At 60.0% G+C, this 82778-nt stretch carries 69 protein-coding genes and 3 tRNA genes; 21 read left to right on the top strand and 51 right to left on the bottom strand.

Annotation, left to right across the window (positions count from 1 at the left end; all coding sequences use genetic code 11):
• Positions 1-494 precede the first annotated feature (494 nt).
• The 7 genes from AB5750_RS05730 to bilR form a co-directional block, all read right to left on the bottom strand.
• Positions 495-836, bottom strand: a complete 342-nt coding sequence (locus tag AB5750_RS05730) for a 4Fe-4S dicluster domain-containing protein (RefSeq protein WP_368145711.1) — start codon at positions 834-836, stop codon at positions 495-497.
• A gap of 7 nt (positions 837-843) precedes the next feature.
• Positions 844-1932 (bottom strand): hydrogenase large subunit, encoded by a 1089-nt coding sequence (locus AB5750_RS05725; RefSeq protein ID WP_368145712.1) that lies wholly within the window; start codon positions 1930-1932, stop codon positions 844-846.
• Between the two features lie 5 nt (positions 1933-1937).
• The gene (locus AB5750_RS05720) at positions 1938-2654 is read right to left on the bottom strand and encodes an NADH-quinone oxidoreductase subunit C (RefSeq protein WP_368145713.1); all 717 of its coding nucleotides are present in this window, start codon (positions 2652-2654) and stop codon (positions 1938-1940) included.
• The gene (locus AB5750_RS05715) at positions 2654-3271 is read right to left on the bottom strand and encodes an NADH-quinone oxidoreductase subunit B family protein (RefSeq protein WP_368145714.1); all 618 of its coding nucleotides are present in this window, start codon (positions 3269-3271) and stop codon (positions 2654-2656) included. The genes AB5750_RS05720 and AB5750_RS05715 overlap by 1 nt, the downstream gene beginning before the upstream one ends.
• Positions 3272-3283: 12 nt before the next feature.
• Positions 3284-6166, bottom strand: coding sequence for a proton-conducting transporter transmembrane domain-containing protein (locus tag AB5750_RS05710; RefSeq protein WP_368145715.1), 2883 nt, complete (start codon positions 6164-6166; stop codon positions 3284-3286).
• A 180-nt stretch (positions 6167-6346) separates the two neighbouring features.
• Positions 6347-6742, bottom strand: coding sequence for a helix-turn-helix domain-containing protein (locus tag AB5750_RS05705; RefSeq protein ID WP_006235758.1), 396 nt, complete (start codon positions 6740-6742; stop codon positions 6347-6349).
• A 449-nt stretch (positions 6743-7191) separates the two neighbouring features.
• Positions 7192-9222: a bilirubin reductase, long form gene (gene bilR / locus AB5750_RS05700; RefSeq protein WP_368145716.1), complete on the bottom strand. Its 2031-nt coding sequence runs from the start codon at positions 9220-9222 to the stop codon at positions 7192-7194.
• An 866-nt stretch (positions 9223-10088) separates the two neighbouring features.
• Between bilR and AB5750_RS05695 the strand changes: the two genes are divergently transcribed.
• The 3 genes from AB5750_RS05695 to AB5750_RS05685 all read left to right on the top strand — a co-directional run bounded on the left by AB5750_RS05695 (position 10089) and on the right by AB5750_RS05685 (position 12642).
• Positions 10089-10430, top strand: coding sequence for a hypothetical protein (locus tag AB5750_RS05695; RefSeq protein ID WP_368145717.1), 342 nt, complete (start codon positions 10089-10091; stop codon positions 10428-10430).
• A gap of 100 nt (positions 10431-10530) precedes the next feature.
• Positions 10531-11637 carry a tyrosine-type recombinase/integrase gene (locus AB5750_RS05690; RefSeq protein WP_368154945.1) on the top strand — a complete coding sequence of 369 codons (1107 nt, stop codon included), beginning with the start codon at positions 10531-10533 and terminating at the stop codon, positions 11635-11637.
• Between the two features lie 48 nt (positions 11638-11685).
• Positions 11686-12642: an ORF6N domain-containing protein gene (locus AB5750_RS05685; RefSeq protein ID WP_006235763.1), complete on the top strand. Its 957-nt coding sequence runs from the start codon at positions 11686-11688 to the stop codon at positions 12640-12642.
• A gap of 71 nt (positions 12643-12713) precedes the next feature.
• Here AB5750_RS05685 and AB5750_RS05680 read toward each other — a convergent pair whose 3' ends face one another.
• From AB5750_RS05680 to AB5750_RS05670, 3 genes are all read right to left on the bottom strand, one after another.
• On the bottom strand, positions 12714-13793 hold the full coding sequence (locus AB5750_RS05680) for a caspase family protein (protein WP_368154942.1): 1080 nt from the start codon (positions 13791-13793) through the stop codon (positions 12714-12716).
• Positions 13714-14082 (bottom strand): TIR domain-containing protein, encoded by a 369-nt coding sequence (locus AB5750_RS05675; protein ID WP_040359710.1) that lies wholly within the window; start codon positions 14080-14082, stop codon positions 13714-13716. The genes AB5750_RS05680 and AB5750_RS05675 overlap by 80 nt, the downstream gene beginning before the upstream one ends.
• Before the next feature lie 639 nt (positions 14083-14721).
• Entirely contained in the window at positions 14722-15237 is a 516-nt protein-coding gene (locus AB5750_RS05670) for a helix-turn-helix domain-containing protein (RefSeq protein WP_368145720.1), read from the bottom strand.
• A gap of 51 nt (positions 15238-15288) precedes the next feature.
• On the opposite strand from AB5750_RS05670, the gene AB5750_RS05665 reads away from it, so the two are divergent.
• The 4 genes from AB5750_RS05665 to AB5750_RS05650 all read left to right on the top strand — a co-directional run bounded on the left by AB5750_RS05665 (position 15289) and on the right by AB5750_RS05650 (position 19757).
• Positions 15289-15678 (top strand): hypothetical protein, encoded by a 390-nt coding sequence (locus AB5750_RS05665; RefSeq protein ID WP_006235767.1) that lies wholly within the window; start codon positions 15289-15291, stop codon positions 15676-15678.
• 80 nt (positions 15679-15758) lie between these two features.
• Complete coding sequence (locus AB5750_RS05660) at positions 15759-15998, top strand: helix-turn-helix domain-containing protein (RefSeq protein WP_368145721.1); 240 nt, start codon at positions 15759-15761, stop codon at positions 15996-15998.
• Between the two features lie 540 nt (positions 15999-16538).
• On the top strand, positions 16539-18101 hold the full coding sequence (locus AB5750_RS05655; RefSeq protein WP_368145722.1) for a PTS transporter subunit EIIC: 1563 nt from the start codon (positions 16539-16541) through the stop codon (positions 18099-18101).
• A 327-nt stretch (positions 18102-18428) separates the two neighbouring features.
• The gene (locus AB5750_RS05650) at positions 18429-19757 is read left to right on the top strand and encodes a 6-phospho-alpha-glucosidase (RefSeq protein ID WP_040359682.1); all 1329 of its coding nucleotides are present in this window, start codon (positions 18429-18431) and stop codon (positions 19755-19757) included.
• 74 nt (positions 19758-19831) lie between these two features.
• Here the strand turns inward: AB5750_RS05650 and AB5750_RS05645 are convergent, their stop codons facing one another.
• Positions 19832-20689, bottom strand: a complete 858-nt coding sequence (locus tag AB5750_RS05645) for a MurR/RpiR family transcriptional regulator (protein ID WP_006235773.1) — start codon at positions 20687-20689, stop codon at positions 19832-19834.
• Positions 20690-21268: 579 nt separating this feature from the next.
• A tRNA-Met gene (locus AB5750_RS05640) sits at positions 21269-21345 on the bottom strand.
• Positions 21346-21541: 196 nt separating this feature from the next.
• Here AB5750_RS05640 and AB5750_RS05635 point away from each other — a divergent pair.
• Positions 21542-22315 (top strand): type III pantothenate kinase, encoded by a 774-nt coding sequence (locus tag AB5750_RS05635; RefSeq protein ID WP_195246414.1) that lies wholly within the window; start codon positions 21542-21544, stop codon positions 22313-22315.
• Positions 22316-22400: 85 nt separating this feature from the next.
• Here AB5750_RS05635 and AB5750_RS05630 read toward each other — a convergent pair whose 3' ends face one another.
• The 4 genes from AB5750_RS05630 to AB5750_RS05615 all read right to left on the bottom strand — a co-directional run bounded on the left by AB5750_RS05630 (position 22401) and on the right by AB5750_RS05615 (position 27140).
• A complete protein-coding gene (locus AB5750_RS05630) occupies positions 22401-23597 on the bottom strand; it encodes an ATP-binding protein (RefSeq protein WP_368145724.1) in 1197 nt (398 codons plus the stop codon).
• 250 nt (positions 23598-23847) lie between these two features.
• Positions 23848-24549: a hypothetical protein gene (locus AB5750_RS05625; RefSeq protein WP_368145725.1), complete on the bottom strand. Its 702-nt coding sequence runs from the start codon at positions 24547-24549 to the stop codon at positions 23848-23850.
• Positions 24550-26292, bottom strand: a complete 1743-nt coding sequence (folP, locus tag AB5750_RS05620; RefSeq protein ID WP_217749898.1) for a dihydropteroate synthase — start codon at positions 26290-26292, stop codon at positions 24550-24552.
• 95 nt (positions 26293-26387) lie between these two features.
• Positions 26388-27140 (bottom strand): NAD-dependent protein deacylase, encoded by a 753-nt coding sequence (locus tag AB5750_RS05615; RefSeq protein ID WP_368145726.1) that lies wholly within the window; start codon positions 27138-27140, stop codon positions 26388-26390.
• A gap of 136 nt (positions 27141-27276) precedes the next feature.
• Here AB5750_RS05615 and AB5750_RS05610 point away from each other — a divergent pair, with 136 nt between their 5' ends.
• Positions 27277-28095 (top strand): exodeoxyribonuclease III, encoded by an 819-nt coding sequence (locus AB5750_RS05610; protein ID WP_368145727.1) that lies wholly within the window; start codon positions 27277-27279, stop codon positions 28093-28095.
• Positions 28096-28243: 148 nt separating this feature from the next.
• On the opposite strand, the gene AB5750_RS05605 is transcribed toward AB5750_RS05610, so the two are convergent.
• From AB5750_RS05605 to AB5750_RS05595, 3 genes are read right to left on the bottom strand one after another with little or no spacing between them, the layout of a single operon-like run.
• Positions 28244-28957, bottom strand: coding sequence for a DUF6580 family putative transport protein (locus AB5750_RS05605; protein ID WP_346977089.1), 714 nt, complete (start codon positions 28955-28957; stop codon positions 28244-28246).
• Positions 28958-28961: 4 nt separating this feature from the next.
• The gene (locus AB5750_RS05600) at positions 28962-30605 is read right to left on the bottom strand and encodes an ABC transporter ATP-binding protein (protein ID WP_368145728.1); all 1644 of its coding nucleotides are present in this window, start codon (positions 30603-30605) and stop codon (positions 28962-28964) included.
• Complete coding sequence (locus AB5750_RS05595) at positions 30605-31492, bottom strand: energy-coupling factor transporter transmembrane component T (RefSeq protein ID WP_368145729.1); 888 nt, start codon at positions 31490-31492, stop codon at positions 30605-30607. The genes AB5750_RS05600 and AB5750_RS05595 overlap by 1 nt, the downstream gene beginning before the upstream one ends.
• Before the next feature lie 199 nt (positions 31493-31691).
• Here AB5750_RS05595 and glmU point away from each other — a divergent pair, with 199 nt between their 5' ends.
• The 6 genes from glmU to gltA all read left to right on the top strand — a co-directional run bounded on the left by glmU (position 31692) and on the right by gltA (position 39455).
• Complete coding sequence (gene glmU, locus AB5750_RS05590) at positions 31692-33104, top strand: bifunctional UDP-N-acetylglucosamine diphosphorylase/glucosamine-1-phosphate N-acetyltransferase GlmU (RefSeq protein ID WP_368145730.1); 1413 nt, start codon at positions 31692-31694, stop codon at positions 33102-33104.
• Between the two features lie 191 nt (positions 33105-33295).
• Positions 33296-34282: a ribose-phosphate diphosphokinase gene (locus tag AB5750_RS05585; protein WP_089573682.1), complete on the top strand. Its 987-nt coding sequence runs from the start codon at positions 33296-33298 to the stop codon at positions 34280-34282.
• Between the two features lie 451 nt (positions 34283-34733).
• On the top strand, positions 34734-35861 hold the full coding sequence (locus AB5750_RS05580; RefSeq protein ID WP_250787340.1) for a putative endonuclease domain-containing protein: 1128 nt from the start codon (positions 34734-34736) through the stop codon (positions 35859-35861).
• 350 nt (positions 35862-36211) lie between these two features.
• Positions 36212-36841 carry an aminoacyl-tRNA hydrolase gene (pth, locus tag AB5750_RS05575; RefSeq protein ID WP_342996873.1) on the top strand — a complete coding sequence of 210 codons (630 nt, stop codon included), beginning with the start codon at positions 36212-36214 and terminating at the stop codon, positions 36839-36841.
• Positions 36842-37215: 374 nt separating this feature from the next.
• Positions 37216-38055 carry a sulfide/dihydroorotate dehydrogenase-like FAD/NAD-binding protein gene (locus AB5750_RS05570; RefSeq protein WP_117647773.1) on the top strand — a complete coding sequence of 280 codons (840 nt, stop codon included), beginning with the start codon at positions 37216-37218 and terminating at the stop codon, positions 38053-38055.
• A complete protein-coding gene (gene gltA, locus AB5750_RS05565; RefSeq protein WP_022094914.1) occupies positions 38046-39455 on the top strand; it encodes an NADPH-dependent glutamate synthase in 1410 nt (469 codons plus the stop codon). The genes AB5750_RS05570 and gltA overlap by 10 nt, the downstream gene beginning before the upstream one ends.
• Positions 39456-39847: 392 nt before the next feature.
• Here gltA and AB5750_RS05560 read toward each other — a convergent pair whose 3' ends face one another.
• Positions 39848-42205, bottom strand: coding sequence for a hypothetical protein (locus AB5750_RS05560; RefSeq protein WP_368145731.1), 2358 nt, complete (start codon positions 42203-42205; stop codon positions 39848-39850).
• A 226-nt stretch (positions 42206-42431) separates the two neighbouring features.
• Here AB5750_RS05560 and AB5750_RS05555 point away from each other — a divergent pair, with 226 nt between their 5' ends.
• The gene (locus AB5750_RS05555; RefSeq protein WP_368145732.1) at positions 42432-43835 is read left to right on the top strand and encodes a helix-turn-helix transcriptional regulator; all 1404 of its coding nucleotides are present in this window, start codon (positions 42432-42434) and stop codon (positions 43833-43835) included.
• 52 nt (positions 43836-43887) lie between these two features.
• On the opposite strand, the gene AB5750_RS05550 is transcribed toward AB5750_RS05555, so the two are convergent.
• From AB5750_RS05550 to purF, 11 genes are all read right to left on the bottom strand, one after another.
• Entirely contained in the window at positions 43888-44511 is a 624-nt protein-coding gene (locus AB5750_RS05550) for a cytidylate kinase-like family protein (protein ID WP_195621621.1), read from the bottom strand.
• Between the two features lie 170 nt (positions 44512-44681).
• Complete coding sequence (locus AB5750_RS05545; protein ID WP_055285379.1) at positions 44682-45320, bottom strand: amino acid ABC transporter permease; 639 nt, start codon at positions 45318-45320, stop codon at positions 44682-44684.
• A gap of 3 nt (positions 45321-45323) precedes the next feature.
• Positions 45324-46070, bottom strand: coding sequence for an amino acid ABC transporter permease (locus AB5750_RS05540; protein WP_035136546.1), 747 nt, complete (start codon positions 46068-46070; stop codon positions 45324-45326).
• Between the two features lie 25 nt (positions 46071-46095).
• On the bottom strand, positions 46096-46965 hold the full coding sequence (locus AB5750_RS05535; protein ID WP_368154940.1) for a transporter substrate-binding domain-containing protein: 870 nt from the start codon (positions 46963-46965) through the stop codon (positions 46096-46098).
• A gap of 14 nt (positions 46966-46979) precedes the next feature.
• Entirely contained in the window at positions 46980-47711 is a 732-nt protein-coding gene (locus AB5750_RS05530; protein WP_022094215.1) for an amino acid ABC transporter ATP-binding protein, read from the bottom strand.
• A 246-nt stretch (positions 47712-47957) separates the two neighbouring features.
• A complete protein-coding gene (locus tag AB5750_RS05525; RefSeq protein WP_055310319.1) occupies positions 47958-48401 on the bottom strand; it encodes a GatB/YqeY domain-containing protein in 444 nt (147 codons plus the stop codon).
• A gap of 54 nt (positions 48402-48455) precedes the next feature.
• Positions 48456-49676 carry a peptidylprolyl isomerase gene (locus tag AB5750_RS05520; protein WP_368145733.1) on the bottom strand — a complete coding sequence of 407 codons (1221 nt, stop codon included), beginning with the start codon at positions 49674-49676 and terminating at the stop codon, positions 48456-48458.
• A 170-nt stretch (positions 49677-49846) separates the two neighbouring features.
• Complete coding sequence (locus AB5750_RS05515; protein WP_368145734.1) at positions 49847-50311, bottom strand: PTS sugar transporter subunit IIA; 465 nt, start codon at positions 50309-50311, stop codon at positions 49847-49849.
• A 152-nt stretch (positions 50312-50463) separates the two neighbouring features.
• Entirely contained in the window at positions 50464-51165 is a 702-nt protein-coding gene (gene purN / locus AB5750_RS05510) for a phosphoribosylglycinamide formyltransferase (RefSeq protein WP_368145735.1), read from the bottom strand.
• Positions 51155-52258 carry a phosphoribosylformylglycinamidine cyclo-ligase gene (gene purM / locus AB5750_RS05505; RefSeq protein ID WP_117655823.1) on the bottom strand — a complete coding sequence of 368 codons (1104 nt, stop codon included), beginning with the start codon at positions 52256-52258 and terminating at the stop codon, positions 51155-51157. Before purM ends, purN begins: the two co-directional genes overlap by 11 nt.
• A 156-nt stretch (positions 52259-52414) precedes the next feature.
• Positions 52415-54085 carry an amidophosphoribosyltransferase gene (gene purF / locus AB5750_RS05500; RefSeq protein WP_022094211.1) on the bottom strand — a complete coding sequence of 557 codons (1671 nt, stop codon included), beginning with the start codon at positions 54083-54085 and terminating at the stop codon, positions 52415-52417.
• A gap of 294 nt (positions 54086-54379) precedes the next feature.
• On the opposite strand from purF, the gene AB5750_RS05495 reads away from it, so the two are divergent.
• Positions 54380-55609 carry a putative ABC transporter permease gene (locus AB5750_RS05495; protein WP_368145736.1) on the top strand — a complete coding sequence of 410 codons (1230 nt, stop codon included), beginning with the start codon at positions 54380-54382 and terminating at the stop codon, positions 55607-55609.
• Between the two features lie 90 nt (positions 55610-55699).
• Here AB5750_RS05495 and AB5750_RS05490 read toward each other — a convergent pair whose 3' ends face one another.
• The 15 genes from AB5750_RS05490 to rpsF all read right to left on the bottom strand — a co-directional run bounded on the left by AB5750_RS05490 (position 55700) and on the right by rpsF (position 72726).
• A complete protein-coding gene (locus AB5750_RS05490; RefSeq protein ID WP_368154937.1) occupies positions 55700-56119 on the bottom strand; it encodes a molybdenum cofactor biosynthesis protein MoaE in 420 nt (139 codons plus the stop codon).
• Positions 56120-56152: 33 nt separating this feature from the next.
• Positions 56153-57157, bottom strand: a complete 1005-nt coding sequence (locus AB5750_RS05485) for a class B sortase (protein ID WP_368145738.1) — start codon at positions 57155-57157, stop codon at positions 56153-56155.
• Between the two features lie 35 nt (positions 57158-57192).
• Positions 57193-57657, bottom strand: coding sequence for a 5-(carboxyamino)imidazole ribonucleotide mutase (purE, locus tag AB5750_RS05480; RefSeq protein ID WP_006235810.1), 465 nt, complete (start codon positions 57655-57657; stop codon positions 57193-57195).
• Positions 57658-58095: 438 nt separating this feature from the next.
• Positions 58096-61410, bottom strand: coding sequence for a carbamoyl-phosphate synthase large subunit (gene carB, locus AB5750_RS05475; RefSeq protein WP_368145739.1), 3315 nt, complete (start codon positions 61408-61410; stop codon positions 58096-58098).
• A 1-nt stretch (position 61411) separates the two neighbouring features.
• Positions 61412-62851: a glutamine-hydrolyzing carbamoyl-phosphate synthase small subunit gene (carA, locus tag AB5750_RS05470; RefSeq protein ID WP_368145740.1), complete on the bottom strand. Its 1440-nt coding sequence runs from the start codon at positions 62849-62851 to the stop codon at positions 61412-61414.
• 211 nt (positions 62852-63062) lie between these two features.
• On the bottom strand, positions 63063-64025 hold the full coding sequence (locus AB5750_RS05465) for a hypothetical protein (RefSeq protein ID WP_368145741.1): 963 nt from the start codon (positions 64023-64025) through the stop codon (positions 63063-63065).
• Between the two features lie 19 nt (positions 64026-64044).
• Entirely contained in the window at positions 64045-65817 is a 1773-nt protein-coding gene (locus tag AB5750_RS05460) for an ABC transporter ATP-binding protein (RefSeq protein WP_368145742.1), read from the bottom strand.
• 82 nt (positions 65818-65899) lie between these two features.
• Positions 65900-66595, bottom strand: coding sequence for an NUDIX domain-containing protein (locus tag AB5750_RS05455; RefSeq protein ID WP_368145743.1), 696 nt, complete (start codon positions 66593-66595; stop codon positions 65900-65902).
• Between the two features lie 21 nt (positions 66596-66616).
• Positions 66617-67921: a phosphoribosylamine--glycine ligase gene (purD, locus tag AB5750_RS05450; protein ID WP_117817441.1), complete on the bottom strand. Its 1305-nt coding sequence runs from the start codon at positions 67919-67921 to the stop codon at positions 66617-66619.
• A gap of 117 nt (positions 67922-68038) precedes the next feature.
• On the bottom strand, positions 68039-69325 hold the full coding sequence (locus AB5750_RS05445) for an adenylosuccinate synthase (RefSeq protein ID WP_368145744.1): 1287 nt from the start codon (positions 69323-69325) through the stop codon (positions 68039-68041).
• 93 nt (positions 69326-69418) lie between these two features.
• On the bottom strand, positions 69419-70816 hold the full coding sequence (dnaB, locus tag AB5750_RS05440) for a replicative DNA helicase (protein WP_006235827.1): 1398 nt from the start codon (positions 70814-70816) through the stop codon (positions 69419-69421).
• A gap of 221 nt (positions 70817-71037) precedes the next feature.
• The gene (gene rplI, locus AB5750_RS05435; RefSeq protein ID WP_022094073.1) at positions 71038-71577 is read right to left on the bottom strand and encodes a 50S ribosomal protein L9; all 540 of its coding nucleotides are present in this window, start codon (positions 71575-71577) and stop codon (positions 71038-71040) included.
• A gap of 15 nt (positions 71578-71592) precedes the next feature.
• On the bottom strand, positions 71593-71859 hold the full coding sequence (gene rpsR / locus AB5750_RS05430) for a 30S ribosomal protein S18 (RefSeq protein ID WP_368145745.1): 267 nt from the start codon (positions 71857-71859) through the stop codon (positions 71593-71595).
• 72 nt (positions 71860-71931) lie between these two features.
• The gene (locus tag AB5750_RS05425) at positions 71932-72384 is read right to left on the bottom strand and encodes a single-stranded DNA-binding protein (RefSeq protein WP_138341029.1); all 453 of its coding nucleotides are present in this window, start codon (positions 72382-72384) and stop codon (positions 71932-71934) included.
• A 48-nt stretch (positions 72385-72432) separates the two neighbouring features.
• Positions 72433-72726, bottom strand: a complete 294-nt coding sequence (gene rpsF, locus AB5750_RS05420; RefSeq protein ID WP_006235831.1) for a 30S ribosomal protein S6 — start codon at positions 72724-72726, stop codon at positions 72433-72435.
• 504 nt (positions 72727-73230) lie between these two features.
• Here rpsF and AB5750_RS05415 point away from each other — a divergent pair.
• Together AB5750_RS05415 and AB5750_RS05410 are read left to right on the top strand one after the other, a co-directional pair.
• Positions 73231-73321 (top strand) — tRNA-Ser (locus AB5750_RS05415).
• Positions 73322-73369: 48 nt separating this feature from the next.
• Positions 73370-73460: transfer RNA gene (locus tag AB5750_RS05410), tRNA-Ser, on the top strand.
• A gap of 160 nt (positions 73461-73620) precedes the next feature.
• Here AB5750_RS05410 and AB5750_RS05405 read toward each other — a convergent pair.
• Entirely contained in the window at positions 73621-74628 is a 1008-nt protein-coding gene (locus tag AB5750_RS05405; protein ID WP_368145746.1) for a putative endonuclease domain-containing protein, read from the bottom strand.
• 304 nt (positions 74629-74932) lie between these two features.
• Here AB5750_RS05405 and AB5750_RS05400 point away from each other — a divergent pair, with 304 nt between their 5' ends.
• Together AB5750_RS05400 and AB5750_RS05395 are read left to right on the top strand one after the other, a co-directional pair.
• Positions 74933-75622: a trimeric intracellular cation channel family protein gene (locus AB5750_RS05400; RefSeq protein ID WP_229108094.1), complete on the top strand. Its 690-nt coding sequence runs from the start codon at positions 74933-74935 to the stop codon at positions 75620-75622.
• A 106-nt stretch (positions 75623-75728) separates the two neighbouring features.
• Positions 75729-76853, top strand: a complete 1125-nt coding sequence (locus AB5750_RS05395; RefSeq protein WP_368145747.1) for a DUF8173 domain-containing protein — start codon at positions 75729-75731, stop codon at positions 76851-76853.
• A 149-nt stretch (positions 76854-77002) separates the two neighbouring features.
• Here AB5750_RS05395 and AB5750_RS05390 read toward each other — a convergent pair whose 3' ends face one another.
• From AB5750_RS05390 to AB5750_RS05375, 4 genes are all read right to left on the bottom strand, one after another.
• Positions 77003-78676 (bottom strand): isopeptide-forming domain-containing fimbrial protein, encoded by a 1674-nt coding sequence (locus AB5750_RS05390; protein ID WP_368145748.1) that lies wholly within the window; start codon positions 78674-78676, stop codon positions 77003-77005.
• 123 nt (positions 78677-78799) lie between these two features.
• Positions 78800-80446 (bottom strand): SpaA isopeptide-forming pilin-related protein, encoded by a 1647-nt coding sequence (locus tag AB5750_RS05385; RefSeq protein WP_368145749.1) that lies wholly within the window; start codon positions 80444-80446, stop codon positions 78800-78802.
• Entirely contained in the window at positions 80439-82238 is a 1800-nt protein-coding gene (locus tag AB5750_RS05380; RefSeq protein ID WP_368145750.1) for a Spy0128 family protein, read from the bottom strand. Before AB5750_RS05380 ends, AB5750_RS05385 begins: the two co-directional genes overlap by 8 nt.
• A gap of 6 nt (positions 82239-82244) precedes the next feature.
• Positions 82245-82691: a hypothetical protein gene (locus AB5750_RS05375; protein WP_368145751.1), complete on the bottom strand. Its 447-nt coding sequence runs from the start codon at positions 82689-82691 to the stop codon at positions 82245-82247.
• Between the last annotated feature and the right edge of the window lie 87 nt (positions 82692-82778).

Here is an 82778-nt window from a genome sequence, read left to right as displayed (position 1 = left end):
ACGGCGGTCGACGAAACTGGAGAGGAGGTATTACGAGCTCCTGTGCGAATTGAAGGGAGCGCTCCCGCAAACTGCCTCTTGACAACTTATAGGAGCGTCGGTTTTGTTTTTGCGTTTTTTGCCGTGGTTGCGGGCAGTAGCTTAAACGTAGTAGATAGGCCCATTTCGTGGCGGGCGGGTTGCGCAGACGCCCTCGCAAGGCCAAAATGGTCCGTTTTCCTCCGTCCCCGGGGGATTAGGGGCTGTTACCGATGCGGTGTCATTTCAAAAGTATGCCGGTTTACTACGATAAATACGGGGTCCCCGACCGCACTCGCTTTTTTCACAAAATCGCAAGCCGTCTACCTGCTGTTTTGTTTTTACCAAATGCGGTGTGGTTGGAGATTGGCGATTCATCGTAGTAAACCGGCATAGTTTTGTTCGCGACGGCACAACCGCGCGTTTAAGCGCGGGGCCGGTGGGGCATTTTTGCCCCACCGGCCCCTGTTCCAGCGCTATTCCGGCTTGGTTTCTACCGTGGGAGTCTTATCCGCCGCAACTGGAGTACGGGCGGTGTCCATAGTCAGGCAGTGTTTGGGGCAGCTTTCGATACACTCGCCGCACACTACGCAGGCATACGGATCGATCGACCACGTTCCGCCCTTGCGATCGACCGCGAGCGCGCCCGCCGGGCAGCGACGCGCGCACATGCCGCAGCAAATGCACACGTCCATGTCGTTAACGATGTGCCCGCGCAGGCGCTCGGGCGCCGCGAGCCTCTCCTGCGGATAGCACACCGTTACCGGCTGTTTGACCATAGAACCCAAGGCCGTCTTGGCAAATGTCAGCAAACTCATGCCGCGCCTACCTTTCCGTGCAGCTAATGCAGGGGTCGATGGTCAGGATAATCATGGGAACGCTGGCAAGGAGTACGCCCTGCAGCGCACGCGTCAGACCCGCCAAGTTCTGCGACGTCGGCGTGCGCACGCGGAAACGGTCCAGGTTCTTGGTGCCGTTGCCGCGCACATAGTAATACGCCTCGCCGCGCGGCTGCTCAATCACAACCTCGCCGCGCGCGCCGTCGGCCGGTGTGAGCTTGGTACGCCCGCCGATGCCGTCGTGCGGAATCTTGCCGACAAGCTCCTTGATAATGTCCATGGCCTGCGTGACCTCGGCGCAACGCACCTGGCAGCGGGCATAGCAGTCGCCATCGGTTGCCACGATGGGCTCAAACGCGGCCAAGTCCGCATAGGCACCGTCGCCGAACATACGCACGTCGTAATCCACGCCCGAGGCGCGACCGAACGGCCCGACCATCGAAAGATCCAGCGCGTCCTTCTTGCTGATCACGCCCACGCCATGCAAGCGCTCGCCGCAGCTGGCATCATCTAAAAACGTATGCACCAGGGCCTCGTAGTCGGGGCGCATGGCATCGAGCGTCTGGACGATTCCCGCCAACTCGGAGTCCTCGATATCGTGCTTAAGGCCGCCGATCTCGTTGATCGACAGGATCACGCGCCCGCCGCACGTGCTCTCGAAGATCTTGAGAATCTGCTCGCGCAGGGTCCACGAACGATAAAACAGCGCCTCAAAGCCAAAGGCATCGGCGAGCAGGCCCAGCCACAGCAAATGCGAGTGGATACGCGACAGCTCGTGCAAAATGGTGCGGATATACTGCACGCGTCCAGGCACCTCGATGTCGAGCATGCGCTCGCAGGCGCTGGCGTAGCCGCAGCTATGGCCCACGGCGCAGATGCCACAGATGCGCTCGGCGATGTAGCCAAACTGATGCATGTCGCGCTTTTCGGTGAGCTTCTCGAGCCCGCGGTGCACAAAGCCGATCTGCGGAATTGCCTCGAGAACGCGGTCGTCCTCAATCACCAGGTCCAGATGAAGCGGCTCGGGCAGCACCGGGTGCTGCGGGCCAAACGGAATGACGGAGCGATGTGCCATGGGCCTTACGCCTCCTTTTTCTGCTTGTCGCGGGCGGCCTTGGCGGCAAGCGCCGCGCGGACCTTGGCTGCTTTCTCGGGATCCATGGCAGCGAGCTTTGCCTCCATCTCGGCAGCCTTGAGCGCGGCCTTCGCAGCAGCCTCATCGTGCTGAGCATCGGAGCCGGCAGCCGCAGCGGGCTGAGCAGCGGCGCCCGCGGCATCGCCGGCGCTTGCAGCGCCCTCCCCTGCAGCAGCCGCAGCAGCGGCAGCCTTTTCGGCAGCGGCCTTGCGCGCCTTGGCTTCGGCGGCGGCACGGACCTTCATGGCCTTCTCGCGCGCGGCCTTCACCTCGGGCGCGATAACGCTCATGGGCTCGGCAGTCGAAACCTGGTAGAAAAAGCCCTTAAAGTCGATCTGCATGTCGGTGATGGCAAGGCCAAACAGGTCGTGGGCCTCATTTTCAAACGGGAACACCGCGGGGTAATACGAGCTGATGGACGGAATCTCCTGGTACTGGTCGATGCCCTCAACCACCAGGTTCTCAATCGCATAGCTGCCATCCTGCGCAATATGCTCCTGAGCAGCACGAACGTTGATAAACGTATAGACCAAGCGATACGAGCCGTCGTCGACGTTGCGCTCGGCGTGCATTTGCACAAAGCGCGCGCCGACGCCCTTGAGCGCCTGGACATGCGACAGGAGCTCGTCGATCCCAACGGTGGTATAGATAGCCTTTTGCATTACTCGGCCCCCTTTGCAGCGGCTGGCGTCCCAGCAGGTGCGTCGCCAGCGACGGGCGCAGCGGACTTCCCGGCTGGCGCGTCGCCGGCACCGTCAGCCCCGGCCCCCGCAGCCACAAACCCGTCCTCGCCCAGCTCAACGCCACCGTCCCAAGTAGCGGCACCGCCCACGGTAAGCGGGTCGCCGCCGGCGCGCATCACGGCCTCCTTCTGGTCCAGGATGCCGCACGCCTCCACGATGGCATCGATCACCGTCTCGGGGCGAATGGCGCACCCGGGCGCGTACACGTCCACGGGAATTGCGCGGTCCACGCCGCCGATCACGTTATAGGCATCGCGGAACACGCCGCCCGAACACGCGCAGATGCCGCACGCCACCACGCACTTGGGCTCGAGCATCTGGTTGTAGATCTGGCGCACGACAGGCAGGTTCTGGGCATTGACCGACCCCGTCACCAAAAAGATGTCCGCATGCTTGGGGTTGCCGGTGTTGACCACGCCGAAGCGCTCCGCATCGAACAGTGGCGTGAGCGAGGCCAGCACCTCGATATCGCATCCGTTGCAGCTCGAACCGTCGTAATGAATAACCCACGGCGAGCGCGACATTTTATGATCCATGGATGCCGCCTCCTAAATAAATACGTCGACGAGGATGGGCATAAGGTTGAGCAGACCAAACACCAGCGCCACGCCCCATCCGAGCCTAAAGCAGCTGCGCCAGGTGCTGCGTGCGAAGGTGTTATCGATCAGCACCTCGACAAAATACGTCGCGGCCATCACGACCAGGGCTACGACCCAGCTCACGGGGTTGTCCCAAACAAAGAACATGCCCACCCACATCAAAAACAGCACGGTCTCGCACCAGTGCATAAGGGTCATCTTGGCCAGCGTGCCGCCGCTCATCTCGGTGGCGACGCCCTGGACAATCTCCTGATGCGCGTGATGCGAGTACGAAAGGTCAAACGGCGACTTGCGCAGCTTGATGGTAAGCACCGCGAGCAGCGCCAGGAAAATGGGCGCGCTGTACACGATGATGGGGGCCGACTGCCCCGTCACGGCGATGGAATCAAAGCTGTCGGTGGCAAGGTACAGGCCCACGCTCATCAGCAAAACGGCGGGCTCGTAACTCATAACCTGCAGTAGCTCACGATCGGCGCCAACCTGGGCAAACGGGCTTTGCGTCGAGGCGGACGCCAGCACCACAAAGATCGCGGCGAGCGTCACCATAAAAGCGCACAGTAGCGTGTTAGAGCCCGACACAAAGATGCCGCCGCCCACGACGGTAAAGATGAGCGCGCACGCCATATAGGTATCGTCCATGGTGTTTACGCTGGCAGGGGCTTTGCGCAGCAGCTTGGCAACGTCGTAGAAGGGCTGCAGCAGACGCGGACCCACACGGCCCTGCATGCGGGCCGAAAGCTTACGGTCAAGACCGTCAATCAAACCGCCCACAAGCGGCGCAATCAAGGCAAACGCCGCGGTGCCTATAAAGACGCCCACGACACCCGAACCTTCGAAATACTTGCCGCGCAGCACCGAGGGCGCGCTCATGGCAAGCCTCTCGGGCCCAATCCATGCGCAGCACAGCAGCGCAAACAAGATAATGCTGCAGCACACGACGCTGCCCGCGGGGCCGATACGCTTCTCGCCAAGGGCGTCCTCCGAGTACCAATTGCGCTTTTCGGCCTTCACCTCGTGCCCCATCGAGCCGCGGAAATGGCGATATTTGTCGGTTCCCACACCCGAAAGGTACACGTTGACGTGCGGCTTGTTGCTCACGCGGAATGAAGTCAGCAGCACCACGGCGATAAACGCCACGATAACCACCATCAGATACATGGCGTCCTTGCCGATAACGTACGGCACGCGGCCAAACACCATGGCGAGGTAAGGCGACACCAGACCGCTCGAGATAACCGGAAACGCCACGCAGCACAGAATCAGCAGCGCGGCGATGGTGTTGAGGGCCATCCATTCGGTCTTATGGACATTGGCCTCAACGTTTTGAGCCGTGGGGTCGACGCCCGAAAGCTTGGCAAGCCACTTGCCCCAGAAGAAGAACGTCGCGGCCGAGCCAAAGGCAAGTACCATGATCATGAGCACGTTGCCGGTCTGCGCAAACGCCACCAGGGCGCCCCACTTGGACACGAGCATGCCAAACGGCGCCACAAACATGCCCATAATGCCCAGCATCATCAGACGCGTCAGGTGCGGCATGCGGCTGAACATGCCGTCCATGTCCTCGATATTGCGGCTGCCGATATGGTGCTCGGCGGTGCCTACGCACAGGAACAGCAGCGACTTAGCCACCGTGTGGAACAAGATCAGGAAGATGGCCGCCCATACGGCCTCGGGCGCGCCGACACCCAGGCAGGCACTGATGAGACCCAGGTTGGAGATGGTGGAGAACGCGAGCACGCGCTTGGCATTGCTCTGCGAGATGGCCATGAGGGCCGCGAGCAAAAACGTGATGGCACCCACACTCGTAACCATAAAGCCGGTCACGGGATAGATGGCATAGAGCGGGCTCAGCTTGACCATTAGGAACACGCCGGCTTTGACCATGGTGGACGAATGCAGCAGGGCGCTCGTGGGCGTGGGGGCAACCATGGCGCCGAGCAGCCAGGTATGGAACGGCATCTGCGCGGCCTTGGTAAGGGCGGCGAGCGACAGCAGAACGACCGGCATCACCAGCAGCGCGGATTGCGCGGTTCCGGCGCCGGAAAGCTCGATCATGCCCGAGATGGTCAGCGGCATGCCGTTAACGTGCAGGTACATGAGTCCGGCCAAAAACGCGATGCCGCCCAGCATGTTGAGGATGATCTGGGTGAAGGCGTTCTTGATGGCCTCGGGCGTGCGCGTGTAGCCAATCATGAGGAACGAGCACACGGTGGTGATTTCCCAGCCGCAGAACAGCCACTCAAGGTTGTCGCTCGTCACGATGACGAACATGGCCGAGAGGAACAGGAACATAAGCGCCAGGAACTGCGGACGACGGTCGGGCGCGGTCTGCCCGCGCAGCGCGGCCTCGTGCTCATCATGAGCCTGGAAGTCCTTCATGTAGCCCAAAGCGTAGATACAGATAAGGCTGCCGACGATGCCGACGGCGAGGACCATGATCACGCTCATGTAGTCTAGGTAGAGCGGCGTCGCCGTGACGGCTTCGGCCGCAGGCAGCGTCATGGCCGCAAAGACGAGCGAGCCCACCAGCTGGACTATGCCGAGCACCGTGGTAAGCACGCTCTTATATTTGTGCGCGTTGTACAGGATGACGGCGCACAGAATTACGTCGATGACGGAGCTGATGATCGAGAGCGCATGCGAGGTACCGGGGGCAATCTCAAAGCTCTGCGGACCCGTGCAAAAAAACATGACGGCGACTACAACTGTCACCGCCATGATAATGCCGGAGCCTATGAGTCCCACCGCATCGCGGGCGCGGTCACCGCGCGCGAGCAGCATGCCCAGCGCCGGTACCAGCGGAAACAGGGTAAGGAAATACAGTAGCGTCATACCATCACTCCCCCATGCAAAAACGCTGCAATTGTTTAACGTTATAGCTCAATTGATGAGTAGCAGCGGCGGGTTTTCGGTCAACTGGGGAGTTTTAGGCGTACGGGGCAAGGGCACGTCCGCTTTGGAGCAGAGAGGCGGCAAGAAAAATGCGCCCCTGTGGGCGCACCATCCCGTTTGCTATTCCGCCTTTTTAACGCGCGGCTTGCGACCGCGCGGCTTATCGACCAGTGCGGACTCACCGCTCTCGCGGTACTGACGGCACCAAGCCTTGACCGAAGACTCGCTGGGAATCTTGTGCTTGATCATGGCCTCGCGAACCGTCAAGCCGTTTTCCAGACGGTCCTTAACCACAGCGAGCTTTACGTCGTACGAATAGGTGTGATGATGCGAACCGGCATTGAGAACGGCGTCGGCACCGCCCACGGCATACGCGCGGGCCCACTGACGAGCCGTGGCCTGGGGAATGCCAAGCTCCGCGGCGAGAGCGCGATGACCGACCCCCTCTTGGAGGATCTCGACGGCGCGCTGCCTAACCTCGGGCGCATGCGTGCGAGTCCTAGTTGCTTCCGACATACCTGCCACTTCTTAGCCTTAGCCGTTAATCTGCTTTCTTACGTGCAAGTTAGATAGTAGCATTTTACTGTTTGCTCAAAGCAGTTAATTAAAATAGACGCGGCGTTATCTGGGCATTTGGCACCAAATTACGACATTTCTTTATCGATTATTTACGCTGGTAGCTGACTCGCAGCTAATCGTCATTCGCTTGTCAACAAAATTGGCATCTCTTTATGTCCTTTGGTATAGAGGATATAGTTATTAACCCCTCCCCCAATATTTTTGAGTGATCTGCAAGGCAGTAGACGTCCTCACTCCTCATGATTACCGCGCATTGCCATTCATCGGAGCAAAACAAAAAGGGCGGGACCTGCTGCGCTTGCAGGCCCCGCACCGGTTGACACCCGACGGGACACAGCCGGGCGAGACGGATCCGTGCTACCGCCCCGCCTGGCCGCGATGTTCAACTACAGCTCGTTGGCCGCGTGATACGCCGTGCGAATGGCGCTCGCAATGTCGGCGGTGCGCTCACCCGAGCAGTCGCCCACGCAGGTCACGGGCACCGTCACGCCATCCAGGTCAAACGCGTTGGCCTTGGAGCCCACGGCCATCACCACGTAATCGCAGGCGATCTTCACCGGCTCCTCGGCGCCGTCCTCGGTGGTGCGAACAGCCTCCACGCCCTCGTCGGTAATGGCGGTCAGGCGGGTCTTAACATGCTGCTCCACGTTGTGCTCTGCAAAGTCGCTCATAATCAGCGGCAGAATGGTCTCGGACTCGCCCGCGGCAATCTTGTCGAGCATCTCCACGATCGCCACCTCGCAGCCGTGCTGCAGCAGGTACTCGGCAGTCTCGGTGCCCACCAGGCCGCCGCCAATGACGGCGACGCGGCCGCTGAGCTCCACCTTGCCGGCCAGCACGTCCCAGCTCGAGACGACCTTCTCCGAATCGGCACCCGGAACGGGGATGACCACGTCGTGTGCGCCCACGGCCACAATCGCAGCGTCGGCGGCGTTGAGGTCCTCAGCGGTAGCGGCATGGTTGAGCTCGACCTTCACGCCCAGGCCGGGCAGAATCTTCTCGTAGTACTCGACCGAGCGCATGATCTCGTCCTTGCGCGGAGGCGCGGCCGCCAGCACAATCTGGCCGCCCAGATGATCGCTCGCCTCGTAGACGGTCACGTCGTAGCCGCGCTTGGCCGCCACGCGCGCGGCCTCCAGACCGGCGATGCCGCCGCCCACCACGGCGATCTTCTTGTCGCCCTCGCCCGGCTTAATGGCGATGGTTGCCTCATCGCCGTTCTCGGCATTGAGCACGCACGAGATGTACTTGCGGTTTTGAATCGCATCGACGCAGCCCTTGTTGCAGTTGAGGCACTCGCGGATGGGCTCACCCGTGGCGGCCTTCAGCGCAATGTCGGGGTCGCACATGAGCGAGCGGCCATAGGCGATGATGTCGGCGGCGCCGTCTTCCAGAATCTTCTCGCCGGCCTCAACCGAGACAACGCGGCCGACGGTTGCCACCGGCACGGAGACCAGGGCCTTGACGCGCTCGGCCACGGGCAGCGTCCAGTTGTAGGGCATGGCGCCCATGGGCGGAATGGTGTCGCCCATGTTGCCGGTGTGGTTGGCCTGTGCGACCTGAATCATATCGATGCCCGTACCCTCGAGCAGCTTGGCGAACTCGCAGGCCTCGTCGGGCTGCAGGCCACCCTTGCCGCGCGGCGTGCCGTCGGGGTTCTCCATGATCACGGGGAGCTTGTACTCCACCATCAGCTGCGGCGCGGCCTCCTTAATGGCGGCGACGACCTCCAGCGCGTAGCGAACGCGGTTCTCGAACGAACCACCGTACTCGTCGGTGCGCTGGTTGAGGATGGCCGAGCACAGCGAACCCACCAGGCGGTCGCCGTGGACCTCGATAGCGTCGATCCCGGCCTGCTGCGCGCGGGCGGCCGAGGCAGCGATGGCCTCCTTGATCTGGGTGAGCTGCTCCACACTGGCCTCGTTCACAAAGTGCTGCATGTCGTGGTGCAGCTTGGCGTAGGCCTGGTTGCGGATCTCGTTGGACTCGGCCATCTTGGCGGCAAAGGTCTCCTCGTCGCCGGCGGCCTTGGCCTCCTGCGCGGCCTTGGCAGCGGCCATGGAGCCCATGACCATGCGGCCGACACCGGGCACGTCGTACTCGGGGTGGAACAGCTGCAGCGCGACCTTGGCACCGTGCTTGTGGACGGCGTCGGCCAGCGCCTTAAACGTGGGGATCTGGGCGTCGGTCGCCAGCTTGGGTGTGGGGCTTGCGGTCATAACGGGAGCGACGTCGCCGATGACGATGTAGCTCACGCCGCCACGGGCCAGGCGCTCGTAAAAAGCCAGGCTGCGCTCGCCGATGGAACCGTCGCGCTCCTCGTAGCCGGTGGTAAGCGGCGGGAACATAATGCGGTTCTTGAGCTCAAGGGGGCCAACCGTAATGGGCTGGAGCAGCTTGGATGCAGGTGCGGTCATGGACATTCCTCTCTTGTAGGCGCGGCGGCGATGGTGCCGCGTAGTTGTCTAAAGGATATGGCATGGGAGCACGGCGGCACAACTGAAATCGGCGGACAGCAGGCAGCGGCAGGTGGATGGGACGGGGCGGCCCGTCGGTTTGTCTCGATCTGTAACAGTTACGCGGCGAAACCGGGGCTTACTGTTACAGATCGAGACATTCCTCTCGACCCATCCTCGACAATCTAGATCTGTAACATCTAGGCCCACTTTTGGCCCCTACCCGTTACAGATCGAGACAAACGGGACCCGCCTGCTAGAAAATCTCAATCTATAACAACAACTCGGCAAAATCCGTCCCTCGTGTTACAGATTTAGACAAACACGACCCAACCCACCGGTATATCTCGGTCTGTAACACCTAGCCGCCCAAATCGGGTCTAGATGTTACAGATCGAGATTTTGTTTGAGAGACCGAGAATTGGACCGAAAACACGGTCCCGAAATAACAAAAAAGCTCGCCGGCTAGGCCGACGAGCTGCAAGTTCTTGGTCGCGGGGGCAGGATTTGAACCTACGACCTCCGGGTTATGAGCCCTTTCCCAATGAGTAAAGCATATTATTCCGATTATAACGCTTGTGTTTCTTTTGTGGCTCTGACCTGCGGCTTTTAGTCAATCTCGATAAATCTCGCACAACCACGCGAAACCGCGTAGCCCTGCCGATTCCCCCCGATTTCCCCCATTTCCGTTCGCCCCGTCTAACAAATCCCCCCCCTGATACAATTCGCGCTAGAAGGGGGCTCCGAGCAGCCCCCTCGACACCGGGCCGCGCGGCCCCTCTTCCACACCACGGGCCGCGCGGGATACGTGAGGGAAAAGGGAGGCCATGCCGAAGGTCACGGGCTGCGGCGAGATCGAGGAGATCGAGCGGGGCAAGGTCCACAGGATCAGGCACCATCTGGGTAAGGACCCCGCCACGAGGAAGTACATCCGCTCCCCGAAGAGGACGGTGCACGGCACCAAGTCGGACGTGAGGCGGGCGCTCGAGGAGTACCGCCGCGAGCTGGAGAGTGGGTTCGCCAACCCCGACAAGGTGACGGCGCCCGAGCTCGGGTGGAGGTGGCACGAGCAGCGCAAGCTCCTCAAGAACCTCTCGCCGCTCACGCACAAGACCGACACGAGTGCGAGCTCAAGAAGGCGGAGCGGTGGTTCGCGGGAGTGCTCGTGAGCGACCTGTCGCTGCTCAACATGGTCTACGCGGACCCGCGCGAGGAGCACGGCATGTCGCAGCGCGGCGTCCACAAGCTCAACGCCGTCATGTTCAGGTGATGGACCTCGCCGTGAAGGAGCACCTGACCGAGCACAACCCCTGCCGCGACGTCGAGGTCTCGCGCCCGCGCTCGGCTGAGAGGACCCCGCTCACGCTCGAGGAGGCGATCTCGCTCTGTCAGGCGCTCCACGGCGACGAGCTCGACGACAGGCGCGTCGCCATCTGGCTCGCGCTCGCGACCAGCGTGAGGCGTGGCGAGGCGCTCGGCCTCACGTGGCGCTACGTGGACTTCGACAACATGCGGGTGTTCATCAAGTACCAGTACACCGAGAACAAGGCGCTGCGCGAGACCAAGAACCGCCGGTCGCGCTGGATCGCGATCGACGACGGGACGGCGCGGTACCTGCGCACCTGGAAGGCCGTGCAGGTGAGGCGGATGCAGGTTCAGGGCCTCTCCCAGACCCCGAACACCCCGATGTGCTCGGACGGCGACTTCGGCTTCCACGACCCCGACAACTTCTCGACGTGGCAGAGGGGCTACTTGATCGAGCACGGCCTCGGCAGGATGAAGGAGGCCGAGGAGGGCGGCCGCAAGCGGAGGCGCTACGTCGGCTACGACTTCCACGAGCTGAGGCACACGCAGGCCACCTTCCTGATCGGCAACGGCATCGACCCGAGGAGCGCGCAGGGGAGACTCGGCCACGAAGTGTCGAGCATGACGATGGACGTGTACGCGCACATGATGGGAGGGAACGACCGCGAAGCCGCCGATCTCATGGGGAGGCTGCTGCGAACCGGAGGCGGCGGGCAGGAGGCCCCGGGCGAGGAGGCGCGCGCCAATCAGGCGGCCGGGGAGCCGGTGAGGCTCACCGTCGTCGGGCCGAACCCGGACCTCTGCCCCTGTCCCGGCGCGAAGCTCGTCGAGCGCGAGGTCGTGCGCGACGGCCGCGCCGCCTGGGTCGAGGAGTGGCGGATCACGGCGTCCTCGGCCGCCGATCTCCTAGAGATCCAGCGCGGGGCGGGCGCGCCCATCACCATCGACGGGAGCCGGATCACCGTCATGGCGAGGAAGGCTTGGGGCCGACGTCGCCACGACGAAGCACACTCCCTCCCTAACGTCAGAGGTCATCGCCGCTGGACCGGCAGGCGACAAAGCTCAGGATGATAAAATGCTTTCGACGCAGGAGCGTCCCCATCTTTGAATCGAGGAACCATGAGCGATTTTGATGCCGAGAACGAATCGGTCGAAACGAGCGCGCCGATAGCCCTGGTCGATTCCGCAAACATAGAGACCCTAATCCATACCGTCCGTGGGCAGCAAATCATGCTCGACACCGATCTCGCTCGGTTATACGAGGTAGAGACAAAGAATCTCAACCGCGCCGCCGCACGCAACGCCGACAGATTCCCCGAGGACTTCCGTTTTCAACTGACCAAGGAGGAGGACGAGTCTTTGAGGTGCCAAATTGGAACCTCAAAGACCATGGAGGGCCGCGGCGGGCGGCGTTACCTCCCCTATGCCTATACCGAGCAGGGCATAGCCATGCTGTCCGGCGTGCTACGCAGCGAAGTGGCGGTGCAGACCAGTATCAGTATCATGAGGGCGTTTGTCGCCATGCGCCACTTCCTCGCCGAAAATGCCACCCTGTTTGAGCGGCTGCGCGGTGTCGAGTTGAGTCAGGCGGCGTTTCAGCAATCGACCGACGAGCGTTTCAACCAGGTGTTCCGCCTGCTCGAAGGCGAGGTAGAGAAACCCCAGCGGATCTTCTTCGCCGGGCAGATGTTCGACGCCTTCAGCCTGCTGACAGATCTCGTGGGCCGCGCCGAGCGCGAAATCTCCCTCGTGGATGGCTACGTAGATGTCCACACCCTGAACGTCCTCGCAAAGAAGCGCAAGGGCGTCGCGGTGACCGTCTACACGTCCGGCAACCGGCTCACGCAAGGCGACGTCGACGTGTTCAACGCACAGTACCCGCAGCTCACCGTCCGCCGCACCAGAACGTTCCACGACCGCTTCCTTATCCTCGACAGTGCGACCGCATATCACATCGGTGCATCCCTCAAGGACGCGGGAAAGAAATGCTTCGGCATAGACCTCATCCAAGACGAGGAGCTGACGAAGATGCTCATCGAGAAACTAAAGCTCCTCGATGAGCATCAAACGGCTTGAGCGTTATCCGACCTCTAGCCACAAGCCCTAAAGTTTGAGCATGATCGCTGAAAGCCTCGTTAGTCAACATGTCAAAGCAGGCCCTGGTCCGCAAGCCTTCGATAATGCTTGCCGAGGAGCGTCAACCGGCAGGACTTGCTCTCCATCGCCGCGTTCCACATATGGTCGGCGCCAACTGGAACCAGAAGACCATGCCGGTTGTATTTCTGGAGCAGAGAGAACACCAGGTTGTTCCTGGGCTCTGCTGGAGGCATAGCGTCTGTTCTTCCCTCGTCCCTTGGCTCATACGACGGATCCAGCCTGTATTCATAGTCCTCTGTTGGGAAGAGCTTTTTCAGCTTCCGCAAATCATCGAGTGAGATTGCGGGATCGACTTCGCGCAGCGACACGAAGCTGTCCGTGTTCGTTTTGAAAACGGGTCTTTGGTCCCACATGCCAAGCGATTGATCGATGTGCGCATAGACGCTGCCCGGCGTGATGCTGCCCGTCAGGTTCGCCGCAGCACCCTCTAGGGCGTTTATGAGGAGACTTGTAAAAACGCCATGCCCCTTACGCTCAAGCGAGGGCTGATCGCTTCGCGAGGCGGTGAGTATGGTGACGCCCTCCGAGATTGCGGCATGGTTCTCCATGCCCGGGACCGACCCTGCCGCCCCCGAATAGCAGCTGTCAAGGATAACGATTCTGTGGCGCGCGCTCGAGCCGTTCGCCAGATCAACGAGTTCCCTCAGAGAGAGCCCCTCGTCTCCCCGAGTGGAATCAGACCCATTGATAAACCCGCCGGTTGACTCGATATACCCGTGTCCAGAAAAGTAGAAGAGCGCTATTTCGGCTTTTGACTGAAACAGCCTGCGCGCCTCATCTTTGATTGCAGCGCGATTCACGACATGGTCTGGGCCGGTTGCATACAGCTCCTTGCAGTCAAAGTTTCTGCTCCGAGAGGAATCCCCGTTGCGCTTGAGGAGGCGCGCGACCTCCTCGGCATCGTTCACGCAACCCGAAAGATTTGGTATGCGCTTGTCAGAATAGTAGTTAACTCCAACTACTAGGGCCATTCTGTCCATCGCCCAGCTCCTACAGACTGTCGATGAAATCTTCGATATGGCTCCAGGTCCATGAAACCGTGCGTACACCGGGAAGATCAGTTCGGTCATCGCTATACGCCCAGATTCCCAGCACCTTCTTCCCCTCCTCACGCGCGCAGCCGATTTCCCACTTTTCCCCACTTGAGCTCAACGAGTTCTTGCTTACGAGCGCAATCACGCCGTCGGAGCGCTTGATGCGAGTGCGGACCTTCTCCTTCCAGGCGGTTGCGTACGGCTCCTTGACCGACATATCGATATACTCGAAGGGCGACTTCGTGTTGAGCGACTGACCCTTCAGAAAATCGCGTTGACGTTCGTCCTCGATTGCAAACGCAACGAATACCGTCTTCTTTTCCATAAATCTCACCTTTCGCATATAAAAACAGCTCCTTATCAGTATAAACCTGACCGGTTGCGATTCTCCACCGGAGCGATCCACCTCAATTACCGCGCCCATCTGCACGTCGCAAGGATCCCACCTCCAGCGGGCTCCGATAAAAGTGGGGAGTGGAAAATACTACGACATCCCATGTCGCAGTAAATGTCGTAGCAACGTCGTAGTAAACCAGCCACGCCGTCCTAAGACCCAACTTCGTGGCAGCCCATGCCCGAGATACGGCGGTGGCCTTCGGGTGGCGTCTTGATTCGAGACACCTTTGCCGCAGGCTTAGTCAAGCCCGTCGACCCCAACACGGCGCCGCGCCATATGCGCTACGTCCCATACTGGGCCTAAGGGGCAGCCTAACTTTCCGTAACTTTCCAAAAGAGGAGAATTGCCCCTCTTTTTTTGATGGGCGGGGTTTCGAGCTGCGGATACGCATCTCTTCAAGTCGCCTCTAACTTTCCTTAACTTCCCATCCGTCCCATTCCCACGTGTTGCGCCTCAGCTGCGCGGCGTCAAGGGCGCTCGCGGAACCCCGCGCAAATCTGCGCTCCGCTCCGATTGGTGGGGGTTGCCGCGAACAACCCCTGACCCCCTTCGCCTCGGCGCGGCGCTTCAGGGAGCAAAGCGCAAGGCGCCGCAGGGCAAGCGCCTTCCGCTTTGCCCGCAGGCAGAGATTCTACGGGCCGGAAGGCCGGAAGGGAGCGGGACATGAAGGCGAGCGAGGTCATCGTGGAGCCGGAGGGGCGCAGGGACCGCAGCGCATGGGACAGGGGCTCCCGGCTCGAGCGCCTCCGGCCCGCCCTCGCGGTACAGCCTGCACCAGCGGTCGAGCGATGTAGCGGCGGCGATGCCGAAGCGGGCCATCGCCTCCGACCGCGGCATCCCCTCGTCCACGACGGCCCTCGCGACGGCGAGCTTGGTCTCCATGTCGTAGGTCCTGCGGCTCTCGCCCATCCCGATCAGCCCCTTCCTCCCGGTTGCCCGGTACGCGTAGAGCCATTTTCTCACCGCCGGGGCGGGAACGTCGAGCTTCTTGGCCGCGAGTTCGAAGCCGAGGCCAGCCTCGAACAGGTCGGCGGCGCGTGCCCTCATCTCGCGACCGTATCTTGCCTTCTTCCTGCGGGACATTTCCGATGCCTCCCTTTTCTCGAACCTTAATTTCAAAGTCCAAGAAATGGGATGCAGTTCACCGTCGGGGCGTTCCTCGAGTACTGCGAGCTGCGGGGGTTCCGCTCCCCGGACAACGACCCCCACGGCTGGGCGCGCGTCTGCCAGGCGGTGGCGAACTTCATGGGTGCCGACGGCCTCAGCGTGGGCATCTCGCGCTACGAGGGCGACGCGCGCATGGACCCGGGCGACAACGGGATCTACGTCATCGAGGGGTGGCGCATCGCCGAGCGCCTGCGGGCGGAGTACGACCCCGGCTGGGAGCCCACCGGGATACGGGATGTCCGCCCCGAGGATGAGCAGCGGGCCCACGACCGCGCCGAGATGCTGCGCGCCATCGACGCCTCGCGGCCCGAGGGCCAGAGGCTCGGGGCCTACCTCGATGCCGAGTGTTTTCCGTAACATCTAAATCGACAAAAACGGCAGCATAAAGTCGAAACTTCCCGCAAGGGGCATGCTGACCAGATCGCAGGGCCATCTTGGTGGTGCTTCGTATCTACCAAAGGAGGCCCGGAGAGGAAATGATCGGCATGACCGACAAGAATTCTATACGCCTGCTGTGGCGGCAGGGGGACAGCGTCGCCGAGGTCGAGCGCAAGACCGGCGTGAGCCGGGACACCGTCTACAAGTACCGCAACATGGACGACTTCAGCCCCGAGCCGCCCGCGAGGCGGGCGCAGGGCTCAAAGCTCGACCCGTACAGGCCCCTGATCGAGTCCTAGCTCAACGACAACATGCGCAGCGGGCGCAAGCAGCTACGGCACGCGGGGCGCGTATGACGCCGGGCCTTGACGGCCTTCCGGTTTATCTGACCACGCTACCAGTGGAAACGAACTCGGCACGCCGAGTTGCGCCGCAAAATCCCGGGCGCACGTAGTGCGCCCTTATCCGGCTCCTCCTCCTTTCCTCCAGGATGCCCGGACGGCAAGATTCGGAACGTCCCCTCAATATCCAAACTTCACGCAAGCCTAATGCGAATAGAGACAGACCTGGCAAATCAAGACACGGCTAGCCGCTCGCACCCAAAGCCATTTGCCTAAAAATGAATACCGTTGACCGAAATGGAAATACGGTAACAACGAAAAAGACTAGTCAAGCTCGTTTTAAGCACCGTTTGTTCCAGCCCGCCCCAATTGCAGACATCCCAACTATCATGAATCCAGTAAACAGAGGCGGACATCAACATCCAACGCCGGCAAGCATGCGGGTGCCTCCTCTGCCTAAGGGGCAAACCCCCGAGATTAGTTAGGAGAGGGGAAGAGATGGATAAAGTCAAAACGGCCTTCCAGAACTTTGGCCGCGTTATCGTCGACCCTATTTTGTACCTTTCGGTAACGGGCATCATTTTGGCCATCGCCACGGTATGCTCGCTCGGCAGCGGAGTTGTCGCGGATCTGGGCACGCTGCTCTCCGCGGCAACCAACTCCGCGGTGATCGGCAACCTGCCGGTGATTTTCGCAGTCGGCCTAACGGCAGGCTTCGCAAAGAAGCAAAAATCCAACGCGGCAGTGTTTGGACTTATTAGTTACCTCATGTTCCTGTATGTCAACAACGCCTACCTGACGCTCACCGATCAGCTGGCAAAAGCCGGCGCGATGGGTCTGTATGGCACTGGCCAGGCAACGGTACTGGGTCTTCAAGTTACCGATGTCAACGTCTTCGGCGGCGTACTCATCGGATGTTTCTGCGGTTGGCTCTATAACAAACTGATCGATGTAAAGGTATCGGACTATATCCGGATTTACGGCGGACCCCGCCTGGCACTTCTGGCGATGATCCCGCTGAGCATTGTCTTTGGCATCGGAGCGACTGTCGTGTGGCCCCCTATCGCCAACGCCATCAGCAACGCGTCTTCATTCATCGCAGCCTCGGGCGGTCTGGGCGTTTTCATTTACGGCTTCCTGAACCGCGTCCTCGTACCTCTCGGCATGCACCACTTTATGTGGATGCCGTTTGACTACTCCGCGATTGGCGGCACGGCGGTCGTCGCCGGCCAGAGCGTTTCCGGCGCAGCAAACATCTTCTATGCCGAGCTTCCCCATATCGCCGACGGATCCCTCACCACAGTCGACCCCTCTGTCCGCTTTGCCATGTTCGGCTTTGGCAAGGAATTCGTAACCCTTGGCACCGTGCTCGCAATGATTGCAACTTCCCGTCCGGAGAATCGAAAAGCCGTCGCAGCCATGCTGGTGCCAATTTACATCACCGCCATGCTCTCCGGCATCACTGAGCCGCTCGACTTCATGATCCTGTTCGCGTCTCCGATTCTCTGGGTTGCCTACAGCCTGTTCTACGGACTGGGCGAGATGCTCCTGTTTGTCCTGGGAGTCCGCTTGCTTAACATGTACGGTGGCATCGAGCTGCTCACGCTCAGCCTGCCTTTGCCAATGGGCGTCACCAAGTTCCCGATTTACATCGTCTTGGGCATCGTGTTTGCCGCCGTTTCGTTCGTCATGCTGGCGATGGTGATCAAGAAACTCAACCTCATGACGCCCGGTCGTTCTGCAGAGTGGTCTGCCGAGGTCTCTGGCGATGCCAACGCTCTCGAGTCTTCCGGAACGCCGGAAGTCGACGCAAAACAGCAGGAGATGGTGCAAAACATCATCGACGGCCTTGGCGGTAAGGACAATATCAACACCATGGGCTGCTGTATGACTCGCCTCCGTGTCGAGGTCAAGGATCCCAACAAGGTCAACGAAGAGATCATCAAGAAGGCTATTGACAAGGGCTTATTTAAGAACGGCACTAATGTCCAAATTATCGTGGGAACCAACGTGCACTCCGTCTACGACCTGCTTCGTCCCATCCTTAATCTGGAAGATTAACAGTCGCCTGATCGACAGACGACAAGCAAGGAGACCTCATGTTGACCAAAACGTTACATTCAATCCGAGGCATGTTCGAACGCTTGCTCAACATGTACAAAGAAAAGTCGACAAGGGGTCTTCTCGCTCTGATGGCTGCATTCGTATGCGGTTTTATCTGGCCACTCCTTGGTCTACTCGCTGCGGTTTGGACCCGGCATTCAGGAGAGCACGCGGATGCGGGCAGCGTTGCGGGCATGGCGGCCGTTATCAACATCGTTACTTACTTCATACAGATAGCGACCAGGATTGTCTGCGGCTCGATTTGATTTGAAAGGCATGAACAACATGAACGGATACAAGATTGTAATCTGCGGCGGCGGCAGCACCTATACCGCCGGTATCGTCAAAGACCTGATTGATCAAAAGGACGAACTGGGGATTCGTGAGCTTTGGCTCTATGACATCGACAAGGAACGCCAGGACACGGTCGCTGTGGTGGTTAAGGCAGTTATCGATGACCTTGCTCCCGAGATTCCCCTGCATGTAACTGTCGACCCCAAAGAAGCATTTACAGATGCGAACTTTGTTATGGCGCAGATGCGCGTGGGCGGGCTCAAGATGCGTATCCAAGATGAGCAGATCAGCCTGCGCCATGGCGTAGTCGGCCAGGAGACCTGCGGAGCAGGTGGCATGGCCTATGGCATGAGGACCATCTTCCCCATGTGCGAGCTTGTCGATTTCTGCGAGGAGTACGCCTGCAAGGACTACTGGATCGTCAACTACTCCAACCCCGCTGCCATCGTAGCCAAGGCGATGCACAAGCTACGTCCAAACGCTCGCATTCTCGACATCTGCGATATGCCAGTAGAGATTGAAGCCCGCATGGCGGAGATTTTGGGCTGCGAACTCAGCGACATTGAAGTCGACTACTTCGGCCTCAACCACTTTGGGTGGTTTACCAACGTGCGTTGCAAGGGCGTCGACGTTACAGACAAGCTCAAAGAGCATGTGCGTAAATTCGGCTACATTTCCGAGGCAAGCCTCAATGACGCCTTGGTAAAGGACCCCGATTGGGCCCATACCTTCAAGAATGCGGCGACGATTTCCACGCTATTCCAGGATTACCTCCCCAACACCTATTACCAGTACTACCTGTTGCCCGATGCCTGCGTGGAATACATGGACATCAATAACACGCGTGGCATGCAGGTCGTAAACGGCCGCGAAAAGCGGATCTTTGATGCTTCTGCGGCGCTTAAGCGCGGTGAAAAGGTCGATCTCACGCAATTCTATGTAGGCGTCCACGGCAGATTCATTGTCGATGTCGTCAAGTCTCTAGCGCATGACCTGCGACATCGCCAGCTGGTAATTGTGCCCAATAATGGCGCAATCGAGAATCTCTCGGACGACGCGACCGTCGAGATTCCGGCGTACATCACCGATCGAGGAGCCGAACCGGTCCGCGTCGGGAAGATCCCCCGCTTCTACAAGGGCCTTATCGAACAGCAGGATGCCTGCGAAGGCCTTGTGGTCGAAGCCGTTATCGAAGGCTCCTACCAGAAGGCACTCGAGGCCTTCACCCTCAATCGCACGATCCCCTCAGCGCGCGTGGCTAAGGAAGTCTTGGACGACATGATTGAGGCGAACAAGGGCTATTGGCCTGAACTGAAGTAGAGAAACCATCCAAATAGCAAAAGCACAAAAGGTGGCCTCAAGGCAAAAATGCTTTGGGGTCACCTTTTGTATGACTAAATCTCCGCAAAACTCGTAAAGATGAACGAATCGGCCTCGTGTTTTACACGATAGTTCTCTTGATAATCCTGATTGAATATAAGCGAATAAATAACCTGAAGCGTATACGTGAGCGAGATCATGGAAGAGTAATTGGCAACCTTTCCAATCACGCGCTCTGATTTTGGAATGAGCAGGACAGTATCGCATTGCCTGGCGAGCGCCGAATCAGAAAACGCCGTGATTAAACACGGCTTGATTCCGCGCTCGGAAAGAGCGGCGGCGTATTTGGAATAATCATAGTGAATGCCGCTGTAGCTTAGGAATAAAAACAGGTCTCCGGGCCTACCGTTCTTAACGTGCAGTGTCTGCAGGCCCCCGTCGTCTGCCATGGTGACATGACGATCGAGCTTGAGAAGATTGTTGCGAAAGATACATCCCGCCAGATAGCTTTCCCCTTTAGCAAAGATGTAAATTCGCGGGGCGCTAAGAACTGCCTTGGCGATTATGCTCAATTTGGCGCTATCGAGCTCAATTTTCGTTTGATCTATGACGCCCTTCAAGAGATTTGCAAGGTTGCCCTCGATGGCCTCAATTGAATCGGTACTGCCAAAAGGACGATTGTGATCGACAGTGGCAGCCAGAAGATAGTCTCCGCTTATCTCCTGGATGAGCTGCATGATCAACTCTCGATAGCCGCTTAGGCCCAATTTCTTACAAAAGCGGATGATAGTCGCGTTCGAAGTGTAAGTCTCCTGTGCGAGCTTTGCCATAGTGAGGGTCTTAAGGTCGCCGGTATGATTGAGCAGATAGGTAGCAATGGCTCGGTCGGTTTCATTAAAAGACGCGCTGTTACGCAGGCTGTCAAGAATCATGGTCGCTCCGATCGCTTTAGTTTGTCACTTAATTATGTCATTATCAAAACGACGGGCAGCTCTTCATACGCTGACTTACGCCCTGCAATCTCTCTTCTGATATTCCGCATGCTTCGGCAACATTATTTGTGCGGAGCACATCGCTCAAGTCTCAGCGAACAGATACGAAGAAGTTCGATTGCCAGAATTCACTGCCCGCCTTGAGACGCAGAGACGGCCTCCGAACAAGCTACATGCGGACTTGAGACAGCATAGCGCTCGCCCGTCGGCATCCTACGACCTGTATCCCCCTCTCCCCTGTTTCCGTGTTGAGAGCAGTAGACGGGGCTCCAAGGGGACTTGTCCCTTTGGAGCGCAGGGTCCGGGGATGGCGCGGTCCATCCCCGGCACTATTATTAGCTAAGGACCGCCGGAACTCCTCCCAATTGGAGTTTATCGGTCGATAAGTCAAGCCGACCGGCCCGCGATTATCAATGGTTTATTTGCTTCACATAATAAATTGACTCAGGATTCACCCGCAAAGTAAACCGATAAAGAAAAAGCTCGGAAGCAATTTTGCTTCCGAGCTGCTAAAAGTCTTGGTCGCGGGGGCAGGATTTGAACCTACGACCTCCGGGTTATGAGCCCGGCGAGCTACCAGACTGCTCCACCCCGCAATGTCTGGGCGCCTCATGTGCGCAAGAAAGAATATTACGTGGGAGTTCGGTAAACGGCAAGGAAAATCTCGTAGAGCATAATTCCTTCATATTTAAACCCCTCAGCCCCTATCACCGTAAACGAATCGCAGCCGAGCGCCGTCGGCGGCGCGTATACAATGGTGCGCGTCCTTTTATGCCAACACTGGGAGTAGACATGCTGCTCGCTATCGATATGGGAAACACGCAGACGGCCATGGGCCTGTTTGACGGAGACGAGCTGGTGCAGTCGTGGCGCATGCCCACCGACCGCTCCTATACCGCCGACGAGATCCATGTGCGCCTGATGGGTTTCTTTAAGATGTACGGCCTTTCGCTCGACGCGGTCGACGCGATCGCCTTTGCGGGCGTGGTGCCGCAGCTCTCGCGCGAATGGCACGCCGTGGCCGACCGCATCGCGGCGGACGCCATCGTCATTGGGCCGCAGACGGCCGCGGTGACCAAGCTGCGCGCGGCGCGTCCCCAAGCCGTAGGCGCCGATCGCGTCGCCAACGCCGTTGCGGCCGAAACTTTCTACGGCGCGCCGGCAATCGTGGTGGACTTTGGCACCGCGACCAATATCGACGTCATCGACGAGGACGGTTATTACATTGGTGGAGCGATTGCGCCGGGCATCCGCATTTCGATGGACGCGCTCGCCGCCCGAGCCGCCAAGCTCGCCAGCGTTCCGCTCGAGGCGCCCGAGCACGCCATCGGCCGCGATACCGAGGAGTGCATCAAGGTCGGCGCCGTAACGGGCGCCGCCGCCATGGCTGAGGGCCTGGTCGCGCGCATGAAGCGCGAGCTGGGCCGCGAGGATGCCACCGTTATCGCCACAGGCGGTCTCGCCGGCATCGTCGCCGATTCGACCGATGCCTTCGACGTGGTCGACGGACAGCTCACCATCAAGGGTATCTGCGAAATCTACCGCCGCATGCAGGAGCTGGGATAGAGTAAACGCCAGGTCGCAGCAACCAGCCGCCAATCCTATTCCTCAAAATCGAAAATTTTTCAGTTTTGAGGAATAGGATTTTTTGCTAAGCCTCGCCGCACAACCACCTCGCCAGGTCCACGATCTGCACCCCATCGCGATCCGTGGCCTCGTGATGCGTGCGGGCAAGAATCATCTTGGGATACGCATCGCCAATGCTCAGCAGTGGCGAAATCTCGCGTTCAAACGTCTTATCCGAGCTGATGTCGTCGCTCACCTGAATGTAGAGCTTCTCGCTTCGCTTGATTGCTACAAAGTCTATTTCCTTTTTATAGAGCACACCGACGTATACCTCGTATCCGCGGCGCAGCAGCTCGATGGCCACCATGTTCTCGTATACGCGTCCCCAATCCATATCACGTGTACCAAGCAGTGCGTATTTGAACGCGTGGTCTGCCAGGTAATACTTCTCGCCGCTCTTAAGGTATTTTTTGCCGCGAATGTCGTACCGACGAACTTTATAGAAGGCAAACGCATCGCACAGGTACCCCATGTACGTGCCGACCGTCTTGTTCGTAATCTTTAGCCCATCCGCATTCAAAACATCTGTAATGTTGCGTGCCGACGTTATGTTGGAGACGTTGTCCATCATGTAATCGGCAATGCGCAGCAGCGCCGATTCGTTTCTCACGTTATGCCGCTGCACGATATCTCTCACGATGAGCGTTTTGAAGACATTGGAGAGATATTGATAACGCTGCTCCTGCAGTGGATAAGGGTAGGAGCCGGACATACCGCCGGTTCTCGCGTACTCATCGAAGTCGCGGTCGACCTCGCCCTCGTCGCCATAGAGTCGATACTCCTCAAACGAGAATGGGAAAACCTCGATCTCGAACGTGCGCCCCGTAAAGAGCGTCGACAGATCGCTCGACAGCAAAAAGGCATTCGATCCGGTAATGAATATGTCGTACTGCTCGGATGCGTGGAGGCTGTTGATCGCACGCTCAAAACCGTCGCACATCTGAACTTCATCGATAAGCAGAAAGTTTTGTTTGCCGGACACTCGATGCTCTTTTACATAGGCGAGCAGCGCGTGATACTCGAGCAGATTCTCGAACTCATCGAGGTTGTAGTTGATATGGATGACATTCGAATTGGACAGATTTGCCTCCACGTAATCGCGGAGGGCCTCGAGCAATTTTGATTTACCGCTACGACGGATGCCCGTGATGACCTTGATGTCCGGCACGCCAATAAGGCTCGTCAACGTGTCCATATATGACGTTCTATTGATGAGTTTCATTGGGGCCTCCTCGCGGTCTTTTATCGCTATTCCTCAAAATTGAAAATTTTTCAGTTTTGAGGAATAGACTCTGCAACGAATATACCTCGTTAAAGGCCGGGCTGGCTTAATTCTATTCCTCAAAATCGAAATATTTTCAATTTTGAGGAATAGAACCGCGATGCCACCCTGTAGTCGCGTAAAGACCCTCCCCGGCACAGCCGAGGAGGGTCTTGTTGTCATCGCTATCTTTGAGCGCGGGCGCCTCGCGTTACAGTCCGCGAATCCGTACGGCCTCGGGCGGAAACTCCTGCTCGCCGGCATCGGTCTTGATGGTCGCGCGACCCCAGATGTCCAGGCCCGCAAACACACCGACCGCAAGCGGCAAACCGCTGGGCGACACCGCCGCGACCTGACGACCCAGCAGCGGCACCATGTCGAAGTAGTCACCCAGCACCGGAGCCAGCGGGCCGGCAGCTCCCTGTGGCGTGTTGGCGACAACCGCCCAGGCGTCCACGCGGGCGAGCACCGCGGCGGCCAGCGCCTCGACCAGTGCCTCGTCTGCCATATCAACGCCAAGCCCACTCAACGCCGCGCGCTCAATATCCACCGTCACCGCGGCAAACATGCCCGCGGCACCTGCACCGCCGTTGACGGCGACACGCGCGAGCGACGTCTCAAATGCGGGCGCGCCGCACACGATGTCGCTCGGCCACTGGATACCCACCTTGCCGGCAAGCCCCAGGCCCGGCGTTGCGGCCGTGCCCGCGAGCGCATCCATCATGCCCATCGCGGCCACAAACGGCAGGCCGTGGAACGCATGCATGTTCACATCGGGGCGCACGACCAGCGAAAACGTCAGCGAAGCATCGCCCGCGCTCCAAGCGCACCAGCCCGCGGACACACCCTCGCGGCCCGCGTCGCGCGCGGCGTCAAGCTCGGTACCGGCGGCAACAGCGTTCATCTCGATCATCTACATACGCCCCAATTCGCCCACGATATGGCCCACGCGGTCCTCGGGCTCCTTGACCTCGACGCCGTTGTAGCGGAAGAACCGCGCCGGGTCGTGCATCAAGTCCTCGAGCGGCACCAGCACAAAATCGCGCTCGCCGATCAGCGGATGCGGCAGGCGCAGCTTTTTGCCGCCGTGGGTCTCGCCGTCCATCCAGAGCAGGTCCAGGTCGATGGTGCGTGGACCGTTGGCCTTGGCCTTTTTGGAGCGGTCGCGCCCCAGCTCAGCCTCGATCTTCATGAGTTCATCGAGCAGCACCAGCGGCGCCAGCTCGGTCTTGATCTCGATGACGGCGTTGGCAAACGCGTCCTGGCGCGTCTCGTAGGCCGGCTCGCTCTCGTAAATCTTGGAGGAGTTGGACACGCAGGTGAGTGGAATCTCGGCGATCATCTCGCGTGCAGCGCGGATGTTGTCGCAGCGATGCCCCAGGTTGGAGCCCACAGCCACAAACGCGCGGCGCGGCTGCGGCTTGGCAACCGCCCAGTAACCGTTCAGGAACTGCGCAAAACCCGCGGCGTCGTGCACGCGCATGATGTTGGCACCGGCCTGGATGGCGCCCAGGCACACGCCAAACGTAGCGGCATCGCGCTCGGCGGCCTCGGTCACGCCCGAGACGGCGCCCACAAAGCGCTTGCGCGACACGGCGCACATGAGCGGATAGCCCAGTGACGCCATCTTGGCAGTCTCGCGCTGGATGACGATGTCCTCGTTAGCCGACTTACCAAAGCCCGGGCCAGGATCAATGCAGATGCGGTCGCGCGACACGCCGGCATGGATGAGCGTGCGGGCCTGGTCGGACAGAAAGCCCATGACGCGGCGCATGATGGGCGCCGAATCGGGCAGGGTGAAGCGGCGGAGCTGCGAGGTGGGCACGTAGGCTTCCTCGCGGCGGGCGCTGCGGCGCATCATGGCGGCCAGGCGGTCATTGGGCTCCGATGCGGCCTCGGTGGCTGCGGGCGCGGCCTCGGGCGCGAGCGCGACGGTCTCGGCTGCAGCAGCCTGCTCGGCGGCCGGCGTCTCCTGCTCGCTTGCAGGCTCGGACGTGGGCTCCGGTTCGCCAAACGGCAACGAGGGCTGCACCACGCCGCCCGGAAGCTTGGTCTCCGGCTTAGGATCGCCCAGCAGCTTGCCGCGACGGCGGCGAGCCGGCTTCTCGGCCTCACGCGCGGCCTCGGCAGCCGCCTCGCGCGCCTTCTCGGCAACAAACGCCGCTGCCGAGGTATCGAGCTGCACCGTTGCGTGCGTGCGGGTGGGCGCGGCGACCTCGCCGGCATGCATCACGATGACGCCGCAGGTGCTCGTCTTAACAAACTCGACCATCTTGGGATCGGTGAAGCCGGTCACGTCGTTGACGATCGAGGCGCCGCAGCGCACGGCCGCCTTGGCAACCGCCACATGACGCGTGTCGATCGAGACGATGGCGCCCTCCTTGGCCAGCGCGCGTACCACGGGCAGCACGCGGCGAGCCTCCTCGTCGGGGTTGACCGGGGTAAAGCCGGGGCGCGTGGACTCGCCGCCCACGTCGATGATGTCGGCGCCGGCGTCGAGCATCGCCAGGCCGTACTCGATGGCGGCATCCGGGTCGAAGTGCTCCCCGCCATCGCTAAACGAATCGGGCGTCACGTTGAGGACGCCCATGATGCGCGGACGGTCAAAGCTGAGCTCGTACTTTCCGCACCGCCATGTCTTGCTGTCGTTCGCCATGAACATCCTCCTAAAATGCCCACGCCGCCGAGCTTGGGGAGCTGGCGGCGGGGTCGCTTTGCACTCAGTCTTTCTATTGTATCCGCGCGCGCGGGCTAGAACGCAAACGCGGCCGCGATGTCGCAAGAAATCAGCAGGTCGGCATTTGCATCCTGATCGGTGGGAGCAAGGTTGCAAATGGCCAGCGTATCGCCGGTAAAGTAACGCGTAAGGCCCGCCGCCGGATACACCACGAGCGAGGTCCCGCCCACGATGAGGGCATCGGCCGCGGCGATGGCGGCAACGGCACCGGTCAACACATGCTCGTCGAGCGGCTCTTCGTAGAGCACCACATCGGGCTTAATGCGCCCGCCGCACGCAGGACACACGGGCACGCCCGCGGCGTCCTCGTGCTCGCGCGAGCAAATCCATTCGGCGCTGTAGACTGCGCCGCACGTCTGGCAGACATTGCGGTGGACCGAGCCATGCAGCTCGAACACGCGCTGCGAGCCGGCCATCTGATGCAGGCCGTCGATATTTTGCGTCACCACGGCATTCAGCTTGCCGGCGCGCTCCAGCTCGGCCAGCTTGGTGTGGCAGCGGTTGGGTTTAGCGTTGAGCGCGATCATCTTGGTGCGGTAAAAGTCGAAGAACTCCGCAGGATGCGCCTCGTAAAAGCTATGCGACAGCATGGTCTCGGGCGGATAGGCAAACTGCTGGTGATACAGGCCGTCCACGCTGCGGAAATCGGGAATGCCACTTGCCGTGGAAACACCAGCGCCGCCAAAGAAGACCACGCGCTTATGGGTGCCGAACAGCTCCGCCAGCGCGGCGGAGGCCTGCTTGGGATCCGTTATTGCCTGCGTCATATGAGTCCTCCGTCCTTGTTGGTCGGGCAGCGTCGGGCGATGTCCCAGCATGCGGCCTTTGGGTCAGCACGCGCGGTGCCCACCACCGCCCCTGTTGCGCTAATCTTAAGCCTGCCAACCCCGTCGAAAGGACACCATGCCTCAGACTTACACTTTCGCCTCGTGGAACGTCAACGGCCTGCGCGCCGTGCTCAAAAAGGACCCGAGCTTTATCCAGATCGCACAGGAGCTCAATACCGATATCCTGGCGCTGCAGGAGACCAAGCTGCAGGAGGGCCAGGTACAGGTCGATCTGCCCGGCTACCACCAAACCTGGAGCTACGCCGAACGCAAAGGCTATTCGGGCACCGCGGTCTTTAGCCGCCAGGAACCGCTGCGCGTGCTGCGCGCCGACGCACTGCTGCCCTACGCCGGCGAGGGCGAGGCGGCCGAACTCGTCGCCCAAGCCGCAACCGAGGGCCGCGTCTGTGCGCTCGAGTTCGACAAGTTTTGGTTCGTGGACGTCTATACGCCCAATGCCCAAAACGAGCTTGCCCGCATCGACGTGCGCATGGCCTGGGACGATGCCTACCGCGGCTTTTTGAGCGCGCTTGAGCGCGAAACCGGCAAGCCCGTCGTAACCTGCGGCGACTTTAACGTGGCTCACGAGGAGATCGACCTTAAGAACCCCAAGTCCAACCGCGGCAACGCGGGCTTTTCGGACGAGGAGCGCGGCAAGTTTACCGAGCTGCTCAACGCCGGGTTTACCGATACCTGGCGTGCGGCCAATCCGGACGTCGAGGGCGTCTACAGCTGGTGGAGCTACCGCTTTAATGCCCGCAAGAACAACGCAGGCTGGCGCATCGACTACTTCCTGGTAAGCGACGTAATCGCCGGCAACGTACGCGGCACCGGCATCCGCGGCGACATCTTCGGCAGCGACCACTGCCCCGTCACCCTAACGCTGGAGCTCTAAACACAAACGATCCCTCGGGGACGGAGGAAAACAGATCATGTGGCCCCTCTCCCCCTATAAGGTGCGGTGGAATAGTTCCTGTTTGGGCAGCAAATAGCCAAAAACGAGAACCATTCCACCGCAAGTTCGTGAGGGAACGCGAAATGCCTTACAGCCCGTATTTCACGACGACACGGTTAATGCGACGGCACCAAGGCTTGTACAAGGCAGCCAAGAACACGCAGGTCGCGAGGCCGTGTGTGATATCGAACGGCACTGCCGTGGCAAGACGTGCCATGGCACCCGCCCACGTGAGCGGTTGAACAAAACCGATAATGTCGTAGGCGTTGATCACAACGCCGTACAGCAAACCCGAAGCAAAGCCGTAGGTCAGCAGCGCCGGCATACGCACGGTGCCATCGGCGCGATCAAAAGCGCCGGCATGCGCCAGCGCACCGCCAACGTATCCCACGAGCCCCCAGGCATACATCTGCCACGGCGTCCACATGCCCTGCCCAAAAAAGAAATTGCTGGTCAGCGCCGCCAACGCACCGACCATAAAGCCGTTACGACGACCGAGTGTCGCCCCGGCGATAATGGCGATGGCACTCACGGGTTTAAAGTCGGGAATGGGGCCAAACAAGATACGCCCCGCCGCGGCCAATGCTGCCAGAACCAGCGTGGGCATAATCTGGCGCAAACCCGGACGAGATGCCTCGTAACCCGCAAAGAACAGCGCGAGCACCAGCGCCACCACAACCAGCATGGCCAATGCTGCCTGCTCAACACCCGACAGCAACGCCGCAGCCATCACCGCCGGCACCGCCAACAACAGCGGGATCTCCAGTTTTGCAAGCAAGCGCGAGAAACGACAGTCCGTCATCCCATCACGCCCTATAGAACACGTTGTCGGCAAAGAAGTCGGCCGGGGACTCCATGCAGGCAATCTCGCCGTCAAACATCATGGCGACGTCGTCGGCTACCTGCTCGGCAAAATCCAGATCGTGCGTGGCCATAATGACGGTGCCGCCAGCCTTCGCATGGCCACGCAGGGCGCGGGCGATAATGCGGCGGCTGAACAGGTCTAGACCCTTGGTGGGCTCATCGAGCAATAGCAGTTCGGGGCCGATTAGCAGCAGTTTTGCCAATGCAAGCAGTTGACGCTGCCCGCCCGAAAGATCGTACGGATGGCGTCCATCCAGACCCGACAACCCCAAGCTCGCCGCACGCTCCCGCGCCAAGTTCTCGTCATATCCGCAGGTCGAGTCCCATTCCATCAGCTCATCGCGAACCGTCTCGGCAACCAGCAATGCTTTGGGATTCTGAGGCAGCAGCGCCGCCGAGGCCGCTCCGCGCACCACGCGGCCGCGCTGCAGCTTGGCGGTCTTCGCCAGCACCGAAAGCATTGTCGACTTACCGCAGCCGTTACCGCCCACGATCGCATGCACCGCGCCAGCCGAAAACGACACATCGAGCCCGCGCAGCACCCAACCGCCCGCGCGATCGTAGCGAAACCAGCCTTCCGACAGGGTGGTAGCCGACCCGCCGTGCATTTTTTGGAGTATTCTGCTTCCATCCGTGCGCGAGAAGGCTTCCGAGCCGTTCTCGAGCGACGTTTGCGCCACAAATTCGGACGATTTGTCCAATTCCGAACTTTTTTTCGCGCTCGATACGTCCCCGGGCGGCTCCAGAGAACCCAAATTGTCCTCATGCCTGCTGAATACTCCGTTTTTTGCACATCGGATGGCACCCCACCCCAACATGTCATCGGAAAACAGCGATTCTCGGCGTCCCAAAGAAGACATATCCGCCACCTCGCGCACGCGACCGCCCTCAATCCGGTACGTACACGTCGCATACTCGAGCATCGGCCGCGGCTGATGCGTCGCCACAACAACCGTGCAGCCCAGCTCGCGATTCACACGAAACAGCGCGTGCAGGAAATTCTTCTCCGCAACCGGATCAAGCTGAGACGTGGGCTCGTCGAGCAGCAGCACGCGCGGGCGGAGCGCCAACACGGCCGCCAACGACAGCAACTGTTTGCGACCACCCGAAAGCGTGTCAGTATCGCGGTGAAGCCAATCTTCCAGCCCAAAGAAATAGCTGGTCTCAGCTACGCGACGGCGCGTCTCATCACGTGCTAGCCCCAAGTTTTCCAGGCCAAACGCCATCTCGTGCCACACGGTTTCGCACACGATCTGGTTCTCGGGATCCTGGAACACATAGCCCACGCGCTCCGCCGATGCCCGTACGTCCATGTCGGCAACGTTCTCGCCCAGCACGCTCAGTTCGCCAGTGCGCTCGCCCGCCGGAGCGATCTCGGGCTTGAGCAGCGACAGCAGCGTCGACTTACCCGATCCGGTACCGCCAACAAGCAGCGCAAATGCACCTTGGGGAACAGACCAGTCGAGCCCCTCGAGCACCGCAGCATCAGCATCGGGGTAGGCAAAGCTCAGGCTCCGCACCTCAATCGCCGGCATATCCGGGCCGCACGCAGCGCCCGACACCGGGCCCCTATCCAACCGAGCCATCAGCCAAACCTCTTCTCATCAATCGCGTGCAACGCGCAAGGCAGCACCATCCAGGCAGCGTACACGACATAGCCCGGCCACGGCGCCGGCACCGAGAGCTGCGGATAAAACGAATACTGTGTCGTCGCGGTCCATGCCACCGCCACGGCAGCCGCGCCAAACAGCGCAAGCAAAACCAACGCGGCAACATCGCTGCGCCTTAGCCGATACCGCGCGTACGTCGTGCGACGCGTCGCGGCGCCCCACCCGCGCGAGCGCATCGTGTCCGCGCGCTCCAGCGAATCTTCCATGCCCCAGCCCATCAACACGCTCGATGCCCGTAGGCGCGAACGCACGGGATCGGCCGGCGCGCGACCCGGCACATCAATCGCATCCTGCACCGCCAGTACCGTACGACCGCGGCGCAAAAACTGTGGGATAAGCCGCATGCACATCGAAATCATGAGCGCGATCACCGGTGCGGCGTTACCCAGAAGCGCAAGCACCTTGTCGTAGCCAAGCATCGACGCCGCAGCCTCAAACCACAGCACGCTCGCCACAAACAACCCGCCCATGCACAGGCCGTATACCATACTCTCCAGATACACCGCACGCATGCCAATACGGAACAGCTCCGTCGAGCCCGAGGCGCTAAACAGCGGATTGAGCACCGCGATAATCAAAATCACCGGCAGCTGCCAGCGAAGCGCCCCCAACGTGCGCGCAGCACCGCGCGTCGCAAGCCCGTACGCCAGCCCGCCCGCAAGTGACAGCGCAATCAGCACCGGCTGCATAGAGAACATGGTGAGCCCCAGCGTCAGTACCATGTAGAGGGCCGGCACCGCCGGATGCGACATCGAGAATGCCGCGACGGGCTCGCCGCCAAACTCTTCTCGTATGTTGTCCACGGGCACCCCCGTCCCCTAGCTCAAACGACGGCTCCGTAGCACCGCCAACGCCGCACGCAAGCAGCGCAAACGCCACACCAGCGACGCAAGCCTCAACCGCCGCAAACCAATCGTTACGCGCTCATCATATGCCTGCGGTATCATATTGCGCCGTGTATCGTTTCCAAACACACGTCTCTATAACGTAACAGGAGATCACATGGACGCAACCGCAATTATCCTCGCTGCCGGCGAGGGCACCCGCATGAAGTCGAACCACTGCAAGGTTTCGCACAAGATCCTGGGCAAGCCCATGGTCCAGTGGATCGTCGACGCTACCATCAAGGCCGGCTGCAGCCGCGTCGTGGTCGTCATCGGCAGCCACGCCGACGAGATGCGCGCCCTGATCGACGGCGCCTACGCCAACAGCGCCACCAAGGTCGAGTGCGTCGAGCAGACCGAGCGCCTGGGCACCGGCCACGCCGTAAAGGTCGCGCTCGAGGCCTGCGGCATCACGCAAGGCCCCGTCGTCGTGCTCAACGGCGACCTGCCGCTCATCACCGCCGACACCGTCGCCAAGTTCGCGCAGACCGTCGCTACCGGCGAGCTCGCCTGCACCGTCATGACCATGACCCCGCCCGACCCCTTCGGCTACGGCCGCATCAAGCTGGGCGCCGGCGGCCAGATCGAGCGCATCATCGAGCAGAAGGACTGCACGCCCGAGCAGGCCGCCACGCTGCTGGAGTGCAACGCCGGCTGCTACGCCTTCGACGGCGCGCAGCTCGCCGCCCACATTAACGAGATCGGCAACGACAACGCGCAATCCGAGTACTACCTGCCCGACATGCTCGAGATTCTCAAAAGCCACGGCCAGGCTGTCTCCATCTTCCACTGCGATGACTACCGCGATGGCCTGGGCGTCAACAGCCGTATCCAGCTCGCGCAGCTCACCGCTATCGCGCGCGACCGCATCAACGAGCACTGGATGGCCGAGGGCGTCACGTTCATCGATCCCACGCAGGCCTGGATCGGCCCCGACGCCGTTATCGGCCGCGACACCGTCGTGTGGCCGCAGACGCATCTGATCGGTCACGTCACCGTGGGCGAGGAGTGCCAGCTCGGCCCCAACAGCCGCCTCACCGACACTACCGTCGGCAGCGGCTGCACCATCGATGAGACTATCGCCATCGAAGCCGTCATCGAGAACGGCGTCGACTGCGGCCCGCGCGCCTACCTGCGCCCGGGTACCCACATGCTCGACGGCTCCAAGGCCGGCACGCACGTGGAGATCAAGAAGTCCACGATCGGTGAGGGCTCCAAGGTGCCGCACCTGTCCTACATCGGCGACACCACCATGGGCTCCGGCGTCAACGTGGGCGCGGGCTCCATCACCTGCAACTACGATGGCGTGCACAAGCACAAGACCGTCATCGGCAAGGATGCCTTCATCGGCTCCGACACCATGATGGTCGCGCCCGCCCAAATCGGCGACGGCGCGCTCGTGGCCGCCGGTTCCGTCATCACCGAGCCGGTCCCGGCCGACGCACTCGGTCTGAGCCGCGCCCGTCAGGTAAATATTGAGGGCTGGGCCGCCGATTATCGCCGCCGTCTGCACGAGGACGACGAGGTATAACGTTTTATCAAGCATCTAAGGAGCTGTTCCCATGGGGGCGGCTCCTTTTTCTATCGTGACCTGCGCAACCGGATGAGTGGTCGGTTCGTGTCCGTTGACGGTAAAGACGTTATCAAGACCCGATTAACCCCGTCGCGCGGTTACAATGCAACAAGGCATCTATATGGCATTCGATATAAAGGAGAAGGGTAATGCCGATTAATGATCCCGAGAAGTCGGAGAATATGCGCAAGTCCATCCGCGTGTATTCCGGTTCCTCCAACCGTCCCCTCGCTCAGAAGATCGCTGAGTACCTTGGGGTCGAGCTTTCGGGCCTTACGCTAAAGCAGTTCGCCAATGGTGAGATTTACGCCCGCTACGACGAGACCGTCCGCGGCGCCGACGTCTTCCTGATTCAGTCCGTGGCCGGCGGCAACGTCAACGACATGCTCATGGAGCTGCTCATCGCCACCGACGCTGCCAAGCGCGCATCCGCCCGCTCCATCACCGCCGTCATCACCCACTACGGCTATGCCCGCCAGGACCGCAAGGCCGGCCCGCGCGAGCCCATCACCGCCCGCCTCGTCGCCAACCTGCTCGAACGTGCCGGCGTCAACCGCATCATCACCCTCGACCTGCACCAGGGCCAGATCCAGGGCTTCTTCGATATCCCGGTTAACCACCTGTCCGCACTGCCGCTGTTTGGCCAGTACTACAACGACATGCACTTCGACACCGACAACCTGGTTGTCGTCTCCCCCGACGTGGGTCGCGCCAAGGCCGCCAAGAAGCTGTCCGACATGCTCGGCTGCGACCTGGCCATCGCCCACAAGGGCCGTCCGCGCCACAACGCCGCCGAGGTCATGGGCATCATCGGTGACATCAAGGGCAAGACCTGCATCATCAACGACGACATGATCGACACTGCTGGCACCCTGTGCGCCAACGTCAAGGAGCTCAAGGCTATGGGCGCTGGCGACATCTACGTCTGCGCCACCCACGGCATCTTCTCCGGTCCGGCCATCGAGCGTCTGAACGACGCCCCCATCGTCGAGTGCGTCGTCACCGACGCCATCCCCGTCGAGGTCGGCGGCAAGATCAAGACTATCTCGGTCGCCGAGGAGTTCGCTCAGGCCATCTCCGCCGTTTACCACGAGGAGCCCGTCTCCACGCTCGTCGGCGGCGACTTCGCGCTGTAATCCAGCGTGCATCTCATCATCTTTGGTGTTTTTAAAGGGTCGGAAGCTCGCTTCCGACCCTTTTTCTACCCCTCGACAACCTTCCCTGGACAATTAGTTCAGATACGTATTTTTTTAAAGCTCCAAAGGCCGTTCTGAGCCTTCTGAGCTCCCCGGCGAACGCCATACTGCCCAAAGCTCATCGCTTTCGAGTACGACCGCCGCATATTTACCCTCAAATCGCCCTCGAAAGCCCTTAGAAACGCCTCGAACGCCCGCCGTCTTATACGTATCTGAACTAACTGTCCAGTAGCTATCGTCAACCTTCGCGGCAGAGCTCAATTTCCTGCAATCCCCTCAACCGATTCCACCGATTTCATAACACCCAGCCGTTCATGGCGCGCAGCGCCCCGCTGAGCGAAAAGAACGGTATGGCGGTCGCATTCTGCCGCCAACTTAGTACGTTATAGCTATGACGACCGTGATTTCACATCTCTCCGCCCTCCGCGCAATTCGTCGCGCACGACGGGCGTACTCTGCCCTACCCTGGGACTCCGTTGATAGCGAACAGCAAGCACAGGCCTTGGCTGGCTGCATTCCCAACAATGACGCGATAGACTTTGGCGCACTTTCGATACTCGACGCCTGGAATGAAGATGATTCCGAACTGCTCGATCTTCTCGTTTCAAACGAAGACAACAGGCGCCCCGACAAGCGACTTCTTCAGCATATTCTCTCCACTCCTCTTCCTGAAGGTGCAATTATGCACGTCGAGGCCGACATCTACGCAACGTCTCCTGCCATGACAGCCATGCTTTGTTCCAAAAATGAATCAGTCGCCAAAACCTTGATGCTCCTTATGGAGCTGCTCGGAACCTACTCCCTTCCTCCCGGGGCAACATACCCCATTGCCTATGACGACATCTGGCCCAAGGGCGATGACTACGAAGCGATGGACGACCTCGATTGCCGGGGCGACCAGTCGGCGACCGAACAGCAGAACGAAACCCGCTACGAACAGGCACACTACAAATGCGAGCCCGCCACGACCATCGAAGATCTCGAGACTGTTGCACAGCTTGCCAAAAGCAGCTCATACACCTCGTTTCGCACGGCAGTCAAGCTCGCCCGACCCGGATCTGCATCCCCAGCCGAATCCCTAATGTTTGCCGTTCTCGGAGCGCCCATGCGCTTTGGCGGATTCGGATGTTGCAGCCTGCCCATGGGAGGCCTGCTACTCAACTATCGAATCGACTTCGACACTCTTGCGGTCAACATGTCCTCCGGCATCCCTTACGCCATCTGCGACCTATATTGCCCGGCCGCCGGAGTCGACAACGAATACAACGGAATTGGGCATGAGCTTCAAAACGCTCGCATCCACGATGGCAATCGAAATAATGGCCTCAAGGCAATGGGCATCCACGTCCTGGTTATCAATCGCGACCAAATGAAAGACCTTGTTGCACTCGAAGCCTTCGCCCAAACGATGCATCGACTCGCGGGAGTCCGATTCCGATACCGTATCAAGGGCTATCGCAAGCGTCAGGCCGCTTGGCTCAACGCCCTGCGGGCCGGAATCGGCCTTGCGCCGGTCTAAACGGCGAATCACCCGTGCACCGTCGAGCAGGGCTGGACAGTTAGTTCAAATACGTATAAATGGACACATTGAATTAGGCTGTTTTGCAGTTATCTCTATACCATTCGCCCGATTTGAAGGCAGGGTAGACTTCAAAACAGCGTCATATGGACTAACTAAAGCTCCAAAACAACGTATCGGCATTGAATTGAGCACTTCGAGTCCTCAGAACTTATACGTATCTGAACTAACTGTCCACCTCGATTTCGACGGCCGTCCAAACGCCCTCAAATAACCTCAATTGCCCTCCATTTGACAGCGGCAACAGGGTCGCTCACCATAGCAGGCGACAAATCAACGAAAGGATGAACATGGCAGCTGCACAGCCGCTTAAGATTCGCATGGTTGCCGGACTTGGCAACCCTGGCGATGAGTATGCCGAAACCCGCCACAACGCTGGCTTCAAGGCGATCGACGAGTTGGCCCGTCAGGCCGGCGTCACGTACTGGAAAAACCAGGCCGGCGCCGAGGTCGCGCTCATCAATATCAACGATGCTGAGGAAGAGGGTGGCAAGCGCCAGATTGTGCTGGTCAAGCCGCAGTCGTATATGAATACCTCGGGTGGCCCCATCTCCAAGCTCTGCCGCGAGTACAAAATCAAGGCCGAGGAACTGCTCGTGATTCACGACGAGCTCGACATTCCCGCCGGCGACGTACGTGTTAAGGTGGGCGGTGGCCACGCCGGCCACAACGGCCTGCGCTCCATCATCGACAAGATGGGCAGTCGCGACTTTAGCCGCATCCGCACCGGCATCGGCAACCCTCCCGGCAAGATGGCCGTCGCCGACTACGTGCTTAAGCAGCTGCGCGCCCGCGAGGCCGAGGATTTCCAGGACACCTGCGCCCGCGCGGCCGACGCCGCCGGCCTGGCGATCGTGCACGGCGTGGTCTATGCCCGCGACCACGTCAACGGCGCCGCCTCCGCCAACGGCAAGCACTAAAACCTACCATTTAGGGACAGGTTTATTTTGGCAGGTTTTATCTGCGGAAACGCCACAGTGAGCGCATCGCAATAAACCCTGCGCCGCCATATGCACGCAACACCCCAAAGGGGGCCGGCCTCATCACAAACCGAGGCCGGCCCCCTTTGCCGTTTTACCCGATAAGGCTGACCAAAATAAACCTGCCCCTATTTGGTAGGCCAAAGTGGATAAACCCTGCTCCCACCTGCCAAAGACACACGTAAGCGACATGTCCATGAGGGTATAATTTGCACCGTATGTCTGCACAACGCCTGTGCGCGTACGGTTTTATTCGGGCTACCGTCCATTTCCGTGGAGGCACGGTTCGGCAGCCCTAACAAGAGAGGGGTTCTATGTATAAGATCCTGGAGAAGACGCAGTTCTCTGAGAAGGTGTTCAAGTTCCGCATCGAGGCGCCTGCAATCGCCAAACATGCGCACGCTGGACAGTTCCTCATGGTTCGCGCCAACGAGACGGGCGAGCGCGTCCCGTTTACCCTGGCCGGCTGGAACGGTGACGAGGGCTGGGTCGAGTTCATCTTCATGGTGATCGGCAAGACCACCGAGATGCTGTCCACCTACGAGGCCGGCGAGTCACTGCGCGACGTCGTGGGCCCGCTGGGAGTTCCCACCGAGATGGCCGAGGGCCCCTGCGCCGTCATCGGCGGCGGCGTCGGCCTGGCAATTGCCTTCCCGGTCGCCAAGCACCTGGTCGAGACCGGCCACGAGGTGCACGCCATCATGGGCGCCCGCACCAAGGACCTCCTGCTCATGGAGGACCAGTTCCGCGAGCTCCTCGACGAGGACCACATCCACATCACCACTGACGACGGCTCCTACGGCGAGCAGGGCGTTGTCACCGCTCCGCTGGAGCGTCTGCTGCAGGACAAGGCCGTGAGCCAGGTCTTCTGCGTCGGCCCCGTTCCGATGATGAAGTTCTCGACCCTCACCGCCCAGAAGTACGACACCCCCATCACCGCGTCGCTCAACCCCATCATGGTTGACGGCACCGGTATGTGCGGCTGCTGCCGCGTCGAGGTGGGCGGCGTGACCAAGTTCGCTTGCGTCGACGGCCCCGACTTCGATGCCACCCTGGTCGACTGGGATGACCTTCGTGCCCGCCAGGCCGCTTACCGTTCCGAAGAGGGCGCGTCCCTCAAGGCCTATGAGGAAAAGAGCTGCGCATGCCACTAGTTAACGGTCGTTTCGTTGCCGATATGAAGTCGCCCCGCACCCCCGATAACGAGGAGCCGGCTGCCGAGCGCGCCTGCGACTTCCGCCCCGTCGACAAGGGCTTCACCGAGGAGATGGCGCTGGCCGAGGCCGAGCGCTGCCTCAACTGCAAGAAGCCGTTCTGTGTTGAGGGCTGCCCCGTCAACATCAACATCCCCCGCTTTATCGAGCAGATCCGCGCGAAGGACTTCGGCGGCGCCCTCGATACCATCCGCGAGGACTCCATGCTTCCCGCCATCTGCGGCCGCGTCTGCCCGCAGGAGAACCAGTGCGAGGGTAAGTGCATCCGCGGTAAGAAGTCCGAGCCCGTGGCCATCGGCCAGCTCGAGCGCTTCCTGGGTGACCGCCCCGAGCTCGCCTCCACGCCCAAGATGGCTCCCAAGAACGGCAAGAAGGTCGCCGTCGTCGGCTCCGGCCCGTCCGGCATCACCTGCGCCGGCGAGCTCGCCCGCAACGGCTTTGACGTCACCGTTTTTGAGGCCTTCTTCACCGGCGGCGGCGTGCTGGTCTACGGCATCCCCGAGTTCCGTCTGCCCAAGGCAGTCGTCAAGCGCGAGATTGACGGCCTGGAGGACATGGGCGTCAAGTTTGAGTACAACTCCGTCGTGGGCAACATGGCCACGGCCGAGGAGCTGTTCGAGCAGGGCTTCGACGCCATCTACGTGGCGACCGGCGCTGGCCTGCCCAAGTTCCTCAACGTCCCCGGCGAGAACCTGCCCAACGTCTTCTTCGCGAACGAGTACCTCACCCGCGTAAACCTGATGAAGGCCAACAAGTTCCCCGAGTACGACACCCCCACCAAGCATGGCAAGAACGTCGTCGTCTTTGGTGGCGGCAACGTGGCTATGGACGCCGTCCGTACCGCCAAGCGCCTGGGCGCCGAGCACGCCATCATCGCCTACCGTCGTACCGAGGACGAGATGCCCTGCCGTCGCGCCGAGCTGCACCATGCTAAGGCCGAGGGCGTCGAGGTTCTGCCGCTCGTCTCCCCGCTCGAGTTTGTCGCTGGCGAGGACGGCTCCGTGTGCGCCGTCAAGGTCCAGAAGATGGAGCTCGGCGAGCCCGACGAGTCCGGCCGCCGTCGTCCGGTGCCCATCGAGGGCGCCATCGAGGAGATCCCCTGCGACGTCGCGATCTCGGCTATCGGCACCAACGCCAACCCCTTCGCAAAGAAGATCGGCGGCAAGATGGAGCTCAACAAGTGGGGTTACATCGTCGCCGACGAGGAGACCGGCCAGACCACCGATCCCCGCATCTGGGCCGGCGGCGACATCGTCACCGGTGCCGCTACGGTCATTCTGGCGATGGGCGCCGGCAAGAAGGCCGCCGCTTCGATCACCAAGAGCCTGCTGGGCGAGTAATCACCTGCAGCGCTAGCCACCAAACGGCAAAGTCCCCGTCGAGCACACGCCCGGCGGGGACTTTTTTATGCCGGCCGCCCAAACCACCACGATGGGGCAGGCACCTTTGTGGTGGTTTGGGACTTGCCCGGTCGTTTTGTCTCAATCTGTAACACCTGGAGCCCGTTGAGCCTTGTAGTTGTTACAGATCGAGATATTGCTCCAGCCGCACCCGCTTTGTCTCAATCTGTAACAGTTAGAGGCCAAATTCCTCGCTACATGTTACAGATCGAGACGTTAGGTTGGCGGCCATTCGGTTCATCTAAATCTGTAACATCTAGGGCCGTTTTGGGCAGCCAGGTGTTACAGATCGAGATCTCGCAAAAGCCGAGGATGGGCGCCGTCACCAAAACCTAACGCTTGCGACGCTTGGTCGCGGCGATGCCGGCCGCGGCTACGGTTGCGCCGGCGATGCCTAGGGCGGCGACCCTCATCGCGGTGGTATCCCCCGTGGTAGCCAGGACAGCAGCGCCCTTCTTGGCCTGCGTGGTTTTCTCAACCGTCTTGATCGTGGCGGTTGTCGTGGCCGGCTTGGCCGCGGGCTTCACCCCAGGCTGCGGCGTCGGCTTGGAATCCGGCGTAGGCTGCGGGTCGGGAGTCGGCGTGGCTTCGGGCGTAAAGGTCAGATCGGTATTGAGCCACAGGGTGTAGATCCAGCCGCTGTCCTCATCGGATACGCTATCCGCGACCTGGTAGCCGCACTCCTGGCCGTTGATCACCAGCTTGGTGTCGGGCGTAAAGTAGAAGCCGCGCGCGGACTTGAGGTAGATACCGTAGCGATAGGTCACGCCGGGCTTAAAGGCGTCGATGTGATTCGTGATGTTCTGATCCCAGAACTTCTGAGAGTTCACTTCGCTGCCATCGCTGCCCGTCCAGAACTCACACTGAGGAAGGGAGTTGGAACCCGTCGGAACGTTCGCCGTAAAGACCGGCTTATCGCCCGCCTTGAAGGTGGTCGTGGCGCCGTTGATCTCGATAACGTCGATGGCCCGCCATTCGTCGATCGGCTGCTCGCACAGCATATTGTCAGCGTTTGGCGCGAAGACGCCGTTGACGGTCTTGATGTGGTGCGCCCAATGACCGTTGACGTACATCATGCAGTCATCGGCCACGGTATTGTCGCCCTTGAGCCTCAGCTCAACGGAGTACATGTAGAACTTGCCCTCCTCGAAGTGGTCAATCTTCTTCATGCCCGGCGTGTACTTTGCGGGGTCGGAATACCAGAAGGCAATGGGCTTGAGCTCCGCAGGGTCGCTGCCATCCATCTCTTCCCAGCACTCATAGGCGATCTCATACTTATCGGCATCGGCGGCAGGAATCGTCGCGGTCGCACGCGGCGCCTCGCCGGGCGCGTAGTCGGTTTTCACATCGTTGACGTTTAGATTCTCAAGAGCTTCGTTTTCCGACGAAGCAGGCATCGTAATTGTTTTAATAGCAGGGACATACAGGAATTCTCCGCTTAGACTCGACTTTACGGTTTCCCCGTTTACGGTAACAACGGTTTCATCGCTGAAGGAATATCCGTCTTTTGGCTTCAGCATAAGAGAATACACGTACTCTTTCCCGCTTTTAAACTTTGTAATAGTCGGCAGGGAACCATGTGAGCCGTTATCGGAATACCAGGCAGCAACGGGTTCGTTGTTTTCAAATTCCTGCCAGCATTCATAAGCGATTTCGTATTTATCTGCATCGTAGTTAGGGACACCTGCCGTCGCCTGCGGACCAGTATCCAGCTGCCAATTGAAGTTCGTATTCTGAACATTGGCAAAGGAGATGGATTCCGATTCTGATTCCGCTGCCGGGATAACAAGGCACGCCCTCTCGTAGACATGGGTGCGGGTGTAGTAGTCATCCCGGATCTCGTTAATAGTGGGTTTCCCGGTCGCCTCGGTGTCTCCTTTAAAGGCGTCGTCCGGATCACCGATGATGATATTCCCGGGCTCTGTACCCGTATACGTAAGCTTGGATCCATCATAGGTGGTCGTCATCTTGGACTTATTCTCCTTGTACTCCGTAAAGTACTTCTGTTCCTCCTTCTGTCTCTGAATCTTGCTGATATCCAGGGTAAGCGTTGTTTTATTGCTCGCACTGTCATACGCCGCATGGACGATCAAGTCCCCCAGGCCGATAAAAGTCAAAGCGCTACCATCGAGAGCAGACTGGTCTCCATCTACAAGGGCAATCCCCTTCACATACTCAATCGTTTCTTCTTTCTTGATGTCGGTGTAATTGTTCCGCACCGTAATATTGACCCTAACGCCGCTGCCGCCAACAACATCGGTCACACCGCAGGGCATGATGGCGTCATTCGCCGGCGTGGCGGCGTTATCGCTGAGAGTGTTTTGCTCAGCGGGTGCCGCATCGCTAGATTCATCGGCGGTGCCAGCCGGAGTCGTCTGCTGAGGTTCAGCGACGGTTTGTACCGTCGGGGCAGCATCGGTTGCAGGCGCGGTCGAAGCAGCTGGTGCGGTCGTCGCAGCCGCATCCTCCGCAACCGCCGGCGTCACCGGAGCCGCGGCAACCTCGTCCGTCCCAGCGGCGGGATCGGCGCATTCCGTCGCCAGCGCCACGCTCGGCAGCAGCAGCTGGCCGGCCATAAGCGCACACGCGCCGACGCACGCGATTTTGACACCCACACAACGCCAGGTACCGTGAACCAGCGAGCAGGTACGCTCACGCTGAGTTTGCTTATCAAAGTGGCTTCCGTTCATAACGGCCTCCTTGGTCGATGGGCCATACCACCACAAAGGTGCCTGTCCCCTTTGTGGTGGTCCTGTACCACCAAGATGTGCCAAATGACTCCGCACGCCTAGGTTCGTAGATGCGAACCTAGGCCTCTAACTGCGGTTTAATTCAATATGATTTCGCCATCGCCACACTCGTCCCAAGGACGCTACAATCGAGGACACAATCATTCGTCCACCCAAAGGACCGTCCTTGAACCTAAGCAAGCCTAAAATCAACGCGCTTCTGGCACTCGCGCTTTTTACCTTCGCCTTTCTTTCCGTCGAGTTTCGCTTCGACATCAATGTCGGCCTGCTCGCCGGCGCCGAGCGCGTTGTGCTCGCACAGGGCTTTATCCTTGGTGCCAGCGTCATCGGCTTTATCGGATATGCACCACTGCTCGGTCTCGCCCAACGCAAAGGCCAGCCCCAGGCAGCCGTCAGCGCCGCCGTTCCCATCGCCATCCTGGGATTGACCCAAATCCAGTCCCCCACGGGTTCGCTTGTGCTCGAGATTCTGGGCTGCGTGGCATTCTTTGGGCTCGGTCTGCTGGGTGCCGCAGCGCACCACGCCTTTTCATTGGCATTCCAGGATGATCCCAAGCTCGCCACCGGTGCAGGAGCGGCCTATGCCGCGGGCATCCTGATGCAGTTCGCCATCAACCTGCTCAATTGCGGCGGCATCGCAGAGCTCATCGTCCTTGGCATAGCGACCATCGCCATCTCCGCACTCAGCGTCGTTCCCCAAAAGGCCGCCGAGAGCTCCAGCCGCGCCATCAATCCCTTTGTTGAGCCCTCGCACGCCCTCGCCAAGCAGGCATGCTGGAGCATCGCGCTCATCATGATTCTTGCCTGCTTGTTCTCGACCCTGGACAACGTGGTCACGCTCTCCAACGCCCACGGCACCATTGCCGTGCAAACATGGCCGCGCCTCTTTTTGGCGGCGAGCGGCCTTGCCGCCGGCATTATCTTTGATCTTGCCGAACGCCGATACATGGGACTCGTCATGCTCGGCATCGCCGTACTCTCGACCATTTCCATCCTAGCCGTAGAGGCCGGGGCCGATCCCAACCTGGGCCTTATCGTCTTTTACCTGAGCTCGGGCTTTTTCGTCACGTTCTTCACCGCCACCTTTACACAGCTGGCACCGCGCATGCATGCGCCCGCCCTCTGGGCCGGCATGGGACGCGCCGCCAACAACATGTGCGCGTTCACTACATCGGGAATCTCGCTGACACTTGTGACCTCGGGCAATGTTGCTCTCATCATGATCGGTGCGCTCGTTTTGCTCGTCGCGGCTTGCGTGGCATTCGTTGCCGCCGGCCTGTTCCGTCTACCCCAGACCAAGCAGGAACGCGAACATCAACAGCTTGCCGAGGAAGCACTGGCAGCGCCGAGTATCGAAGAGCAACGCCAGGCCTTCATCAGCGACCACGGCCTCACCCCGCGCGAAGTGGACGTGCTGGTAGCCGTAACCCAGGATGAACGCCCGCTCAAGCAGGTCGCCGAGGAACTCGGCATCTCGATGCGCATGGTGCAGCGCCACCTGAGCTCCATCTACCAAAAAACCGACACGCAAACGCGCGCCGGTCTCACCAAAGCCTTCCCCTCGGCCTAAAACAAAAACCACCACAAAGATGCACTGTCCCCTTTGCGGTGGTTTTGATCGGCTAGCCTTCGAGCTGCGCCACTTTGTAGCGGTAGGCAGCGGCGATAACGTCTTTGCAGCCCTCGCGTCCCAACTTGGCGCGGTTGACGACGATGTCCTTGCCGCTCGTCATCTTCCACTTGCCGGCGCTATAGCGCTTGTAGAATGCCTCGCGCGCCTTCTGCTGCTGCTTGACCAGCTTGGCGCCCTTCTTTTTGTTAAGGCCACGCTTCTTGCGCACGATCTCGACGCGGTCCTCAAAGGGCGCGGTCACCAACACGGCAATGTGGTTGGGGTTGTTTCGCAGCAGGTAATCGGACAGACGGCCTTCGATAATGCAGCTCTCGGTCTCGCCCAGGTCCAAAATCACCTGGCTCATCTTTTGGAACAACTTGTCCGAGTACGAGCGCGCATCGTAGCGGTCGGGCAGGAACGCCATGTTCTCCACGGCCAGACGTTCGTCATAGGCGGCCATCTTATCGAGCGACTCGCCCGCGCGCAGAGACGCGCGCACCAGCAGCTCGTTGTCGTACAGCGGAATCCCCAACTCGTTGGCGAGGATGCGTCCAATCTCGTGGCCCTCGGCACCAAAGTCGCGCGCGATGGTAATGACCACAGGACTCTTCTTATTCACCAGATCGCTCATCGCGATTCCTTTCTAACAAATGAGAAATAGGCAATTCCTGATTCCCATTTTGTCACTTAGACCGTCCTGGTTTCCCAAGTGCGGCAGATTGCCCCGAAAGAGGAGCGCCGCGTACTAAATGTACGCAAGCGACGATTGAGGGGCAAGGTGCCGTGCTTGGGAAAGCCAGGCTATGCGGCTACGATGCGGCGTTGATATGCCCTCACCAGCAGCGAGATACCAAAGTTGAGCACGAAGTACATCGCAAACACCAGGCCGTAGAGCATAAGCACCTGCGACAGGTCGATCGCATGGGCCATCACGACGTTTGCCGTGTACATGAGCTCGGCCACGTTAATGCCCGAAAGATACGAGCTGTCCTTGATGACGGTCGTGCACTGGCTAAACAGCGCCGGGATGATCGTCTTAAACGTCTGCGGCAGAATGATGTAGCGCATGGTGGCAAAGAAGCCAAAACCCTGGCTCTGCGCTGCCTCAAACTGGCCGCGCGGAATCGAGTTGAGACCGCCGCGCACAATCTCGGCCATAACGGCGCTGGTAAACAGCGTAAAGGCGATGGTCGAAATCACAATGTCCAAACCCTGCACCGTAAAGTAGATAAACAGAATCCACAGCAGGTTCGGCGTGCAGCGGAACAGCTCGATATAGGCGCTCACCAAAATACGGAACGGGCGGGGTGCATAGCTCTTGACGAGCGCCAGCACCGTGCCAAAGATGAGCGAGAAAAAGATCGACAGCGCCGAGATCTCGATGGTCTTTACAAAGCCGCCCCAGATGTAGAGCAGGTTGGTCGCGTTGAAGATTTCCATGCGCTAGGCCTCCTCTACGTTGTCGAGCCCCAGCTCGGCCAGGCTCACACCGCGCGGACGCTCCTTGGAGCGGCGCTCGAGCCACTGCACCAGCATGGCGAGCGGAAAGCAGATGATGAAGTACATAAGGCAGCAGACGATGTACCCTTGCAGGTAGCCATACAGGCTTACGAAGTTGTCGGAGCGATACATAAGGTCGCCGCCGGCGACGAGCGCCAGCACCGACGTGTTCTTGACCAGGTTGAGCGCCTGGTTGCACAGCGGCGGCAGTATGATCTTGAACGTCTGGGGCAGCACGATGTACCAGTAGGCCTGCGCGCGCGTGAAGCCCTGGCTCTGAGCCGCCTCCATCTGACCGCGCGGAACGGCCTCGATGCCGGTGCGGATGACCTCCGAGATGTAGGCCGCGTGATACAGGCCCACGCCCAAAAAGCCCAGCACGAACGGTGCGATACGCACCGGCTGGTCGGCGCCAGTGATGGCTTGCAAAAACTGCGGGCCGGCCATGTACATAAAGAGCACCTGCACGGGCAGCGGGGTGTTCTGGTAAAACTCCACGTACACGCGGCTGATAGCGCGCAGCACACGCGAGCGAGTGGTAGAGAACACGCCCAGCAGCGTGCCCAGCACCAGCGACAGCAGCAGACCGGCAACGACCACCTGTAGCGTCACGCCAAAGCCCTCCCAGAAGGGCCCCATGTTTTGAAATGTCGTCGACCAACGGTCGGCGTCAAATAATCCTTCGAGCATTTGATTCCTTCCTTGGACGATGCGCCTATACAAGACCCCAGGTCTTGACCTCTTGGTCGAGCCAGCCGTCGGCCAGGCGATCGCAAATCACCTGATCGACCACGGCCGAAAGGTCGCAGCCCTTCTTGGTCGCCACGCCGTAGCCCTGCTCGCCAAACTTGACCTCGGGCTGCAGCAACTCAACGGTCTCGTTCATGTAACCGGCCAGCGTGGAGCGGTCCATGGCAAAGACGTCGATATTGCCGGCGTCGAGCGAACTCTTGATGATGGGGTAACCGCTAAAGGCCCTAAACTCGGGCTCGCAGCTAAAGCCGTTGTCCTTGATCATCTGCTCGATCAGGCCCTGCGTGGTAGCACCCTGGCTCACACCAATGACCTTGCCGTCCAGGTCCTCAATCGAGGTAAAGCCCGAACGCTTCTTGACCATGAGTCCCACGTAGTCGGTGCGGTACGGCGTCGAGAAATCCCAGCTCTTCTTGCGCTCGTCGGTGATGGTGTAGGTCGCCGCGACCACGTCAAGCTGGCCGTTATCGATCAGCGGGCCGCGCGTCTTGGGCGTTACGTCGGTAAACTCGACAAGCTCCTGGGCGCGGGCATCCTTGTAGCTCACACCAAAGACGGCAGCGGCGATCTGGTAGCACAAATCGACTTCCATACCCTCAAAGCGGCCCTTAGCGGTGTCGTAATAGCCGTAACCGGGAACGTCCTTCTTAACGCCGGCATTCAGATGGCCACGCGACTTAATGGCCGCAAGCTTGGACCCCTTGTCGGAGCCCTCGCCGCTGGCGGAGTTGCCGCAACCGGTAAGCGCGGCCCCCGTCAGCGTAAGCATACCGGCGCCCGCCAGCTGCAAAAAGTGACGGCGCGACACGGCCGCCCTCGTCATATCCGTCATGTCCATCACCGCGCCTAGTGCAGAATCTTGGACAGGAACTCGCGGCAGCGCGGGTTCTCGGGGTTATCGAAGAAGTGCTCGGGCGTGCCCTCCTCCAGAATACGGCCGTCCTCCATAAAGATGACGCGGTCGGCCACCTGGCGCGCAAAGCCCATCTCGTGCGTCACGCAGATCATGGTGATGTCCTCCTGCGCGAGCTCAATCATAACGTCCAGAACCTCCTGGACCATCTCGGGGTCGAGCGCCGAGGTCGGTTCGTCAAACAGGATGATGGGCTGCTTGGTGCACAGGGCACGGGCGATGGCGATGCGCTGCTGCTGACCGCCCGAGAGATTCTGCGGATACTCGCCGGCCTTATGCGCCATGCCAACGCGCTTGAGCGCGGCGATGGCGATCTCGGTCGCCTCCTCCTTGCTCTTCTTTTGCAGCTTGATGGGCGCGAGCGTCAGGTTGCCGAGCACCGTCATGTTGGGATACAGGTTGAACTGCTGAAACACCATGGAACTGTACTTGCGAGCCATCTCCAGGTGGTTCTTTTTGGTGAGCGGCGTACCATCGATGACGACCTCGCCCGACGTGGGCTCCTCCAGATAATCGACGCAACGGATGAGCGTCGACTTACCCGAACCGGAAGGCCCGATCATTACGAGCTTCTCGCCGCGCTTGACGGTGAGGTTGATATCTTTGAGCACATGCAGGTCGCCAAAGTACTTGTTGAGATGCTTGATCTCGATCATGTCTGCCATGAATGTCCCTTCCCTGCGTTTACACGAGTTGAACTATTGTACGGAAAGAACCACGTTTTCGCAGCCCACACTACATTCCCGTAAAGAACCCGCAACCTTCCACCCACTCATTGGGGACAGACTTAAATGAGTACCTGCTCATTGGGTACTCATTTAAGTCTGTCCCCAATGAGCACCGCCCAGCAAAAAAGGGGCGTGACCGCAATGGCCACGCCCCCTCAACATCAACTATATGCCGCTCGGCCCCTACGCGAGGCGGGCTCCGACGATCTTTGCTGCGGCCGGCTTGTCGAAGTTGCCGCCGGTTGCCTTGCCCAGGGCACCCATAACCTGGCCCATCTGCTTCTTGGACGTGGCACCCAGCTCGGCGATAACCTGCTCGATCAGAGCCTCGAGCTCCTCACCCGAAACCTGCGCGGGCAGCAGGCTCTCCAGAATCTTGACCTGCTCGGTCAGGTTGTCGGTACGCTCCTGGTCGGTGCCGGCCTTGATGGACATCTCCAGCGTCTCGCTCGTCTGCTTGATCAGACGCTTGATCATGCTGTTGACGTCTTCCTCGGTCACATCGCGGCGCTCGTTAACCTCGATATTCTTCACCTCAGCCTTGACCTGGCGAATGATGGACAGGCGAACCTTATCCTTGGCCTTCATGGCCGCGATCATTTCCTTCTGCAGCTCTTCGTTGGTCATCTGCAAATCCTCTCTAATAGCGTGGGCGGCACTCGCGCGAGCACCGCCCCATGATTACTCAGTCGTCGACGAATCGTCGGTCGAACTCTTGGTGACGCCCTTCAGACTCACGTTGTATGGCACGTCTTTGGGCATGGGGTTGACGGTAATGTCAGCGTCCTTCTTGTACTGCTCCAGCCACTCGCTGTACGCGGTGCTGGCCGCTTGCGTCTTCACCACGTTGGAGACGTACTTTTTGATGTCCTTGGGCACCTGCTTAATGTCATCAACCTGATTATCGACATGGAAGTAGTCGGTGCACTTGATGATGTGGTAGCCATAGGTCGACTCGACGACTTCGCTCACGTCGCCCTTGTTGAGTCCCTCGAGCGCCGTCTGGTAGCTGTCGACAAAGGTGGTGAGCTTATCCCAGCCCACATCGCCCTTCTTCTCCTTGGAACCGGTGTCCTCGGAGTACTGCTCAACGGCGTCCTCAAAGCTCAGCTCACCGGAGTTGATCTTGTCCAGGCACTCCTGCGCCTTGGCCTTGGCGGCAGCCTTGTCCTCGTCGGAAGCGTCGGAATCAACCTTGATCAGGATGTTCGACGAGCGGCGGGCGTCGTTGTAGCTGGACAGATTTTCGTTGATGTAATCGACAATCTCGCTGTCCTTGGGCTTGCTCGTGGGCGCGACGGCATCCTTGAGTTTCTGTTGCGCCAGACTCTCCTTGAGCGAGTCCTTGTAGGTGTCTTCGGTATAGCCGTAGGTCTTGAGGGTCTTCTTAAAGGCCTTGGCTCCGCCCGCGCTCTTGCACGCGTCCTTCCAAGCCTTCTCGACCTCCTCGTCCGACACCGTCACGCCGTTCTCCTTCTGTGCCTGTTGAAGCAGAATCTGCTGCGTGTAGGAGTCGATGAGTTGCTTGCGGTACTTCTTGGGAGTGAGGTCGTTGTCAACCAGATACTGCGCCCAATCCTCATCCTTGGTGTAGCCGTAGGACGTGCGCATGCTCATGATCTGCTTGGTCACGGTGTCCTCGGTGAGGTTGGTGCCGTTGATAGTTGCAGCAACACCGCCGGTCAGCTTGTAGCCCGAGGTGTCCTCGGCCTGCGACATAAGGCCGGAGCACGCCATCGCCGAGACGGAAAGCAGCATCGCCAGCACACCGATGACCACCAGGACGATCTTGACGGTCTTAGACACGTACGTCTTGCGCTGTTTCTTGCGAGAGCTGGAGGCAGCGCGGGCCTGCTGCTCGGGCGTCGGCGCGGCCTCGGAGTTCTTTTTCTTATTTGCCATAGTCGGCCTTTCGCATAACGAATCGAACAAACGCCATTGTGTCACAACGCAGCCCTCGCGGCACGCTTGGTGCATTGGGGACAGGTTAATCTGCACCATTTTGGTGCAAAGGGGACAGCTCTGGCAGCCGGCAGTTAGGGACAGTCCCCAAGTGCCGACTCAGCCCCACCTTAGAAGTGACGGCGGATGGCGTCGACCATGCCCTGGGACGTGGTCTGGCCGAGCACGTCGGCTGCGGCATCGGCATCCATAAAGATGTTCATGAGCGCCTGTAGGGCCTCGACCTGGCCGCCTGGCTCGGCGATGCCCAGATTGATGACGATCTGCGCCGGCACCGGAGCGCCCATGCCAGCCATGGCGTTAAATGTCACGGGCGCGGCGGGCTTCACCACCGCGATATAGGGCTTGGCCACAAACCCCGGATCGGTATGCGGAATGGCAATGTTTGCCGCCGGCATGGCAAGACCCGTGGGATAGGCATCCTCGCGCGTGCGAACGGCGTCGAGCCAACCGTCGGCAATGTAGCCGCGCGGGGCAAGCTCGCCCTCGAGCCGCGCAAACACCTCATCCGGCGTTGCACACTCCCAATCAAAAAACACCAGCTCAGGCGCAAACAGCGCTTCGTTATCCGCCATGCGCTCACCTCTCTCACCTAGCCATCGGAGACGTTCTTGAATGACCAGTCGTTAAAGACCGTCCCCGATAACTACCCAAAACAAAAGGTGGCCACGCGCGCCTTGGCGCCAATGACCACCCTGACTACTCGGCTAAATTGTACTGTGCGCCGCTAGCCGCGAGGCACGTCAATTGCGACCTTGCCGCTCTCCAGCACGTGAACACGGCCGTCGGCGAGCATCTGCACGACCTCGGGATACAGCACATGCTCAATCGCATGGATGTGCTCCTCGAGCGTGTCGACATCCCAGCCCTCCTCAACAGCCAGCGCACGCTGGGCGATGATGGGACCGTTGTCGTAAATCTCGTTGGCAAAATGCACGGTCACGCCGGTCACCTTGACGCCGCGCGCAAAGGCGTCGTCAATCGCATGCGCACCGGTAAAGCTCGGCAGCAGCGCCGGATGCAAGTTGACCACGCGGTTGGGAAACGCCGCCAGCAGAGGCGTGTGCACCATGCGCATGTAGCCGGCCATGACCACATACTCGCAGCCGCGCTCGAGAAGCTCGTGCGCGATGATCTCGTCGGCGGCAATAGGGTCGGCATAGACATCCTTGGACAGCGTGAGCGTCTGGATGCCCGCGCGCTCAGCGCGCTGCAAACCCTTAGCCGAAGGACGGCTCGACACCACAAGCTCAATCGAAGCGTTGAGCTTGCCGGCGGCGATCAGATCGATCAGCGCCTGCAGGTTGGTACCCGAACCGCTGATGAGCACACCGATCTTGAGCGGCTCGGCCGTATCGGTGCCGGTCGGACGGGTATAGGGCACAAAATCCAGGCCCTCGGCGGCAGTCATCTGCTCGTTAGCGCTCATCGGAGTACACGACCTTACCGGAACCCTCGACGCACTCGCCCACGCGGAACGGCTTCTCGCCCAGCGCGACCAGAGCCTCGGTCACCGCGGCCTCGTCCTCGGGGGCGACGATCAGGCACAGGCCAACGCCCATGTTGAAGGTCTTGCATGCCTCATTGGGCGCGAGCTCGGCCTGGCGCGACACATAGGTGATGACGGGCGGAACGTCCCAACCCATCTCGGCACCGTTGCGGGTGACCACGGCGTCGACGTCGTCGGCGAGCGCGCGGTTGAGGTTCTCGGTAATACCGCCGCCAGTGATGTGGGCAATGGCGTGCACCGGAGCGCCACCGCGCAGCAGCTCCAGAATAGGCTTGACGTAGATGCGCGTGGGGGCCAGCAGAGCGTCAGCCAGCGATGCGCCACCGAGCTCCTCGAGCGGGCGGCTCAGCTCTTCGGCCTTAGCGGCGGCCTCGGGCGTGCCCGGCTTAATGCCGTCGACGCCGATGACCTTGCGCACGAGCGAGTAGCCGTTGGAGTGCACGCCGGTGGAAGGCAGGCCCAGGATCACGTCGCCCGGGCGGACGTTTGCGGGGTCGAGCATCTTGGGACGGTCGACGACGCCCACGGTAAAGCCGGCAAGGTCGTAGTCGGCCGGAGCCATGACGCCCGGGTGCTCGGCCATCTCGCCGCCCACGAGCGCGCAGCCCGCGAGCTTGCAGCCGTCGGCCACGCCCTTGATGATCTTTGCCATGTGCTCGGCCTCGATGTGGCCGATGGCAACGTAGTCCAGGAAGAACAGCGGCTCGGCGCCCGAAGCCAAAATGTCGTTGACGCACATGGCGACCAGGTCCTGGCCCACCGTCTCGTGACGGTCCATGATCTGAGCGAGCACGAGCTTGGTGCCCACGCCGTCGGTACCGCTAATCAGAATCGGGTCTTCCATATCCTTAAGCGCGGCGGCCGAGAACAGGCCACCGAAGCCACCGATGCCGCCGATGACCTCGGGACGGTTGGTGTCCTTAACCATTTGCTTAATAGCGTCGACGGCGCGGCCGCCCTCAGCGGTATCGACGCCGGCATCCTCATACGTCACATGCTTGCTGTCGCTCATCTGAGCCTTCCTCTCCCACTACCGTCCGCCGCGCGGGCGCCAAACGGTGCTCATAGTTGCGTTCATTTCGGCGTGTGCCATAACAGCACACGCCGTCATATCAACAAAACAGCAGGTAAAACCTACCAGAATAAACCTGTCCCTACATGGCAGGCTTTAGGCCTCGCCGTGCTCCTCTTCCCAGCTGCGGTCGTCGTATTTCTCGACCACGGCGTCGTCGTCAAAGTGCAGCGGCTTATCCAGGTTGCGGGGCTTAAAGCCCTCCATAAACTTATCGCGGCCAAAGCTCTCGGGAATCGCCACGGGGTAGCGGCCGGTAAAGCACGCATCGCAGTAACCGCCCTTGGGCATGACCTTAAGCAGGCCCTCGACCGAAAGGAAGGCCAACGAATCGGCGCCGATATACTCGCAAATCTCGTCGACCGTCTTGTTGGCGCTGATAAGCTGCGACTGCACGTCGGTATCGATACCGTAGAAGCACGGCCAGATGACCTCGGGCGAGTTGATGCGGATATGAATCTCCTTGGCGCCGGCGTTGCGCAGCATCTTGACGAGCTGCACCATAGTGGTGCCACGCACGATGGAGTCGTCGATCACGACGAGGCGCTTGCCCTCGATGTTGTCGCGCAGCGGGTTAAGCTTCATGCGCACGCCCATGGCGCGCAACTCCTGCGTAGGCTCGATAAACGTACGGCCCACGTAGCGGTTCTTGATAAGACCCTCGCCAAAGGGAATACCGCTCTCGTGCGAATACCCCTCCGCGGGCGGCAGGCCGGAGTCGGGCACGCCGATGACCAGGTCGGCCTCGACGGGCTCCTCATGTGCCAGCTGACGACCCATGTCGTAACGGCAGGCGTAAACGCTCTTGCCGTTCATGATGGAGTCGGGACGGGCGAAGTAGACCTGCTCAAAGATGCAGTTGGCGGGCTCTTCGGCTGCAGGCACGCCCTGCTCGGATACCAGACCCTCGGCGCTGATGCGCAAGATCTCGCCGGGACGGACGTCGCGGACGTACTCGGCGCCCACGATGTCGAGTGCGCAGGTCTCGGAAGCAACGACCCAGCCGCCGGCGCGCGTGACATGGACGGCGGAGTCGACCGTCGCGGCGCCGTCTTGCGAGGGCAGCTGCGAAACGGATGCGGCATCGGCCTGGTCCAGACCCTCGTCCACCAGCTTGCCCAGCACGAGCGGGCGAATGCCGTGCGGATCGCGGAATGCGTAGAGCGCCTGCTCGTTGATGAGCGTCATGGCGTAGCCGCCGCGCACGAGCTCCATGGTCTTGCGAATGCCCTCACGCAGATGACCCGTACGCTGGGTAAAGTAGCCGATAAGCTTGGTCGCGACCTCGGAATCCGAATTGGAGAGGAACGGCACGCCCAGCTCGATCAGCTGGCGGCGCAGCTCGTCGGTGTTGACCAGAGTGCCGTTGTGAGCAAGCGCGATAATGACGCTGTTGATGGTAGAAAGATGCGGCTGCGAGGCTTCCCAGCTCTTGGCACCGGCAGTGCCATAGCGCACGTGGCCCACGGCCAGCTGGCCGGAGAGCGTCGACAGGTCGGCGTTGGAGAACACGCGGTCGAGCAGGCCCAGGTCCTTGCGAACCATAACCGTGCCGCCGTCACCCACGGCGATTCCCGCCGATTCCTGGCCGCGGTGCTGCAGTGCACGCAGGCCAAAGTACGTCAGTCGAGCCACGTCGCGATCGGGCGCCCACACACCAAAAATGCCGCATTCCTCATGCAGCTGGTCGGAGTCCGGATCATACGTCGACATGGTCTTCACCTGTCCCGCGGCGCGCTCGGCCGCGTGGATGGTTTCTTGAGACATGGCATCCCCTCAGAGCCTCGTTATTTGGCGTTACCTGCCCTATTATACGCACGGCAAGACAAGCACTCCCGCGCATGAACAGCGCTTTTTAAAAGCCCACCGAGCTTATAATCCGTTTTGCAGCCAAACATTTTATTGGGCAACCGCCTCGGGGCCGACGATCCCGCATACTTCCGTTGCGACGCGTCTCGTCCACCGCTAGGGCTTACATTGCTGCAATTGGGTCGTTTGTCCTGTCTTTTAGCAGGTCGGCGGCGTATCCTTGTACCTACAGCAAAACGAGAAAGGTTCTATATGGATCGAAACGAACTCGACCCCAGCGTCCCCAGCGCCACGGAGGTCAAGAAGATCCCCCTCATCATTAAGGTGTACGCCGTCCTGTGCATCCTGTCCGGCGTGGGCACGCTCCCTTCGGTCGGCGCCTTTATGTGGCAGGTCATCACCGCGCTCATCAACGGCAACGCCGCCGCCAAGCTCGGCGACAACACGCTCGTCGCGGTCGGACTGATTGTCGCCGGCATCATGCTCTCGGCTGCCAGTGCCGTCATCCTGATCATCTTTGGCCTGGACCTTATCAAAAACCAGCGCCGCAACGCTGCCCGTCTGTCCTATATCCTTATCGCGTTTACCGTCGTCGAGCTTTTGGTTGACGTGATGCTCCAGGGCATCGGGCCCTTCTTGCTGCGCCCTGCCATCCAGCTCGGCATCCTCGTCGCGCTTTCGGCCACCGTCGACCCCACGCTGCGCCAGGAGCGCGAGCTGCAGCGCCGCCTGCAGGAAATGCTCGATCGCGACGCCGCCGCCGAGGGCATGCTCGGGCGCGATGAAACCGGCGAAGGCTACATTAAGCTCAACTACTTCAACCTGTTCTGGGTATTCTTTGTCTGCTGCATACTCGGCCTGATCGCCGAGGACATCTGGCACATGACGGTCGGCGACCCGGGCGTCTACCAGAACCGCGCCGGCATGCTGTTTGGCCCCTTCAGCCCCATCTACGGATTTGGCGCCGTACTCATGACCATGGTGCTCAACCGCTTCTACAAAAAGAACCCCATCATTATCTTTTTGGTGAGCGCGCTGCTCGGCGCAAGCTTTGAGGTGTTCGTGGGCTGGTTTATGCAGACCTCGTTTGGCGTGGTCTCGTGGAGCTACTCGCATATGAAGCTCTTTGGCATGCCCGATCCGCTCGCCGTCCTTACCGGCGGACGTACCTGCACGGGCTTCGCCTGCCTGTGGGGCCTGGGTGGCCTCATCTGGATCAAGCTGCTGTTGCCGAGGCTGCTCAAGCTCATCAACATGATTCCGTGGAAGAGCCGCTACTCCGCTACCGTCATCTTCACCATCATTATGCTGGTCGATGGCGTTATGACACTGCAGTCGCTCGACTACTGGTACCAGCGCGTCAACGGCACGGAGCCGGATATTCCCGTTGCGCAGTTCTACGGCAAGTACTTCGATAATGACTTTATGGAGAATCGCTTCCAGAGCATGACCATGAGCCGCAAGGATGCGACGCGCGTGTAGCGTCAACCGCGTCCAAAACGCAAAATGCCCGCCGGTATCACACGTACCGGCAGGCATTTTTATAAACGAGTCTTCTATCGACGCAAGCCTCTACGCCTCGCGCTCGACCTCACTCACGCATTCGTTCTTGATGGTGCCAACGAGTGCCTGCAGCGCATCGACCACGTGCGGGCGAATGTCCCCGCCGATGAGCACGAGCATGATGTCGTCACCCACGGCGAGCTCGCCGCTTGCCAGCCACACGCGCACATAGCCGATACCCGGCATCGCGCTCGTGGCCTCGATAGCAGCCTGCACCTTCTGAGCATCGAAGCCGAACACCATGCCGCCCACCTTGTGGCCCGGCGCCACGCCATCGGTCTCGACACCGCGCGCCTCGGACTTGGGCGTCGCGCGCACCACACCGTTATGCGTCAGATACATCCCACAGCCTGCCGCCGAAGCATCGGCCTTGGCCTCGCGCAGCCAAGCATCAACCGAAGGCATCGTTTTGCCATTCTCGAGCATCATTTCCCCTTTCACCGTCATTGAGTAGCCCATTATCTATTCCTCGACCGGCGTGAGCACCATGACGGCACGTGTGTTGCTCAGCGATAACGAACGACAGGTCACAAGCGTTACGACCTTGGTTGCCGAGGCGGCGCGGTCGCCTGCATCACTCGCCACTGCCGAAGCACCGTCGAGCATCTCGGACAGGTAGTTCTTGAGCCCGTCGTCGCCCTCAAAATTGGTCGTGCGCGCCTTGGCATACGTGTCCTCGACCACCTTGGTCGCCAGCGGTCGCAGCTTATACGTTACATCGCGCGTGATGTAATACACGTACTCGATGCTATCGAACGTCGCTTGGTCGGTGGTGTCCGAAATCACGTTGAACATCGACCCATCGTTCATATGGTGGCCGTAAATCGTGGTCTGCTGGTCAACCATTCCCGGCGCGGTGTCGTCGCTGTCCAAGAAGATCGCACCCGATGCATTGGACGTACCGTCAAACAGCGTGTTGAGGTATTTGGAGTTGTTATTGGTCTGCACCACGGGATAGTTGATGTTGGTTCCCGGCGCGTAAATCCAACCCACAACCTCGGGATTTGTCTGGGCAAGTGCATCGAAGTCGATAATCGGCACGCCGCTGGCGTCCTTATCGCTCACATATTGCTTCTCGATTTTCTGGTACGAATCGCTTGCCTGCTTATAGCCAATCTGAGCGTTGATAAAGATGGCGGCAGCGGCAACGATTAGACCGATGCCGATAATGATGAGCAAGATGGGGATAACGGAGCGGCACTTTTTGCGCGGCGGCTCGGTATAGCTCGACGGAGCAGCGCCCGACTGTTTCGTAGAACGCGATTCTTTCTTGGCCGTATCATACGACGAAGGGCGATATGCAGCTGGCGTATCCTGGCGATGATGGGACATCGGCGTTACGGGACGCGGCGCGCGCGGCTGCTGAGGAGAGGATGTCCGACCCTGCTGTGCCGCATGGGCAGCACCCGGCTTCGACGGATCGGGAATCTGAGAAGCCTTGAATCGTTTTCCCTGATAATCGGACATGGCTCTCCTTATACTGCGGTGAAACGGCGGAACGCCTAGGCGTCGGCCATCTCCTGCTTCATCTTCTCGATAACCTTGCGGTACTCGGGGTCGCATGCGCCCAGAATCTGCGTGGCATAAATGGCGGCGTTCTTGGCACCGTTGATGGCAACGCAGGCCACGGGCACGCCCGAAGGCATCTGCACCATCGACAGCAGCGAATCCATACCGCCCAGGTCACTCGTCTTCATAGGCACACCGATAACCGGCAGCGGCGTAAAGGCAGCCACGACACCACCCAGGTGAGCGGCCTTGCCGGCGGCGGCGATAATCACTTTGATACCGCGATCGGCGGCAGTCGAAGCCCACTCGTGGACCTTCGCCGGTGTGCGGTGTGCGCTCGCAATGACAAGCTCATAGGGCACACCCAGCGCCTCGAGCTCGGCGGTGCAACCTTCCATAACGCCCAGATCGGACTTGGAGCCCATGATGATCCCGACAACCGGCTTTTGATCTGCCATAAACAAAGACCTCCTGTTGAGAGCGGTGACGCGGCGGATCCGCGACCCTTAACTACTGAGAGTAGTATAGCTGCTCCCGTCCCTGCGGTCTGCTGGTGCCCCGCGGCGGTCTGGTGTTTTCATCTTCACTCCGGTTGCTTCGCAAAGTCGTTCAGATGAAAACACCAGACCGCCGCGGGGCACCCTCGACCTACCGGGGGTTGCTATGACGTACGTTGGCTGAATTATTAGTGTGGGCCCTGCCGTTCGTTCGAACGGCAGGGCCCACACTCATTTTCTATTCAGCCCTAGTCATCGCGCAAAGCCCCTTCGGCAGCACACGGTGCAACCGAGTCACCGCAGGCCGGGGCGGGAGGCGGACCTTTCTCTCGGAAAACTTCGCGAAGCCCAGTTTCCGAGAGAAAGTGTCCGGCTGCCGCCCCGGCCGGACAGGTCACACTACACCGTGTACTGCGGCAGGTCCTGCAGGGCGATGACGTCCATGCCCATGTCGTTGGCGCTGCCGTGACCCTGCTGGTCCTCGCGCACCGCCTCGATGGCACTCACGTACGTGTTGGCGGCAGACATCGCGGTCACGCAGGTCACACCGCGTCGCACTGCCTCGGTGCGCAGCAGATAGCCGTCGCCGCGCGAGCCCGGACCGTACGGCGTGTTGATGATCACCGCGATCTTGCCATCGGCGATGAGGTCGCCGATGTTGGGGCGCTCGCCGTCGTGCGGGCCGCTAATCTTCTCCACGATCTCGCACGTCACGTTGCCTCCACGCAGCACGCGCGCCGTACCCTCGGTGGAGCAGATGTCAAAGCCCAGGTAACGCAGGATACGCGCGACCGAAAGGATGTGACGCTTGTCGCGGTCGCACACGCTGATGAACACCTTGCCGCAGCTTGGATCGGGCAACTTGTAGTCAATCGCCAGCTGCGTCTTGGCGTATGCCTCGGGGTAGCTCTTGGCGATACCCATGACCTCGCCCGTCGACTTCATCTCGGGCCCCAGGATAACGTCGGCGCCCGGGAAACGGCCCCAGGGCATAACGGCTTCCTTCATGCAAAACCAGTCCAGCTGACGCTCGTCGCTCGGCAGGCCCAAGCTCGCGATGGAATCGCCCGCCATGATACGTGCGGCACACTTGGCGAGCGGCACACCGGTGGCCTTGGAGATAAACGGGACGGTACGGCTTGCGCGCGGGTTGGCCTCGATCACGTAAACGGTCTCGCCCTTGATGGCGTACTGCACGTTGACCAGGCCGCGTACGCCCAGCGCCATCGCGATGCGGCGCGTGGTCTCGCGAAGCTTTGCCTGCAGGCTCTCGCTAAAGCTGAACGGCGGGATGCAGGTCGCAGAGTCGCCGGAGTGAATACCGGCCTCCTCGATATGCTCCAGAATGCCGCCGATGTAGACCTCTTCGCCATCGCACAGGGCGTCGACATCGGACTCGATCGCGCCCTCCAAGAAGCGGTCCAGATACACCGGGTAGTCGGGGCTAATGCGCGCAGCCTCGGCCATGTAATCGCGCAGATGCTCGGCATCGTAGGCGATCATCATGCCGCGGCCGCCCAGCACGTAGCTCGGACGCACCAGCAGCGGGTAGCCAATGTGCGCGGCAACGGCCTCGGCCTCCTCAAACGAGGTGGCCTGGCCCGCCGGCGGATACATGATGCCCAGTTTGTCGAGCAGGGCGGCAAAGCGCTCGCGGTCCTCGGCAAAGTCGATGGCATCGGGCTTGGTGCCCATAATGTTCACGCCGCTCTCCTCGAGCATACGCGCCAGCTTAAGCGGGGTCTGGCCGCCGAGCGTCACCACGACGCCGTCGGGGCGCTCAACATCGATGACATCCATAACGTCCTCGTAGGTGAGCGGCTCAAAGTACAGGCGGTCCGAGGTGTCGTAGTCGGTCGAGACGGTCTCGGGGTTGCAATTGACCATGATGGTCTCAAAGCCGCGGGCCGCCAGCGCGTAGCTCGCGTGCACGCAGCAGTAATCGAACTCGATACCCTGGCCAATGCGGTTGGGGCCGGCGCCCAGGATCATCGCCTTGGGCTTGTCCGCCGGCGTGGTCTCGTCGGGAGCCACGCACTTCTTAGCATCCGGACTCGTGCGGTAGACGTTCTCGTACGTCTTGTAGTGGTACTCCGTGGCGCTCGAGAACTCCGCAGCGCAGGTATCGACCGTCTTCATGCTGGGAACCACGCCCAGGCCCTTGCGATAGGCGCGCACAAAGCGCTCGTCCGAGCCGGTCAGCGCGGCAATCTCGGCGTCGCTCGTGCCGTACTGCTTGAGCAGACGCATCGCGTCGGCGTCGATATCCTCCACACGCAGGCCGCGGATGCTCTCCTGAACCTGCACCATATCGTTGATGCGGTTGAGGTACCACGGATCGATACCGCAAATGGTGTGGATGCGCGCAACATCCCAGCCGCGGCGCAGGGCCTCGACCACAAAGAAGATGCGGTGCTCGGTCGGGGTTGCCACGGCCTGGGCGAGCTTATCGTCGCTCAGCTTGTCGGCGCCCTCCTTGCCACCGGCGCAAATACCCTGGTGTCCATCCTCCAGCGAGCGCATGGCCTTGCCAAAGGCCTCCTCAAAGGTGCGACCGATCGCCATGATCTCGCCCACGGCCTTCATGCGCGTGGTGAGCGTGGGGTCGGTGCCCTTGAACTTCTCGAAGGCAAAGCGCGGCACCTTGACCACACAGTAGTCGATCGTGGGCTCAAAGCAGGCGGGCGTTGCCTTGGTGATGTCGTTGACGATCTCGTCGAGCGTGTAGCCCACGGCCAGGCGAGCGGCGGCCTTGGCGATGGGGAAACCCGTGGCCTTGGAGGCCAGCGCGGACGAACGGCTCACGCGCGGGTTCATCTCGATGACGATCAGGCGGCCGGTGTTGGGGTTCACGGCAAACTGCACGTTGGAGCCGCCGGTCTCGACGCCGATCTTCTCCAAGATGGCGAGCGAGGCGACACGCATGCGCTGATACTCAAGGTCGGAGAGCGTCTGCGCCGGCGCCACGGTGATGGAGTCGCCGGTATGCACGCCCATGGGGTCGAGGTTCTCGATAGAGCACACGATGATGCCGTTGCCGGCGTGGTCACGCATGACCTCCATCTCGTACTCTTTCCAACCCTCGATGGACTCCTCGACCAGTACCTCATGGGCAGGCGAGAGCTCAAGGCCCTGGCTCACGATGGAGACGAGCTCCTCGTGGGTATGAGCGATGCCGCCACCGGCGCCGCCGAGGGTAAAGCTCGGGCGCAGTACGCAGGGATAGCCCACGCGCTCGGCGATGGCCTCGGCGTCGGCCACGCTGTAGGCATAGCCCGAGCGCGCGACCTCCAGGCCAATCTCGGCCATGGCCTCGTTAAAGAGCTTGCGGTCCTCGCCGCGCTCGATAGCGGCCAGGTCGCAGCCGATCATCTCGACGCCGTATTTGTCGAGCGTACCGTCTTTCGCCAGCTCGACAGCGGCGTTCAGACCGGTCTGGCCGCCCAGCGTGGGCAGCAGCGCGTCCGGGCGCTCTTTCTTGATCACACGCTCGATAAACTCGGCGGTGATGGGCTCGACATAGGTGCGGTCGGCCAAGCCCGGGTCGGTCATGATGGTCGCCGGGTTGGAGTTGACCAGGATGACCTCAAAGCCATCCTCCTTGAGCACCTTGCAGGCCTGGGCGCCGGAGTAGTCGAACTCGCAGGCCTGGCCAATGACAATGGGGCCCGAACCAATGACGAGGATACGCTTGATGTCAGCACGTTTCGGCATGTTAGTTCTCCTCAGTCTCGGTCGCGACAGTCTCAGCGAAATTCCAGCCGGCAAGGCGGTCCTTCGCGGTGTCGATGTCCAGGTAGTTCTCCTCGCCGTCCATGAGTCGCGTAAAGGCGGTAAAGAGGTAGTGGGCATCGGTGGGGCCGGGCGAGGCCTCGGGGTGGTACTGGACCGAGAAGCACGGGGCGTCGAGCAGCTGGATGCCCTCGGCGGTGCCGTCGTTGAGGTTCACATGCGTCAGGCGAATGCGGCCGAAGCGCTCGTTCATCACGACCGGCGCGATGCCGCGGCGCACCCAGGCGCGCAGATCGCCGTCGGCCGTATGCTCGGTCTCGCCGCCAGAGAGCTCGGGAATCAGCTTGCCCAGGCTGGGGAACAGCAGGCCAAAGCCGTGGTTTTGCGCGGTAATCTCCACGCGGCGGCTCACCAGGTTCATAACCGGCTGGTTGCCACCGCGGTGACCGAACTTAAGCTTTTCCATCTGGGCGCCGCAGGCCAGGCTGATCATCTGGTGACCCAGGCAAATGCCAAAGACCGGCACCTTGCCGATCAGTTGCTGCACCTGCTCGTAGGTCTCCACCACGGCATCGGGGTCGCCAGGGCCATTGGACAAAAAGACGCCGTCGGGATTCATGTCGAGCACCTGCTGGGCAGGCGTGTCCCACGGCACGACGGTAAGGTCGCAGCCGGCGCGGACCAGCCCCTCCAGAATGCCGCGCTTCACACCGCAGTCGTAGGCGACCACTTTGTGGCGGGCAGGAGCGGCAGATGCGAGCGCAAAGTCATGCGTAGCGGGCAGGTCGGCGGCTGCAAACTCGTGAAGCTCGGGGCAGCTCACGGTCTTGACCAGGTTCTCGCCCACCAGCGTGGGTGCTGCGGCCAGACGCCCGGCAAGCTCGTCGACGTCGAAGATCTCGGTCGAGATAATGCCCATTTTGGAACCGTTGTCGCGCAGGTGGCGCACCAGGGCGCGGGTATCGACGCCCTCGATGGCAACGATACCGTGGGCACGCAGATACTCCGGCACGCTGACGGCCGAGCGCCAGTTGGAAGGCGTGGCGCACATGTCGCGAACAATCATGCCGCGCATGGCCGGAGCGCTCGCAGGGCGCGCGGCGTCACCAGGGAAGGCCGACTGGACGTCGGTCTCGTCGATACCGTAGTTGCCGATCTGCGGATAGGTCATGGTTACGATTTGGCCGGCATAACTCGGGTCGGTCATGACCTCAAAGTAGCCCTCGAGCGAGGTGTTGAAGCAAACTTCGCCGGTCGCGGTGCCCTCGGCGCCGCATGCACGTCCATAAAAAATGGTCCCATCCTCAAGATACAGGATGCAGGGACCGCAGGTGCCCTTGCTGGTTTTGGCCAGCATACGCTGGCAAAGCTCGCTGGGCGCGAAGGTGCGGGCGGCAGCGCCCGCGGTATGGTTGTTCGCCATAATTCTCCTTCCCGGTCTCACAGGACCGGCTTAAAGGTGTGTAGTTAGGCCTCGCGGTATTGTAACCGCAAGCATGCCTCATGGCGTTAATTTCATCGAAATGTTTACGAAATGATAATTATGACTTTCTATGCATAATGATTTTTTAATCCCCGTCCCAGAAAAATCATCCCACGCGGGCTTGTGGCTCACGCGGGATGATGGCGTCTTATTATTTCTTGTCCTGCTCCAGCAGTTCGAACGGTGTGCGATCGGGCTTGCCGCCGCGGAAAATCTCGCGGCCATGCAGACGATGCTCCAGGTCACGTTCGGCCTTTTCCTCGTCAATCTTGGTCTGGCTCACCACCGGGTCCTCGATCAGCGACGAAACCGAGTTCACCTGTTTTTGAATGCGCTCGGCAATGGTGTCGTCCATGCTTACGATGCGCATCTTCCAGTCGATACTCGTGGCGTTGGATGAGCTCTTGGTCCACACAAACGTCAAAATGGCGCTCTGATGACCCCGCGCGGGGAACATGCCAAAAAAGGAATCGTGCTGAATGTTGCTATCCTCGTCGATATAGGCGTGAACGTTATACACCACGCGGTCAATCTTGTCGTTGAGTAGGGCGTTGGTCGCAAGCGCCGCCGCCTGAATCTGTCCGTTGGACAGCAGCTCGAGCTCATTGGCAGACGACGTGTCCAACACCGTCACCTCAACCGTACCCGTGCGCTCGTCCGCCTCGTCGACGGTAAACTCGAGCGGGAACTGCGTAAAGCCGTTGCCCCATTCGAGCCCACCCTTGAGCGCGGTCGAAACGGTATCCACCGAAACGCTCTCGGACAGGTTGGCGGTGTTCAGGCGACGCATTACGCCGTAGCCAATCTGCATGCCCACAATCAGTACCAAGATGGTAATGACCACGGCCATGGCGGTCTTCGTGATGGTATGGCTCACCTGCGAGCCCGAAGGATCGTCCTCGGACAGCGGGTCGATATGTTTTGCCTGGCTCGCGCGGTCCTCGCTGCGCAGCTGGGCCAACGCCGCCTTGTCACCGCGCTTGGCCGCTGCCTCCTTCTCGCGCATGCGCTCGGTGCGCTTTTTGGCAAGCGTGGGATCCAAGACGCCGGATGCGTCGATTTCGGAGAATAACTCCGTCACTTCTTCCGGAGTCAAAGGGTTCTTATCAGCCATAAACTTCCTGTCATATCAATCAGTCGAGCTCATGCGCACGCGCACCTTCGAACTGCATTCGATAGTAACGGGCATAGGTGCCGCCGCGAGCGAGAAGCTCCTCGTGCGTGCCACGTTCCACAACGCGACCATGCTCAACGGTCGCAATCTCATCGGCATGCTTAATGGTCGAAAGACGGTGGGCGATGATAATCGTGGTGCGGCCGCGTGCCAGCTCTTCGAGCGACTCCTGGACCGCCTCCTCGCTCTCGTTATCCAAAGCACTCGTCGCCTCGTCCAAAATCAGAATCTTGGGGTTCTTGAGAAACACGCGCGCGATGGCAACACGCTGCTTCTGTCCGCCCGAAAGACGGCTGCCACGCTCGCCCACCACGGTGTCGTAGCCCTGTGGAAGCGACTCGATAAAGGAATCGATGTTGGCGCGACGGGCGGCCTCGGCGATCTCTTCCGCTGTAGCGCCCGGCTTGCCGTAGGCGATGTTCTCGCCAATCGTACCGTCAAACAGATAGACATCCTGCTGCACCAGGCCGATGGCACGGCGCAGGCTCTGCTGCGTCACATCGCGCACGTCTTGGCCGTCGATACTAATGGATCCGGCAGCCACGTCATAAAAGCGCGGCAGCAGCGAACAGGTCGTGGACTTGCCACCGCCCGAAGGGCCAACCAAAGCGATGGTCTGCCCGGGCTTGATGGACAGGTCCATATGGTCGATAACGGGACGCTCGTCGGCATCGCCCTCGCCCAGCTCAACATCCTCGTAGTTAAAGCACACGTCGTGATACTCCACGGCGCCGGCAGTCACCTGCAGATCCGTGGCGCCCGGCTTGTCCTGGATATCCGGCGCGGTCGAGAGCACCTCGTCCATACGCTTAAAGCCGGCGATAGCCTTCTGATACGTTTCGGCCGAATTGACGAGTGTCTCGAGCGGCGTGCAGAACAGCGAAATGTAGAGCGCGAAGGTCGCCATATCGACCGCCTGCAGCTGTCCCTGGGCGACCAGCCAGCCGCCCAGCAGCACCACGATCACATAGAGCACACCCGAGAGCAGGCCATACGTCGCGGTATAGACGCCCATGGCGTGATACATGTTCTCCTTGGACGAAAGATAGCGATTGTTGGAGGCGCGGAACTTGAAGCGTTCGGTCTCCTCATTGGCAAAGCTCTTGACCACGCGCATGCCCGCCAGCGAATCCTGCAGCTGCGCATTGATGCCGCTGATTTTTTTGCGGTTGTCGCTAAAGACCTCGCGCATGCGCATGTTCTGCCAAAACATGATGACCGCAAACGCCGCCGTCACCACGGCCATGGCGAGCGCCAGCACCGGGGCGATGGTAAAGAGAATCACAAACGAGCCGATAATCTCGATGCCGCAGATGATGATCCACTCGGGCACGTGGTGCGCCGCCTCGCAGATATCGAACAGGTCGTTGACCACGCGGCTCATCATGTCGCCCGAGCTGTTGCGGTCGAAGTACGCAAAGCTAAAGCGCTCATACTGGTCGAACAGGTCCTCACGCATTTTGGACTCCATACGCGCGCCCATCACGTGACCCCAATAGCTCACAAAATAGCGGCAGGCACAGCGGACGGCATACATCAGCACCAGCCCCACCGCGATCATACCGAGCGCCTGCATAATAGCAGCCTGGCCCTGAGTAAACAGCCCACCGGTCAAATTGCGCAGAATAATGGGGAACGCCAGGTCAATGGCGGCAAGCACCAGAGCACAAACAGTATCAGCAACAAAAAGCCCCATCTGGGGCTCGTAATACGAAAGAAACCTCTTCAGCATGTGATCCTCAAAGAAATATCAGCAACGTAAGGCCCTGGGACAAAGCAATCAGTAGCACTTGTCCCAGGGCTATCCCCACTCGTTAAAGCTCCGTGCCCCCAAGGCGGTGCGCGATGCTGTCGCAGGCAAGCGCGCCTACGACGGTCTTGGCGTCTTCGATCTTGCCGTCGAGCACGGCGTCGATCAGCTCGTGCAGCGGCACCAGGTCCACGTTGACAAACTCGTCATCATCGGGGTTGGGCGCATCAAACTCGAGCTTGGTAGCCAAGTAGATGTGGATGATCTCATCGCAAAAACCACAGGACGTGACAATCGACGTCAAAAAGCGAATACGACCAGCCCTAAAGCCCGTCTCCTCATGCAGTTCGCGCTTGGCGCAATCGAGCGGGTCCTCGCCTGGATCGAGCTTGCCGGCGGGAATCTCGACCGTCACGCGGTCGATGGCGGTGCGGTACTGACGCACCAGTACGATCTTGCCACTCTCGGTCAGCGCCACAACGGCCGCCGCACCCGGATGGCGAACGATATCGCGGGCGCTGCGGCGACCGTTGGGCAGCTCAACCTCAAGACGGTGGACGTCGAGGATCTTGCCCTTCCAGGCACACTCCTCCGAAAGAATCTTCTCGTGCAGCTCGGCATCGTGCGGGTCGTCATCGCCCAGCACCAGCAGCGGCTCATCGACGACCTCGCCACCGGGCTCGCCCTCGGCGTGTCCGTACGTGCGACCGTCCTGCTCGACGATCTGCGCGTCCACGAGCTCTTCGTTCTTCTCGTCCATCCGTCTCATTCCTCTCGGATTTTAGGCATCCCAGGCGTCGCGGCCGCGCAGCGCACGCAGGCCAATGTCGTGACGCAGGGTCTTGCCCTCAAAATCAATCTTCTCGCAGGCCTCGTAGGCAAGGTTGCGAGCGTTCTCGAACGTGTCGCCCAGGGCGGTCACGGCAAGCACGCGGCCGCCGTTGGTCACGAGCTGGCCGTCCACCACGGCGGTGCCGGCATGGTACACGGTCACGTTCTCCATGGCCTCGGCGTCGGCGATACCGGTGATGACCTTGCCCTTCTCGTAGCTGCCGGGATAGCCCGCGCTCGTCAGGACAACGGCCACGGCCCACTCGTCGCGCCAGTCGAGTTCAATCTGGTCGAGCTCGCAGTTGGCACAAGCCAGCATGACCTCGACCAGGTCGTTCTTAAGGCGCGGAAGCACGACCTGCGTCTCGGGGTCGCCAAAGCGGGCGTTGAACTCCAGCACCTTGGGGCCGGCGGGGGTGAGCATAAAGCCGCCATACAGGCAGCCGCGGTAGTCGATACCCTCGGCAGCGAGCTCGGCCACGGTCTGCTCCATGACCTTCACCATGGTGGCGTGCTCCTCGTCAGTCACGATGGGCACCGGGCTGTAGACACCCATGCCGCCGGTGTTGGGACCAAGGTCGCCCTCAAGCGCGCGCTTGTGGTCCTGCGAGGTGGCCATGGGGCGCACGGTCTTGCCGTCGGTAAAGGCCAGCAGCGAGCACTCGGGACCAACGAGCATCTCCTCGATAACCACGGTGTTGCCGGCATCGCCAAAGGTGCCGCCAAAGCACTCGCGCACGGCCTCCTCGGCCTGCTCAAGTTCGGTCGCCACGATAACGCCCTTGCCCGCGGCAAGGCCGTCGGCCTTCACGACCAGCGGGGCGCCCTGCTCGCGCACGTAGGCGAGAGCCGAAGCCTCGTCGGTAAACGAACCATAGGCTGCCGTCGGAATGCCCGCACGCTCCATGAGCTGCTTGGAGAACAGCTTAGAGCCCTCCATCTGGGCGCCCTCGGCACCCGGGCCAAAGCAGGGAATACCCGCCGCGCGCACGGCGTCGGCCACGCCCGCCACGAGCGGAGCCTCGGGGCCAATTACCACGAGTCCGCATCCGTGGCTCTGAGCAAACGCCGCCACGGCCGCAGGATCGCAGTCGTCGAGAACCACGTTCTCGCCGCAGCTCGCGGTGCCGCCGTTACCCGGCGCGATGTAGAGCTTGCCGGCGCGCGGTGATGCTGCGAGCTTGGCTGCCAGAGCATGCTCGCGGCCGCCGCTGCCCAACAACAGGATGTCGATGGTTTGAGTGTCCGCCTTCAAGGGTGCCTCCTCTATGGATGAATGGCCCGCTCCGCGCGAGCCCTTTGCAAGCAAATATACCCCTCGGCCGCACGTCTGGGCTGCAAAGGGGTATATCGCAATAACCGTATAAACCGATTACTTCCAGAATCGGTTGATGATCTGCTCGCGACCGGCGCCAACGCCAATGAACGTCACGCGGGTGTGTGCCAGATCCTCGATAAACGCCACGTAGTCCTGAGCCTCTTGCGGCAGCTCATCAAAGCTGCGGCAACCGGTGATGTCGCACTTCCAGCCGGGGAGCTCCTCGTAGATGGGCTTGGCATGCTCAAAGCGCACCTGATGCTCGGGCACGCTCGTGTAGCGCTCGCCATCGACGTCGTAGGCCACGCACACCTTGATGGTGTCGAAAGCCGAAAGCACGTCGAGCTTGGTCAGGGCGATATCGGTGAGGCCGTTGACGCGCGAGGCGTAGTTGGCGATGGGGCCGTCGAACCAGCCGCAGCGACGACGGCGACCGGTGGTCACGCCGTACTCATAGCCCTCCTCGGTCAGCATGTGGCCAGCCTCGGACTCATAGGAAAGCTCGGTGGGCATGGGGCCCGAACCGACGCGGGTGATATAGGCCTTCATGACGCCCAGCACGCGGTCGACGTTCTTCATGCCCACGCCAGAGCCGGTGATGGCGCCGCCGGCGGTGCAGTTGGAAGACGTCACGTACGGATAGGTTCCGTGGTCGATGTCGAGCAGCGTCGCCTGGGCGCCTTCAAACAGCAGGTTCTTGCCCTCATCGATCATGTTGTTGAGCAGCAGGCTCGTCTCGGTGATGTAGGGACGCAGGCGCTCGGCCATCGGCAGGTACTCGTCGCAAATCTGGTCCACGGTGTAGGTGGGCAGGTTGTAGATGAGCTCGAGCTCGGGGTTCACGCGGGCGAGAGCGGTCTCCAACTTGTCGCGGAACAGCGTCTCGTCCAGCATGTCCTGCATGCGCAGGCCAATGCGGGCCATCTTGTCCTGATAGCACGGACCAATGCCGCGCTTGGTGGTACCGATGTTCTTCTTGCCGAGCTTCTGCTCAAAGGCGCCATCCAGATCGATGTGGTACGGCATGATGACATGCGCGTTGCCGCTAATCTTGAGGTTCTTGGTGGTGATGCCGTCGGCCTCGAACATGTCGATCTCCTCAAGGACAACCTTGGGATTGACGACGCAGCCGTTACCGATCACCGACACGTGGTCAGAATACATGATGCCGGAGGGCACCTGGTGCAGGCCGTACTTCTTGCCGTTGACGACGATGGTGTGACCGGCGTTGTTGCCGCCCGAGTAGCGCACGACGGCATCGAAGTCGCCGGCGACCAGGTCGCAAATCTTACCCTTGCCCTCATCGCCCCACTGGGCACCGACCAAAACGGTTGACGGCATGTTTACTCCTTACATTCATGGACTGTCTACGCGCCACGCCGGCACGCAGAAGCACAAAACATTCCCAGTATACCCGTGCAACGGGCGCCTGTCCTACTCCTCGGCATGTGCCCCATCAAGCTCATAGAACTTGGTGGATGCCGGCAGGAACATCAGGTCGACGTCGCCGATCGGGCCCGAACGGTTCTTGGCCACGACGATACGCGTAACGCCCTCGTCGGGTCGATCGTCGCGCGAGGCCTCGGCCTCGTCGGCGGAGCGGTCCAAGAACATAACGATATCGGCGTCCTGCTCGATGGAGCCCGATTCACGAAGGTCGGAAAGCTGCGGGCGCTTGCCGGTACGGGATTCGACCTGACGCGAGAGCTGCGACAGCGCGATGAGCGGGATCTTGAGCTCCTTGGCCATGATCTTCAGACCACGCGACATCTCGGAGACCTCGACGGTACGGCTCTCGGAACGGCGTCCCGGCGGAGGACTCACCAGCTGCAGGTAGTCCAGGATGATGATGGCCTTCTCCTTGTTGTGGAGCATGCGGCGGCTCTTGGCGCGAATCTCGGTCACTGTGGTGCCGGGCGTATCGTCAATCAGAATATCGAGCTTGGACAAGGTCTGCGTGGCCTCGTTGATATTGGCCCATTGCTCGGGGCTAATGCGGCCCATGCGGAAGTCACTGATCGAGATCATGGCGTAGGCGCAAATCAGACGCTGGGCAATTTCCTTGCCCGACATCTCCAGAGAGAAGAAGCCGACGGTATAACCGGCAGCGGCAGCGTTGAGCGCCAGATTCAGGGCGAACGACGTCTTACCCACAGCAGGGCGGGCGCCGATGATGATGAGCTGGCCCTCGCGAAAACCCATGAGCATGCGGTCGAGCGACGGGAAGCCCGTGGGCACGCCCGCAGCCTGGCCACCGGCCTGGCACACTTCCTCGGCCTCGTTATAGGCCTCGACCATAAACTCGGTCAGCGTCTTGTAGCTCGACTTGACCTCGCGCGCCGTGACCTTGAGCAGCTTGCTCTCGGCTAGCTCCACGACCTCTTTGGTGTCGGTGGGGGCGTTATATGCCAGCGCGTTGATCTCGTTGGTGGCGCCGATCAGCTCGCGCAGCATCGAGTCGCGGCGAACGATGGCGGCATGGTGCTGCCAGTTGACGAGCGACAGGGTCTGACCCATCAACTCCAAAATGTACGCCTCGCCGCCCACGGCGTCGAGCTTGTTGATGCTTCGCAGATAATCGATCAGCGAGATGGAGTCGATGGGAATGCGGCTGTTGTACATATCGACCATCGCGGTATAGATGGTCTTATGAATGGGCCGGTAGAAGTCATCGGGCTGCAGCTCGACCTGGGCCTCTTCGACCACCTCGGGCGATAGCAGCATAGCGGCCAGTACATTGGCCTCTGCATCTTGGTTTTGGGGAAGACCCAACTTTGAGCCGCGGTCCTCAACCGTCAGCCCGGTCTCCCTATCGTCATATGCCATGAGCATCCTCATTCATATCGCTTGCGAGCATCCATAGTATCAGCCACGGTCCCAAAACGCGCCGCGCGCCGCCAATCATCACCGAACCAAACGGATGAACGGTCCTGCATATAGGACTTCGACGCAACGTTCACCATGACACTCACTCAGCGCAAAAAAAAACAAAAGGGCGCCCTGGTTTCCCAGAGCGCCCTTCTTAGAACAAGATTGTTGCGTTGCAGCAAATGCTACTCGGCAGCAGCCTCAGTCTCGACCTCGGCGGTCTCGGCCTCGGCGACCTCAGCGGCCTCCTCGACCTCAGCCTCGGCAGCGAGCTCCTCGGCGGTAACGCCAACGAGAACGACAACCTCGGCCTTGATCTCGCGGTACAGCGAGATGGCAACGGTGTGGGCACCGGCAACCTTGATGGGCTTACCGAGCTCGACGCGCTTGCGGTCGATGTCCATACCGAGCTGAGCCTTGATGGCGTCAGCGATCATAGCGGCGGTAACGGAGCCAAAGAGGATGCCCTCGTCGCCGACCTTGACGTCAACGGTGACCGTCTTGCCCTCGAAGGCAGCCTTGGTCTCATTGGCGGTAGCCAGACGGACGGCCTCGCGCTTGGCGATGTTGTTGCGACGCTCGTCAAGCTGCTTGAGGTTGCCCTTGGTGGCGGCAACAGCGAGCTTCTTGGGGAACAGGAAGTTCTCAGCGTAACCCTGAGCGACCTCTACGACGTCACCCTCGCCGCCCTTGCCCTTGATCTCATCGAGAAGAATAACCTTCATGATGCGTCTCCCTTCTTAGCCGCGGTCGCGGTTGCCACGAGAGGAAACCACGGGGACGGTGTACGGCAGGAGAGCCATCTCGCGGGCGCGCTTGATGGCGTTGGCGATGTCATGCTGATGCCGCGTGCAAGCGCCAGTGACGCGACGGGGCTTGATCTTGCCACGGTCGGTCATGTACTTACGGAGAAGCTGAGTGTCCTTATAGTCGATGAACTCAGTGTTCTCCTTGCAGAACTGGCAGTACTTACGACGCGGCTGACGTGCAGAAAAATCATTAGCCATGTCAAAATACCTTTCATTTGGCAACTTCGGCGAACCGAAGCCGCCTCTCACTCAAAAATAGGTGAACAACCCTTAGAACGGGATGTCCTCATCGTAGACGTCGACCGCGGGCGGCGTAGCCACCGGCGCGGCAGGACGTGCTGCGGGCGCGGAAGCTGCGGGGGCGTAACCGCCCTGGTCGTAGCCACCCTGGCCACCACGGGAGCTCATAAACTCGATCTCATCGACGATGACCTCAAGCTTGCTCCGGCGCTGGCCGTCGCGCTCCCAAGAGCTGTAGCGCAGCTTGCCCTCGATCGCGACCTTGTTTCCCTTTGCCAGGAAACGGCTCACGGCCTCGGCGCGGGTGCCGAACATGGTGCAGTCGACAAAGTTGGGATAGTCCTCCCACTCGCCAGTCTGCGCGTTGCGGCGACGATCGTTCACGGCGACGCCAAAGGACAGAACCTGGGTTCCGCCGGCGGTGGCGCGCAGCTCGGGATCGCGGGTGAGGTTACCGGTGATGTTCACTCGATTGATGCTCATAACTCACTACTTCCTCTTGGGGCACAAGCCCAGTCCAAAACGACAGTCTTACTCCTGGTCGTCGCGACGGACGATCATGTGGCGGACCACAGCGTCGGTGATGCGCAGGACGCGATCAAGCTCGGCGATCTGGGTAGGATCTGCGTGGAAGTTGATGAGGGTGTAGTCACCATCGGTGAGGTCGTTGATCTCGTAGGCGAGCTTGCGCTTGCCCCACTCGTCAACGGAGTCGACCTTGCCAGCGCCCTCAGCGATCGTGGTATCGATACGCTTCATAACAGCGAGACGAGTCTCGGGGTCGAGCGACGGGTCAACAAAGAACAGCAGTTCATAAGCCTTCATATTGTCACCTCCTCTGGGCAAATGTGGCTTCAGGTCGTGAAGGTGCGCCTGAAGCAGGAAAAGACTTGGTAATAATATCTTTCAACCTCCTAGGCTGCAAGAATATGCAGCTACAACCTCATGACCTCCACATATGCCCATACTCGCACGGTGTTTCATGCGCATTCCAACCAAATGCCGACCAAATGCTTGACGGATTTGTGGACAAGATACGGTGCCGCGGGGACAAGCTGAGCCAAGCCGCAGGTCAACGGGCACAAGGCTGTGGTCGCAAAATGCATACCAGTGGCCCACAGCACCAATCAAAGTTTTTTAAATTCATTGCCAAGTCGCTTATGAATACCCTTTTTGAACAATTGAGTTGATCAACCACGCTGGTCGGAAGCCGTTTTTTGGCACCTCAAACCCCACTGCAACGCCAAGTGCGGCCAAGCGTTTTAAAAAATGCTAAGTTTTCGGCTTGCACCTTGCGATTCCTCGTGTATACTAACTTTCGCATTTAACGGAGAGTTGTCCGAGTGGCCGAAGGAGCACGATTGGAAATCGTGTAGGCGTCAAAAGCGTCTCCAGGGTTCAAATCCCTGACTCTCCGCCAGTTAATTCCAAAGCAGGCCTTTGAGCCTGCTTTGTTTTTACCCCACGCGGAGGGGTGGCAGAGTGGTTGAATGCGGCGGTCTCGAAAACCGTTTGGCCTGTATAAGGTCACGAGGGTTCGAATCCCTCCTCCTCCGCCATTTTGGTTGAGAAAGCTCCCAAGAATGGGAGCTTTTTTGTTATCGAAATACGTCTCGATCCCACGCTTCCCCAAACATGTACGTCAGCCTCCAAAAACGACATTTTTCGACATCTTTGGAGGCTGACGTACACGTTTGGATTGAGCTCACGGGAGCGGCACTATTCGGAAGGTGCCTCCTCGTCTCGCATGCTTTTCCAGTTGCGGATAAGTGCCTTGCGTAGTTCGTTTTGTTTTCTCTGGTACCCGGTGTCGGTACAGCGAGGCATGCCGAGTGCTTCGCGAATGTTGTTCATGGCGCGGTGAAAGGCGAGCTGACTACTGAACTGAGCCGAAGTGAGCGTAACGATTCGATATCCCATATGGGAAAGAACGGCCTCTCGCTCCGCATCTGCTCCCTTGCGCTCGAGCTCATCGTGAAAACCGCCCTTATATTCGATACCGAGCTCCCTGCGCTTATAGGTCACGAGCGCATCGATTTTGAGTGTTCGAGCTTTGGCGCAATGCCAGAGACGTTGAGGGATCTCGAGCGGTTTGTTGAGTTCGATACCTCGGATGCCAACGCCGCCTTCGCTTGTTGGGAGCGAGAGGGCGATTGCCGAAGCGGTCTCCATAGGCGAGGCCGAGTGATCGTAGATGTGCCTGAGCGCAAGCCGTGCACGTGTGGCACCGGGTTTGCCGGGGTGCCGATCGAGCAGTTCGGTTATTTCATCCTTGGAGGTGGTGGCTGGTTGCTCGGTATAAGGGTCGGCGGGATTGAGCCTCATGCGATAATCGCCGCAAACTTCATAGCCATATTCGAGATATTCGATCCTATCCATCCACTCGGCAGCGAGCGCGAAGGTGAAGGCTTCGTCGGTGATGAAGATTCCGGGCGTCAACTCGTTAATATGCTCGTAGGGAAGATTTTGTCCAAGAATGTGGCAAACGACGCCTTTGGTACGAATTCGCTCAAATTCGAATACAACCGCGATATCGATAGTCTTAAGCATATCGGACGGAATGCCGCAGTCGGTAAGGGCCTGTCGTATGCGCGCAACACGTTGCTGGGTGGAGATGCCTTGTGCGCCTATCTGGTAGTCGTGCCGCGCAAGAGACTGAACCAAATTCTGGGGTGCATGATGGACAAGCCATGCGGTTTTATGCGAAATGAGAACAGGGGTATCCATTGAGGGCCTCTCGCTCTGAGCCGGTATCCAACTCTTATGTCCGTTGAAGTGGGGAAATATACCGGATGTGAGTAAATCAACTCACTCATGCTGTGAGCTCAATCCAAACATGTACGTCAGCCTCCAAAGATGTCGGAAAATGTCGTTTTTGGAGGGTGACGTACATGTTCTGGACCCCTGGCATTCTGGCAATGCCACGCCCGCACCCGGTCCCGACCGTTTGCCGAGCAATAGGGTCGCAATCGGCGCCAACCATGTACTATGTACGGGCATTGTCTAAACCCGCAACCAAAAGGACCCCATCTTGCCCGTCGTCGCCGCTATGACCGTTACCTCACACGCCACGGATGCCATGGTCGCTATTCCGTTTTGGCTCGAGATGTTCGCTGTTGTCGCTGCATCGATCTCGGGCGTGCTGGTTGCGCGCGAGCACAAGCTCGACCTGGTGGGCGCGGTCGCGCTTGCCGTGGTCTGTGGCCTGGGCGGCGGTCTTTTACGCGACATGACGCTGCAGGTGGGCAACGTCTACATCCTCAACCAGCCGATGGCGCTCCCGCTTTCCATTGCCACGGCAGCCATCATCTATATTTTCCCGGCAATCGTCGACAAGCCCGAAAAACTCATTCCCCTGCTCGACATCATCTCGGTCGGCATCTACGCCGCCACCGGAGCAGACAAGGCGCTGGTCTACGGCTTTGCGCCGGCAGTGTGCATCATGATGGGCTTTTTCACCGCGGTGGGCGGCGGCATGCTGCGCGACAGTTTTATGGGCGTGGTGCCGGGCATTTTCCAGCGCACCAACTTCTATGCCATCGCAGCCATCGCCGGCTCGGCGAGCTATGTATGCCTTGTCATGAGCGGTCTTATGAGCAATGTCGCCGCGCTGGTCGTATGCGTCGTTGTGACCATGGGGCTGCGCTGGCTATCGCTGCGCTTTGACATCAAAAGTCCCACCGAGGAAGACATTGCGCGCTTTTTGCACCGTAAAAAATAGGTGGCGCGAGCTCATCCTTCGAAATGCAACCGAGAGGTTCTTTTAGAGCGCCCACGCGTTGGGTACCCTGTTAGGTGCATATCGAGCATCTGACGAAGGATTCACTATGCCCCACAATCAATTCCCGTCGACCCAGCGCCGTAAAGCGTGGGGCCGCATCACCATCCTATTCGCACTCATCGCACTGGCGATCACCGCGCTTCCCACGGCGTCGTTCGCCGGCACGGACACCGCAGGCAACGTACTTGCGACCGACAACGACGCCAATCCGTCCGGCGTCGAAGGTGACCTGTACTGGGCAGGTCAGAGCCTCAACCTGGACGACACCTCCATCGACCGCGATATCATCGCTGCGGGCGATACCCTCTCGATCCGCGACTGCACGGTGGGCGGCGCCGTTCGTCTTGCGGCGCGCACCATCGACATTGCCAAGACTACGGTTGATGGCAGCGTCACGGTCGTCGGTCAGCATGTCGTGCTCAATTCCGACAGCACCGCCAACTGCTTCTATGCGATAGGCGAGACGGTTGCCCTGCGCGGCTCCACCAAGTCGGCAGCGCTCGCGGGCGATACGGTGACCATCGATGGCACCGTCGAGGGCCATGTCGAGGTTTGGGCCGACAAACTCATCCTGGGCAAGAACGCCCGCATCACCGGCACCGTGAATGCACACGTTTCTGAGGACCCCGAGCGAGCAGCAGGGGCCGAGGTCGGCGCGCTCAAGATTGACCGCACCGAGAACGAAAGCACGACAGCGACCGTCAACGACATCATCGGCGGCATCGTCGCCGCAGCGCTCTCGACCTGCTTTGTCGCCCTGTTGCTCGAGCTCGTCTTTCCGCGCGCGACCGCAAGCGCTGCCGGCACGCTCCGTCAGCGCCCCACGCCCCTGTGGGTAAGCGGTCTTCTTGGTACGATTGCTATCGTCCCCGCCGTCTTGCTGCTGATTATCTCTATCGCTGGTTTGTCGCTTGCCGGAACCCTCCTGTGCGGCGTTATCGGCATCGCATTGGTTTCTACCGCCTTTACGGGATGCGCGATTGCTCGCATGGTCGGACACAACCAGAACCGCTACGCCATGGCGGCCGTCGGCGGCTTAATCGCGGGCGTGCTCACGGCAATCCCTCTCGTGGGCGACTTCATCAGCGGCGTAGCCTTCGTCTTCACGCTCGGCTACATCATCCAAATCATCTGGCGCAACGCCCACCTCAAGCCCCAACAAGCTGTCTAGCCATCAACCACCACAAAGGGGACAGGCACCTTTGTGGTGGTGCAAAAGGGTCAGGTTACTTTGCACCAACAAACGAAGCGGGGCGCCCGATCGAATGCGATCGGGCGCCCCGCTTTTTCATGTCTCGCGTTGATGTTCGAGGCGAACGGTTACTCCTCGGAACCCTCGTCACGCTTACGACTACGGATAAGGTGCGCCACGCCAATGCACAGCACCGCGCCGCCAGCGATCCAAGTGAAGGTCACGCCGTTGAGACCTGTGAGCGGGAGGTTGGAGCCCTTTTTGTTCTGGACGGTAAGGGTAACGGTGCCGCCGTCGACTGACGGGGTAACCATAGTGGCGGAGTCATTCTTCTGCACAGTAACCTTCAGCGTATTTACAGCCGTGTATTCGTCGAGCGCCACACCCTCGTCTTTATTAAGACCCTCAGACTTGATAGTGAAGGTAAAGTCGTCCAGCGTATTGTAGCCAGGGTTGCTGCCCTCGACCTCGTGCACCGTGTAGGTACCAGCATCGAGACCCTTGACATCGATTACGCCGCCATTTTTAGTTTCGAACTCGCACTTGGTTTCGGAGAGGGTACCGTTCTCCTGAACATACTTGATGCCGGCAGGAGCACCCTCTGCGTTATCGTCAGGATTCGTCGCCTGGATGGTGAACTTCACGCCGTTAAGCTTGGTGGACTCGTCGACAGAGTCCTCCTTGACAAGCTTGAGCGCGTAGGTATAGTCACGGACGGTGTCGGGCACGGACTCGCCCTTATCACCGCTCATGGGGTTGTTGGAATAGGTGAGCCTTACGGTGTTGTCGTTACCCGTACTGCCAACAGTAACGTTCGCAGCCTTCGCAGGATCGAGCATAGCGGTGTAAGTGACGACGACATTGGAGCTACCGTCGAGCGTCGCGCCAACTTGTTTCGCAGCAGCCTTGAGATCGTCAAACTTTACGGTCAACGTGTTAGTTGCATCATCAATCGAAACATCGTAACCAGTCGCGTTGCCCTCAGTCGAGTTATGCAAAAGGGTCTTATCGCCGATTTTGACTTCAACGGTGTTCGCATTTGCCGTCAGGCCGGCAGAAAGCTCGTCGTGGAACTCGTAGTGATAGGTATCGAACGTGGCGATGTTGTCGGCAACGGTGCCTGTCAGCTGGTAATGGACGTCCTGACCCATCTGGGAATCTGCCTTATCCGCCCAATCGCTGCCAGGTTTATCATCCTTGATTTTCTTTACAACCGTGGGAATACCGGTTTTCTCGGTGATTTCGACAGGCACGCTTCCCACCACAGTGAAGATGGGAGATGTGCCAACCTCTTCTTTTCCAATGGTGGTGGAATCAGTCACGAAAAGCCAGTAGCCGTGCGAAAGACCACTGGCCACATGATTCTCGGTTGTAGCAGTAGTGGCAAGGTCATCAACGGCAGCGGCAATCCCATAAGCAATGGAGTCAGATTTTACACGAGTTGTTTCGCTGGTTCCCGTCACCTTAGACGTGATCCAGTCTGCGGCATCCTGAGCGGTTTTGCCAGCGTAACTCGAATCATTATCGTGAATGACCTTCTCGACGGCCTTTTCCACATCGTCGTTTGCCCAGGTGATATTACTCGCAACCGTCTCGCCTTTGACTGTCGCTACATCAGCCTTAAAAATCTGATAGCCCTTGAACTCAGTCGCGTTGTCCCTGACGTTCTCAATGGTCACCGAGCCATCCGCTGCATCCGCAGCAAACGCCATGGTCACTGGTGCCATCACACCACCAAAGCTCAAGGCCGCCGCGAGGCCTGCCGTTACTGCCAGACGGGCGATGTTCTTGGTTGTCTTCATGTTTGGCCCTCTTTCTTGGAGGGTTCTCTAGTAGCTTTTTCAAAACCAAAGATCATCAGGTCGATAGACCTGCGCGTTACTCGCTACGGAGGCAGTACGCCACTGAGCAAGGGGGGGGGACAATTATTTATCACGGCGACCTCCTCCCCGCTTGATGGCGAGCGCGGCGACAATAGCCGCTACTCCGATGGCAGCCAAAGCCGCCACCAGCACCAACGTTCTATCTCCCGTCGAGGGCATAAAGCCTCGACTTGCTTCTTTGCTTGGGGTGTTGAGCACCGACAGCTCGATCGAACCCGTCCCGGCATTGGCAGCATCAACCCGCAGAGGGCTTTCGGCCGATACGGTCACCTTGGGCTTCGCGGAAGCTACCTGTTTGACGTCCAGGCCATCGGCTGTAACCGTCACCGTTCGCTTGCCTTCAAAGGCGGTGTAGCCCTTGGGCGCCGCGACCTCCTCAACGGTATAGACGCCCGCGTCCGCGCCGCTCAGCTCCACGCGGCCGTCTTCGCCAGACACGACATACGCATCGGCATCCGTCGTCCACGTACCGTCAGCCGCCAGCATGCGGCCGCGGTCATCAGTGATGCGCAACTTGGCGCCCGCAAGGGGCTTGTCATCGGAGCTTGAGCGCTTGGTAAGGCTGAGTCCCCAGGTGTAGGCCGTCGCGTCGTCGCTCGGCGTGCGGGTGAAGCCGGCGTCACCGGACTGGTCGGCAAAGGGAGAGCGTGGGTAGCGCAGGTAGACCTCGTTGGGGTTGCCCTTCGCGATGCCGTGGTTGCAGCCGCTGGCGAGCGGCGCGTTGTACACGGCGATCACGCGGGCGCCCGCGGCGAAGGCGTCGGCCCCGCCGAGCGCGGCGATCAGGTCGCCGGTGCGCACGGTGAAGGAGCTCCCCTCGACCGAGACCCTGCACTGGGCCGTGATGTCGGTCCAGCCCTTGGCGGGCTCGGTGCCGGCGCGCCCGTCCTTGCCGGCCGGGACGGCGTCGAAGCCGCCCTCGGCCCCCGCCGCCACGTACACGCGCATGCTCGCGGCCACCTTCGACGCGTCGAGCCCCGCGCTCATGGTGTCGGCGAACTGCACCGGGTAGGTGTCGTAGGCGGTGAGGCCCACCGGGACCGTGGCCGAGAGGCGCCAGCACAGGTCGTCGGCGACCGTGGCGTCGGCGGCCTTCTGCCATGCGGCCGTGCTGTCCTCCAGCACGTGCTTGGCCACCTTGGGCGTCGCGACCTTGGGCTTGACGGTGACGGCGATGCCGCCGACCAGAACCATGATCGGCGCGGTGCCGGCCTCGTCCTGGGCGATGGCGTCGTCATCGGCGACGATGAGCCAGTAGCCGCAGGGCAGCTCGGCCGCCGTTCCCGCGCTAAGGGGCTCGAACACGGCGCCTGCTTTGACAATTGCGCGGGCAAGCTTTGCCGTCAGCGCGGTCGTCATGTGCCCGTCGGCATTCATCCATTCGGCAGCCTCTTGCGCCGTCGATGCCGAGTCATCAAGCCCCGCATCATGAAGCACGGGAAGAACGGCTTCGCGAACGGCGTCATTTGCCCACGTTACGTCAGTCGCAACCTTTTGGTCGGCATCGGCGTCGTCAATAACGGTCGCCGAAAAGAGCTGATACGCGTCATACCGCGACGCAACTGTACCGTCCACCGTAATGGCTCCGGCATCGGCAGCACGAGCCGTCCCAGGGGCAATCGCAAAAGAGAATACGGCAACTATGGCCATCACCACAACGACCAACACGTGACGGAGCAGCTTACTCATTGCGACCACCTCGATTAAGATCACGATGGCGGCGAGCATGCATCCACGTCGCGGCAAAGCACAGCATCGAAGCGCCAGCCAGATACGTCATAGTCAAGCCAGCCCCGCCCGCCTCGGGAAGCGTAGTCGAGTACTTGTTGGTAAAGGTCGGCGGGATCGAGGGGTCGGTACCGTCATAGGTGACGGCGGTGTCGAGCTCATTCGTGCCATTGGTCACCGTAACCGTGACCTTATGTTCGGCCGTATCGTAGGTGACGTAATCTTTAACATGGTCGACGGCACCCTCGGGCTCGACCTCGGAGATGATGTAGGTATAGGTTTCCGTCTTGTTGTATTTGACGTCAAAGGAGACATTTCCTTTGTCATCATTGGTCACTGTCTGGAGCACCTTACCGTTGCTGTCCTTAAGCTCGAAGGAAAACTGACCTTTCTTGAGGGCTCCGTCTTCAAGCACTTTCATTGCCTTTATCGTCGCTTTGCCTTCAAGGGGCGCGTCGTACACCCAAATCTCTGTATCTGACGTTATCTCCGTATTGGCACCAAGCAAAGATTTCGCCGCATTCATGGCTTGCTTGTATTGCTCGTCGCTCTCGGTGCCTTTGAGCAGAATCCATGTTGGTTGGGCAGCGCGATATCCAGCAGGCGCCGCCGTCTCCTCAAGACAGTAAAGCTTGCAGGAAGCCATGGCGTTCGAACTCGTTCCAAAAGTCGCACTCCCGTCAGGGCCAGTCGTTTCGGTGGAAAAAAACGTCTTTGCGCCATCAACACCGGCACCGTCTTGCAGCTTGCCCATGTCAATCGCATAGAGTGTGAACGTAGCTCCAGCCAACGGCGCGGTAACGTCCTTTTCATCCACTTTGTGGACTACAATGCCGTACCCCGTTCCGCCTCCGGATGCGCCGGCATCTATGTCATATTCACGCTCGTGTTTTACATAACCGTCTGCAACACCTTCAAGCTGAGCCTCGTTGGAAAGGGAGACTTTACCAGACTCACCGGACAGAACTTCATATTCGACTTTCAGGTATTTCTCATCGGGAAGTCTCAACGTCAATCGTTGCCGCTTTTCCGCGCCCTCACCAACCGAGTCAAGGGCAGTCCCGTATTCTTCTTTGGCCAGCGCATGCCAATTGCCGTTATCACTCTCAGACACGCTAAGCGATGAAGGGATAAACGTGCATTCAGAATCCATTACATCGAACAAATCGAGGTTGTCGGTTCCGCTTTTTAGGTCGAGCGCCGATTCATTAACGAAAATGGTGTAGTGAACTCGATTGCTGCCGCTCACTTCCTTACCAGTTTTTGACAATACGTCGTTCTTGACCTGTACAGTATCGGAGCCCGCCTTAAATTCTTTATTACCCGAGCTCGCACTCGCCGAGTTCGTGAGCTCGCCGAGATTCTTTGACGTATCTACCACCGACCTTTTGACGGCAGTTGAATACGTCAGCTTTGCATATCCCGTATTATTGCCTAGCTTTTCCGTTGGAATGGAAAACGTAACCGTCTGGCGATCGACGGCAGGCGTCAGCAAGACATCCGGAGCCTCGTTTTTTTCTCTCTCATGCTCCCACTCGTGGCCGGGCACCGCCGTCCTGTAGGGATTTGAATACAAAGAATATTTCGCCGTGCCGGGAATATAACTCATTCCCTCAGGAAGTTTATCTTTGACAACGACATCGTTGCCATTAAGCTTGCCCGCACCATAATACTCACCGGCCAACGTTTTAGCTCGATTAGCATAGACCGTCCAGTTGACAATCCACGCACCCTTGTCGTTTGAGCCATCCACTGGACCCTAGTCAAACGTCTCATCCCACCGTGTCTGCGAGCCATCTTCGTTTGTTTTTACGCTCTTCTCAATCGAAGGTACCGTTTCTTTTTCAACATAGTAAAAAACGAAATCAGAATAGCCGCTAAACCCGTCGACAGAGGCGAAGTTGGAGTACCAACCAGGAAGTGCGTCGGTCACCGTTTTATACGTAATAACGACTTCAGGGGACTTATCCAGTGCGTCTTTGACTTTATCCGTAATAAATATTCGGATATCGCAGTTATGCTTGTTGCTGCCCTGTGACGGATCTGCGCCTCCCTCAAACTTCCAGTCGGTATTTTGGTCCAATTTTGTATCCCCGATGGCAACTACATGCGATTGACCGCCAGTAGTATCCGGCCCCATAGTCTGCTTCCAAGCCGCCAGCATGGTGTCTTTGATAAGAACGGATGTTGGGTTTTTCGCATTCACGTAATCCCGGTGTTAGCGCCGGGCGATTTTAGCCGCTAATAGTCAAACTATTTTGACCAATCCCGGTCACCGAATAATGGCCACCGT

This window comes from Collinsella aerofaciens (genome assembly GCF_040926185.1).
GTDB classification, from domain to species: domain Bacteria; phylum Actinomycetota; class Coriobacteriia; order Coriobacteriales; family Coriobacteriaceae; genus Collinsella; species Collinsella aerofaciens_BC.
This window is presented reverse-complemented; position numbering and strand designations above follow the sequence as displayed.

Coding starts and splice junctions, on each gene's coding strand:
- AB5750_RS05730 (WP_368145711.1), bottom strand. CDS start 836: ATGAGTTTGCTGACATTTGCCAAGACGGCCTTGGGTTCTATGGTCAAA.
- AB5750_RS05725 (WP_368145712.1), bottom strand. CDS start 1,932: ATGGCACATCGCTCCGTCATTCCGTTTGGCCCGCAGCACCCGGTGCTG.
- AB5750_RS05720 (WP_368145713.1), bottom strand. CDS start 2,654: ATGCAAAAGGCTATCTATACCACCGTTGGGATCGACGAGCTCCTGTCG.
- AB5750_RS05715 (WP_368145714.1), bottom strand. CDS start 3,271: ATGGATCATAAAATGTCGCGCTCGCCGTGGGTTATTCATTACGACGGT.
- AB5750_RS05710 (WP_368145715.1), bottom strand. CDS start 6,166: ATGACGCTACTGTATTTCCTTACCCTGTTTCCGCTGGTACCGGCGCTG.
- AB5750_RS05705 (WP_006235758.1), bottom strand. CDS start 6,742: ATGTCGGAAGCAACTAGGACTCGCACGCATGCGCCCGAGGTTAGGCAG.
- bilR (WP_368145716.1), bottom strand. CDS start 9,222: ATGACCGCACCTGCATCCAAGCTGCTCCAGCCCATTACGGTTGGCCCC.
- AB5750_RS05695 (WP_368145717.1), top strand. CDS start 10,089: ATGCCGAAGGTCACGGGCTGCGGCGAGATCGAGGAGATCGAGCGGGGC.
- AB5750_RS05690 (WP_368154945.1), top strand. CDS start 10,531: ATGGACCTCGCCGTGAAGGAGCACCTGACCGAGCACAACCCCTGCCGC.
- AB5750_RS05685 (WP_006235763.1), top strand. CDS start 11,686: ATGAGCGATTTTGATGCCGAGAACGAATCGGTCGAAACGAGCGCGCCG.
- AB5750_RS05680 (WP_368154942.1), bottom strand. CDS start 13,793: ATGACCGAACTGATCTTCCCGGTGTACGCACGGTTTCATGGACCTGGA.
- AB5750_RS05675 (WP_040359710.1), bottom strand. CDS start 14,082: ATGGAAAAGAAGACGGTATTCGTTGCGTTTGCAATCGAGGACGAACGT.
- AB5750_RS05670 (WP_368145720.1), bottom strand. CDS start 15,237: ATGTCCCGCAGGAAGAAGGCAAGATACGGTCGCGAGATGAGGGCACGC.
- AB5750_RS05665 (WP_006235767.1), top strand. CDS start 15,289: ATGCAGTTCACCGTCGGGGCGTTCCTCGAGTACTGCGAGCTGCGGGGG.
- AB5750_RS05655 (WP_368145722.1), top strand. CDS start 16,539: ATGGATAAAGTCAAAACGGCCTTCCAGAACTTTGGCCGCGTTATCGTC.
- AB5750_RS05650 (WP_040359682.1), top strand. CDS start 18,429: ATGAACGGATACAAGATTGTAATCTGCGGCGGCGGCAGCACCTATACC.
- AB5750_RS05645 (WP_006235773.1), bottom strand. CDS start 20,689: ATGATTCTTGACAGCCTGCGTAACAGCGCGTCTTTTAATGAAACCGAC.
- AB5750_RS05635 (WP_195246414.1), top strand. CDS start 21,542: ATGCTGCTCGCTATCGATATGGGAAACACGCAGACGGCCATGGGCCTG.
- AB5750_RS05630 (WP_368145724.1), bottom strand. CDS start 23,597: ATGAAACTCATCAATAGAACGTCATATATGGACACGTTGACGAGCCTT.
- AB5750_RS05625 (WP_368145725.1), bottom strand. CDS start 24,549: ATGATCGAGATGAACGCTGTTGCCGCCGGTACCGAGCTTGACGCCGCG.
- folP (WP_217749898.1), bottom strand. CDS start 26,292: ATGGCGAACGACAGCAAGACATGGCGGTGCGGAAAGTACGAGCTCAGC.
- AB5750_RS05615 (WP_368145726.1), bottom strand. CDS start 27,140: ATGACGCAGGCAATAACGGATCCCAAGCAGGCCTCCGCCGCGCTGGCG.
- AB5750_RS05610 (WP_368145727.1), top strand. CDS start 27,277: ATGCCTCAGACTTACACTTTCGCCTCGTGGAACGTCAACGGCCTGCGC.
- AB5750_RS05605 (WP_346977089.1), bottom strand. CDS start 28,957: ATGACGGACTGTCGTTTCTCGCGCTTGCTTGCAAAACTGGAGATCCCG.
- AB5750_RS05600 (WP_368145728.1), bottom strand. CDS start 30,605: ATGGCTCGGTTGGATAGGGGCCCGGTGTCGGGCGCTGCGTGCGGCCCG.
- glmU (WP_368145730.1), top strand. CDS start 31,692: ATGGACGCAACCGCAATTATCCTCGCTGCCGGCGAGGGCACCCGCATG.
- AB5750_RS05585 (WP_089573682.1), top strand. CDS start 33,296: ATGCCGATTAATGATCCCGAGAAGTCGGAGAATATGCGCAAGTCCATC.
- AB5750_RS05580 (WP_250787340.1), top strand. CDS start 34,734: ATGACGACCGTGATTTCACATCTCTCCGCCCTCCGCGCAATTCGTCGC.
- pth (WP_342996873.1), top strand. CDS start 36,212: ATGGCAGCTGCACAGCCGCTTAAGATTCGCATGGTTGCCGGACTTGGC.
- AB5750_RS05570 (WP_117647773.1), top strand. CDS start 37,216: ATGTATAAGATCCTGGAGAAGACGCAGTTCTCTGAGAAGGTGTTCAAG.
- gltA (WP_022094914.1), top strand. CDS start 38,046: ATGCCACTAGTTAACGGTCGTTTCGTTGCCGATATGAAGTCGCCCCGC.
- AB5750_RS05560 (WP_368145731.1), bottom strand. CDS start 42,205: ATGAACGGAAGCCACTTTGATAAGCAAACTCAGCGTGAGCGTACCTGC.
- AB5750_RS05550 (WP_195621621.1), bottom strand. CDS start 44,511: ATGAGCGATCTGGTGAATAAGAAGAGTCCTGTGGTCATTACCATCGCG.
- AB5750_RS05545 (WP_055285379.1), bottom strand. CDS start 45,320: ATGGAAATCTTCAACGCGACCAACCTGCTCTACATCTGGGGCGGCTTT.
- AB5750_RS05540 (WP_035136546.1), bottom strand. CDS start 46,070: ATGCTCGAAGGATTATTTGACGCCGACCGTTGGTCGACGACATTTCAA.
- AB5750_RS05535 (WP_368154940.1), bottom strand. CDS start 46,965: ATGACGGATATGACGAGGGCGGCCGTGTCGCGCCGTCACTTTTTGCAG.
- AB5750_RS05530 (WP_022094215.1), bottom strand. CDS start 47,711: ATGGCAGACATGATCGAGATCAAGCATCTCAACAAGTACTTTGGCGAC.
- AB5750_RS05525 (WP_055310319.1), bottom strand. CDS start 48,401: ATGACCAACGAAGAGCTGCAGAAGGAAATGATCGCGGCCATGAAGGCC.
- AB5750_RS05520 (WP_368145733.1), bottom strand. CDS start 49,676: ATGGCAAATAAGAAAAAGAACTCCGAGGCCGCGCCGACGCCCGAGCAG.
- AB5750_RS05515 (WP_368145734.1), bottom strand. CDS start 50,311: ATGGCGGATAACGAAGCGCTGTTTGCGCCTGAGCTGGTGTTTTTTGAT.
- purN (WP_368145735.1), bottom strand. CDS start 51,165: ATGAGCGCTAACGAGCAGATGACTGCCGCCGAGGGCCTGGATTTTGTG.
- purM (WP_117655823.1), bottom strand. CDS start 52,258: ATGAGCGACAGCAAGCATGTGACGTATGAGGATGCCGGCGTCGATACC.
- purF (WP_022094211.1), bottom strand. CDS start 54,085: ATGTCTCAAGAAACCATCCACGCGGCCGAGCGCGCCGCGGGACAGGTG.
- AB5750_RS05495 (WP_368145736.1), top strand. CDS start 54,380: ATGGATCGAAACGAACTCGACCCCAGCGTCCCCAGCGCCACGGAGGTC.
- AB5750_RS05490 (WP_368154937.1), bottom strand. CDS start 56,119: ATGATGCTCGAGAATGGCAAAACGATGCCTTCGGTTGATGCTTGGCTG.
- AB5750_RS05485 (WP_368145738.1), bottom strand. CDS start 57,157: ATGTCCGATTATCAGGGAAAACGATTCAAGGCTTCTCAGATTCCCGAT.
- purE (WP_006235810.1), bottom strand. CDS start 57,657: ATGGCAGATCAAAAGCCGGTTGTCGGGATCATCATGGGCTCCAAGTCC.
- carB (WP_368145739.1), bottom strand. CDS start 61,410: ATGCCGAAACGTGCTGACATCAAGCGTATCCTCGTCATTGGTTCGGGC.
- carA (WP_368145740.1), bottom strand. CDS start 62,851: ATGGCGAACAACCATACCGCGGGCGCTGCCGCCCGCACCTTCGCGCCC.
- AB5750_RS05465 (WP_368145741.1), bottom strand. CDS start 64,025: ATGGCTGATAAGAACCCTTTGACTCCGGAAGAAGTGACGGAGTTATTC.
- AB5750_RS05460 (WP_368145742.1), bottom strand. CDS start 65,817: ATGCTGAAGAGGTTTCTTTCGTATTACGAGCCCCAGATGGGGCTTTTT.
- AB5750_RS05455 (WP_368145743.1), bottom strand. CDS start 66,595: ATGGACGAGAAGAACGAAGAGCTCGTGGACGCGCAGATCGTCGAGCAG.
- AB5750_RS05445 (WP_368145744.1), bottom strand. CDS start 69,325: ATGCCGTCAACCGTTTTGGTCGGTGCCCAGTGGGGCGATGAGGGCAAG.
- dnaB (WP_006235827.1), bottom strand. CDS start 70,816: ATGCTCATGGCATATGACGATAGGGAGACCGGGCTGACGGTTGAGGAC.
- rplI (WP_022094073.1), bottom strand. CDS start 71,577: ATGAAGGTTATTCTTCTCGATGAGATCAAGGGCAAGGGCGGCGAGGGT.
- rpsR (WP_368145745.1), bottom strand. CDS start 71,859: ATGGCTAATGATTTTTCTGCACGTCAGCCGCGTCGTAAGTACTGCCAG.
- AB5750_RS05425 (WP_138341029.1), bottom strand. CDS start 72,384: ATGAGCATCAATCGAGTGAACATCACCGGTAACCTCACCCGCGATCCC.
- rpsF (WP_006235831.1), bottom strand. CDS start 72,726: ATGAAGGCTTATGAACTGCTGTTCTTTGTTGACCCGTCGCTCGACCCC.
- AB5750_RS05405 (WP_368145746.1), bottom strand. CDS start 74,628: ATGGATACCCCTGTTCTCATTTCGCATAAAACCGCATGGCTTGTCCAT.
- AB5750_RS05395 (WP_368145747.1), top strand. CDS start 75,729: ATGCCCCACAATCAATTCCCGTCGACCCAGCGCCGTAAAGCGTGGGGC.
- AB5750_RS05390 (WP_368145748.1), bottom strand. CDS start 78,676: ATGAAGACAACCAAGAACATCGCCCGTCTGGCAGTAACGGCAGGCCTC.
- AB5750_RS05385 (WP_368145749.1), bottom strand. CDS start 80,446: ATGAGTAAGCTGCTCCGTCACGTGTTGGTCGTTGTGGTGATGGCCATA.